Below are 102813 nucleotides of genomic sequence, written 5' to 3' on the forward strand. Positions count from 1 at the left end.
CGCGGTCCTCACCCTGAAGCCGGCCCCCACCTCCGGCCGCGCGGCCCGTTCCTGAGGCGGGGCTACGCGCGTCACGGCCCCGTCCGGTCGCGGGGTATGACCGCCGCAGTGGCCGAGCGCGCGGCGGCCGGTGCGCTCCCGTGCCGTCGGAGGGGGCCCGTCGGCGGCGCGCCCCGCTCCGGCGTGGCCGGGTGAGCGCGGTGGTCACGGGGCGGGGACGTTCACCACGGCGCGGTAGGGGTCGTACGGCGTGGGGCCGAGCGGGCGGATGCCCGGGAGGGCGTTGACGGCGTCGGCCAACGCCTGGGCCGTGCCGCTCCCGGCGAAGGACCGCCACCCGTCGTGGGAGGCCCACTCCGCGTAGTTCAGGACCCGCAGGCCGTCCAGGCTCAGATGGAAGTGGGCGGCGACCAGGTCGGGGACGGGACTCTCGCGCAGTCCCGCGATCACCAGGTCGGCCAGGCGGCGCTGCTCCGTGGGCCCGTCGGTCTCGAACTCGCCCGTCACCACGGCTTCGACCACGGCCCGGGCGGCGGGGCCGGTCGGGGTCCCGGCGCCCGGCGCGGGTACGTCGGCGGGGGCGCGGTAGCTGTCGTACAGCCGGTAGCGGGTCAACCCCGGGCGCTCGATGCCCGGCAGCGCGTCGTCGATGGCGCGGACCAGGGCCGGACGGCGGGTGCGGACGAAGGCGTGGTGGTCCTCGTCGTTGGTCCACTGCGCGTAGTTGAGGACCCGACCGCCGTCCGTGCTCAGCAGCGTCGTCAGCGTCAGCATCGCGTCGGGGCGCTCCATCGCCTCCCAGGAGTCCACCAGGGAGTCGGCCGCGGCGCGCTGGAACGCCGGATCGCTCACCAGCCAGGGGCTGACCAGGATGGTCCCGGCGTCGGGCCGGGTGACGTCGGGGAGGGGCGGGGTGGTGGCGGGGGAGGTCACGGGGCGCTCCTGTCGTGCCGGGGGAGAGCGGGCCGACGATCGCCCGCGAGCCCGACTCTGCTACGTGAACCACGGTTCAAGTCAACGCCGGGCCCTCGCGCCTTCGCCCCCTCGAACGCCGGGCCCCGCCCCGCGGGAGATCGTCCCGCCGGGCCGCACGTCGTCGGGGCCCGCCCCGCCGGGCCGCACCCCGCCAAGTCCGCACCTCCTCGCGGGGCCCCGCGCGCTGGCCCGCGCGTCGCGGGACCCCGGCCCGCCAGGCGCCGCCCTCGGTCGGGCCCCGCCGTCGCTACTCCCTCGGGTCGGTGCGCAGGACGTCGTCCACGTGGGCCGCCGTGCGCGCCAACCGGGCGCGGATGGCGGCCAGTTGGGTCGTCGTGACGCCGTGGTCGCGGGCGGCGTCGCGGACGCCGTCACGGAACCGGTCGAGCAGCCGCTCCAGGTCGCGTGCCGGGTCGGTGGACGCGGCGCCGTCCGCCGTGGCCCACTCGGGAAGCGGGCCGGTCGGGCCGTCGGGGGTCCCCGCCTCCTCCTGTGCCCCCACCCCCTCCCGGGTCGTGGGCGCGTCCTCGACGCGCTCGACGGTGACGTCGGCGTCCGGGGGCGCGGAGTCCGCGCCGTCCGCCCGGGAGCCCGGCTGGCCCATCCGCGTCATGGCGCGGGTGACCTCGGACAGGCTCTCGCGCAGCGCGCCCTGCCAGTCCCCGGTCCGCAGGTGCGCCTGGGTCTGCTCCTGCACCCGGCGGGCGATCCGCTCGATCTCCTCGCGCGCGAAGTCGCGGGCGTCCCTGGCCTCCCGGCGGGCGCGCTGGGCGTCCTGCTTGGCGCGACGGCTCTCCTCCTTGGCCCGGCGCGCCTGTTCCTTCCACTCCTCCTTGGCCCGCCGCAACTCCTCCTTCGCCTGCCGCCACGCCTCCGAGTCCGCCCACGGGCCGCTCTCCCAGGGGGCGCCGCCGCCCTTGCCGCCCTTGCTCTCCCCGGCTCCGCCGCCCGCCCGGTCCCGCCCGGCCCCGCCCGCGTCGGCGCGCCGCTCGTCGCGGGGTCCCGGCCGTTCGCCCGCGTCGGGGCCGGTTCTCCCGGCCGTACGCGCCTGGGTGGCGGCCTCGCGCATCTGGCGGCGCAGGTCGCTGGCCGAGCCCCGCACGTCCTCGCGGATCTCGGCGGCCAGCTCCGCGACGGACTCGCGGATCTCCAGCTCCAGGTCGGCCAGTTCGCCGCCCCGGTCGCGGAGTTCGGCGCGGCCGGCGTCGGTGAGCGAGTAGACCTTGCGCCCGCCCTCGGTGGTGTGCGTGACCAGGCCCTCGGCCTCCAGCTTGGCCAGGCGCGGGTAGACGGTGCCGGCCGAGGGCGCGTACAGGCCGTGGAAGCGTTCCTCAAGCAGTCGGATGACCTCGTAGCCGTGGCGCGGGGCCTCGTCGAGCAGCTTGAGCAGGTACAGGCGCAGGCGCCCGTGCGCGAAGACGGGGGGCATCAGAGGACCTTCTTGTCGAACGAGGGGGCCTGGGGGGAGTCGGCGGGGCGGTGCGGGGTGCTCGGGTCGTCCGGTCCGGCCGGGCCGGGGGACCCGTCGGCGGGGTCGGTCCCGGTGTCCTCGGCCGGTGGGCGGCGGAGGACGGCGATGGCGCCTGAGATGCTCGTGGCCTTCAGCCGACCGCCCGCCGTACCCAGCGTGCCCGTGATCTTGCCGCCCGCGCCACCGGGTGAGACCCAGGCGCCCCACGGCCCGGCCCACGGGCTGCCGTCCACCTGGAGGCCGTCGAAGGCGTTGGAGACCAGGCCGCTGGTGGTCTGGGCGTCGACCGCCACGTTCGCCGAGTCCGGCAGCCGGATCGCGATCTCGCCGGAGACGGTGGTCAGGTGCAGGTCGGCCGGGGTGGCGGAGGGCGCGACGTCCACCACCATGTCCCCGCTGACCGAGTCCGCCCGGACCGTGGAGCCGGTGCCGTCGATGACGGTGAGCTCGCCCGACACGGAGTTGAAGTGCAGGCTCCCGCCGAGGGACTGGGCCTCCACGCGGCCGGAGACGGTGTCGGCGCGCACCTGGCCGGTGAGGCCGACGAGTGTGCTGTCGCCCGAGATGCCGCGCACCTCGGTGCGTCCGCTGAGTCCCGAGACGACGGCCGTGGCGTGCACCGTGCCCACCTCGGCACGCGCGCCCGTGGGCACGGTCAGGGTGATGTGCGCCGTGCGCTGCCAGCCCTTGCGGTCCAGCAGCTTGAGGAAGCCCTGCCAGGGCAGGTCCTCGTACGCGATGCTCAGCGTGCCGTTCTCGACGCTGACCAGCAGCGGTGGGCCCGCGATCTCGGAGAGTTCGAGGCGGGCGGGGCCGGCGTCGGAGCCGACGACGTTGACGGTGCCGTCGACGATCCGTACGTGGAGCGCGGTGACGGGGTCGTCGAACGTGAGCTTCTGTGGCGCGCTGAGCGACCACGTGGACCGGGCTGACATGCGGGGCCTCCCCAGGTGGAGCACGGACGCAACATATCGCGTCTACTGCTGAACACGATATATCGCGGATTGTGGAAGTCAAGCGGCGCGGTCGGCGCCCACGGGGCGCGCTCAGGGTCGGCTGGGGCCCTGCTCAGGCGCCGGTCAGGGGCGGCTCAGGGCGTGCTCAGGTGGCGGTCAGGGCACGCTCGCGGGCGTGTCCGGTGGATGGCTCGCGCATCTTCACCACTGCTAGCTTTCATCTCCGCACGCGGTGGACACGCCAGGTGACGGCATGTCACCAGGAGTGCCCCGGCGCGGCGCTGGACCGCGCGCCGGCGGCCCACCCGACCGGAAGCCGGCGCGGCGGGGAGCGAGGCCGACACGGAAAGGGGAACGGGGCCGCACCCGGGGCGGGCGATGACCGGGGCACGGCGCTAGCGGAGTCGGAAGAGGCGAACCAAGCCCGGAGGAGAAGGGTCAGTGGGGTTGATGAAGGTCCCATCGTTGACGGTCGCGACATCCGACGGGGCGACGGCGGCGGAGTCCGTCGCCCACCTGCTCCGGGAGGCGGCGCGCCGTCACCCGGACGCCGGCCTGCACTACCTGCCGGACGAGCCCTCGGGTGAGGCCGTCTTCCAGTCGTACCCGCGCCTGCTCGACAGCGCGGAGCGGCTCGCGGCCGGCCTGGCCCGGCGCGGGCTGGCCCCGGGCGACCCGGTGGCGCTGCTCCTGGACCGGGCACGGGACGTCGTTCCGGCCTTCTGGGGCTGCGTGCTGGGCGGGTTCGTGCCCTGCCCGCTGCCACCCCTGCCGGCCGACGCCGATCGCGGCCGGGCGCTGTTGGCCCAGGTCGACGACGTGCTGGACGGGCCGTTGTGGCTCACCACCGAGGCCGTGGCCGCCGGCGCGGCGCCGGTCGGGCGGACACGGACGGCGCGCGTCGAGGACCTGATCGTGGCGGCGCCGGGGTCGGGCGGGGACGGGCCGGCGGCCGGGGCGGGGGCCGGTGACGGCCTCGCGCTGCTCGTCCTGACCTCGGGTTCCACCGGCCGGTCCAAGGCGGTGCGGCTCACCCACGCCAACCTGCTGGCCGCGATGGCGGGTAAGGCCGAGCGCCAGCGCCTGACCAGCGCCGACCGCACCCTGAACTGGATCTCCTTCGACCACGTGGCCGCGCTCCTGGAGGCCCATCTGCTGCCGCTCGCGGTGGGGGCCGAGCAGTTCCACGTGGCCAGCGCGCGCGTGCTGGGCGATCCCCCGGAGTTCCTCCGACTGCTCTCCCGTCACCGCGTCACGATGACCTTCACCCCGAACTTCCTCCTCGGCCTGCTCAACGCGCCGCACGCGCCGGCCACGCACGAGCCCGCGACGGACGCGCCCGCCACCGACCGGCCGCCGGCGATCGCCCCGCCCACGGCCGGCGCCCCCGACGTCGGTCACCCCGCCGAGCGGCTCGACCTGCGGGCGTTGCGGCACATCGTGAGCGGCGGCGAGGCCAACGTACGGAGCACCGGCGAGGCGTTCTTGGTCCGCCACGCCCCGTACGGCCTGCGCGGGGACGCCCTGTGGCCCGCCTTCGGGATGACCGAGACCTGCGCCGGCAGCGTCTACTCGCGCGGCTTCCCGGAGGTGGACGCGGGGCGGGAGTTCGCCTCGCTGGGCCGGCCGGTGCGCGGGCTGCGCGTCCGGATCGCCGACACGCGGGGGCGGGTGTGCCCGGCGGGCGAGGTGGGCGAGCTCCAGCTGCGCGGCCCGATGATCACCGACGGGTACCACCGCGACCCGGCCGCCACGGCCCGCGCGTTCACCCCCGACGGCTGGTTCCGCAGCGGCGACCTGGGCCGGATCGACGGGCTCCCCGACGGCGCCCCCAGCGTGCTGACCGGCGAGGCCGACGCCGACGCCGCGCGTGGTGTGGGCGATGTGGATGCCCCTTCCGACGGGAGGGGCGCGGGCGCGGCGTCCGCGTCGGGGGGCGGCGCCGCGCGGTCGGACCCGGCCGGTGTCGCGCGCGGGGCGGCGCGGGAGGCAGCGGCGGGGCGTCTCGTCCTGGTCGGGCGGGCCAAGGACAGCGTCATCGTCAACGGCGTCAACTACTTCAGCCACGACATCGAGACGGCCGTCGGGCGCCTGGCGGGTGTCGCGCGCGGGCACGTCGCCGCGTTCCCCATCCGCCGCGCGGGCCACGACACCGAGGAGCTGGTGGTGGCCGTCCAACCGGAGCCGGCCGCGTCCGGCGGGCCCGCGCTGCACCGGCTGCTGACGGCGGTGCGCGCCACCGTCGTGGCGCACTGGGGGTTCCGGCCGGCCCACGTGCTGCCGCTGCCCGCGCGGGCCTTCCCCCGGACCAGCCTCGGCAAGACGCTGCGCCAGCGGATGCGCGAGCGCCTGGAGGCGGGGGCGTACGACACCGTCATCGCGGAGGTCGCGGCGCTGGCCGAACGCCAGCTCGGCGGCCACGTCCCGCCGCGCGGGCCCACCGAACGGGCGCTGGCCGCGATCTACGCCGAGCTCTTCGAGCGCGACCGCGTCAGCGCCACCGCCAGCTTCTTCGACCTGGGCGGCACCTCGCTCGACATCCTCCGGCTCCGCCGCCGGGTCGCGGCCACCCTCGCCGTCGCCGACCTGCCCGTCATCACCGTGCTGACCGCCCCCACGGTGCGCCAGCTCGCCGCGCGACTGGAGGCCGGCCCGCTCGCGGGGGCCGCGCCGGCGGCGTACGACCCGGTGGTCGCGCTCCAGAGCGGCGGCGCCAAGACCCCGCTGTTCTGCGTGCACCCCGGCGTCGGCGAGGTGCTGGTCTTCGTCAACCTCGCCCGCTACTTCGCCGACGACCGGCCCTTCTACGCGCTGCGGGCCCGGGGCTTCGACGCGGGAGAGGAACCGTTCGCCAGCTTCGCGGAGATGGTCGAGACGTACGTGGCGGCCATCCGGGCCCGCCAGCCGCACGGCCCGTACGCGGTCGCCGGCTACTCCTACGGCGGCGCCGTCGCCTTCGAGATCGCCAAGCGGCTGGAGGCGCTCGGCGAGCGGGTGGACTTCGTCGGCAGCCTGAACCTGCCGCCGCACATCAAGTACCGGATGGACCAGCTCGACCTCGTGGAGACCGCCACCAACCTGGCCCTCTTCCTCGACCTGATCGACCAGCGCCGCGCCCGCGAACTGCCCGCCGCGCTGCGCGCGCTGCCCGCCGAACGCCGCCTGGCCCACCTGCTGGAGCAGGCCCCCGCGCGCCGGCTGCGCGAACTCGACCTGGACCTGCCCGGGTTCACCGCCTGGGCGCGGCTGGCCAGCGGCCTCACCGCGCTCGGCCGCGACTACCAGCCGCGCGGGACGGTGCGCGCCATGACGGTCTTCTACGCCACCCCGCTGCGCGGCACCAAGGCCGACTGGCTGGCGCACGAGCTGCGCCGCTGGGACGAGCACACCCGCTCGAAGAATCGTTACATCGAGGTGCCGGGCGAGCACTACACGATGCTCGGCCCGGCGCACGTCGCCACCTTCCAGGCGATCCTGCGCGGCGAACTCGACCGGGCGCTGGGCGAGGACACCGGCCCGTGAGACGGCGGTGGGCCCCGACCGGGGCCCACCGTGGCTCCACCCCGCGCGGCCGGCGGCACGAAGGCCCGGACGCGGCGGTACACGTTGGTGCACAACGACCCGAGGAGAACCGGTGGAAGGAAAGAAGATCCTGGTCACGGGCGGCACGGGGCAGGTGGCGCGGCCGGTGGCCGAGGCGCTGGCCGCGCGCAACGAGGTGTGGTGCCTGGGGCGCTTCGGCACCCCGGGCGTGGCACGCGCCCTGGCCGAGCGTTCCATCACCACCCGGTACTGGGACATGAACGACACCTCGCCCACGGCACTGGAGGGTGTGCCCACGGACTTCACCCACGTGCTGCACAGCGCCGTGCGGCGCGGCGAGGACGGCGACTTCGACGCGGCGGTGGCCGCCAACGCCGTGGCGACCGGTCAGCTCATGGCGCACTGCGCGGGAGCCGAGGCGTTCCTGTACGTGTCCACGGGCGCCGTCTACGCGCGCCAGGGCCTGGACCACGCCTACCGCGAGAGCGACCCGCTGGACGGCGTGGCCGACTGGTTGCCGCCCTACCCCGTCGCCAAGATCGCCGCCGAGGGCACGGCCCGCGCCTTCGCCCAGGTCCTGGGCCTGCCCACGACCATCGCGCGGCTCAACATCGCGTACGGGCCCGGCGGCTACGGCGGCGTACCGATGCTCTACTTCCAGCGCATGCTCGCGGGCGAGCCCATCGCGGTGCCCACCCAGGGCCAGAACTGGTGCTCCCCGCTGTACACCGACGACCTGGTGCGCCAGGTGCCGCTGCTGTGGGACGTGGCCGCCGCCCCCGCCCGGATCGTCAACTGGGGCGGTGACGAGCCGATCGGCGTCACCGACTGCGTCCGTCACCTGGCGGAGCTGACCGGCGTCACGCCGCGCCTGGTGCCCAGCGAGGTCACCCGCGAGACGTACGCCTTCGACCCGACGCTGCGGCGCGCCCTCATCGGCGACTGCGTCGTCGACTGGCGCGAGGGCATCCGGCGCACGCTGGCGGCGCACCATCCGGGGCGGCTGCTCGCCGAGGCGGACGCGTGAGCCCGGCGGCGCGTACCGTACGGGCCCAGGACGGGGAGCGCAGAGCAGACCAAGCACAGCGGACCCGGCGCCTCAGACCCCGGTCGGCGGGCCGCACGAACCGAGGAGAACACCGGTGACCTCCCAGAACATCGCGACGATCCGCGCGGCCTACGCCGGCTTCGCCAGCCATGACATCGAGCGCGTGCTCGCGGCCATGTGGCCCGACGTGGAATGGGTCCACCCCGAGGGCATGGGGGGCGAGCTGGGCGGCACGAAGCTGGGCCACGCGGGCATCAGGGACTTCATGGCCCACGTGCCGTCCGTGCTCGGCGGCATGCGGCTCAACCCGGTGGAGTTCATCGAGGCCGGCGACCGGGTGGTGGTCTTCGGCACCCGGGAGGTCACCTCGCACCGGGGGACCACGGGAACCCTGGACTTCGTGCACTCCTGGACCATGCGGGAGGGCCGGGCGGCCAGGATGGAGGACATCTTCGACACCGTCATCTTCCACCGGCTGATCGAGAGCTGACCCCGGGCCACGTGGCGGCCGGCTCGGCCCGGCCGGCCGCCACGGGTGCCCTCAGACGGTGCGTACGACGTCCTCGTAGGGGAGCCGGGGAAGCCGCTCCCGCCAGGCGTCGGGGCCCGGACGGCCGATGTTCACCACGAGCAGCGCCTGGTGTCGGCCGTCGGGGAAGAACTCGCGGGTCACCCCCTCCGGCTGGAAGCCGGACATGGGGCCGGCGGCCAGGCCGGCGGCGCGGACGCCCACGATGAAGTAGCCGATCTGCAGGGTGGCGTTGAAGCGCGCCGACGCCGCGCGCGCGGTCGGGTCGGTGAAGAAGCGTCGCGGGTCCGCCAGGTGCGGCACCAGGCGCGGCAGCTCCTCGTCGAAGTCGAGGTCGGCCGCGAGCACGGCCACCAACGGCGCGGTCGCGGTCTTCGCGCGGTTGCCGCTGGCCATGTGCGCCACCAGCCGCTCCCGCGCGCCGGCCGAGCGGACCAGGACCACGCGCAGCGGCTGCTGGTTCAGCGACGTCGGGCCGTACTTGACCAGTTCGTGGATGGCGGCGACCTGGGCGTCGGTGACCGGCTCGTCGGTGAAGGTGTTCGCCGTGCGGGCGGTACGGAAGAGCTGGTCCTGGGCCTGCGGGGACAACGTGAGGGGCGTGCTGGCGGCACGGTGCGCCGGTGCGGTCATCGAAGCTTCTCCTGACGGTGGCGAGCGGGTGGGAGGCCGGGCGGCGGGGCGGCACGGGGCGTACGCGGTGGCGCGGGGGAGGGGGGACGGAGGCGACGCGAGTGGCGTGGGGACGGCGTACACGTCGCGTATTTCATGGACTGTGCTGTCTAGTTCGCGTCCGGAGTGAAGGCTAGAGTCGGCGGACACATGAGGGCAAGGCCGGCCGCGCGCGGCCCGTTCGGCGCGGGCCGCGGCGTGCGGGCGGGGGAGGTGGAGCGTGGGCGACCAGCGGGTGGACGGGGCGCGCGGAGGACGTCGGGGCGGTGCGGTCGGCCGTCCGGCCGGTCGACTGGCGGCCAAGCGGGAGGCCATCCTGCGGGCGGCGGTGGCGATCTTCCTGCGCGAGGGGTACGACCGGGCGAGCGTGGACGCCATCGCGGAGGAGGCGGGCGTCTCCAAGCAGACCATCTACAACCACTTCGGCGGCAAGGAACGCCTGTTCCTGGCGGCGGTCGAGGGCGAGCGGCACCGCGTGGCGGCCCGCTTCGCGGCCCCGCCGGCGGTCGGCGGGCAGCCGTCGGCGGGCGGCGGAGCGCGGGGCCTGGCAGGCGGCCCCGACGAGCGGGCCACACCACCTCCCACCCCGACCCCGCCCGTCCCGGCCCCGGCCCCGCCGTCGGCGGACGCCCGCGCCGCGCTCGCCGCCTACGGCCACCAGGTGTTGGCCGTGCTGCTCGAAGAGCGGGCCTCCGCGCTGCGCCGGCTGATCATCGCCGAGGCCGCGCGCTACCCCTCGCTGCGCCCGGCCTGCGCGCAGGGCGAGCCGGAGGCCCTCGTCGCGGCGGGCGCGGACCTGCTACGCCAGCGCACCCGGACGGGTGAGCTGGCCGTGCCCGACCCGGCCGGCGCCGCCCGACAACTGGTCGCCCTGCTGGTCCAGCGCGGGCTCCACGCCTCGACCTACGGCACCCAGCCGCTCGCCGACACGGACGCGGTGACGCTCTGCGACGAGGCGGCGGAACTGTTCGTTCGGGCCTATCAGGCTTAACTTGGGAACCCGGGGCATAAGACCGGGTGCTCGCGCGGGGAGCGCCCCGCCCGAACCACGGCCCACCGGGGCGAGCGGCTCGCTTTCGGACGAACGGTCACTGCGTGGTGAACATGCCTGAACCCCCTGCCCTGCCCTCCGACGCGCCGCGCGGTCGCCCCCTCAGCGGCGCGCTGCTGCTCTGTCGGGCCGACCCCGACGCCGTACGCCCCTCGGCCGGCCTGCTGCCCACTCCGCTGTTGCTGGCCCCGGCCGGCGAGGGCTGGAGCGTGCTGCTCCCGGCGGAGCCCGAGGAGCCGCCCACGGCCCCACTCGCGCGCGGCGACGCCGACCGCCCGGCCCCGCCGGACGCCGGGACGGACCCCGAGCGGGGCGGCCTCGGCGACGCGGCGGGCCTGGTCGGAGCGGTGGCCCGGGCCACCGGGCGGGGCGGCACGGAGCGGCGGCCCCCGCTCGCGGACGCGGACGCCCTGGCCGACCTGGCCCGTACCGTCGCCGCCGGTGAGCCGTGGCCGGTGATCGGCGTGTGGTGGGGCCCGGATGGGGCGGGGTTCACCGTCGCCACCGGCTTCCGGCGCCCGCTGACCTTCGCCTGGCTGGCCGACGGCGCCCCGGCCGGCGACGACGAGGCGGCCAGCGCCCTGATCGCGCGGCTGGGCCTGGACCCGGTGCTGGACGGCGCCTCGCTGGACGAGCTGACCCGGGCGACCCCGACGAGCCAGGCCCCGGACGGCTCCGGCGCGACCGACGGCGCCCGGCCCGGGGCGGCCGGCGCGGCGGCCGGGCCGAACACGGTGGTCCAGCAACGGCTGGTCGGCCTCGTCGCGGTGCTCTCCCGGGCCGGGCTGCGGCTGCCGGCCGGGCTCACCGCCGGCGCGCCCGAGCGCCGCCTGCACGCCGCGCTGCACGCGGCGCCCGGCGCCGAGGTCCTGGTCTGGCGCGGCTGGCGGGACGCCGTCCGGGCCGAGCTGAACAGCCTGCGCGACGGCCCGCCCGGGCCCTGGACGCGCGGCCCCCGGGTCACGGCGGTGTGCGCGGCCCAGCTCGCCGTGGGCCTCCCGCTCGCGGTCTGGGGCCTGCGCCGGCACCGGCCCGGCTGGGCGACGCTGGGGGCGCTGCTGGCCGTCGACGGCGCGGCCGGCCTGGTCTCAGGCAGGGCGCGCGAGCGGTCGGCGACCAGGGACGCGGGCGGGGAGGCCGGCTGCCCCGGACGGTGACGCGGGCTCGCGCGGCGGGGTGGCGGGACCGCCCGGACCGTCACGCCCGGCGCCCCGCCCCGTGACCGCGCGCGCCCGCCGGGGCCCGGCCCGTGTCGGGGGCCGGGCGCGGCGGGCGCGGGTGGGTCAGCGCGGGACCAGCGGGTGCGTCTCCTGCGGGGTGCGGGTGGGCGCGTACCGCGCGATCGTCGTGCTCGGGCGCAGGTCCTTGTGGACGGCCCGGGAGACGGCCTGGATGGCGTTCACGCCGTCCTGCATGGTGCGGTTGTCGTGGCTGAGGACGGTGATCGTGTAGTCCTTGCCGCCCTTGCTGAACGCGCCGATGCTGTGCACCCGCCAGCCGTGCGTGGCGCGCGAGAGCCAGCCGTTCTTCACGTGGATCGCGGTGCCGCTCGGCGCCCCCGCCGGGGTGCCCCAGCGCTGCGCGGTGACCACCTGGCTCATCAGCTTGCGGACGTACGCCCGCGAGGCGTCGGTGAGCACCGTGTTCCTCGTCATCACCAACTGGAGCAGCCGCTGCTGGTCGCGGGCGGTGATCTGGGTCAGCCCCCAGTAGCCGCCGCTGCCCGGCACCGTCTTGGTCATGCCGGCCGCGCGCAGGAAGTTCTTCACCCGCGTGACCCCGAGCTGCTTCCACAGCGCGCTGGTCGCGTCGTTGTCCGACTTGGTGATCATCGCGGTGGCGAGCTTGGTCTCCCGCTGGGTGAGCTTGCGCTTGGACTTCTGCGCGTCCCACAGGAGGGTGCCGAGCACGGTCACCTTCACCACGCTGGCCGAGTCGTACTTCTGGTCGGCGCGCAGCGTGCACGTGGTGCCCGTGCTCTGGTCGTACAGCGCGACCGCGGCCGTCGCGCGCCGGCCCTTGAGCGCCGCGTCGATGTCCTTGGTCAGTTTCGCGGCCAGCCCCGGCTTCTTCGAGGAGCACACGGGCTTGGGCGCCGCGGCGGTGGCACTCCCGGCCCCCGCGACCGGCGGCACGAGCACCCCCGCGGCCAGGGCCGCCGCCAGGGCGCCGAGCCCCGGCTTGGACAGGCGGGACGCCCTGGATATTCGGTACTGCGGCATGAGGTTCCCCCATTGGCGGCGCGCTGGGCGCCGCGCACGTCATGTCTTCGGCGCACCGGCGTGCGCCCCGACTCCAAGACAGATCAGGGGTGCCGAAAGGTTGTGCGGGGGATGTTCGAATTCTGTGACGAACGCGACCACGACGACGGGCGGGCGACCGGGGCGACGCCCGCCGTCACGCGCGGTGGTCGGGCGGGCCCGGCGCGCGGCGGGCCCACGGCCCCTCCGGACGCGGGTGCCCCGTCGACGTGCGGAGCGGGGAACGCGCCCACCCGCCCGGCGGCGCGGGCGTCACGCGGCTCACGGGCCATGGGCCACGGGCCACGGGCCACGGGCCGAGCCTCCCGCGCGGGGCGGCGGGGCGAGTGGCGCACCGGCTCCGGGCAGGGCCTCCCGCGCGGGGTGGCGCGGGCGAAGCGTGGCGTACGGGCTCCGGCCAGGGGCCCGCGCGGGGTGGCGGGTCGGGCGACGCGGGGGCCGCCGTGCCCGGGGCGGTGGGGCTACTCGTCGTCCTCGTCGTCCAGCCGCGCCAGCCAGGTCGCCAGCCGCTCCACCGGGATCTCGAAGTCCGGGTTGAGGTCGACGAACTCGCGCAGCCGCTCGGCGAGCCACTCGAAGGTGACCTCCTCCTCGCCGCGCCGCTTCTCCAGTTCCTCGATGCCGCGGTCGGTGAAGTACAAGGCGTGCTCCGCAAGACGAGAGGGGCGAGGGGAACGGGGTCGGGGTGCGCTGGGCCGGCCCGACCGCCACCGTCCAGGATAAGCGCTGCCCCACGGAGCCCCCGGCCCCGCCCTGACCCGCCCGGACCTGACCCACCTGGTCCGCTCCGCCCGCGCCTGGCCCGCCCGGCCCGGTCCACCCCGCCTGGTCCGACTCGCCCGCCGCACCGCGCCCCACCGCAGCCCCGCCCCTCTCGCGCAGGTCCGCCCCAGCCGTCCCGCCGAGGCCCCCCGCCGCCCCGTCGGGACGCGCCTCCCGTCTCCCGCCGGCCGCCCGACACGGACCCCGCGCCCCGTTCCGTCCGCGCGAACGGCCCCCCCTCGCGCGCCCCACCGGGCCCTGCCGTCACGGCCCACCCCGCCGCCCCGGCGTACTCGCGCGCCCCGCCCGTCGCATACGACCGAGCCGCGTCGCGCTCCCGTGCGCCGTGGTCACCACCCTTACGCACAGCGGGAGTTCGGACCCTCGCGCGCCACCGGCCGGGCCGGCTAGCCTTTTCCGACAGCTGGGGAGCGGGGGGCGTGATGAGCGAGGGCATCACTCGGGTGGAGCTACCGGACGGCACACCGGTCTGGGTGCGCGTCACCGGCGTGGAGGAGCTCACGGGGGGCGTACGCGGCGGGTACGCGGACACCGGCATCGCCGATCGCGTGCTGGCCCGGATGGAGAGCCTGGACGCGTTGGTCACCGGCGTCGCGCGCTCGCTGGCCGACGCGCTGCGCGAGGCGCGACCCGACGAGGTCAGCGTGACGTTCGGCATCGAGCTCACCGGCCGGGCGGGCGCGGTCGTCGGGCTGCTCGCGGGCGGCGAGGCCAAGGGGGCGATCAGCGTCACCCTCACCTGGCAGGGCGGGCCACCGGCCGACCTCGGGTCGGCCGGGTGAGGGGGGTGGACACCGGGGGCGCACACGACGCCGACGTGGACCCCTTCGAGACCCTGGCACCCCTCATCGCCGCGGCCACCGTGCGCATCCACGCGCCGGGCCCCGGGTATGCCCCGGACGGGCCCGCTCCGCGGCCCTGGGGCAGCGGCTTCTTCATCGCCCCGAACTGGGTGCTCACCTGCGCCCACGTGGCGATGCGCCAGAGGGGAGGCGGGCGCGAGGTGGGGCTGACCTTCGGCGGGCGCACCGTGCCCGGCGTCGTCGAGTGGGCACAGCCGGAGGAGAACCCGGCGGGCGGCCTGTGGCCCGCGCCCGACCTGGCCCTGATCCGCATGCTGGAGCCGGCGCCGCACGGCTGCGTCTGGCTCTCCGAGCGCACCGCCAAGGTCTTCACCCGCAAGGAGGTCGCGTTCTTCGGCTGCACCGAGGAGGACGGTCAGATCGAGGACATCAGCGGGCGCTGCACCATCCGGGGCGAGCTCGGCACCGACGGCCGGCTCAAGCTCGGCAACGAGGACGAGATCCCCGAGGGCTGCTCCGGCGGCCCGCTGGTGGACCTGGACCGGGGCGAGGTCATCGGCGTCCTCAAGGCCCGGCGCGGCAACGGCCGGGACGGTGGCCTGGCGATCTCCGTCGTCCAGCTCCGCCGCCTGCCCACCCCGCCCGGACCGGTGCGCGGCGAGCGGCACGACCTGTACCAGCGCGTACTGCACGCGCACGACCGCTACCACGCGGACCAGCACCGCAACGACCACGTGGACCGCGCCACCTGGACCGACGGGCTGAGCGAGCTACGGGCCACCGCGAGCCGCGCGCTCACCCCCGGTCAGCGTGTCGAACTCCTGGGCCTGCTGGCCGAGTTGCCGCCCCCGGTCAGCGCCCGCAGCCTGGACGAGCTGGTGACCGGCCTGCGCGGACAGCCCTACGAGGGCCGGCTGCCCGCCCCGCGCGGCTGGCGCGACGGCATCGGCCTGCTGTACGACCTGCGCCAGGGCCGCAGCGAACTGGAGGCCGTCCTGCGCTACGCGGTGCACGTGGCCACCGCCGACCGGCCCTACCCCGCCGCGCCCGAGGCCGAGCGCGCGCTGTGGGACTGGGCCGCGCGGGCCGCCGCCGACGCCGAGTTGCCGCGCGCCTTTCGCACCGCCCTCAGCGGCGAGCGGGCCGCGCGGCTGCGGCTGCGCCGGGAGACCGTCTCCGAGGACGCGGCCCCCTCGCGCCCGGCCGCGGCCGCGGGCCGGCCGCCCGCGCACGGCCGGCCACCGGCCCCGGAGGCCGGCGCGCGCTCGCACACCCTCCTGGAGATCACCCCGCGCGGCTGGGAGCGCGGCAGCTACGACTGGCGGGTGTGTGTCGCCCGCCCCTCGGGCGAACTCGTCTCGGTGGACGAGGACTACGGCGTCCGGGGCCTGGACGAGCCCCCCGAGCGGCTGCGGGCCGCGCTGGCCGAGTCCTTCCGGCGCGGCGACGAGCCGGGCAGCCCGGTGACCTTGCAAGTGGCCCTGCCGTACGCGCTGTTGGGCTTTCCCGTGGACCAGTGGCGGGTGCCACCCCAGGAGGGCCCGCTGGGGCGGGCGCGCCCCGTCGTCGTGCGCCGCGCGGACCGCGCGCCGGCCGACCCGCACGGACCGGGCGCGCTGGCCGGCGCGTACGACGGGGATGCGGCGGGCGAGGTCGGCGAGGTGAGCACGCCGCGCCAGTCCCGGTGGAAGCGGGCCCACGTGGGTCCCATGCGCCCCTTCGTGCTCGACTGCGACGACGGGCGGCCCGAGTCGGTGCCCGCCGTCGCCGACCTGCTCGCCTGGGACAGCTTCCTTCTCCCGGTGCTGTGCCGCGCAGCCGACCCCGGCGCCGACCCGGGCGCGCTGCGCCAGGTGATGGACGGCGGGCACGACGTCGTGTTGTGGCGGCGCGAGCCGGTGGGTCGGGACGGGGTCTGCGCGGACTTCCACCGGGGCGCGATCGGCACGGTGTCCGGCGCGGGCCAGGCCGACCGGCTGCCGGCCGCGCTCTGGCGGCTGCGCGCCGACCTGGAGGACGGCGTTCCGGAGGCGTACTGGGCGGCGGGCATCACCCTGCTCTACGACGATCCCACCCGCCCGCTGCCCGGTGCCGACCAACCGCTGGAGGCGCCGTGAGGGCCGTACCCGCCCCGCCTTGCGCCGTCTGTGCCCCGCTCGACGCGATTCGGCGCTACCGTCGAGTCGAGGTCGGCGCTCCCGCCATCGACAACCGCGCGACGAGGAGCAAGCTGTGACTGTGCCCGACGGCAACCCGGACCCCGGCCCCGACGTCACCGGACCTGATGTCACCGACCCCGCCGAGCCGCCGCGCGGCGGTGGCCGTGGCGCGGCGAGCGAGTGGTTGATCTACCGGGGCACCGGGGAGCCGCATCCCGGCATCTCCGCCCTGCCCAAGCCGCCGCCCTGGCGCGACTTCGACGGCGCGCCGCTGGTCGAGCCGGGCCCCGAGACCGACAGCGCCTCCACCCGCCGGCTCGGCGCCTACCGCCACATGGCCGCGCTGCACCGGCCCAGCGGCGAGGAACTCGAAATCATCAACGCCGCGCTCTACCTGCGCCGCCCCCTCCTGGTCACCGGCAGCCCCGGCACCGGCAAGTCCACCCTCGCCCACGCCGTCGCCTACGAACTGGGCCTGGGCCGCGTCCTGCGCTGGCCCATCGTCAGCCGCAGCACCCTGGTGGACGACGGCCTCTACCGCTACGACGCCATCGCCCGCCTCCAGGACACCCAGATCGCCGCCAGCGGCCGGGCCGCCGGCGCCGGCCCGGTCCACGTACCCGGCGGCATCGGCAGCTACATCCGGCTCGGCCCGCTCGGCACCGCCCTGCTGCCCACCGCCGGGCCCCGCGTGCTGCTCGTGGACGAGCTGGACAAGAGCGACATCGACCTGCCCAACGACCTGCTGAACGTGTTGGAGGAGGGCGAGTTCGAGATCCCCGAACTCCAGCGCCTGGCCGAGCGCGAGCCCGAGGTGGACGTGCTCACCGACGACGGCGCCAAGGTCACCATCCGGGACGGCCGGGTGCGCTGCCGGGCCTTCCCCTTCGTCGTCCTCACCAGCAACGGCGAACGCGACTTCCCGGCCCCGCTGCTGCGCCGCTGCATCCACCTCGAACTCGGCCAGCCCGACCACGAGCGCCTGGCCACCGTCGTCCGCGCCCACCTCGGCGAGGAGCTGGCCCGCGTCGGCGACGACCTCGTGCTGCGCTTCCTGGAGCGCTCCCGCAGCGAACTCCTGGCCACCGACCAGCTCCTGAACGCCATCTACCTCACGCACCACGCCGCCCCGCCCACGCGCAACCGGCTCGCCGACATGCTCATCCAACGCCTCGACCGGCCCAGGTGATGCCATGCAGGACTCAGCCCCGCGGCCCGACCACGCCGCCGCCAGCCCGCTCGCGCACCTCGTCGAAGTGCTGCGTGGCGCCGGCCTGGACCCGGCGCACGGCGAGCTGGCCGACGCGCTGTGGCTCGCCCGCTACGCGCGGCCCGACCCCGGGCGCGACGCCGCCACCACCCCGCCCGCCGCCGACCCGCGTGCCGCGCCACCGACGGCCACCGGCGCGGGACACGGCCCAACCGGCGCCCCACGCCCGGGGCCCCCACCCTCCGGCGCGGAGCCCGGCCCCGACCCCGCGACGCCCGGCGAGCCCGGCCACCCCGAGGCCGGCCGCGCCGCGCCGCGCCCCAGTCGCATCCCGCTCTACCCCGGCACGACGCCCCCGCGTGCCGGTCCCACGGCGGGCGGCGCGGGCCCCGCGTCCGGTGGCGTCCCCATCGGCGTCCCCGAAGCCGCGGCGCTGCCGCGCCCCCTGGAGCTCCAACGCGCCCTGCGGCCCCTCCAGCGCTACCGCGCCGCCGCGCCCCCGCTGCGCCGCGCCCTGGACGAGGGGGCGACGGCCGACCACAGCGCCCGCGCCGGGGGACTGGTCCTCCCCGTCTTCCGCCCCGTCTCGCGCGGCGACGCCTCGCTGCACCTCCTCATGGACGCCTCGTCGTCGATGTACGTCTGGCAGCGCATGCTCCGCGAACTCCAGCAGGTCTTCGGCCAGTTGGGCGCCTTCCGGGACGTGACGGTGCAGTACCTGCACGAGGGGCCGGACGGCAGCCCCGCCGTCAGCCGCCGCTTCGAGCCCGGCGCGGCCACCCTGCGCTCGGCCGACCAGCTCACCGACCCGACCGGCCGCCACGTCACCGTCCTGGTCAGCGACTGCGCGGGCCCGCTGTGGCGCGGTGGCGCGGCCCACCGGCTGACGTACCGGCTGCTGCGGCACGCCCCGGTGGCCGTCCTGCAACCGCTGCCGCAGCGGCTGTGGGCCCGCACCCGGCTGCCCGCCTCCTTCGGCGCGCTCGTCCGTGGCCAGGGCCCGACGTCCTCGGCGCCGCTGCACTTCGTCGCCGACGCCGGCGACGGGTACGGTCCCGGTGGCCGCGACGACCAGCGCCGCACGGGCGCCGCGCCGGTGCCCGTACTGCCCCCGGTGCCGGCCGCGCTCGGCGCCTGGGCCCGACTGCTGACCGGCACCGGGGCGGGCCCCGTGGAGGCCGCCGTCGGGTGGGTCAGGGCCGACCAGCCGGCCGCCGCGCCGGCCAGGCCGCGCGGGCCGCAGTCGCCGGCGCAACTGGTCAGCCGGTTCCGCGCCACCGCCTCGCCCGGCGCCGGCCAGCTCGCCGTCTACCTGGCCGCCGCCCCGCTCTTCCTGCCCGTCATGCAACTCGTCCAGCGCACGATGCTGCCCGACTCCGGCCCCGCCGAACTGGCCGAGGTGCTCCTTGGCGGACTGCTGCGGCGCGGCGGGCGGGTGAGCGGGGACGACGGCCGCTGGTACGAGTTCGCCGACGGGGTCCACGAGGAGCTGCTCGCCTCGCTGGGCCGGGACGAGGCGCTGCTGGTGCTCAAACACTGCTCGGAGTACGTCGAGCAGCGATTCGGCAAGGGCGGGCCCAACTTCCCCGCCCTGGCCATCGCCCAACTCTCGCTCACCGACGGGGCGTCCGGCGCCGCGTCGGTGGCCGGCCGGGACACGGGCCGCGCCGCGCCGGCCCGACCGGCCCAGCCCTTCGCCGAGGTCGCCGCGCGCGTCCTGGAGCGCTTCATGCCGGACACCCCGGCCCAGGGCGTCTCGCTCGCCCGCGAGGAGGCCCCCCGCTCGCTCGCGGTGCGCCGGGCCGCGCTGCTCATCGAGCGCTTCGAGGCCGACGGCATGGTGCGGAGCCTGCTGGACGCCGTCCAGCTGTTACGCCGCGCGGCGGCCCAACAGCGCGCCCTGGCCCAGGGGATCGACCCCGAGCTGTGGAGCGACCTGGCCCAGGACCTGCTGCGGCTGTGGCGGCTGCGCGGCGGCGCCGACCTGTTGCGCGAGGCGCGGGACGCCGCGCAGACCGCCGCCTCCTACCCGGGCTCGGTCCGCGCCCGCACGGTGCTGGCCCGCGTGCTGCACGCCGCCGCCGGCGACCGCCGGGCGGCCGGCGACCCGCGCGCGGCCCTGGACCTGCTGCGCCGCGCGGACCGCGAGTTCACCGCGGTCTGCGCCACCGTCGGCCTGGCCCCGGACGAGGCCCTGGCCGTCACCCTGGACCGGGTGCGCGTCCTGGAGGAGCAGTGGCAACTGGGCGGCGACAGCGGCCTGCTGGAGGAGAGCGTCGGCATGCTGGAGGCGTCCGCCGACGCGTGGCCGGTCAGCCTGCCGCAGCCCAGCGGCCTCGCCCTGGCGCGCGGCCGGGCGTTGCTGCGGCTGGCCGAGTCGGCACCCGACCACGACCGCGCCCGCACCTACGCCCGGCAGGCCGCCATCTCGCTGGAGCGCGGGCGCGTCGGACTGGCGGCCGAGGCCGCCCCGGCCGAGGTGCGCACGCGGGCCGCGCTGGAGGTGGTGGACGCGCTGCTGTTGGTCGCCCGGGACGGGCTGGAGCGGGCCGCCGCGATCGTGGCCGACGCCCTGGCCCTGGCCCCGGACCGGGCCCTGCGCGCGCAGGCGTTGGCCCGCGAGGCGCGCCTGTGCGTACGGCGGTACGAGGCGGCCGGCGAGGGACACGGCGACGTCGCCGAACTGGACGCGGCGGCCGACCGGTTCGCCCACGCCAGCCGGCTGCTCACCCGCGACCGGACCGGCTACAGCGACCTGATCGCCGAGTGGGGCGCGGTGCTCATCGAGCGCGCCGAGCGGCCCGGCGGCGACCGCTACGTCTTCGAGGCGGTACGCGTCCTGCGGGACTGCCGCATGGAGACCCCGGCCGGTGACCCCCGGCTGCCGGAGCGGCTGCTGATGCTCGGCCGCGCCCTGGCCATCCGCTACCGGGAGGCCGAGGACCTGGTGGACCTGCGCGAGGCGGAGTACCTGTTCGGGCTCGCCGCGCACGGGGCCCGCGACCCGCTGCTCCGCGCCCGCTGCTGGCTCCAGCTGGGCGAGGCCCACCGCAGCACCTACCGGCACACCCGCCGCGCCGAGCGGCTGGACCAGGCGGCCGACGCGTACCGACGCGCGGCGGAGGCGGCCGGCCCGGGCCCGGCCGGAGGGGACGCGAGGGACCGGGACCCGTCGCGCGCCGTGGGGGCCCCGGCCGCGCACGAGGCGGCCCGCCTGGCGGCCACCGCACACCACTGGCGCGGCGTCGTCTACGAGACCGGCGAGCGCCCCCGGGCGGCCCGCACCGCCTACGAGGCGGCCCTGACCCACTGGCGCCTGCTTCCGGACGGCGGGGGCCCACTGGGCCGGCGCTCGGCAGAACGCCTGGCCGACCTCGCCCACGGCCGCTGACACACCTCGCCGTGGGCGCACGGACCACCACCCGTCGGGAAGGGCCCGGCGGGCCGCACGCGGGGAGGACGAGGCACGTCATGAGCTGGGACAGCACCGTGAACGAGAACACCCCCGAACACGGGGAACCCCCGGAGCGCGCGGACGCCACGCCAGGCGGCGCGGCGGGCGCGCCGGGTGGTGCGATGGCCACCACCGTCGATCCGACGGCCCCGCTGCCCGACGTCCTGGGCCTGGACCTCGCGGCCCTGCGCACGCTGGAACACCCCGTCCTGGAAGAGGTGCTCGGCGACTTACGCGGCCGGGTGGCCCAACCACGCGAAATGCTCTGGGCGTTCAACAGCGCCTGCTGACCGCGAGCTGCCCACCGCGGGCCCTCGCCAGGCGGGCAGGTGGCGCGGGGAGCACCGGGTGCGGGCCTGCGACCCGGGCACGCGGGGTGCCTGGATGCGCTTGCGGCCCGGGAGTGCCGAGTGGCGCGGGGTGCCGCCAGCGGCCCGGGGCGTCGGGGTGCTCGGGGTGCTCGGGGTGTGAGCCTGGGGCCAGGGCGTGCCGGGCGCGGGGGCTTTCGGGGGCGGCCCGTGGCCGGGGAATGTCGGGTGACGTGGGGCTTTGGGTGCGGCCTGGGGAGCGGGAGCGCTGTGTGGCGTGAGGCTCGGGGCGTGGTCCTTCGGCCTGGGAGTGCCGGGCGCGGAGGCCTGGGTGCGCCGGGTGGCGGGGACCTTTGGCCCGGGAGTGCCCAACGCGCACGCGGGGGCGCGGCGTTCGTTCGGTGCGGGCCGGGAGATGGCGCGGAGCGCCGTGCGGCGCGGGTCGGGGGCGATGGGGGGTGGCGTCCGGTACGGAGGCCAGGACGTGAGGGGGCGGCGCTCGGCAGGGCTGCGTGTTCGGTGCGGGGCCAGGACACGCGGGGCGCGGTGTTCGGCGTGGTCCAGGGGGCTCGGGGCGCGGTGTGTCGTGCTGACCGGGCGCCGCCGACGTGCGGCGCGCGTTCGGGAAGGGGAGGGCGGGACTCGGGCGCACCACGGCGGGAACCGGAGTCCACCCGTCGGCCGGACACGCTCCGTACCTCCGGGGCGTGCCCCGGCGTACGCCCCTGACCAGGCGTGTTCGGCGTGGGGCGGGTGGGGTGACGCGCACTGGCCGCCCGCTCACATGCTTTCGGTCCCGCCCCGTGGGGTAGTGGACAGGGTGGCACTGACGGGCCCCGCCGCGCGGGCGCCGCGCGGCCCACGGCGCCGGTCTCGGCGCGACGTCGGTCCGCCGCCGGCGCGGAGTCGCGGACGCGCGAGCCCGGCCCGGCGCGCGGGGAGTACGCCGGCCCGAAGTGTCGCCGAACGTGAGGTGTGGCGGAGGCGCGGGGGCGCCACCGGAGACGGCGAGGGGGGATGAGGAGCAGTGCAGGCAGCGGCGGGGGAGCGGTGGCCCCATCGGACCTCAACCACCTCCACTCACCCACCAGAGCCCCCCACCCCACGCCCACCCGACTCTCCCGACAGCCCCACCCCCCGCGCGGGCAGCCCACTCCCACCCCACTCCTCCACGGCCAACTCCTTGACGCCCAGCGCGACTACGCCCGCCTCGCCCAACCGTACGCCAGGCCCACCCGCCACCCCCGCGCCGCGTACGGCGAGCACCCCCACGCCGCTCACGGCGAACTCGCCCGCGCCCAGCGAGCCGCCGCCCCATCCACCCGCCCGCGCCTGGGACCCACCCGTTACTCCCGCACCGAGCGCCTCCGGCACCTCCGCGCCGCGCACAGCCGGTCCGCGCAGGCCCAGCTCACCCGCGCCCGGCTCACCTGCCCACACGCCGAACCCGTCGAGCATCTCCGCGCCGCCTGCCTCCGCCACACCCACGCCGCGTACGGCGAACACGCCTACGCCCGCCTTGCCTCCGCGTAACTCGACCGCCAGCCCGTGGGACTCGCCCGCCACCCCCGCGCCGCGTACCTCCGCCACCCCCGCGCCGCGTACGGCCGACTCGCCCTCGCCCAGCACGCCCGCGTTCCGTGCGCCCGCCCGCGCGCCGGGCCCGCCCGGCACTCCCGCGCCACGTGCCCCCGCCACCCCCGCGCCGTGCCTCCCGGCCGCAGGCGTGCCGGCCGTAACCGCCGCGCCCGCGCGGTCGCTCCCCCTGCTCGACGGTGGTCGGTCGGCCGGGTGTGGGGCGGGTCTCGCCGGTGGGGAGTCGGGGGAGTGCCGGACGGGGCACTCCGGGGGCCGGGCGGGCGGGGCCGCCGTGGGGGCCGACGCGGGGTGGCGCGCGGGCGGTCACCCCGTTCCCGTGGTGCCGCCGCGGGTTCCCTTCCGGCAGTTCATCCTGAAGGTCAACGGGCGGTGCAACCTCAACTGCCGCTACTGCTACCTCTACGCGGGCCCCGACAGCGGCTGGCGGCAGCGGCCGGCCGGGGCGAGCGAGGTGGTGCGCGCACGGGCGGCCCGGCGTATCGGCGAGCACGTGCGCGCGCACGGGCTGCGGGAGATCTCCCTCGTCCTGCACGGCGGCGAGCCGCTGCTCGCCGGGGTCGGTGAACTGGTCGCCACCGTCCGGCAGGTGCGCGCCGAGACGCCCGCCACCTGCGCCGTGCACGCCGTCATCCAGACCAACGGCACCCTGCTCACGGACGCCGCGCTGACCGCCCTGACCGCGGCCGACGTCCGCGTCGGGGTCAGCCTGGACGGCGGTCTGGAGCGACACAACCGGGCCCGGGTCGACCACGCGGGTCGGCCCTCCTGGGCCGCCGCCACCCGGGGCCTGCGCCTGCTGGCGGCGCGCCACCCGCGCGCGTACGCGGGCGTGCTGTGCGTCGTGGACGTGGCCGCCGACCCGGCCGAGGTGTACGAGTCGCTGCTGGCCTTCGACCCGCCGATGGTCGACTTCCTGCTGCCGCACGGCAACTGGAGCGCGCCCCCGCCCGGCCTGCCCGCCACCCCGCCGGCGGGTCAGCCCGAGCCGACGCCCCGGCCCGCCCCGTACGGCCGGTGGCTGGGCGCCGTCTTCGACCGCTGGTGGGCGGCGGACCGGCGGCGGGTGCGGGTGCGGCTGTTCGAGGAGTGTCTGGCGCTGCTCCTCGGGCTGCCGGCGGCGACCGAGTCCCTGGGCCTCCAGCCGTTCACGGCGGCGGTGGTGGAGACCGACGGGGCCATCGAGCAGAGCGACGCGCTGAAGTCCGCGTACGAGGGCGCCGCCGCCACCGGTCTCGACGTCTTCCGGCACTCCTTCGACGACGCGCTGGCCCACCCCGGTGTCGCCGCCCGCCAGGCCGGCGCCGACGCGCTGGCCGCCGCGTGCCGTCGCTGCCCCGTGGTGCGGGTCTGCGGCGGCGGCCACTACGCCCACCGCTACCGTGCCGGCGCCGGCTTCGGACACCCCTCCGTGTACTGCGCCGACCTCCGCCACCTCGTCGAGCACGTCGCGGGCCGACTCACCGAGGCGGCGAGCGCGTGAACGACCCGGTCCCCGCGTGGATGCTCCGCGAACTCGGCCGGGCCGAGGGCGGCCGGCGCACCCTGGGCGCGCTCCTCGACGGCCAACACACCCGCCGGCTCCTGGTGCTGCGTCTCCTGCTGGACGCGGTGCGCCAGGCGCCGCCCACCGTGCTCGCTCCCGCCGCCGCCGAACTGGCCCGCGAGCACTGGGCGCTCCTTGAGGACGTCGACCGCGCGACCCCCGAGGCCGCCCGCGCCGCCCTGTACTACCCGCTGGCCGGGCCCTGGGCCGAGCGCTGCGTACGCGCCCTGACCGGGCCGTCGCGGACCCCGCCGCCCGCGTCGCCCGCCGACGCCGGTCGGCCCGCCGGTCCCACCGACCCGGTGTCCGCGTCGGCCCTCGCCGACGACCTCGCCCATCTCGGCGGGTTCGCTGTCGTCGCCGCCGCCCGGGGCGCCCACCCCTTCCGCACCCGGCTGGCCGTGCGGGAGGGCCAGGTCTCGCTGCCCGCGCTCGGCGCCCTGCGCCTGCGCCCGCCCGCGCCCGCCCCGCCACCGCCGCCGGGCGGCCCGCGACCGCCGGCCGCCCGCCCCGGCGCGCGGGCCCGCCCCGGTCCGTACGCCACCGCCGGGGCCACCGTGTGGGTCGAGGGCGCGGGCGGGGTGCTGACCGTGTCCGGGCCGGGCATCGCGCCGGTGGTGCTGCGCCCCGACGGGCGCGGCGGGTGGGGCTCGCCGGACCCGCGCTGGCGGCCGGCGCACGCGCTGGCGGACGGCCCGGTCCGGGTGGTCCTGGACGACGGCGACCCCTACCGTGCGGTCGACAACGACCTGCGGCGCCACGGCCTGTTCGCCTTCGGCACGCTCACCTCCGGCCAGCGCGACCACTGGCGCGCCACCTGGCGCGCGGCGCTGCCGATGCTGGCGCTGGCCGGGCAGTGCCCCCTGGTCGAGTCCGGCCTCCTCGGCTGCGTGGTGCCGATGACCCGCCCGCCCGGGGTGACCGGGCGGGCCGAGGGCGCGGCGCACTCCAGCGGCACCCGCCGCGAGGCGTTCGGCGCGGTGCTGGCCAGCGCTCCCAGCGGGCCCGCCACGCTCGCGGCGACCCTCGTGCACGAACTCCACCACGCCAAGCTCTCCGCCGTCAGCGACCTCACCCCGCTGCACACCGCGGGCCCGCCGCGCCGCTACTGGGCCCCCTGGCGCCCGGACGCCCGCCCCTTCGACGGCCTGCTCCAGGGCGCGTACGCCCATCTGGCGCTGGCCGACTACTGGCAGCGGGTGGCCCTCGCCCCGGTCGACGCGGAACTGCGCGACCTGGCCTGGGCCGAACACGCCCGCTGTCGCGAACAGGTGGGCGCGATACTGCCCACCCTCACCGGCTCGCGCCAACTCACCTTCGCTGGCAGGGTGTTGCTGACCGAGCTGGCCGCGCTGCACGCCAGGATGAAGGCCGACCCGCCCCCGGCGAGGTACCTGGCGCGGGCCACGGCCTACGTGGAAACAGCCCGTCTCACCTGGCGGAGGCAGCACACACGATGAACTGCCCACGGGTGAAACGCAGGTGTATGTTCCCCCACACAGTGAGTGACGGGCCGTCGAGCGACCCGTCCGCCGTACGCATCGCATGGAGCAACACGAGGGAGACGGTCGGATGGCCGTAGTGCGCAAGTCCCCCGCCGCCGTCGAGCGGCAGCCCGTCACCATCAGCTTCGCCGGCTTCAACCGCGCGTGGGCGGCGTGGATCGGTGACCGGCTCGAACGCCACGGCCACCGGGTGTCCTTCCAGCGCTGGGACCCACCGGTCGAGACGCCACTCGAAGCCGCGCTGCGCGACCTGCTGCTCGCCGAGGGCCGTGTCCTGCTCCTGCTGAGCGACTGGTACTTCCAACTCGGCCCACGCACCCACGACCAGTGGAACCAGGCGCTGCGCGCCGTCGTCGCGCCCAACGTCGACCGGTTCGCGGCCGTCACCGTCACCGACTCCGCGATGCCCACCGCCACCGCCGCCCTCAACGTCACCGAACTCGGCGCGGCCGGGCCCCGCGAGGCCGAACGCCGACTCCTGGCCCGCATCGGCACGCCCTACAGCGCGGCCCCCGCCACCGCGGCCGAGCCCACGGGCCCTCGCTTCCCTCGTGACCAGCCGCGCGTGTGGGGCGGCGTGCCACGCCGCAACATCCGCTTCACCGGTCGCGAGGGCGCGCTCCACGCGATCTACCGCCAGCTCAACGACGCCGAGGCGGGCGCCGCGGTGGTCACCCTGCTCGGCATGTCCGGCGTCGGCAAGACCCAGACCGCCGCCGAGTACGTGTACCGCTTCGGATCCGACTACGACATGGTCTGGTGGGTCCCCGCCGACCAGCGCGGCACGCTGCGTCAACGGCTGGCCGAACTCGCCCCGAACCTCGGCCTCACCGCCGGCCCCGAGTACGGCGAGCGGCTGCGCGCCGTCCACGACGCGCTGCGCCGTGGCGACCCCTACGCCCGGTGGCTGCTGGTCCTGGACGGCGCCGACGACCCCGAGACCGTCGCCGACCTGCTGCCCAGCGGCCCCGGCCACGTGCTGATCACCTCGCAGAACCGCGACTGGGACGAGCACAACACCTCCCTGGTCGAGGTCCCGGTCTACGAGCGGGAGGAGAGCGTGGCCTTCGTCCGCCGCCGCGCCCGCCGTATCACCGCGCACGAGGCGGACCTGCTCGCCGAGGCGCTGGGCGACCTGCCGCTGGCCCTCGACCAGACCGCCGGCTCCCTCAACGACTCCACCATGCCGGTCGAGGAGTACATCGAGCTGCTGCGCAGCGGCGCCGACATCGAGGTCGGCCTCAAGGTCGCAGCCGACTTCCCGATGACGTACTACACCGCCTTCTCGATACTGCTCAACCGGCTGCGGGAGTCCGTGCCCGAGGCCGTCGACCTGCTGCGGCTGTGCTCCTTCTTCGCCCCCGGACCGGTGCCGCTGGGGCTGCTGCGCGAACTGCCGGCACGCGACCTGCCCGAGCAGCTACGCGGCCTGATGGACGACCCGCTGCGCTGGACGACCTCGATCAGCAAGCTCGTGCAGTACTCGGTGGTGCGCACCGAGAACCCCGAGGAGGGCACCGACGAACCCACCGCCGGCGCCGAGGTGCTGCACCTGCACCGCATGGTCCACCAGACGGTGCGCGCCGGCATGCCCGAGGAGGACCGCGCCGAGTACTCCCGGGTCGCCCGCCGCGCGCTGGCCAACTTCGACCCGGGCCGCCCCACCGACACCCGCCTGTGGCCCCGGTACGCGGAGATCGTCCCGCACCTGGAGGCGTCCGGCTCGCTGGCCAGCACCCACAACGCCGTACAGCGGCTGGTCCTGAACTGCCTGCGCTACCTGTTCCTCAGCGGCGAGTACCGCACCGGGCTCCAGATCGCCGACCGCGTCACCCCGCTCTGGCACGAACTGCTCGGCACCACCCACGCGCGCGTCTGGGACCTCGCCTACCACCACGTCAACCTGCTGCGCTCGGTGGGCCGGTACGCCGAGGCCGAGCGCCTGGACCGGGCCGCCGCCGACCACCTGCGCGCCGAACGCGGCCCGCAGGACCTGGACCTGCTGCGCGCCACCACCGGGCTCGCCGCCGACCTGCGCGCCCTGGCCCGCTACGACGAGGCGCTCCACCTGCAACAGACGGTGCTGGCCGACTACACCGCCCTGGTCGGCGAGCAGGACTCGCGCACCCTCGGCGCGCTCAACAACCTCGCCGTCTCCTACCGGGTCCTCGGCCGGTACGCGGAGGCCCTGGACGTGGACCGGCGTGCCCTGGAGGCCCGTCGCGAGCACCTGCGCCCGCGCCACAACTGGACCCTGTTCTCCGAGATCAACTACGCCTGGGACCTGCGCCTGCTCGGCCGCTACGAGGAGGCCATCTCCGTCCAGGAGCCGAGCGTGAGCGTCCACCGGGACGTCATGGGGCGCGACAACCCGCAGACGCTGCGCGCCGAGCACAACCTGGCGATGTGCCTGTACCGGCAGGGGGGCCGCACCCGTGGCATCACCCTGCTCGGCGACGTACTGGAGCGCGCCGAGCGAGTACTGGGCGAGAACGACCCGCTCACGCTCATGGCCGCCTCCAGCTTCGGCTGCATGCAGCGCGAGCACGGCGACCTCGACCTGGCCCGCACGCTGGGGGAGCGGGTGCTCGACCGCTTCCGCGCGATGCTCGGCCACCGCCATCCGTACGCCGTGGGCAGCTCCGTCAACCACGCGCTGGTGCTGCGCGCCGCCGGGGAGCGCCAGCAGTCGGCGATGCTGGTCGAGGAGGCGCTGATCGCCATGACCGACGCGGTCGGCGAGCGGCACCCCTGGACGCTGGGCGTCGCCCTGAACGCCAGCGCCACCCGCAACCTGGCGGGCGACCCGGAGGGCGCCGCCGAACTGAGCCGCAGGGCCGGCGTGTTGGCCGCCGAGGCGCTCGGCACGCGGCACCCGCTGGCGCTGTCCTGCCAGGTGGCGCTGGCCGCGGACCTGCGCGCGCTGCGCGACCGGCAGCAGGCCGAGAAGGTGGAGGAGCAGGCCCTGAGCGTCCTGTCCGACACCCTCGGTTCCCAGCACGTGCACACCATCTCGGCCCGCTCCCGGGCCAGGCCGTTCTGGGACTTCGAGAACCACGCGTACTAGGCACGCGGGCGCGGGCGCGGGGCCGGCCCCGCGCCACAGGGCCGTCCGGTCGCCGTGACGGGAGCCACCGGGACGCCGGGACGGCGGGCGGCGGGCGTGCGGGCTCGCGCTGCGCGCCGGGGCCGTGGGGCGCGCCGGGGCCGCGTGACGCCTCGGGCCGCTCCGCCGTGGGGCCCGCGCGGATCGCCGGATGGGGTGACCAGATCGTTCCGCTGCCGGCCCTGATCGAGCCTGCCGCCCGGCCCGGCGCGCTGACCACGATGGGGGCATGAAGCGAGCACTCGTCGTCATCGATGTCCAGGAGTCCTTCCGTACCCTTCCCTCGTGGGAGGAGATCGGCGACCCGCGGATCGCGGAGCCGGTCAACCGCCTGGTCCAGCTCGCCCGGTCGGCCGGCGACCTCGTGGTGTGGGTCCTGCACAGTCAGCCGGGCGACGGCGGCCCGTTCGACCCCGCCTCCGGGCACGTCCGGCTGCTGGCCGAGCTGGAGCGGCCGGCGGCCGACGAACCCGTCCTGCACAAGACGGCGCACAACGCCTTCACCACCACCAACCTCCAGCACCTCCTGACGCGCGCGGGCGTGCGCGAGGTGTGGTTGTGCGGCCTGCGCACCGAGCAGTGCGTCGAGACCACCACCCGCCTGGCCAGCGACCTCGGATACCAGGCCGTCCTGGTCACCGACGCCACGACCACCAGCCCGCTGGGCGGGCTCGACGTCCGGGAGCTCACCGAGCGCACCGAGGTGGCCCTGCGCGACCGGTTCGCCCGCATCGCCACGGTGGCGGAGCTGGCCGCCGAGCGGGAATCATCACCCGTGTGAGCCATGTCGTCTTCGTCCTGCTGCCCGAGGTCCATCTCCTCGACGTCGCCGGGCCGGCCCAGGTCTTCGGCACGGCGAGGGGCTGTGGGCAGCCCTACGAGCTCAGCTACGTGGCCGAACACCCCTTCGTGCCCAGCGCCCAGGGACTGCCGCTGACCGCCCAGACCCGGTGGCCCGACCTGGGCCCCGACGACCTGGTGGTGGTCCCCGGCTGGCAGGCGACCACGCTGCGCGCGGGGCCCGGCCTCGGCGAGGTGACGCTGGAGCGCATCCGCGCCCACCACCGGGCGGGCGGCACCGTCGCCAGCGTCTGCGCGGGCGCCGAGGCGCTCGGCCGCTCCGGGCTGCTCGACGGCCGCCGCTGCACCACCCACCACGCGCACCAGGACGAGCTGGCCGCCCGCTACCCACGAGCCACCGTCGTCCGCGACGTCCTGTTCACCTCCCACGAGCGGGTGGTGACCTCGGCGGGCATCGCCAGCGGCATCGACCTCGCGCTGCACCTGCTGGCCACGCGGCACGGCCCGGCACTGGCCGCCCGCGTCGCGCGCGGCATGGTCGTCTACGCCCGCCGCAACGGCCACGAGCCGCAGGCCAGCGCCATGCTGCGGCACCGCTCACACCTGGACGACACCGTGCACCGTGTCCAGGACCTCATCGACACCCGCTTCGCGGAGCCGCTGACGCTGACCCACCTGGCCGACCACGCCGGCGTCAGCCCCCGCACCCTCACCCGGCTCTTCGGCCGGGCTACCGACGGCCTGACTCCGCTGCGCTACCAGCAGACGCTGCGCCTGGAGCGCGCCGTCCACCTGATCAGCCACGGCGCGACGGTGGAGGCCGCGGCGCGCGAGGTGGGCTTCGAGGACGCCCGCATGCTCCGCCGACTACGCGCCCGCACCCCCTGACTCGCACCCCCTGGCCCCGCACCCCGCGCCCCTCCCGCCCACCGAGCCCCACCCAGGCCCCCGGCCAGGGCCCAGGCCCACGGCCCTGCTCGTACCCGCGGGCCCCCGCCGTCTCCCCGCCGCTCGCGTACGTCCCGCCGTCGCGTACGCCCGGTGCCCGCGCCCCCGCGCACGCCGAGGGCCCGGCTCCCCGTCCGTGAACGGGGAGCCGGGCCCTCGGCCTTGACTCGTCTCACACGTGCCCCGCCGCGCCGCTGACGCGGGCGAGGCCGGTGACGCGCGCGAACGGTGACCGCCCTCGCGGGGGCCCGGTCGCCCGGCGTCACTAGATGTCGAACACCTCGTTGACCAGCGCCTGCTGCTCGGCCTGGTGGCGCTTGTTGGAGCCGACGGCCGGGGACGAGGAGTGCGGCCGGGAGACCCGACGCAGCCGCTCGGCCGGCGGCAGGTCGGCGCCGACGCCCAGGTCCAGGTGGTCGATCAGGTTCAGCGCGATGAACGGCCAGGCGCCCTGGTTGCCGGGCTCCTCCTGGGCCCAGACGTACTGCCGCACGCCCGGGTACTTGGCCATCTCCGCCTGGAGCTCCTTGCCGGGCAGCGGGTACAGCCGCTCGATACGGACCAGCGCCGTGTCGTTCGCGCCCCGCTTGTCCCGCTCGGCGACCAGGTCGTAGTAGACCTTGCCGGAGCAGAAGACGACCTTGGTGACGTTCGCCGCGTTGGCCTCGGCCACCGGGTCGCCGATCACCGGGCGGAAGCCGCCGGTGGTGAACTCCGCCGTCTTGGACGCCGCGGCCTTCAGTCGCAGCAGCATCTTCGGGGTGAAGATGATCAGCGGCTTGTGGTGCGGGTTGTGCACCTGCCAGCGCAGCAGGTGGAAGTAGTTCGACGGCAGTGTCGGCATGGCGACGGTCATGTTGTTCTGCGCGCACAGTTGCAGGAAGCGCTCGGGGCGGGCCGAGGAGTGGTCCGGGCCCTGACCCTCGTAACCGTGCGGCAGCAGCAGCGTGACGCCGGAGGTCTGGCCCCACTTCTGCTCGGAGGAGGAGATGAACTCGTCCACGACGGTCTGCGCGCCGTTGACGAAGTCACCGAACTGCGCCTCCCACATGACCAGCGACTCCGGCCGGGCCAGCGAGTAGCCGTACTCGAAGCCCATCGCCGCGTACTCGCTCAGCAGCGAGTCGTAGACGTTGTACCGGGCCTGCTCGTCCGACAGGTACAGCAGCGGCGTGTAGTCCTCGCCGGTCTCCCGGTCCACGAGCACCGCGTGCCGCTGGCCGAACGTGCCGCGCCGCGAGTCCTGGCCGGCCAGCCGCACCGGCGTGCCCTCCATCAGCAGCGAGCCGATGGCCAGGGTCTCGCCCATGCCCCAGTCGATCGTGTCGTCGTCGATCATCGCCATCCGGCGCTGGAGCTGCGGCAGCAGTCGCGGGTGGACCGTGACCCGGTCGGGAACGTTGACCTGGGACTCGGCGATCCGCTTGACGACCTCCTGGGAGATCGCGGTCTCCACGCTCACCGGGAACTCGGCCTGCGGCTGCGGCACCTCGGCCGGCGCGGGGGCCGACGTGGCGTCCCGCACCTCGGTGAAGACCTTCTCCAGCTGACCCTGGAAGTCCTGCAGCGCCTGCTCGGCCTCCTCCAGCGTGATGTCGCCCCGGCCGATCAGCGACTCGGTGTACAGCTTGCGCACCGAGCGCTTCTTGTCGATCAGGTCGTACATCAGCGGCTGCGTGAAACCGGGGTTGTCGGTCTCGTTGTGGCCGCGCCGGCGGTAGCAGATGAGGTCGATGACCACGTCCTTGTTGAACGCCTGGCGGAACTCGAAGGCCAGCCGCGCGACGCGGACCACGGCCTCCGGGTCGTCACCGTTCACGTGGAAGATCGGCGCCTCGATCATGCGCGCCACGTCGGTGGCGTACATCGAGGACCGGGACGCGGCCGGGGCGGCGGTGAAGCCGACCTGGTTGTTGATGACGATGTGCACGGTGCCGCCGGTGCGGTAGCCGCGCAGCTGCGACATGTTCAGCGTCTCGGCGACGACGCCCTGGCCCGCGAAGGCCGCGTCGCCGTGCAGCGCCACCGGCAGCACGGTGAAGTCCGTACCGCCCTTGCCGATGATGTCCTGCTTGGCGCGCGCGACACCCTCGACGATCGGGTCCACCGCCTCCAGGTGGGAGGGGTTGGCGGCCAGCGAGACCTGGATCTGCTCGCCGTCCAGGCCCGTGAAGGTGCCCTCGGCGCCCAGGTGGTACTTCACGTCGCCGGAGCCGTGCATCGACTTCGGGTCGAGGTTGCCCTCGAACTCACGGAAGATCTGCGCGTACGACTTGCCGACGATGTTGGCCAGCACGTTCAGCCGGCCACGGTGGGCCATGCCGATGACGACCTCGTCCAGTCGCGACTCGGCGGCCGAGTCGATCACGGCGTCGAGCAGCGGGATGACCGATTCGCCGCCCTCCAGCGAGAACCGCTTCTGGCCGACGTACTTGGTCTGCAGGAACGTCTCGAACGCCTCGGCCGCGTTCAGCCGGCGCAGGATGCGCAGCTGCTCCTCGCGCTCCGGCTTGGAGTGCGGACGCTCCACCCGGTCCTGGATCCACTTGCGCTGCTTCGGGTCCTGGATGTGCATGAACTCGATGCCGGTGGTGCGGCAGTACGAGTCGCGCAGCACGCCCAGGATGTCGCGCAGCTTCATCATCGACTTGCCGGAGAAGCCACCGACGGCGAACTCGCGCTCCAGGTCCCACAGCGTGAGCCCGTGCTCGGTGATGTCCAGGTCGGGGTGCTTGCGCTGGCGGTACTCCAGCGGGTCGGTGTCGGCCATGACGTGGCCACGGACCCGGTAGGAGTGGATCAGCTCGAAGACGCGGGCGGCCTTGGTGACATCGTCGTCGTGCGAGGCGTCGATGTCCCGCAGCCAACGGATCGGCTCGTAGGGGATGCGCAGCGACTTGAAGATCTCGTCGAAGAACTCGTTCTCGCCCAGCAGCAACTGGTTCATCACGCGCAGGAACTCGCCGGAGGCGGCGCCCTGGATCACGCGGTGGTCGTAGGTGCTGGTCAGCGTCATGACCTTGGCGACACCGAGCCGGTTCAGGGTGTCCTGCGAGGTGCCCTGGAACTCGGCCGGGTAGTCCATCGCGCCGACACCGATGATCAGACCCTGGCCGGGCATCAGTCGCGGCACCGAGTGCACGGTGCCGATGCCGCCCGGGTTGGTCAGCGACGCGGTGACCCCGGTGAAGTCGTCCATCGTCAGCTTGTTGTCCCGGGCCCGGCGAACGATGTCCTCGTACGCCTGCCAGAACTCGAAGAAGTTGAGCGTCTCGGCCTTCTTGATCGCCGCGACGACGAGCTGCCGGTCACCGTTGGGCTTGACCAGGTCGATGGCGAGGCCGAGGTTGATGTGCTCCGGCTTGACCAGGGTCGGCTTGCCGTCCTTCTCCGTGAAGGAGTAGTTCATCGACGGCATGGCCTTCAGCGCCTGCACCATGGCGAAGCCGATCAGGTGCGTGAAGGACACCTTGCCGCCGCGCGCGCGCTTGAGGTGGTTGTTGATGACGATGCGGTTGTCGAACAGCAGCTTCACCGCCACCGCGCGCACGGACGTGGCCGTCGGCAGCTCCAGCGAGGCGTTCATGTTCTTGGCCACGGCGGCCGACGGGCCGCGCAACGTCACCAGCTCGGGCCCGGCGCTCGGCGCCTCCTGCTTCGCGGCGGGCTTGGGGGCCGGCCGGTCGGCGGGGGTGGCCTTGACCGGTGCGGCCTTGGCAGGCGCGGCGGCCTTGGCGGGGGCGTCCTTGGGGGGCGCGGCCTTGGCGGGCGCGGGGCTGGCCGGCGCGGCAGCGGGCGCCGGAGCGCTCGCCGCGGGTCGCGCGGGCGCCTGTGCGGCGCTCGCGGACGGCGCGGGCGTGGCCGGGGCGGAAGCGTTCGATGCGGCCCCGGCCTCCGGGCCCGGCGGAGCGGCTACTCCCCCCGCCGCTGCCGGGGCCGACGCCCCGTCCTTGCCCGGCTTGTAGTCGGCGAAGAAGTCCCACCAGGCTCGGTCGACCGAGTTCGGGTCCTGGAGGTACTGCTGGTAGATCTCGTCGACGAGCCACTCGTTGGGGCCGAACTCGGCGGGCGGGGTCTTCCCCTGCCCGTCGGGGTCGGTCGAGATGCTCGAAGTGTTGGGGGACTGTGGCGACACGGCGGCAACCGCCCTCTTCCGCTTCCTAAGGTGGTGGACAGCGGAAATAAAGGCTACGCCTGTTGGGACGTTTGGTGCAGGCCGCACGGGCCAGGCGTCACGTACATCACATTGATCGACGGGTTTCAGGGCATGACGTGGCGGGAAACACACGGGGTTCTCCGCGTGCCGCCCGTATCAGGCAAGGCCGCAGCGCGCCCACACTCTGTCGAATGCGTGCTTCCGTCACCGACCATACGTCAACGTGCCTCCCGCACGTTGCCTGGAAGAGTGACCTGAATACGACACCCCCGAGGGGATTCGGCCACCCCGATCCGGCCGCCGTGGAGATCCACCGCCCACCGCGCGATGGCCAGGCCGAGCCCGGTGCCCCCGTCGCTGCCGGGGCCCTTGTGATCGGGCCCGCCCCGGTTGAACTGCTCGAAGACCCGGTGCCGCTCCGCCTCCGGAATGCCCGGCCCCTCGTCCAGCACCTCAAGGACCAGACTCTGCGGCCCCTCCCCGTGCCGCGCCCGCACCGTCACCCGGCCACGGCGCGGACTGTGCTTGACCGCGTTGTCGATCAGGTTGGCCACCACCTGGTGCAGCCGCTCCGCGTCGGCGGTGGCGGTCAGGTCGGGCGGCGAGACGTCCAGGTGCAGGTGCACGTCCCCGCGCGCGTGCACCCCGGACCCCGATGCCCCGCCCGCCCCGCTGGCCATGTTCGCCTCCTTGAGGATGCCCGCCAGATACGGCCACACCTCGAAGGAACGCGCGTGCAGCGGCACCACGCCGTTGTCCAAGCGGGACAGGTCGAGCAACTGCTCCACCAGCCGACCGAGCCGCTGCGTCTGCTTGAGCGCCGTACGCATCGTCTCCGGATCGGCCTCGGACACCCCGTCCACCACGTTCTCCAGCACCGCACGCAGCGCCGTGATCGGCGTACGCAGCTCGTGCGACACGTTGGCGACCAGCTCCTTACGGTGCGTGTCCACCGCCTCCAGGTCGGCGGCCATACGGTTGAACGACGCCGCGAGGGCACCGAACTCGTCCCGCCGCCCCGCCGCCCGCACCCGCCGCGTGTAGTTCCCCTGCGCCATCGCCTGGGTGACCTCGGTCATCTCGTACAGCGGGGCGGTCAACCCGTGCGCCACGAACTGTGTGACCAGCAGCGACGCGATGATCGAGAAGATCGTGATGATCCGCAGCTCGGTCTCCGAACGCACCGCCACGAACACCAGCAGCGTGGTGATGATCACCGAGACGATCACCAGGGCACCCAACGCGGCCTTCACCGACCGGTACGGGTCCAGCGGGCGCAGCGCCTCCCACAACCACCTCAGCGCCGCTCCGGCCCGCGCGCGCGCCCCCGCTCGCAGGGGTCGCATCCCCCAGCCGCCCTCCCGGGCCGCCCGCTCCTCTGCCCGCCGCTCCCGCTTCCCGGTACGCCACCCTCGCTCCTCCACCCGACGCGGCAGCTCCCTGACCCGCCGTATGGTGGACAGCTCACTCACTCGCCGCGCGTACCCGCCGCCCCACCGGGGCCTGGCCGCCCTCACGCGCCCCCCACCCCACACGCGGCCCGACGGCCGACGACCCGTACGACACGCGCGGTCAGCACCCCGCGCGGGGCGCGCGGACCGCGCGGACCCAACCTCTGACCCGGTGCCCGGTGAGGGCCACCGACCCACCGGGGCGTGCGTGCGGGCCGGAGCCTGCCCGCCGTGTCGCGCGCGCCCGTCGAGTGGCGGTCCGCGAGGCCGGTCGAGCCCCGGGAACTCGCGCCACCCCCGACCCAGCCGCCACGTCTGGCCCAGCCGCCGCGTGCAGCCCGGGCGCCGCGTGCAGCCCGGTCGTCGCGCCGGCCGTGGCGCGCGGGAGCGTCGCCGCCAGCGGTGAGACCCGAGACCGCGAGCGTGACCCCGTCGCCCGCCGTGGCGCCCGGGGCCGCACCGCCACGCGCGGAAGTGCCCGGTGTGAGCGCGCCCCGCCCGAGGTCTCGCAGCGGCGCCGGGCCGCTGGCTGCCCCGCGCGTCAGCGGTGCCGGGCCGCTGACCGTCTCACGGGTCAGGCCGGCCGGCGCGGCCGTGCTCCCCGCCACGGCGCAGGCGGCGGGGGGATGGGTGTCCGGACGAGTGACATTCATATGGTGCCGGGTCCCGTTCGCTGGTCAGCCCGCACGATGCGGGGGTGCGTACGCGTGGTCGCGGGCACGGGCGGAGCCGAACCCGGGGTGGCGCGGCCGGCCGCCACGCGAGGGCCATGGCCCCACCGTGTCGGCCCACCGGGGTACGAGCGGCCGCCCCCGTGACGGCGGCCACCCCTGTACGGGGACCACCTCCGCGGCGGCGATCGCCCTCGTGACGGCGACGGCCTCGGAGCCGGCGACCACCCTCGTGTGGCCGGCTAGTCCGACGACGTGGACCGGCCCGCCAGGAACAGCCAGGGACAACACGGCGCGGACGGTCGCCCCGGCAGCCCCGTCTAGCAACCGCCGCCCGCCGAGGCCAGCCGGCTCAACGGAAGCGACCCCATGCGGCATCGACTCCAGGTGTTCGCCCCCGGCCGGGCCCCCCACCGTGGTGGCCCGGCACCCGCCCCTCATGCGGCGGGCGTCTCCAAGGCGTACCCGACGCCGTGCACCGTACGGATACGCTCCGCGCCGATCTTGCGCCGCAACGCCTTGATGTGACTGTCCACCGTGCGCGTACCCGACGCGTCGGCCCAGTCCCACACCTCCGCCAGCAACTGCTCCCGCGAGAGAACGGCACGGGGCGTGTTCGCCAGACAGACCAGCAGGTCGAACTCCGTCGGCGTGAGATGCACATCCGTTCCCCGTACCCGCACCCGCCGCTGCGCGTGGTCGATCTCCAACTCCCCGAGCCGCAGGATTCCGGTACGCGGCGTGTGCGCGGCGAGCGCCGCCCGCTCCACACGGCGCAGCAGCACGTGAACCCGCGCGGCCAGTTCGCGCATCGAGAACGGCTTGGTCATGTAGTCGTCGGCACCGACGCCGAGGCCCACCAACATGTCGGTCTCGTCGTCGCGCGCGGTCAGCATGAGCACCGGCACCGGCCGCTGCGCCTGAACCCGACGGCACACCTCAAGCCCGTCGAACCCCGGCAGCATCACATCGAGCACCAGCAGATCGGGCTGCCACGCCTCGGCCGTGTCCACGGCCGCCGGCCCGTCCCCGGCGGTACGCACCTGAAATCCCTCCGCACGCAGCCGAGCCGCTATGGCATCGACGATCGTGGGATCGTCCTCGATGACGAGCACGCGGCGCTGCGCCCCATTGGCCCCGTTGGCGGCTCCCGCCGTGCCACCCAGGCCGTTGTGTGTCTGCTCCATCTGCCCGCCCCTGCGTTGTCTCTTGCCTGGCGCGCCGGGGTTGGTCATCCCTGGCTACCCAGGCAGCATTCGCTGGCAAGCAGCGTAAACGCAGTGTGCGTAGCTCGGCTACGCACCGCGAATCGCGAGGTGAACGACGTCCGGGACGCCTCGGGCAACGGCGATCTCTTCCGTCCGTACAGACGTGAAACCGGCATTCCGCAACGCCTCCTCAAACGCCGACGACGGTTGCGCGGACCAGATCGCGAGTACTCCGCCGGGGTTCAACCGCTCCCGGCAGGCCGCGAGCCCCGCGGGAGAGTACAGACCACCGTTGTCCTCGGTCACGGTCCAGTCCGGGCCGTTGTCGATATCAAGACAGAGCGCGTCGTACCGCTGCACCGCACCACCGACCGAGAACTCGTCCACCACCAACGCCCCCTCGTTCCTGCCGGTGCCGGTGTGGGTGCTGGTGGATGTGGCTGGGGGTGTGGATATGGCTGGGGCTGGGGTCGCGGCTGGGGCTGGAGAGGAGCCGCGCAGGTAGGCCACCAGGTCCGTGTGCAGGATCTCCGTCCGGGGGTCCGCGAGGGCCGGCCCGGTGAGCGCGCCGAGTGGCCCGTGGAGATGCCAGTCGATCACCGCCTCTTCCCGCTCGGCGACGACGATGCGCCCCCACCGAGGGTCAGCCACCGCCTCGATCAGCGAGAACCCCACCCCAAGCCCCCCGATCAACACCACGGGCCCGGCGATCGCCCCGCTGCTCGCGGGTCGCGTGCCAGCCTCCACGGGTCGCTGGTCCGCCGGCAGGGCTCGGAGCCCGTACCCGATGCCCGACCCGCTCTCCGGATCCCCCTGCGGGTCCTGTTCCGGAAGGCCGCTGCCCTGGAAGTCCCGGCCCAGAAGGCCGACACCCCGAGAGCCGGCGCGCCGCGAGCTTTCCGAAGAGTGCTCACGCCCGTCGTCATACTCAGGGCCGTCGCCCCCGAGGCGAGACGGGCCAGAGCCCTGGTCGCCCCCCACCGCGCCGGACACCCGTGCGCCGCGCGCCAGGGAGCCTCCCGCCACCTCACCGGCCGCCAGGCCCCGATCAGCCTGCGTGCCGTCGGCCTCAGCGCTGTCGGGTATCGGCCGCGGACGGGCGTACAGCTCCGGGCGGCCGCCCTCGTGGGTCCCCTGTTCACATACGGGCGAGTTCGCGCCGGGCGTGGCAGGGTCGGCGCGATGATCCCCGGACACGTCGCGGCCCCGCCCCGGACGGCCGTCGGCCAGGGCCGTGAGCGCCGCCCGGATCAGCAATCGTTCCGACCGCCCGTCGGAGGTGTCCATCAGAAAGCAGCCGTTGGCGATGATCTCCCAAACCGTTCCCGCGCCTTCCCCGCGTCGGCGCAACGCCACCTCCCCGTAGGGACCCTCCCGGCGCTCTACGGTCACCGGCCGGTCTTCGGTGTCGTACGGCGCGAACTGGGGCGACGCGAACTCGTACGGCGCGGCGGACATGGTGCTGACCTCCGGGGGTGTGATGGCGCAAGGTGAGCGGTGGGAACCGGGCCATTTTCGCCACACCAGGCCGAGGCGGTCCAACGACATCGAGGTACGCGACCGGAACCGTGTGAGCCAACTGTGTACGGCCGCCACCAAGCGGGTGATGACATCAAGCCGCCCATGGTTGCCTAGAGTGATGATCATCACACTCCTTTCCGGGGGTGCGCGGTTCTCGAATGGCAGAAGGTAGAGCCGGGCGGCACGAAGCCGCGCGATCCGTGAAACGTGATCCGTGAAGTCCGTGAAAGGGGTCTCGGGGCGGTGACCTGGTCGGAGACGGCCGTCGAATCGGTCGGTGAGGGGACGCTCCACGCTGCCCCTCCCGCAGCGGCCAGCCCCCTCGGCTCCGCTGCTGAAGTCGAACCGCGTCACGCCACCCCGGCCGTCGTGCGGCGCGAGCTCCGACCGAGCGGCTCCGCCGGTCCGATCCTGCGGCCCACCTCCGAGGCGCCCGGCGCGGCTCGCCCCGCCGGCCTCCCTGTCCCGCCGCACGAGCCCGACGCCCCAACCTCCCGGCTGGCGATTGCCAGCGCCACGACCTCCCGGTCTGCGGCCACTCGGCCAGTCATCCCGGCGCGTGTGACACCGCCTCTCCTCGTCAGGTGCATCCCCTCCCGCTCTGTCACTCCCACGGTGGGCACCGCTCCTCGCGCGCCGCTGAAGCCGACGCCCGCCGTGACGAACGTGGTGGCCCCAACAGCGAGCACCCCTCGCCTCGGCGCTCCCCCCCACCGCACGTCATCGCGTGAGGGCCGGTATCCATGGCGCTCGCACCCCAAGCGACTGGCGCCGGATCGGACGGAGTGGAAGGCGAGCCTCGGGCAGTGCGGGACGCGCGCTCGACGCGGGGCCCTCGGCTGGGGCAGGCGGTGCGCGACGGCTCTGCCGACACCGACCCGTACGCCTTTCACGTTCTTCTACACGGTCCTCCTTCTCGCCACTGGCCTGTTCGTAGCCTTCGGTGAGCCGGGTGCGGTGGACGGGGCTCTGCAGGGTTCGAGTTCCGACGCCTCGAACCTCACGCACCGGCCGCTGCTCGCCCTGGCGGCCAGCGGTATGTGGGTGGCAGGTGGGCTCGCGTCACCTTCCATCGTGTTGTTCCTCTTCGTGTTGGGCGCGTTGGAGCGGAGGGTGGGCAGTTGGCGCGCGGCCGGGGTCTTCGCGCTCGGGCATGTGCTGGCCACTCTGTTCACTGAGCTGCCGATTGCCGCGTTGGTCGCGTCCGGTCACCTTCCTCCCAGCTCTCTCGATCGGCTCGACTACGGGATCAGCTATGGGTTGTTGACGAGTCTGGCCGCGCTGACGGGTCTCTTCTCGCGCGGGATTCGGTGGGTCGTGGTGGGTGTGCTGGGTGCGGTGCTCACCCTTGATCTGGTCGAGCTCGCCGATCCCCTCACGAACTGGGGCCACGCCTTCGCCATGCTCATCGGCCTGTCCTGCTGGTCCCCGTTGCGCGGGCGGGCGACCAGAGGCCCTGGGCAGTAGCGATCGTCAGGGGGGCGGCTGCTGGGGGCGGAGGGTGCTGTTCCGGCCGACGCGCGAGGTTCTTTCCGGCAGGGCCTGAGGCGTGGCGCTGGCCTCGTGTCCCCCGCCCGAGTCTGACGCGGACCGGCTGGGTTGCGGCACCCGGAGCGTGACGGCTGGGGGTTGTCCGGTGGGCCGACCGGGAGGTGCCCTTCCGCACCACCCTTGATGTGAGCTGCCCTCTTCGTCGTACGAAGTCATGTCATGAGTGGTTGGTATGGCGACTCGGCTGCTCACGGTCGGGTGCGGCGACCGGCTCGGGGAGCGGGAAGAGGGAGAGGAAGCGCTCGACTGCCGTCAGGTTGCCCTCTATGGCCAGGTCGCTCGCCCGCGTCGCGTCGGCCAGATCGCGCCCGCCGTATATGACGGAGGCCAGCGCGCCAGGGGGGCCCTCTATTGTCGCGTCGGGCGCCGCGGCCGACCCTCTGTCGATCTCGAACACGCCGTCCGCGACCGTTGCGTGAAAGCTGTGTTGCCCCAGGCGTAGCTCGTAGGCGGCTTGGACGCCGTCGGCGGCTCCGGGGTCGAAGTTGGTCCTGAGGGAGAGGGCGAACGCGGTCGGGCTGATCTGTGCGTCACGCTGCTGGGTGGTGGAGCGGGCGCCCCAGCGGCCGAGGTCCCGGATGATCGGCTCCAGTTCAAGGCCCCACTCGGTGAGTTCGTAGACCCGGGAACTCGCCGGTGGCGGCAGAGTGCGCCGGTGAACGACGCCCGCCTCCTCCAGCTCGTCGAGTCGGTGGGACAGGACGTTGGTGCTGATGCCGGGCAGGTCGGTCCGCAGATCGCTGTACCGCTTGGGGCCCAGGAGGAGTTCCCGAACCACCAGGAGGGCCCAGCGCTCGCCCACCAGATCGAGTGCGTGTGCGACGCCGCACGCATCGTGATAACTCCGCTTCGTAGCCATGCGGTCAGTCTACGTGATCAACTCCCGAAAGAAAAGTACCTGATTGCTTTTTAGGACTATGACTGGCTACGGTGGTTCCACGATCTCCCGGGGAGCGTGCGGGAGGTCGCGGCACGGCGCGGTGCCTGGTCGGCGTGGCCGGGGCCGTCAACGAGTAGAGGAGTCACCGCGATGCGCATGGCCTTCATCAACCTGCCGGTCAGCGACGTCAAGCGATCCGTGGAGTTCTTCGGAAAGCTGGGCTTCGAGTTCAACGCCGAGTTCTCCGACGCGAAGACGTCCTGCATGGTCGTCGAGCAGAACATCTTCGTGATGCTTCTCGAGGAGGATCGCTTCAAGGACTTCATCAACGGGGACATCGCCGACGCCACGCGGACCACAGAGGTCATCACCTGTCTGTCCACGGAGTCCAGGGAAGAGGTGGACGAGAAGGTCGCCCAGGCCATAGCGGCGGGCGGCAAGCCGTGGAAGCCGGTGATGGAAGAGGGGTCGATGTACGGAGGTAGCTTCCAGGATCTGGACGGCCACGTCTGGGAGTTGATGTACGCGGCGCAGGCTTGACGGCCCTGGATGAACGCGCGCGGGCAGACGGCCCGTCGTGCATGCGGCGTTCTTGTGGGTCCCGATCGTCGGGGCGGCCCGCCTCAACGGGCTTGTGCGCACCTACGGTTGCCTCACCGGCGCGCTACGGGGGTGCGGGCCGAGCGCGTAGGAGTTCACCGCCAGGAGTTCCCCGCGCAAGCTCGCGCTCGACGGCTGAGCGGTAGTGGCGTCGCGCGGGTTGGGCGGGCCCGTGAAGTTGCCCCATGTGGCGAGCGCACGGTGGTCGCGCGCGGTTGCTCGGACCCGTCCTGAGGGCCGTGCCAGCGTTCTGAGGGGAGGCCAAGGGCAACGGCTGCCGCTTGGCCGCGGGTTGTGAGCGGTCCTTCGCGAGGCGGCGCCTCGCCCCGCTGGTGGTCAGACGATGGGGGGTTCGGGGCGTACGAGGCCGTTCTGGTAGGCGATGACGACGAGTTGGGCGCGGTCGCGGGCGCCGAGTTTGGTCATGGCGCGTTGGATGTGAGTGCGCACTGTCAGGACGCTCAAGACGAGTTCCCGGGCGATCTCGTCGTTGGACTTGCCGTGAGCCGCCAGGGCGGTGACCTCCTGCTCGCGGGGTGTGAGGTCGGCGAGGCGCGCGGTCGGAGCGAGGGGAGGCCCCGAGGTGGGAGTAGTGAGGAAGCGAGTGATCAGGGCTTGCGTGGCCCCTGGTGAGAGAAGGGCCTCGCCTGCGGCGACGGTACGGATGCCGTCAAGGAGCGCGTCCGTGGTGACGTACTTGCCGAGGAAGCCGCTGGCGCCCACGCGCAGCGCCTGGGCGACGTACTCCTCGGTCTCGAACATGGTCAGGATGAGGACACGGGTGCTGGCGAGCGCGGGGTTCTCGCAGATGGCGGCGGTGGCGGCGAGACCGTCCGCGCCGGGCATGCGGATATCCATGAGGACCACGTCGGGTTGGTGGGTGCGGGCGAGTTCGACTGCCTGATGGCCGTCAGCGGCCTCGCCGACGACCTCCATGTCGTCACAGGAGTCGATCAGGAGTCGGAAGGTGCCGCGCAGCAGGGCCTGGTCGTCGGCGAGCAACACGCGGATGATCAACGGTTGTCCTCGGGGCGTTGTCCGGCTGAGGCTTCCGCCGGAGTGCGGGGTTGGAAGGGCAGGGTGGCGGCGACTTCGAAGCCGCCGTCGGAGCGGGGGCCGGCGCGCAGGTCGCCGCCGATGGAGTGGGCGCGTTCGCGCATGCCCATCAGCCCGTATCCGCCACCGAGCACCGGAGAGACGGCCCCGCCGCTGGCGGCACCGTTGGTGACAGTGATGAGGAGGTGTGCGCTGTCGTAGCGGAGCCGGACGTGGGCCGAGTGATCGGCCGCGTGCTTCGTGGCGTTGGTCAGGGCCTCCTGAATGATGCGGTAGACGGTCAGGTCCACTCCCGGAGACAAGGGCCGCACCTCGCCCTCCGTGGTGACGGCGACACTCAGACCAGCGGATTCGCAGGCTGTGACGAGGTCAGGTAGGCGGTCCAGGCTCGGAGTGGGCTCCAGCGGGTCGGCGTTCGGGTCGGCGGTCTGACGCAGTACGCCCACGGTGGCGCGGAGTTCGAGCAGTGCGGAGGTAGTGGTGCCGACCAGGTCGGTGAGGATCTTGCGAGTCTGTTCGGGATGGGAGACGGCGAGGTGAGCGGCGGTCCCGGCCTGGGCGTGAGCGACGGCCATGTGGTGTGCGACGGCGTCGTGGAGTTCGCGGGCGATGCGCATGCGTTCCTCGGCGACACGCAGACGGGCCTCCTCCTCGCGGGTGTGCTCGGCGTGCGCGGCACGGGCCTTGACGGATTCGAGGTAGGCGCGCCGGAAGCGGCTCCGGCCGCCGAGGGACACCGGCAACAACAGCCACAGGATCGTGCCCACGGTGCGGAGGATGAAGTCATCACCGAGGGGCGCGGCTGCCAGGGAGGTCGCCACCAGTACAGCCATGGTCGCCGAGCCGTACACGTTGGTGGTGCGCGAATCGGTGAGCGCGGCGAGCCAGTACAGGGCGGTCATGACGGGAGCCAGCAGCAGAGGACTTGGCAGGTACCCCAGAGCGGTCAGCACGGCAGCCGCGGTCGCGGTGACCGTCAGGGTGGCCCGTGGGTGACCGCGGGCGGCCAGGACGGCCGCGCCGGAGACGACGAGAATCCAGGCGGGCCACAGGGCTTGCGGGGGCGAGGACTCGGACGTGCTGATCCGGGCCCCGAAGAGGGTGCAGACGCACAACGCCACCGCCGTGAGCACGTCCGTGGCTCGGGCGCGGCGCTCCCCGTGTCGTTCGAGGTTGCTGGTCATCGCGCTCTCCGTGTGGGGTCGTACCGAGGTCTATGGTCGCCGATGGCGCGGCGGGTGGGCCCGTGGGACCGCCGAGGCGTCTTCCTCGGGCGGCCCCACGGGTGGAGCGGGTCAGAGGCGTGCCGTGACCGGCCGGTCCGCGTCGGGCCCCGGGCCGGTGGGCCGCGCGTGGCCGAGCGCCTCGCCCTCCACGTCGACGCGGGGCAGGACGCGGTCCAGCCATCTCGGCAGCCACCAGGCCCGGTTGCCGAGCAGGGCCAGGACGGCGGGCACGATCGCCATCCGGACCACGAAGGCGTCGAAGAGCACCGCGGCGGCCAGCCCGAAGCCGAGCATCTTGATCAGCGACCCCTCCTCCCCGATGAAGCCGGAGAAGACCGCGATCATGATCAGCGCGGCGGCCGTCACCACCCGGGCGCTGTGCCGGAACCCGGACACGACCGCCTGGTCGGCGCTCTCGCCGTGGGCGTGGGTCTCCCGCATCCGGGAGACCAGGAAGACCTCGTAGTCCATGGCCAGTCCGAAGACGATGCCCATCATGAAGATCGGCATCAGGCTCATGATGGGTCCGGTCTGTTCCACCCCGAACAGGTCCGCGGCGTGCCCTTCCTGGAAGACCAGCACCAGCACACCCAGTGCCGCCAGCACGGAGAGGACGAAGCCCAGGGCGGCCTTGACCGGCACCAGCACGGACCGGAAGACCACCAGCAGCAACACCACCGCAAGCCCGCCCACCACCAGCAGGTACGGCGCCAGCGCGGACTGCACCTTGGCCGCGATGTCGATGTTCAGCGCGGTCGTACCGGTCACCTCGAACGTCGCCGAAGCCCGCTTCTCCACCTCTGGGCGGCCGTGGCGGATGGTCTCCACCAGGTCCTTGGTCTTCTCGTCCGTGGGGCTGGTCGACGGGGTGGCGCGGAAGATCGCCGTGTCGCCGGACTGGTTGAAGCTGGCCCGCGAAGCCGACACGATGCCGTCCGTACCGCTGATCCGATCGCGGACGGTACGCACCGCGGCCCGCGGATCGCCCGCCCCCTTCGCGTCCACGACGATGGTCAGCGGGCCGTTGAAGCCGGGGCCGAAGCCCTCGGCGAGCGCGTCGTAGGCCCGCCGCTCAGTGGTGGCGGTGGACCTGGCCTCGTCACCCGGCATGCCGAGCCGCAACGACGTCACCGGTATGGCCAGCGCGCCGAGGCCGACCACGCTGACGACCAGTACGGCCACCGGGCGGCGCAGAACGAATCGGGCCCAGCGCGTGCCCAGGTTGTCCCGCCGCTCCGTGTCCGGCGCGCCGCCGCCCGGGAGTGTGGCCCGCTCGCCGCCTCGGGCACGGGCCCCGCGAGCCAGCACGGCGTTGGGCCAGTACCCGAGCAGCGCGGGGACGACCGTCAACGCGACCAGCACGGCGACCCCGACGGCTCCCGCCGCGGCCAGGCCCATCTTCGTCAGGGTCGGAATGCCGACCACCGACAGGCCCGCCAGCGCGATCACGACGGTGACTCCGGCGAACACGACGGCCGACCCGGCGGTCCCCACCGCCACTCCCGCCGCGTCCTGCGCCGTTCGACCGCGCCCGCGCTCCTCCCGGTAGCGGGAGACCACGAACAGGGCGTAGTCGATGCCCACCGCGAGGCCCAGCATCATTCCGAGGGTGAGCGTGTCCGCGGACAGCCCCAGCGGTCCCGCCAACAGCAGGATGCCGAACAGGCTCACGGCGACCCCCACGATCGCGGTGAGCAGTGGCAGGCCCGCCGCTGCCAGCGATCCGAACGACAGCAGCAGCACGACGGCAGCCGCCGCGAGGCCGATGATCTCCGCCGTCCCTCCGGGGCCGCCGTCGCCGTCCATCGCCGACCCGCCGATCTCCACCGTCAGGCCCGCCGACCGCGCCTGCTCGGCCGCTTTGTCCACCGCCGCCCGGCTGGCGTCGGTGACATCGGAGGACTCCACCTTGTAGGTGACCACCGCGTACGCCGTCGCGCTGTCCTCGCTGACCGCGTCCGACGTGAACGGGTTGGCGACGTCGGCCACCTGGGGGCCGTCGGCCAGCGAGCCCACCGCGCGCTCGACGGCCTCCCTGGTGTCGCCCGTGGTCACCTGTCGCCCGCTTGGGGCGACGAAGACGATCCGGGCGGTGGCACCGTCCGCGGCCGTTCCGGGAAAGCGCTCCTCCATGAGGTCGAACGCCTTCTGCGACTCGATCCCCGGCATCGAGAACTCCTCGTCCGAGGGGCCCGCTGCCTGTCCGGCGCCCACCGCGATCGCGGCCAGCACCCCCAGCCATATCAGGAGGACCCGGCCACGGCGTCGAAATGCGCCGAGGCCGAGCCGATACAGAAATGTCGCCACGTCAGGGTCTCCCTCTCCACAAGCGATGACCGGTCAAGGCTCGCCCGGGGAGACCCGCTCCGTCGTCGTGCGGCTACGGGCATCCCGGTGTACTGAATCCGCACGACCACCTACCGCGATCGCGGTATACGTTCGCGCGACCCACCCGGCCCCCGCGCGCCGTGGCACCCGTCCACCGGGCGAGGTCGATGTTCCGGCTCGCCGGTCCTGGCCCAGGTCACCGCGGACCCGCGCCGGCGTTCGAGATCGCGTCCCCGCCGCTGTTGGACCGCCGATCCCGCCCGACACCCTCTCCCGCCCGGCCCACGCCAGCTCGTGCCGCCCGCACCGCAAGACCACCCCGCTCGGCACCGGACACACATGGACTAAAGCGGCACAGTGACCGGTTGGAGAGCACAGGGCGGGGCGGCAGGGGCCTGATCGCTCACAGCGAACACGCTGTGGGGAACATGAGGAGCCTCAGATGCATTGAGTCTGAGTAGCTCAACTTGCCTGCCGAAGGGGAGATCATGGCTTCGCTGTCTACACCGCTCACTCTGCCCGTGCTGCCGCTCGACGACGAGGTCGTGCTGCCCGGCATGGTGGTGCCGCTCGACCTGACGGACGCGGACGTACGCGCCGCGGTGGAAGCGGCCCAGGCCGCCGCCAGGTCCAGCGGAAACGGCACCGGAAGCACGGGGAAGCCGCAGGTGCTGCTGGTGCCCAGGGTCGAGGGGACGTACGCGGGGGTGGGCACGCTCGGCACGGTCGAGCAGGTGGGCCGCCTCTCCGACGGCGACCCCGGCGCGCTCATCCGCGGCGTGCACCGCGTCCGCGTCGGCGCCGGGACCACCGGGCCCGGGGCGGCGCTGTGGATCGAAGGCACTCCGGTGGAGGAGGCCGGGCCGGACGCCAGCGACCTCTCGCCCGGTTCCCAGGCCGAACTGATGAAGGAGTACAAGGCGCTGGCCACGAGCTGGCTGCGCAAGCGCGGTGCCTGGCAGGTGGTGGACCGGGTCCAGCAGATCGACGACGTCTCGCAGCTCGCCGACAACTCCGGATACCTGCCCTTCCTCACGCTCGCCCAGCGGCTGGAGCTCCTGGAGACCCTCGACCCGGTGGCACGCCTCAAGCTCGCCATGGGCTGGCTCCGCGAGCACCTGGCCGAGCAGGACGTGGCCGAGTCCATCGCCAAGGACGTGCAGGACGGTGTCGACAAGCAGCAGCGCGAGTTCCTGCTGCACCGCCAGCTTGAGGCCGTACGCAAGGAACTCGCCGAGCTCAAGGGCGACAGCGAGGACGAGACCGGCGACTACCGGGCCCGTGTCGAGGCCGCTGACCTGCCGGAGAAGGTGCGCGAGGCGGCCCTCAAGGAGGTCGACAAGCTGGAGCGGGCATCCGACCAGAGCCCCGAAGGTGGCTGGATTAGGACCTGGCTGGACACGGTTCTCGAACTCCCCTGGAACAAGCGGACCGAGGACGCGTACGACATCCGGGGTGCCAAGGAGGTGCTCGACGCCGACCACGCCGGACTGCGGGACGTGAAGGAGCGCATCACCGAGTACCTCGCGGTGCGCAAGCGCCGCGCTGACCGTGGGCTCGGTGTCGTGGGAGGTCGGCGGGGCGGTGCCGTGCTCGCGCTCGTCGGTCCCCCCGGCGTCGGCAAGACCTCGCTCGGGACGTCCGTCGCCCGCGCCATGGGGCGCGAGTTCGTACGGGTCGCGCTGGGCGGTGTCCGGGACGAGGCCGAGATCCGGGGCCACCGACGTACCTACGTGGGTGCCCTGCCGGGCCGGATCGTGCGAGCGATCAAGGAGGCCGGCTCCATGAACCCGGTCGTCCTGCTCGACGAGATCGACAAGGTGGGCTCCGACTTCCGGGGCGATCCGGCCGCCGCGCTCCTCGAAGTGCTCGACCCGGCGCAGAACCACACCTTCCGGGACCACTACCTGGAGGTCGAACTGGACCTGTCCGACGTGGTGTTCCTGGCCACCGCCAACGTGCTCGAAGCCATTCCCGAGGCGTTGCTGGACCGGATGGACGTGGTGCGCCTCGACGGCTACACCGAGGACGAGAAGGTCACCATCGCGCGTGACCACCTGCTGCCGCGCCAGTTGGAGCGGGCCGGGCTCGAGCCGGGTGAGGTCGCGCTGGAGGACACGGCGCTGCGCAAGCTGGCGGGGGAGTACACCAGGGAGGCGGGCGTGCGGAACCTGGAGCGGGCCGTGGCGCGCCTGCTGCGCAAGGTGGCCGCCCGGCACGAGCTCGGCGAGCAGGAGCTGCCGTTCACCATCGGTCCCGAGGAGCTGCGTCCGCTCATCGGTCGCCCCCACCACACCCCGGAGGCGGCGCAGGACCCGGCCGAGCGGCGAACGGCCGTCCCCGGCGTGGTCACCGGGCTGGCCGTCACCGGCGCCGGTGGGGACGTGCTCTACGTCGAGGCGTCGCTGGCCGACCCCGAGACGGGCGGGGCGGGGCTCACGCTGACGGGCCAGCTGGGCGACGTCATGAAGGAGTCCGCGCAGATCGCGCTCTCCTTCCTGCGCTCACACGGGGCGGAGCTGGAGTTGCCGGTCGCCGACCTGAAGGAGCGCGGCGTTCACCTGCACGTACCGGCCGGTGCGGTGCCCAAGGACGGGCCGAGCGCGGGCATCACCATGACCACGGCGCTCGCCTCGCTGCTGTCGGGCCGCCAGGTGCGCCCGGATGTGGCCATGACCGGCGAGGTGTCGCTGACCGGCCGGGTGCTGCCGATCGGCGGGGTCAAGCAGAAGCTGCTGGCCGCGCACCGTGCCGGGATCACGACGGTGATCATTCCCAAGCGGAACGAGCCCGACCTGGACGACGTTCCCGCCGAGATCCTCGATCGGCTGGACGTGCACCCGGTATCGGACGTGCGGCAGGTGCTGGAACTGGCGCTCCGCCCCGCCGCGGAGTCCGGCTCGCAGCGGGGCGCGGACGCCCGAGAGCGGGTCGCCGCCTGAGCTGACCGGAGCATGATCCACGGTCGGTGACCGAGCCGGTGCCCTCCCTCGGGGGGCGCCGGCTTCGGCGTGTCCGGGCGCCCGGAGCGCCTGAGCCGACGCCACCGTCAGGTGCTCGCGGCGGGCCGCCTGGGGCGGCGCGGGGCCACCCGGAGGCGGGGCCCGGCGCCGGACGTCCGGGCTCGCGGCGGCTGGCCGGCGGACGCCTGGCAGGGGCTGGTGTACGCCGCGCCCGGCACGCCGGCGGCTGCCTTCCGCCGGAGCGGCGCAGCTCCTCACGCGGGTGGGCTCACCGCGCGTGGGAGGGCTCCTGACCTCGCACGACGGCGAGCACCACGGTTCTCGAAGGACGCGTCAGGCCACCCCGTGACGACTGGAGTGACGGCACCTCAACTCGAAAGGGTGAACGAGTCGTTGATGATCTCTGTGACCTTGACAGGTAGACAGGTCTGTCTGTTAGCTTTTGAAGCGTCAGACAGACCTGTCTGTTTGCTACCGAATCCTCCGTGTGGCCTCGCCGCACCGGTCGTACGCATCGCCTCCGAAACAGGAGACTTTCGTGGCATCCGAGCCCCGCACCCTGGTTGTCCTCGCTCACCCGCAGTTGGCTGACTCGCGCGTCAACACAGCCCTCGCCGATGCTGCCAGGAGCGTTGCCGGCGTCACGGTCCATGACCTGTACGCCACGTACCCCGACGCGCGCATCGACATCGCACACGAGCAGGGTCTGCTGCGGGCGCACGACCGGGTCGTGCTGCAGTTCCCCTTCTACTGGTACGCGGCGCCGCCCCTGCTCAAGCAGTGGCTCGACGAGGTCCTGGTGTACGGGTTCGCCTACGGCAGCGAGGGTTCCGCCCTGCGGGACAAGTCGCTGCGGGTGGCGACCTCCGTAGGCGGGCCTCGCGACTCGTACGGACCCGAGGGCGTGCACCGCCACTCCGTGCCGGACCTGCTGCGGCCCTTCGACGCGACGGCCGGGGCGACCAGCATGCGCTACGAGGAGCCGTTCGTCGCCTACGGCACGCGGCGGATGGACGAGGCGGGGCTGGCGGCCCAGCAGGACGCGTACCGGACCCTCCTCCAGGCCAGCCCGTCGCAGGGAGCGTCACACATAGCGCCGGCCGCCGCCGAGGAGTCGAGCCTGGCCGCCTGAGCGCGACGACGACACCGGGGTGTCGTCACCTTCGCCCGGGGTCCCGGCACGGCGTCCACGCTGTGCCGGGACCTTCTGCGTCGCCCGCCGCTTCACCATCCGTCGTGGCGGCACTCGGAGAGGGCCGTGCGCGCTGGTGTGGGGCCCGCGTGCGGCCCGGTCCGTGAAAGTGGTGGGCCGTCGCCGGACGGAGCGGGCGAAGGGCGCACGCGCGAGGTGAGGGCGTAGAGGCCGGGGCCCGTGGGTCAGAGCCCATGGACGGCGGTTCGACGGGCGCCTTCTCGACCGGCCACACCCGGGCCGTACGCGGGGCGCCTGCTCGGGGCGGGCGTGGGTGGGTCGGCGGGGGCGTCCGGGGGCGGCCAGGTGTGCGGGGCCGGCGCGGTGCGTGGTGACCCCGAGGCCGGCTAGGTCAGGGCGGGGTCCGGGCAGGCGACGGTGATCAGGGTGCGCGCCGCCGCGCGGGCGGCCTCGGTGAACTCGGGTGTCGGCTCCAGAGCCGCGGCGGACATGACGCCATCGATCAGCACACTGAGCTGTCGGGCCAGCAGGATCGGGTCCTCGGCACCCGCGGCGGCGGTGAGCTCCCTCAACCACGCCCGCACGGCCTGCTTGTGCTCGACGCTGGTGGCGTGTGGGGCGGTGCCGGGCTCGGTCTCGCTCGCGGTGTTTATGAAGGCACAACCACGGAAGCCGTCGCAGATGGTGGCCGCTCGGAGCGCGTCGAACAGGCCGAGCAGCTGCTCCCGGGGGTCGGCGCCGGCGCTGGTCGCGGCCTCCTGGAGCGCACTGCGCCACATCCCGTCGGCGCCGTGCAGATAAGCGATGACGAGATCGTCCTTGGAGCGAAAGTGAGAGTAGAGAGTCGCCTTGGCGACACCGGATTCGGCGATGATGCGATCCACGCCCACACCGCGTACACCGTGAGCGTTGAACAACTCCGTCGCCGCATCCAGAATCCGACTCCGGGCGGGAGACCGCTTGCCAGCCATGCGTCACGCTCCACGAGGTGGGTGCCTGGTTCGGGTGGCGGCCCGCCGCCGTCAGGGGTGCGCGTCCGGGGCCAACGCCAACGCCCCAAGGATACAGACAGACCTGTCCGTATGGGTGAGTTGGGACGCACTGGCACGGGTCACGAGAGGCGTAGGGGGCCGACGGTGTGGGGCGGGGTGGCGCGGGACGGAAGCGGCCCCTCTCGCGCGGGGCGAGAGGGGCCGTGTGGCGCGGGGGGCGCGGGTCGCTCACGGACGCCGGGGGAGGGCGTCGCATGCGATCTCACGCGCCGCCGGGGGAGCGGGGTGACCAGGGAGCCGTGCGGGGACGTCCGCTATGGGATGTCGCAGCGTGAGCGCGGCTGGTTAGCCTTTGGCGAGAGCCTGGAGACGGTCATATGCACCGTTGAACCGATTGTGATCGCCAACGATCGGGCCCGTGGAGGTGTACTGCCACATGGTCTGGAAGCCCCATCCGGCGGGAAGTTCACCCACCGACGACCCATAGCGCGGAACCCACAGCGGATTCGTGTTGCCGAAGCCCGCGTAATTGCCCGTGCAGGTCTTCCACCAGCTGGTGGACGTGTAGATGACGGCGTCGCGACCGGTGCGTGCCTTGTAGGTGTTGAAGAAGTCGCGCACCCAGTTGACCATCGCGCTCTGGCTCAGGCCGTAGCACGTGGCGCCATACGGGTTGTATTCCAGGTCAAGCGCACCGGGAAGGGTCTTACCGTCGCCCGACCAGCCGCCACCATTGCTGGCGAAGTAGTTTGCCTGTTGGGCGCCGCTGGAGACGTCGGGCAACGCGAAGTGGTAGGCACCACGGATCATGCCAACGTTGTAGGAGCCGTTGTACTGCTGGGCGAAGTCCGGGTTCTTGTACGTCGTGCCCTCGGTGGCCTTGACGTACGTCCAGCGCACCCCGCTGTTCCACAGCGAGGACCAGTTGACGTTGCCCTGGTGGCTACTGACGTCGACACCCTCGACGGAGGCGGCGCGGGAGGAGGGGGGTGAGCTGTTCGGGTTGCCGCCCTCGCGCTCCAGGATGGTGGAGCCCATCCAGTCCTTTTCCGGGTGCGGAATGGGCCGCTCGGCGGCGGTAGCCGCGCCGGGCAGGGTGAACGCGATCGTCATGGCGAGGAACGTTGCGAGAAACCCGACCACTGCGGTGAGGGAGCGGCGGGGGGAACCGGGTCTGAACGCGGGCATGGGCATGCCTCCGATGGCCTCGGTGGGGGACTGGGGACATGGCTTTGGAATGACCATGTCATAACCAACTCTACGGGCGTAGATGGCGAGAGGGGAAGAGGTCCTAGGTGGAACCCCGGTGTATTCCTGCAAAATACTGGCGGAGCCGTGGCGGCGCGTCGCGGCACGACGAAACTTTCGCGTGTGGAAAAGCCGAAGAGGTGCTGACGTGCACAACACCGGGGTCGGGGGAGTCGCCGACGGCGAGGGCCGGGCGGGGGTCGACAGCGCCTTTCTCGCGCTTGAGCGTGAGTTGTCCGTCTTTCTCCGTCGAGCTCGCGCGAACCTGGGCGAGATGGCGCGAGAGGTGCACCCCGATCTGGAGCCCGCCGCATACGGGTTGTTGGCTCGACTCGGGGACGCGGGGCAGTTGCGGGCCACGGACCTGGCCGCCTACTTCGGTGTCGGCAAGGCGACCATGAGCCGCCAGCTGAGGGCACTGGAAACGCTCGGCCTCATCGCCAGGGCGCCTGACCCGGGCGACGGGCGGGCCTGGTTGGTCCATCTGACGGAGGAGGGCAGGGTCAGGTACACCCGGGTGCGCAACGGGTTGCGGGCGCGCTACGCCCAACGCCTGGAGGGGTGGGAGCGCACGGAGGTGGCGGAGCTCGCTCGGCTCCTCCATCGGCTCAACAGCGGCCACGAGGCCGAGCCGGCCGCGCCCGGACAGATAGCGCCTCCGCGCCCGGACCCCGAGGTCACCGCCCACAGCGAGTAGCCGCCTCGCCCCGGCTCGCCTCACCCCGCCTGTTCCGGGGGCGGCCCGGCCGACCTATGGCCCTCCCTGGCCCGTGCTGTCGCCTCGTCGACCGTTCGGATCGACTCGCTCGGGGCGCACCGCGCTCCGCGTCCCGAGCCCGCGCCTCGCCCCGCCTCGTCCTCGCTGCCCCTCCCGGGGTAGGGGCCCGGGAGGGGCCTGGCGGTGGGCGTCAGAACTCGGCGTAGATCGCCGTGGCGTCGTCGTGTCGCTTGCCCCGGGGGAACGCCTCGCCGTCCGGGTCCGCGTCCTCCGCTGCCCGCACCCGGTCGATCAGGGCCTGGGTCCCCTCCTTGCGGAGGACGGCGAAGGCCTCCGTCCAGTCGCCCTCGCGGAAGATCTCGACCCAGCGCGTGGCCCCGTCGCTGAGGGCCGCGAGGGCCCTGACCGCCGCGCGCGGGGTGGTGCCGGTCACGGCGCGGCGGGCCACGTCCGGGTCGGCGGCGGCGGTGAAGAAGCCGCCTTCGGCGTTGCGCAACGCCTCGACCGCGCGTCCGTACGCGGCGCTCGCCGTGCGGCGCTCGACCGACCCGCGAGGGAGCACGCTGGCGGCCCTGCCCAGTGCCCGTACGCGAACTGGCAGCTCGTCAAGGCGTGGGTCGAGTGCCGGTGTCACGGTGCCGTCGGGCGCCTCGACGAGCAGGGAGGAGTCGGAGAGCACCAGATGCTCGACGATCGCGGCGTCCCAGCGGACGACGATCACGGTCGCCTGCGGCGTGCGAACGTGAGAAAGGTCACACGTGTCGCGGTGGACGTCGGCGGTTCGGGTGATCGCGACCGCCAGGCAGTCCGCGAGGGTCATGTCGCGTCGCGATCCGGACAGTTCGAGGAGCGCGCCGCCCAGGCGGGAGGTGAACCAGGGGACCGAGTGGTCGCACCCGTACGGGTCGGGCGGCGGGGTGACGCCGTCGAGTAGTACCAGCGCTCCACCCTGCCCGGATGCCGGGAGGGCCAGGGACGCGTAGTCCTCGTTGGGGCGTTGAGGGTCCCCGGGGGTGGTGGTGAGGTCGAGGCGCATGAGGCAAGTCTGCCGTACGGCTATTCGAGTCGGCCGGCGACCGAAAGGGGCCTGCTTATTGGCCCATACCAATGAATTCCAGGTGGTATCCGGGAGGTGAAATCGGATGGAACGGGTCCTGGAAAATCTGCGGGCGGGCATCCTGTCAGGGCACCGTGGGCTTTTCCACTTGGTCGAGTCAGCGCGCATGTGCGGACCGTGGCGCAAGTTGATGGCCAACTTCCGATTGATGTTCACTCGTTCGAGTGGCCGGGCTGTCGATGGGTGCCTGCCGCACAGCGGTACTGGAAAGGTCGGTTTCCGTACCAGGAGTGGGCCCGCGTGCGAGATCGCACGGTCGAGCGCACGGCCCCAGAGCACCTGCGGAGCTGTCGTCACCTCCTGGAACCACGGCGGGTCGGGCGAGAGAAGAATGTGGGCACCGGTGCGGAAGAGACGGCTTCGGGGCGGCAAGGGCAGTCGAGGCGAGCGGAACCCCGTGCCGGGGCAGCGGGCGCGGGTGCGTAGTCGGCTCGTCGTGTCCATCACCGTGGTCGCCGCCACGGTCGTCGCGGCCGGGGCGCCTGTCATCGTCACGGCGAACGACGACGTCCACGAGGCACAGCGCCGCGTGGACCGCGCCGAGGCCGCCGTCGCCGCCGTCGCCCTGGCCCACTCGCTGGCCGACGAGCGCGACGCCATGACGGAGTACGTCGCGACGGGGCGATCCGCGGCCCTGGGCGCGGGCGCCTCGAAAGCGGTGCGCGCCCGGGTCGATCGGCAGATAGGGGAACTGCGCGGCAGTGCCAGCGACGCCTCCGTGACCTTCGCCAACGCCACCAAGCGCCTCGGTGACCTGCCGAGGATCCGTCAGCGGGCGCTGTCGGGGCCCGGTTCGGCGGCCGAGACCTTCGAGGCGTACACCGGGACCGTGCGGGCCCTGCACCGGGCCGCGGGCGTGGCCGATCCCGGTGTCCTCGGTCCGCTCGGCCGGGTCGTGGAGCAGGCGTCCGGCAGCCGGGCCCTGCTGCTCGGGGCCCTGGCCTCCGGCGGGCGTCAGCCGGACCTCACCGCCGCCGCGCAGCGCACCCGGCTCGGTGAGGAGGTGGCGCTCGCCGACCTCACCCAGACGGCGCCCAGGCGCGTCCGCGAGCGCCACGCGCGCGCCGTGTCCGGCGCCGAGGTCGCCGCGGCCGAGCGCTATCTGGACCGGCTCACCGACGCCCCCCGGCTCTCCGCCGACGACCTGGCGCTCGACCGGGAACGGGTCGCCACGGCGCTCACCGCCCGGATCGACCGGATGCGTGGCGTCGAGACCGCGTTGACCGCCGACGGTCTGACGCGTACCGAGGGCGCGCGCGACGACGAGGTCACCGCGCTGGAACTGCGGGCCGCCCTGCTCCTGGCGTGCCTGCTGCTCGCGGTCGTCGTCGGGCTGTACGCGATCCGTTCGGTGACGCGTCCGCTCGCGGCGCTCGGCGCGGGCGCCCGACGGCTGGCCGAGGACCCGGCCGGGGTCGCGCCGGTGACGCTCGGACGCCGGGACGCGGCGCGCGGGGACGAGTTCGCCTCGGTCGTGGTCTCGCTGAACGCGCTCCACGAGGGGCTCGGTAGCCAGCGTGCCCGGGTGGCCAAACTCGCCGCCGAACGCGGACACCTCATCGAGGAGCGCCAGCACCTCGCCGCGCAGATCGCCGAGGTCCGGCAGGAGTGCGAGGAGCTGCGGCGGCTCAAGGACGAGGTCGAGAGCCGGCTGAGCGGTCTGCGCGACCGGGTGCACAGCAGCTTCGTGAACCTCGCGCTGCGGACCCTGGGTCTGGTGGAGCGGCAGTTGGCCGTCATCGAGACGATGGAGGAGAGCGAGCAGGACCCGGAGCGGCTCGACACCCTCTTCACGATCGACCACCTGGCCACCGGGATGCGCCGCTACAGCGAGAACCTTCTGGTCATCGCGGGTTCCGAGCGTCAGTCCAACCATCCGGGCCCGGTGTCCCTGCTCGATGTGCTGCGTGCCGCCATCAGCGAGGTGGAGCGGTACCAGCGCGTCCGTATCCAGGCGCTGCCGCCGCAGGCGCAGGTCGCGGGGTTCGCGGCGGACAGCGTCAGTCACCTGGTCGCCGAACTGCTGGAGAACGCCACCGTGTTCTCCCCGCCCAGTACCGAGGTGCTGGTCTCCGGCTGGCTCATGGAGAGCGGCGAGGTGATGCTCTCGGTGCAGGACGAGGGCATCGGCATGACGGCGGATCGCTTCGAGGAGCTGAACACCCGGCTCGCCGACCCCGTGCCGGACTACTGTCAGGGCCCGCAGCCGGCGGACCCGTTGGGGCTGGGGCTCTACGTGGTCACCAGGCTCGCCGCCCGGCACGGCGTCCGGGTCCAGTTGCGCGAGCAGAAGCAGGGCGGGGTCACGGCGGTCGTCGTGCTGCCCCGGCAGATCCTGCCGGAGCCGGTGCCCGCCGCCGGTGGTGTGCGTCCGGTGGTGCTGCGTACGGACGCGCCTGGCCCGGCGAGCGGCGGCCAGGCCCAACTCGGCGCGGTGGCACCCGCCGCGCTGCCCCCGGAGAGCCGGACAGCGCAGGCTCGGCCAGCGCTCACGGACCACCCCGACGCGTACGACCCGGCCGCCTCGCGGACGGCGCACGAGCCCGTGGCGCACGAGCCCGTCGCCGCCGAGTCCGGCGCGGAGCCGATGCCACACGCCGCCCCCGCGCGCCGGCCCCCGACCCCCGGTGCACCCGGGGCCCACGTCCCCGCGCCCCGCGACGCCACCGCTCGCCCCGCGACGCCCCGCGACGCCGCGCCCCACGACGCGGTGCCCCGCGACCCCGCGAGCCCGGGCCCCGAGCCGTACGGCCTCGTGCCGCCGGGCCCCGCTGCCGAGTCGGGTGGGCGTGGCGCGCACCGCCGCGACGCGCGCGGGCGGGCCGAGAGCGCGTCACGGGGGGCGGACGGAGCGCGTGGCCAGGGTGAGGCGTACGACCAGGACGGCGCGGGTGTGCCGAGGGGGGCGACCTTCACGGGGCCCGGGACGGCCACGCGTGTGTCCGGTGTCGCGTCGGCGCCGGACGCCGGTGACCGCGCCGACGGACCGCCGGGGGTCGGTCACCCGACCGGGCGCCGACGCGGCCAGGGCCCGCGTCCGGCCCAGCCCGCGCGCGCGTCGCAGCCCGCCCAGTCCCCTTCGCGGCCCGCTCAGCCCGGTGGGCGCGAGCACCCGGAGCACTACCGGCCGGGGGAGGCCCGCCCCATGCCGTGGACGGGCGAGCCGTGGGGGCCCGGCCCCGAAGAGGCTCCGGCGCGTACGGAGGAGCCGGAGGCGCCCGGGCCGGGCGCGGCGGCGCTGCCGCCCGCCAGCGCGCGGGACGGCGGGCAGCCCGACGAGCCGTGGGACGCTCCGCCGCGCCGGGCCCGTGGGCGCGGCACGGCCGGCGAACCGTCGGGACCTTCGGCACCGGGTGCGCGCCCGTCGCCCCCGGCGCCGCGCGGGGCGGAGGCCGACCCCACCAAGCCGGATGCGGTAGCCGACCGTGCAGGCGGGCCGGAGCGCGACCCGATGGTGGTCGCGGCCGAGCGCGCCATCGAGCGTTCGACGCTCCGCGAGGCGGCCTCCCCGTCGCCGGCGGGTCCGGAGTCCGTGGACCCGTGGCCAGCGCCGGCCCCGTACGCGGCGGACGCACGCCCGGCGGACCCCGCCACGGCCGACCTGTTCGACGCGACGAGCCTCGCCACGGCGAGCGCACCCGACGGAGCCGGACCCGGCCTCGACGGTGCCCCCGCCGAAGGGTTCCGCGCCACCTGGGCCCAGCCCGACCAGGCCGGCACCGAAGGGTTTCGGGCCGCCCCGACCCGTCTGGACGAGTCCGACGCCGACGCGCTCCCGCACGACGGGCCGCGTACCGACAAGGGGTTGCCCAAGCGGACGCCTCGGGTGGTCGCTCCGCGCAGGCCCGTGCCGGGCGAGCGCGGCAAGGTCGACGCCGAGGCCCTGCGGCAGCGCCTCGGCGGCTTCCAACGGGGCGCGCGGGACGGCCGTCGGGACGCCGAGACGGAGATCGCGGAGCGGATCGCCGCCCAGCGGGGCACCGCCCCAGCGGACCAGCCGGATGACCGGTCACCGCGGTCGAGTCAGCCGGAGCCGCCGCGCCCCGGCTCCCTGTTCGGCCAGCCCTCGGGCGAGAGAGGACTACGCCAGCCGTTCGCGGACCAGGCCGCGCCGTGGGCGGGGCCAACCGAGCCGGCACCGGGGCAACCGCCGCACGCGCGGCGCGCACCGGGCGGCTCGCCGTACGACCAGTCCGTGCGGGACGATTCGGCCTCGCCCGTGCGGAAGCAGCCGTCGTACCACCAGCCACCGCACGCCGAACCCACCCCGGATCAGGGGCCCTCCGCCGAGTTCGCGCACGGACAGCCGTCGCCCGCGCCGCCTCACGCGGCGCCCAGCGGCGTGCCGGCGCGGAGCCAGCTCGCGCGGGACCCGGCGTCGCACCAGGAGCGGACGTACGACCCACCCGAGCCCTCCCGGCCCGCCACCCACCAGCCGGTGGCGCGGCAATCGGGGCCGGGGGAGCCGACGCGGGGGCGGGCGCGGGAGGAGGCGCCCGGGGCGGGCGGCGCGGAGTGGCCGGCGGAGGGCCAGGTGTCGTCCGGGGCGGCGGGGGAGGAGCGGTCCGATCCGCTCGCGCACGACGAGGATCGACGGCAGCGGTCGTCGTACGACCAGGAGCGGTACGACCAGCCGCCGCACGGTCGACCGGCCGCGGAACGACAGCCGGGACAAGGGCACACGCAACACCAAGCGGGGGCGCTGGGCGAGGGTGAAACCGTCGAGGAGGCACGCAGTTGACCGCAATGTTCCGGGGGGCGCCCCCCGAGACGGCGACCGAGGCTCCGGCCGGGCCGCAGGCGTACGGGCTGAGCAACGAGGCCCGCAACCTGCACTGGCTGCTGACCAATCTGGTGGAGGAAGTGCCCGGGGTCATGTCGGTGGCCGTGGTCTCCTCCGACGGCCTGTTGTTGCTCTCCTCCGATCCGGAGGAGACCGCGGCGGCCGCCCGACCGGCCAAACCGGCGCACGGGCAGGACGGCCCGAAGGGGTCGAGCGCCGACCTGGCCACCATCGTCTCCGGGCTCGGCAGCCTCACGTTGGGCGCCGCGCAGCTCATGGACGGGGGGAGCGTCAAGCAGACGATGGTCGCGATGGAGCGGGGCAGCCTGTTCGTGATGTCGATCAGCGACGGTTCGCTGCTGGGCGTGCACGCGACGCCCGACTGCGACATGACCGTGGTGGCCTACCACATGGCGCTGTTCGTCGGCCGGGCCGGGCACGTGCTCACTCCGGAGCTGCGCAGCGAGCTGCGCAAGTCGGTGGAGTCGGCACGATGAGCACCACCTCGCACCTGCCCCGGCGGCGGCCCTCGCGGGTGCGTCCGTACAGCCTGACGGGCGGGCGGACGCAGTGCGGGCACGTGCTGCTGGTCGAGACGTTCGTGGCCGCGCTGGAGGCGCCCGAGGAGCGGCGGGAGCTGACCTCCGGCGGCCTGAACAGCCGGGTGCTGCCGGAGATCAAGGCCATCGTCGAGCTGTGTCGGCGGATGCGTTCGGTGGCCGAGGTGGCCGCGCTGCTCAAGATGCCGCTGGGCGTCGTGCGCGTGCTGCTCAGTGACCTCGCCGACCAGGGAAAGATTCGCGTCTACGGCGCCGGGCGGGAGCCTGGGCAGCCGGACCGCGCGCTGCTGGAAAGGGTGCTCGTTGGACTCCGCAGGCTCTGAAACCGCGACGGCGATACCGGCCGTCGACGATCCGCCGCCCGATCGGGTCCCGGCCGGCGGACCCGCCGCGCCGCCGCCCGGGACCCCCGACGCCCCCGTGGCCCCCGCCGGCCCCGGCGGTTCGGTCGGCCCCCAGGCGCTGGCCGGCCCCGGCGGTGACGGTACGCAGGAGAGCATCGACGGCGGCATCGACCTGCTGGGGCACACCGGGGTGCCGGGGCTGGACGCCGGCGGTGTCGAGGACGGCGTGGCCGGGCTGTTCGCGGCCGAGGAGGGGTTGCAGAGCTGGCAGTTCGACCACTCCGCGGCACCGACGGCGACGAAGATCGTGGTGGCCGGCGGGTTCGGCGTGGGCAAGACGACGTTCGTCGGGTCGGTCTCGGAGATCACACCGCTGCGCACCGAGGCGCTGATGACGCAGGCCAGCGTGGACGTGGACGACATCGAGGCCACCCCGCACAAGGCCACCACCACCGTGGCCATGGACTTCGGCCGCCTCACCCTCGCCTCCGACCTGGTCCTGTACCTGTTCGGCACGCCGGGCCAACAGCGGTTCTGGTTCATGTGGGACGACCTGGTGCGGGGTGCGATCGGCGCGATCGTGCTGGTGGACACGCGGCGCCTGGAGGACTCCTGGCCCGCGCTGGACTACTTCGAGAGCGGTGGGCTGCCGTACGTGGTGGCCGTGAACCACTTCGAGGGGACCGAGGCGTACGCCGCCGAGGACGTACGCGACGCGCTGTCGGTGCCGCCCCACGTACCCGTCGTGATCATGGACGCGCGGCAGCGGGAAACGGTGGTGGACGCGTTGCTCTCGCTGGTGGCCTACGCGCTGGACCTCACGCCGGAATGAGGCGGTGCCCCCGCGACCGGCGGCCGTCGCACGACCCCGGCGGCCCCGTCGGGCCCGTGGCCGCGCGGTGTGTCCGGTCTCCTCGGCCCCCTGGTGTGCGACCCCTTTGATGTTGTACGTGTCGTCGACTCGACGGCCCGCGCCCATCCGTCCGCCGGCAGACGTCGTGGGCGGGCGGCGGGCGGGAGGTCGTCGGGTCGCGCTGTGTGAGAGAGAGCGCTGTCATGCGGAAGATCCTCATCGTCGGGGCCGGCCAGTCCGGTCTCCAGCTCGCCCTCGGCCTGCAGTTCCACGGCTACGAGGTCACCGTGATGTCCAACCGCACGGCCGAGGAGGTGCGCACCGGGCGGGTGATGTCCACCCAGTGCATGTTCCACACGGCCCTCCAGCACGAGCGGGACGTGCGGGTGAACTTCTGGGAGGACCAGGCGCCGCGGATCGAGGGGCTCGGCGTGTCGGTGGCCGGGCCGCCCGACGAGGCCACCGGCTCCTCCACCCGGCTGATCGACTGGGTCGGCAGGCTCGACGGGTTCGCCCAGTCCGTGGACCAGCGGGTGAAGATGGCCGGCTGGATGGAGGCGTTCGTGGAGCGCGGTGGCCAGCTCGTGGTGCACGGCGCGGCCGTCTCCGACCTGGACTACTTCGCCCGGGCCTACGACCTGGTGCTGGTCGCCGCCGGCAAGGGTGAGCTGGTCTCGATGTTCGGGCGGGACGCGAGCCGTTCGCCGTACGAGACCCCGCAGCGGGCGCTGTCGGTGGCGTACGTGCACGGCATGGGGCCGCGGCCCGAGCACCCCGAGTTCGACGCGGTGCGCTGCAACGTGGTGCCGGGGGTGGGCGAGCTGTTCGTCATGCCGACGCTGACGCTGTCGGGCCGCGCCGACATCCTCTTCTGGGAGGGAATACCGGGTGGTCCGCTCGACGTCTTCCAGGGCGTCAAGGACCCGAACGAGCACCTGGCCCTGACGTTGGAGCTGTTGAAGACGTTCACGCCGTGGGAGTACGCGCGCTCCACCGAGGTCGAGCTGACGGATGCCGGCGGCACGCTCGCCGGCCGGTACGCGCCGACCGTGCGGCACCCGGTGGGGCACCTGCCGTCGGGCGGTGTCGTGCTCGGCGTCGCGGACGTGGTCGTGGCCAACGACCCGATCACCGGGCAGGGTTCGAACTCCGCGAGCAAGTGCGCCGCCTCCTACCTCGCCTCCATCCTGGAACGCGGGGACGAGCCGTTCGACGCCGCCTGGATGCGGGAGACGTTCGACCGGTACTGGCAGACGGCCCAGTACGTCACGAAGTGGACCAACGCGATGCTGGCCCCGCCGCCGGCGCACGTACTGAACCTGTTCGGCGCGGCGGGCGGGCTCCAGCCGGTGGCCGACCGCTTCGCGAACGGCTTCGACGACCCGGCGGACTTCGAGCACTTCTTCTACGACCCGAAGCTGGCGGACGCCTATCTCGCGCAGGTCAGTGGGGCCGAGCCCGGGGTGCCGGCCTAGCGTCGGCGGGCCCGGCCGCAGGGCGCCCGGCCGGGCCGCCGTAGGCGCCGTACGTGCCGGTCGCACCGGTGGACTCCAGCTGTTGGAGCGCGGCGACCTGGCCGGGGTCGAGCGTGGCCAGCAGGTGTTCGACGGCGGCGAGGCGCCCGCGCACCACGTCGCGTTGGCGCTTGCGCCGGTCGGCGAGTGACTGCTGTCGGTCCAGTGCCTGCCGGGCGCGGGTGGCGTAGAAGTCCGCGGCGATCTCGGCGCTGGCCAGCCGGGCCGCGACGGTGGCGGTGCGCCCGGCCGCCCGGCCCAGCTCGTGTTCCTCGTCCAGCGCGCGCTCCGGGTTGTCGCTGAGCAGCAGGCGGACGGTCGGGGAGAAGCCGAGGCTGAGCCGGTACTGCTGGCGGACCAGTCGGCCGGCGCGCTCGCGGGCGGCGGCGAGTCCGCCACGGGCCTCCGTGAGCCGGGCCACCAGCCGCTGGGTGGTGCGGCGTTGGCGCGTGAGCTGCTTCTCGATGGCGCGGTAGCGGGTGCTGGCCTCGTCGGCCGCGCGGTAGTGCGACCGGAGCTCGGTCAGCAGGGAGCTCAGGGGCGTGGCCCCCGGCACGTCGGGCAGGGCCGGCGCGCGTGGCAGCGCGATGGGTGGACGGGGCGCGCCCGGCGGCTGGACGGCTCGCTCGGGGCCTCGGTGGGGCGCGGGTGGCGGGGCCGGTGCGCCGGTGGCGGCTGGTGCGGGCAGCGCGAGCCCGGCGCTCGCGGCCAGCGCGAGGGCGTACGCGCCCCGTACGCGACGCTTCGGCACGGCTCACCTCCACGGGACCGACGGCGCCCGGCTTGGTGGGCCCGGTGCGTCGGATCGTGGCATGGCCGGTCGTATGATCCGGAGATTTATGCGGGGGTGGGGCGCGTGGTCACCCGCTCGGTGGATGCGTGCGGGTGGCGGGGCGGGTGCGGGCAGGGGACCGCGCCGGCGACGGTGGGTGCCGTCGCCGGCGCGGCTGGTGGGCGGTGAGGCGGTCGGCGTGCCCTCGCCCACCGGCGCCGGGGTGCCCGCGACGTTGCCGTCGGGCCCCGGGGCGCCGCATCTCGGGGGGTGCTAGCGCCGCCCGTAGTAGGTGTCGAAGTTCTTCGAGAACTCGCGCTTGTTGAAGTTGTCCCAGTTGATCGACCAGGTCATCAGGCCGCGCAGGGCGGGCCAGCTGCCGTGGGTCTGGTAGCTGCCGCAGTCGGTCTTCTTGGTCAGGCAGTTCAGGGTCTTGGTGACTTCGCCGGGCGCGGTGTGCCCGTTGCCCGCGTGGGTGCTGGCCGGCATGCCGATGGCGACCTGCGAGGGCTTGAGGGCGGGGAAGACGTTGTTCTTGTTGCCCGCCACGGGGAAGCCGGTGAGCAGCATGTCCGTCATGGCGATGTGGAAGTCGGCGCCGCCCATCGAGTGGTACTGGTTGTCGAGCCCCATGATCGGGCCCGAGTTGTAGTCCTGGACGTGCAGCACCGTCAGGTCGTCCCGCAGCGCGTGGATGACCGGCAGGTACGCGCCGGCGCGCGGGTCCTGGCCGCCCCAGGGGCCGGAGCCGTAGAACTGGTAGCCGAGCTGGACGAAGAAGGTCTCCGGCGCCATGGTGAGCGTGAAGCCCGCCCCGTACTTGGCCTTCAGGGACTTGACGGCCGAGATCAGGTTCACGATGGCGGGGGTCTTCGGGTTCTTGAAGTCCGTGTCGCCGTTGTTCAGCGACAGCGAGTGGCCCTCGAAGTCGATGTCCAGGCCGTCGAGCCCGTAGCGGTCGATGATGGCGCCGACCGAGGAGACGAACTTGTCGCGGGCGGCCGTGCTCTCCAGACGGACCTGGCCGTTCTGGCCGCCGATGGAGATGAGCACCTTCTTGCCGGCGGCCTGCTTGGCCTTGATGGCGGCCTTGAACTCCTCGTCGGTCTCCACGTTGGGGCACTCGCTCTTGGGACACAGGCTGAACCTGATGTCGCCGGAGGTCGTGGAGGTCGGCTCGCCGAAGGCCAGGTCGATGATGTCCCAGCTGGCGGGGACGTCCGACATCCGGGTGTAGCCGGAGCCGTTGGCGAAGCTGGCGTGCAGGTAGCCGACCAGGGCGTGCTCGGGGAGGGCGGCCGGGGAGCTCGCGGGGGCCGCCGCCGGGGCGGACGGGGCGGGGGCGGCGGTCGCCGGGGACGGCAGCGTGAACGCCGTGGCGGCGATCGCGCTCGCCGCGGCGAGCAGCACGCCGAGTGATCTCGCGCGGCGCGGACGGGGACGGGGGTGCGAGCGCATGGGGGCTCCTTGGGGGCTTCGACGGCGGTACGGGTGGGGGCGTACGAGTCGAGGCGGGGAGAGGCGCTTCCGTGGGGTGGGGGACAGCCGGGAGGCGCGGAAGCGGCTCTCTCCGCGCAAGCAGCAAACAAGGACTAGACCACAAGTGTCAATGGTCCGGACCAAAACTGAAGTGTGGGGGTGAGGCCGCCGACCCGCTGGTCCACGAGGTGTGGCCACGGCCGTCGCCCGGCCCGCGCACGAGGCGGAACGACCGCCGCCGACCAGCGTCTTCGCGCCCGCCGAAGCCGGGCCGAGCTCCGCCAGCGGGCCGAGCTCCGCCGCCGGTCCGGGCCTCGCCGCTAAGCCGAGCGTGGTCGCCGGGCCGAGCGGTGTCGCCGGGTCTCCGGGCCTCCGGGCCTCCGGGCCCACCCGGGGGCGGGCCGGCCGCGCCGGGGTGTCCCCGTCGCCGAGCCGCCTGCGGGGCCGGAGCCTCCGGCGTCGGGTCGGAGTCCGAGAGCGGGCGTCAGCGGGCGGGCTTGGTCCAGGGCCACTTGAGCCCGTCGCGCGGCCTGCCCTCCGGCGCGTACGCGTACTGCCAGCCGCGCGGTACGCCGAGACGTCGGGACAGGGCGACGGGGGTGCGGACGTAGACGTGGATCGTCGGTGGGGTGCCGTCGTCGTTGGGGACGGGCACCTCGTACGTCCTGGGCGGCTGTCCGGTCGCTCCGGTCAGCACCGGAAGGACCCGACCGTCCAGCGGACCGCCGACGAAGGGTGTCTCTACGCTTCTCACGCCTCCAGTGTCACACCGAAGCCGCCGGGCCGAACCCCTGGTGGCGCCGTGGTCACGGGACGGGGCCGGGCGGCCGGTGGTGGTCACGGCGCGGGTCAGAGCAGGTGCGTGGCGTCGTTGACCAGCGGGAGGGTGCGGCGGGTCAGGTCGGCGACCGCGCCGCTCGGGGCCTCCAGGGCCAGGGTCGCCCGCGCGACGCGCGCGGTCTCCTCGTCGCGCGCGGCGGTCGCCGTCAGCAGGGCGACGAAGTGGTCCACCAGCCAGGTGCGCAGCTCGTCCCGGGAGGGCCGCTTGCCCTCGTCGAGCCAGATCAGCGACGCGGCCTCGACCGCCGTGATCCACACCCGCACCATCATCCGCAGCCGAGGGCCGGGGTCGGGCGTGCCGAGGTGGAGCAGGATCTGCTCGGCCGCGGCGCGGCGCACGCCGTCCACGATGGCGTTGGTGCGCGAGGTCTCGGCGACGCTGCCGCCCTGGAGCAGTGCGGAGAACCCCGCGTCGTGCTCGTCCACGAAGGTCAGGTAGCGGTCCAGGGCCCGGCTCAGCCGCTGGGTGGGCGGCCCGGTCTGCGGCTCGGTGAAGCAGTGCAGCAACTGGTCGGCGGCGCTGCCGATGGCCGCTTCGTACAACTGCTGCTTGCCGCCGGGGAAGTACCGGTAGACCAGGGGGCGGGAGGCGCCGGCCGCCGCCGCGACGTCGTCCAACGAGACGTCCTCCGGCGGTCGGTGGGCGAACAGCCCGAGTGCCGCGGCGAGCAACTCGGCGCGGCGCTCCTCGACACTGAGCCTGCGGTAGGCGCCGCGCGTCGCGGGCCGGGGCTTGGCCGATGCCACGGGCGCGGTTCCGCTGCTGGTCATGAAGGGCTGCCTCTCATACGAGCAGCCTATCCGCCGGGCACGGCGGTCGACCGGGATCCGCCCACGCGCGGGGGCGGGCGGTCCGGGGGCGGGAGCCGACGGGGTACGTCGTGAAGGGCGCTCGCGCCGGCTACGCCCTGCGGGACGCGCGCGATGGGGGCGCGCGAAGCCGGGCGGTGGTGCGCCACGCGGCCGGCGAGCCGGGCGTACGCCGATGTCCGCGCGGCCTGCCGCGGGGGGCGGCGTGGGGGGTTCGCCGCCAGGGCCGCCGTCGCGCCGGGTCCGTCGCGCGTCGGGGTCGGCCCGCGTGGCGCCGTGGCGGGGGTGTCAGGCCAGCAGGCCGCTGCTCTTCCAGAGCCTGCGGCCCGCGCCGCGCAGGACCCCGATGTCGTCCAGGAAGTCGGTGAGCCGCTTGGCGCCGGACTGCATCACCTCGCGCCGGTGACCGCTGGCCCGGACCTGGGCCACGGCCTCCCGGCGGTCGAGCCCGACGTCGGAGTAGACCTTCGGGTTGACGAAGGCGACGGAGAAGAGCCGCGCGAACTCGCCGGAGACCAGCCGCGTGTACTCGGCCTCCCAGCGCGGCGCGGTCACCATCTGGCGGCGCAGTTCCTCGCGCGCGTAGCGGACGTGGCGGGCCTCCTCGACGACGTGGATGCGGGTCACGCCGCGGACCAGCGGCTGGACGCGCTCGTCCGGGAAGGTCAGGCGCTGCATCCAGTCGAGTATCTCCTCGCCGAGGAGGGTGGCCGTGAAGGAACCCGGCGTCGTGGAGATGGTCTTGAAGAGGCGGCCGAGGTTGTGGTGCAGGCGCGTGACGGGGTAGGCGGGGACGTCCGACTTCTGGATGAGCCGCGCGAACATCATCGAGTGCCGGCACTCGTCGGCGATCTCCGTCAGCGCGTACCGGACGTGGGCGCTGGTGGTCGGCCGGTCGTAGATGTGCCGGATCAGGAGCTGCATCAGGATGATCTCGAACCAGATGCCGAGCGAGGCCAGCGCCGCCGACTCGTGGCGGGAGAGCAGGAGGCGCTGCTCCTGGGACATCCGGTGCCACATCGGGGTGTCGTAGAGGGAGACCAGCTCCGGCGGCCAGAACCACTTGCCGTCCTCGAAGGGTGCGTCCCAGTCCAACTCCCGGTCCGGGTCGAAGGAGTGCTTGGCGGAGGAGTCCAGGAGGCGTTCGGCAACCTGTTCCCGGTCCCTGAGCTGCCCGAGGGCGTCCCGGAGCATCTCGATTTCGGTCGACGTCGCAGTCATGGCTGAGGACACCTCGCTGATGGGTTACCCGCGGTCAGGCTCTTATGAGACTGCGTGTCAGTAAGCCAGTCAATCCCCGGGACGCAAGTTGTCGACCCTCCGGTCACGAACGGTCGCCCCGCCGCCGGCGACCCCGCGTCCGCCCCCGCACGCCACGGGCGTACCGTCACGTCAGCGAAGCCCGGCGGCGTACCGCCCGCGCCAACTCGCCCGCGACCGGGCCGGCCAGCCGCCGCGCCCGGTCCGCCCACCCCCCCGACCGCCCAGCCCCACCGCCCGCGTGAGCCCCGTCCGCCCCGGCGGCCCGCCGTCCGCGCGGGCCCGGCCCGCCACCCGAACCGGAGACACGTCCATGACCAGCGAACCCCTCGTGCGGCCCGACTGGAGCGAGCGGATCGACCCGCCGATGACCGGGGGCGAGCGCGAGACGCTCCGCGCCTACCTCGACTTCCACCGCGCCACGCTCGCCACGAAGTGCGCGGGCCTGACCGACGACGAGCTGCGCGAACGCTCCATGCCGCCGTCCACGCTCTCGCTGCTCGGCCTGGTGCGACACCTGGCCGAGGTGGAACGCACCTGGTTCCGCCGGGTGATCGCCGGCGAGGACGTACCGCTGGTCTGGTCGGCGACCGGCGACTACCAGCGGGCGTACGACGCGCGTACGGCCTCCGCGCCGGAGGCGTTCGCCGCCTGGCGCGCGGAGGTCGAACACGCGCGGCGCATCGAGCGGGCGGCCCCGTCCCTGGAGGTGACCGGCCACCAGCCCCGCTGGGGCACGGACGTCTCGCTGCGCCTGGTCATGCTCCATCTGATCCACGAGTACGCCCGACACAACGGGCACGCCGACTTCCTGCGCGAGGGCATCGACGGCACCGTCGGCGCCTGACCCGGGCCCCCGCCGCGTCCGCCACGTCGGCACAGGTGGCCCGGCGGCCGGGCGCGGTGGCGTTCACACGCTCTTGACCAGCCCGTCGTCGATGCGGACGTCGGCGCCGGCGACGCTGGCCCCGAGCCCGGACAGCAGGAAGGCGACCAGTGAGCCGATGTGGGCCGGTTCCGCGATGTGCCCGGTCGTGAGCTGGAAACGCTTGGGCAGGTACGCCACCACCTCCTCCTGCGGTACGCCGAACGCGGCGGCCAGGATGGCGCCGGGACCCTCGGGTTCGGTCCAGCGCTCGATGTTGATCGGGCCCGGCGAGACGGTCAGCGCGCGCACGCCCTGCGGCCCGAACTCCTCGTCCAGCGCCTTGGTCAGGGCGTTCAGCGCCGCCTTGGCCGCCCCGTAGTCCACCGTGGGCGGCGCCGGGGCCCGGGCCGCCGTCGAGGAGATGTTGACGATGACGCCCCGGCGTTTGAGCAGGTGCGGCAGGGCGGCCCGGCTGACGCGGATGGCGCTGTAGAAGTTGAGGTCCAGCGTCCGCTGCCACTCGGCGTCGTCCAGGGCGAGGAACCCGCCGGTGTTGTAGGTCTCCTTGCCACCCACGTTGTTGACCACGAAGTCGAGCCCGTCGAGCGTGTCGACGGCCTCGGTGACCAGGTCACGCGGCCCGTCCGGCGTGGTGACGTCGCAGACCAGGGGCACGGCGCCGGAGTCCTTGAGGGCGGGGGTGATCGTGCGCGCGCAGCCGACCACGCGCACGCCCTCGGCCAGCAGGGCCCGGGTGATGGCCAGTCCGGTGCCACGGCTGGCGCCGGTGACGAGGGCCTTCTTGTCCGTGAGGTTGAGATCCATGAATTCTGGTGCACTTCCTATGAAGTAGCCCGCGAAGGAGCCTCGCGGGGTGAACGGTGGCGAAGCGTGCGGAAGCTACCCAGGGCGGACGGCCGACAAAGCCCGCGGCCCCACCCGCGCGCAGCGGACGCCCGCGCCGAGCGACGGCGCGCGCCCACGCGCGCCCCGCCCCACCGCCCGCGCGCCGAACGCGCGGCTCGCGTAACCGGCGTGCGCGCGGCCCCCGCGCGACGCTACGTTCGTCGGGTGAAGGATCGACCCGACCTCGACGAACGCGCCGTACGCCAGGCCCTGGACGCCTGGGGACGGGACGGCGCCCGCCTGACGTACGCGCCCGTCGGCTTCGGTGACTATCACTGGATCGCCGAGAGCGCCGACGGCCACCGCGCCTTCGTCACCGTCGCCGACCTCGCGCACAAGGAGCAGTGGGGCGCCGACCCCGACGCCGCGTACGCCGGGCTGCGCGCGGCGCTGGAGACCGCGCTCGCCCTGCGCGCCCGGCCTGACCACGACTTCGTCGTCGCCCCGCTGACCACCCGCGAGGGCCGGGCCCTTCGACGGCTGGACGCGCGCCACGCGCTCAGCGTCTTCCCGTACGAGGACGGCGTCGCGGGCGAGTTCGGGCAGGTTCCGTCGCGGGCCGAGCGCGACGAGGTGCTCGACGTGCTCGCCGCCCTGCACCGGGGCACGGTCCCCGCCACCACCCCCCGACTCGCGCTGGAGCTGCCCACGCGCGCCTCGTTGGAGCGCGCGCTGGCCGCGACGGGGGACCCATGGCACGGCGGGCCCTTCGCCGAGCCGGCCCGGGAGCTGGTCCGCGCGGCCGAGAGCGCGCTGCGCGGGCGGCTGGCCGCCTTCGACGACCTGGTCGCCGAGGTGGCCGGGCGCGGCGCGCGGCGCGTGGTCACCCACGGCGAGCCGCACCCGGGCAACGTGCTGCGGCGCGCCGGTGGCCGGCCGCTGCTCGTGGACTGGGACACGGTGGGCCTGGCCGTGCCCGAGCGCGATCTGTGGCTGGTCTCCACCGACCCGGCCGACCTGGCCCGGTACGCGGAGGCCAGTGGGCACGCGCCCGACCCCGGGGCGCTGGCGCTGTACGCGCTGCGCTGGGAGCTGGGGGACGTGGCGGAGTTCCTGGACCGCTTCCGCTCACCGCACGAGCACACCGAGGACGCCGCACTGGCCTGGACGGCACTGCGCGGCACCATCGGGAGCCTGGTCGCGGACTGAGAGACGGGCGCGCGGCGCGGCCACGCCCCGCGTGCTCCCCTAGCCACCCCCTACGACGGTCGCGCCCCGTCGCCCGGACGGCCGGCGTGCCGCGCCGCCCCGCCGTGGCCCTCTCCCGCGTGCCCCCTACGCGCCACCGCCCGCTCCAGCCCCGCCGATTGCCGCCCCGGCGCGCTCGGGAAGGGCTGCAACAGGCCACGGGCACAGCGGCAGGCCGCCGGTCGAGCACGTCGGCCGGCGCGGGAAGGGGCGGCATGCGGGTCAGGAAGACGGGCTGGTTCGACCGGGGAGAGGCGGGGTTGCCGCCGTCGATGGCGGCCCTGGCGCCCAGGGGGCCGTACGCCGACGGCTGGTTCGCGCTGGCCGGCAGCGCGGAGCTGCGGCGCGGTCGGGTGCTCACCCGGCGTCTGATGGGCGAGGACGTGGTGCTGTACCGGTCGGCCAGCGGGCGGGTGCACGCCAGCGAGGCCCACTGCCCGCACATGGGCGCCCACCTCGGGTACGGCGCCACCGTGTGCGGTGAGGACATCGTCTGCCCCTTCCACCGCTTCCGCTTCGCCCCGGACGGCACGTGCGTGGAGACCGGGTACGGCACGCCGCCGCCCAGGGCCCAACTGGCCACCCTGGCCTGCCGCGAGGTGGAGGGTCTGGTCTTCGTGTGGAAGCACGCGCGGGGCGAGCCGCCGCGATGGGAGCTCGACACCCGCTCGGGCGCGGGGTTCTCCACGCCGTACCACACGGTGCGGGCGCTGGTGGAGTATCCCCAGGACGTCATCGAGAACATCGTGGACTACGGGCACTTCCTGCCCACCCACGGCATTCGGGCCGAGATCGTGGAAGAGCCCTGGTTCGACGGCATCCGGATGGGCACGACGTACCGCTTCCACACGGCCAATGACACCAGGGACGCGGCCCGGGTGTCCTCCATCGCGCCCCGCGTCAAGGTCGTCGTGCAGGGCATCGGCGTCGGGTACACCGAGATCGAGGTGGAGCAGTTCGGTCTCTCCATGCGGACCCGGTTCGCCGTCACGCCGGTCGACCCCGCCCACGCGGACCTGCGCCTGGCCACCAGCGCCCGACTCGGCGCGTTCGGCGCGCTGGGCGCCACCGGCCCGCTGGCCGGCCTCGTCGCCCGGGGCCTGACCGGCCTGTTCTGGTACGACACGCGCAAGGACTTCCCCATCTGGGAGCACCGCCGCTACGCCCAGCAGCCCCGACTGGCCAAGGGGGACGGACCGGTCATGAGGTTCCGGCGCTGGGCGCGGCAGTTCTACAGCGACGCCCAGGGCGTCGAGAACCGACCGGCGGACACCACGGAGCCGGCGACGGACGAACCCGCCGCGTGACGCGGGCCCGCCCCCGGCACCGGCCACGGCCGAGCGCCCCGGCACCCCCGGCACGTCGAGCGCAACCCCACGACGGCGACGAAAGGCACAGCACCATGAGCGTGTGGCAGCGACGCGAGCGCGACCCGAAGCCCCTCGCCGACACGGCGACGACCCTCCCCGAGATCCCCCAGCGGCCCTACCCCGACGGCTGGTTCGCGCTGGCCACCAGCGGCGAGGTGCGGCCGGGCAAGGTCCTCACCCGGCGACTGATGGGCCAGGACGTGGTCCTCTACCGCACCACGAGCGGACGGCTGAGCGCGGTGCGCCCGTTCTGCCCGCACCTGGGGGCACACCTGGGGCACGGCGGGACGGTGCGCGGGGACAACCTCGTCTGCCCCTTCCACCACTTCCAGTTCGACCCGGAGGGGGTGTGCGTCAGAACGGGGTACGACACCCCACCGCCCAAGGCCCGGCTGTCCACCCTGGAGTTCCGGGAGATCGACGACCTGGTCTTCGTCTGGCACCACGCGGAGGGCAAGGCCCCGCAGTGGGAGGTCGAGAGCATCATGGGCGCGGGCTTTCGCACCCCGCGCGTCTCCCGGTTCCCGCTGGTGGCCCACCCCCAGGACGTCGCGGAGAACTTCGTCGACTTCGGACACTTCGGCACCCTGCACAAGGTCGACATGTCGGCCACCGAACACCAGGAGTTCGATGGACACCGCCTGCGCTTCCAGTACCGGGTCCGCCCCGCCGGCGGACGCAAGGGCCGGACGCGCTACGCGACGCTGCCGGCGATCCGCGTGACGCTGGAGGGCGTCGGCAACGTGCGGGTGGAGGCGGACGCCATGAAGTTCGGCTTCGAGCTGCGCGCCCGGATGTCCGTGACGCCCCTCGATCCCACCCACAGTGACCTGCGGGTCTCGGTGGCGCTGCGGCCCACGGGCACCGGCCGCAGGCCGGTGGCCGGGGTCGTGGCCGCACTGGCTCCCCGGGTGTTCGCCCCCGCCGCCGCGCGGGACGTGCGCCGCGACGGTGCCATCTGGGCCCACAGCACCCACCTGGCCCGCCCCCGGCTCGCGCAGGGCGACGGGCCCATCGTGCCGTTCCGACGCTGGGCCCAGCAGTTCTACAGCGCCCCCGGGGACGTCGCGGACTGAGCGGGCGGCGGGCCGGTGGCGGGGCCGCGAAAGGCGCTGTGTCGACATCGGCCCGCCGGCGCACAATGGACCCATGATCATCAGACTGGCGCGCCACGAGGAACTCGGGGCGCTACGGGACATCGAACGGGCGGCGGGGGAGTGCTTCCGCGCCGTCGGCATGCCGGAGATCGCCGACGACGAACCGCCCTCGCTCGACGAGCTCACCGGCTACCAGCGGGCGGACCACTGCTGGGTCGCCGTCGACGCGGACGACCGGCCCGTGGCCTACGCGCTGGCCGAGCCAGTGGACGGGCGGCTGCACATCGAGCAGGTGTCGGTGCACCCGGACGCCGCCCGGCGCGGCGTGGGGCGCGGCCTCATCGCCCACCTGGCGGGACGGGCGGTGGCCGAGGGGCTGGCCGGGACGACGCTGACGACCTTCGCCGAGGTCCCGTGGAACGCGCCGTACTACGCCCGCCGGTGCGGCTTCCGGGTGCTGCCCGACGCGGAGGTCACGCCGGGCCTGCGGGAGATCCGACGCCGGGAGGCCGAGCTGGGGCTGGACCGCTGGCCCCGCGTGTGCATGCTGCGCGAGCGCTGACCGACCGCCGCCGACCGCCGGCGCTCGCCGCCGACCAGGCCCGTTCGCGCGCCGCCCGGCGGGGGCGGGCCGGGGGCGGCCGGGGCGCTGGCGGGCGACGCGGTCGGTTTATGTCCCTTCCGTGGAACTGATCGTATGCTCGATCGTTGCTATCCTCGGGGGGCTAAGCGTGGCTGTGGTGCGGACGTTCCACGGCGGTGAAGCCCTCACGGGGAGCGTGTAGGCCAGTGGACAAAGACGGTATGACAGTCGGCGTGACGGGCCGGGGGCCCGACCCGCGCGCGGAACGGAGCCGGGCGGCGGCGCTCGCCGCTGCCCAGGAACTGCTGATCGAAGAGGGCTGGGCGGCGGTCACCCACGTCGCCGTCGCGGCCCGTAGCGGCGTGGGCCGCACCACCCTCTACCGGCACTGGCCGGACTCGGCGATGCTCATCCGCCAGCTGCTCGCCCAGCTGTTCCAGATCGACCACTCCTCCCGCACGGGCGACCTGCGCGAGGACCTGATCTGCGAGCTGCGGGCCTTCCAGCTCCTCCTGGAGAACCCCACCGGCGACCGCGCGCTGCGCGTGATCATCGACCAGGCGTCGATCGACGTGGAGTACGCCGAGGTCCTCGAACAGTGCCGGCAGAAGGGCGCCGAGGTCCTGACGGCGATCATCGAGCACGGCCGGGAGCAGGGTGACCTGCCGGCGCGACTGGGCACCGACGAGGCCATCGGGCTGCTGCTCGGGCCGATGTTCTTCCGCCGGCTGGTGGCCAACAGCGGTTTCGAGCGCGAATACGTGGTCGAGCTGGTCGACGGTTTCCTGCGCGCGTACGCGGTGGAGGTCCCGCCCGAGTCGTACCGCGAGCTGACCCCCGAGCGGCGGGCCGTGCCCGTGGCGGGCGCGGCGTACTGACCCTCGGCCCGGCCCCGGGAGCCGCCGGGTCGGGCATCGGCCCGGTCGCGTGCGGGGGCGTGGCGCGCCAGCGGTGCCGGTCGCGTGCCGGACCGGTTCGCACGGTCGGCGGGACACGTGAAACGTCGCATTGTTGCCCTGTGCACCGACCCGGTCGCGCTCAGCGTTCAATTCGCGCCGGGACACGGTTTGACCAGGCCCAAAAAGCGTTTGCGGGGGTGGGCGAGGTAGGCGCCCGCCAGGTGTCTGGTGCAAACTGCTCCACATTAGTCAGTTCAGTGTGGAGCGTGATGCATGGCCAAGACGGACGACGCGGCGGTCGGTGTGACGCACCGGGGCCCCGATCCGCGTGCGGAGCGCAGTCGTGCCGCGGCGCTCGCCGCCGCCCAGGAACTGCTGATCGAGGACGGCTGGGCCGCGGTGACCCATGTCGCCGTCGCCGCGCGCAGCGGAGTCGGCCGGACGACGCTTTACCGGCATTGGCCGGAGTCGGCGATGTTGATCCGCGACGTACTCGCCCGTTCCTTCGAGGTCGAACATTGCGCGCCGACCGGCGACTTAAGAGCGGACTTGATCTCGGAATTGCAGGCGTTTCGCAGCATGCTGCTCGATTCCGTGGCCGAGCGTGCGCTGCGAGTGATGATCGAGCGGGCCGCCGCCGACCGGGCGAGCGCCATCATCCTGGAAGATTGCCACCGCAAAGGTACGGAACTTCTACGGGAAATTGTCGAGGCGGCGAAGGTTCGGGGCGAGCTGGTGCCCGACCTGGCGGCGGACGCCGCGATCGACCGGCTGGCCGGCCCGATGCTCTTCACGAGGCTGTTTTTCAACGGAACGTTCGATGACGGCTATGTAACCGATCTCGCTGACCGCTTCCTCGATACCTACGGGCTTCCGCAGGTCCAGGCCGCGGACTGACCCTGCGTGCCCGGCTGCTGGCGCGACGCACAAGCAAAGCCCGCTATGCTCGACGGCCAGATGTTTCAGTGAGACTCCAGCGGCGCTCTATTCGTGCCGCTGACCCTGGTGAAGTCTGCTCTATGAAACATCTTGTACCGCGCACGGGGGAGAGCGAACGGAGGCGCTCATCGGGGGGTCTGGCGAGCCCGGTGTCACAGGACTGATGAGTGTGCTCGTGTTGCTGCCCTTGGCCGGAGGCGACGTGGCCTGAAGTCATGGCGGGAGTGATTTCGTGAACCAGCTCATGGATAGTGGTGTCTGCGAGGCAATTCCCATATTGTCCGTAACGAACCGTGAGAAAATGCACCAACCCCGTTCCGCCCGTTTATTCGGAAGGGAAGGGGAAATCGCCGAACTCTGCGGAATGCTGCACGATCCCGGAATCCGGCTACTGACCATCACCGGACCTGCTGGCGTGGGCAAGAGCGCCCTGGCGGACGCCGTACTGGCCCGGTCCGTTCCGTACGCCACCGACGGCGTCATCCGGGCTGACCTCGCGTCAACAGGCAGCCGCACCATCGCTTGGCGGCAGGTGGCGGCGGCACTGGGCATCGGCGGCGACGCGGCGGCGCTGGCCCTCCCGGAGCTGGTCGGCTCCGCGATCGGCGACCGTGAACTCCTACTCGTCCTGGACAACTGCGACCTCGTGGCGCCGCTGCTGTCCACCGACATCGCGGCCCTGCTGCGCGCCTGCTCCTCGCTACGCGTGTTGCTGACCAGCCGCATCTCCCTTGAGGTGTACGCCGAGCACCTGTTCCCCGTGGCGCCCTTCCCCGTGGGCTCCGGGGGGCAGACGCCGTACAGCTCGGTGGCGGTGCAGCTGTTCATCGACCGTGTGCGGGCGCACTACCGCAGCGACGTGCTGCACGGCGGCGAACTGCACCACATCGCCGAGATCTGCGAACTCCTCGACGGCGTGCCGCTGGCCATCGAGGTGACCGCGCGGGCCGTGGGCACGCTCAGTCCACGGGCACTGCTCGAACAGCTCCGGCGCGGGGCCCACCCGTACAACAGCCGGCTGCTGGACGTGCCGACCCGTCACCAGTCGGTCCCCGGGGCGCTGTCCTGGGGCGACCAGGCGCTCTCCCCGGAGGAGCGCGCGCTGCTCCAGCGGCTCGCGGTGTGCGAGACGTCCATCGACCTGCCCACCGCGCAGCGGCTCGGCAACCTGTCGCTCATGCAGGCGGCGCGCAGGCTGGACTCGCTGGTGCACAAGAGCCTGCTGGTGAGCGCCAAGCGGGAAGGGGGCGAGCCGGAGTTCCGGATGCTGACCGCGACCCGCAACTACTACCGCAACCGGCTCGCGCAGGACCCCGAGGAGCAGGCCGAGGCCCGTAACCGGCACGCCGACCACTACGCGAAGTTCGCCGTGGCCGCCGAACGCGGGCTGCGGATCGCGGAGGAACGGGCGCACTGGCTCGCGCTCGCGCACTCCCGGCTGGCCGACATCCGCACCGCCATCCGGCGGCAGCAGGCCAAGGGGGAGCACGCCACGGCGGTCCGTACCCTCCTCGCCCTCGAAGAGGCGTGGACCGTGCACAACATGCTCCGCGAGTCCGCGGGGATACTCTCCCGCTCCGTCACCGCCCTGGAGGCGGCCGACGTACGCGACGCGCGGGACGCGGCCCTGCTGGCCGACGCGCTGGAGACGGCGGGACGGTGGGCGCTGGCCGGCGAGGAGCTCCAGGCCGCCCGAGCACTGCTGACCCGGGCCGCCGAGCTCTACCGTGGCACGGGGGACCCCGGCGGGCGGGCCCGGGTGGCCACGCTCCAGGGCGAGTTGCTGCGCCGCGCGGGCGACGCGGCCGGGGCCGAGCGGCAGGCCGAGTTCGCCGTGGCCGAGCTCGACGCGATCGGTGACGTCAGGAACGCGGCCCTCGCACGGCGGCTGCTGTCCCTGGTCCGGGCCGAGGGCGGCAAGCCGGAGGCCGACCAGCCCCTGGTGCGGGCCCTGGAGGAACTGCGGGCCCTGGAGGAGCCGTACGCGCGCGCCGTCGCGCTGGTCCACCTGGCCCGGGTGCGACTGGCCAGCGGCCGGTCTCCGGAGGCGTACACCACGGTCCGCGAGGCCATGGAGATCCTCACCCGGTACATCGGCGGCCCGGCCGATGTGGTGCTCGCGCTGGAGACAGCGGCTCGCTCGGCGCCGAGCGGAGGCGGCACGGAGCGAGCGCACGTCCTACGGTTGCTGACCATGGTCACGGCGCTGCGGGAGCAGTACGCGCTGCCGGCGAGCGTGGACGAGGTCGCGCTACGCGCCCTGGCCGACCAGGTACGGGAGGCCACGGGGGAGACGGCCGACGGCGAGGCGGGCCGGGCCGCGAACGCGACGGAGGCGGCCACGCTGTACTCGGCGCTCAACACCGCGCTGGCGGCTCCGGTACCCAAGCCGGTCGCGGTGCCGGGGGCCGACGCCAGGCTGGCCGGGCTCACCCCGCGCCAGCACCAGATCGCGGAGCTGGTCGCCGAGGGTATGACCAACCGTCAGATCGCCCGCTCGCTCGAACTGTCCGAGTGGACGGTCGTCAACCACCTGCGGCAGGTGATGAACAAGCTCGAATGCCCCTCCCGAGTCCACGTCACCCGCATCGTGCAGCAGACGGCCGCGGGATAGGCACCACCAGCCCCCGTGTCGGGCCCGCCGCACCTCGCGGTGCCGGGCCCGACACCGGCGGCTGACCGGCGACCGCCCCGCGTACCGGCGGACGCCCGCACACCGGCCGGCCCGGCGACGACCGCGGGCCGGCCGTTCGCCGTGCCGGCACAGCGCCGGCGGTACGTCCACGGCGGCGGGCCCACGGCGCCGGTGTGCGGCTCGGTGTCGGGGCGCCGGCCGCCCCCGGCCGGGGCCCGTGGCGCACGGCCCGCGCACGGGGCTGGCGAGGGGCCTCACGGAGCCCTCGCGTCCCGACGGCCCCTCCCGGTGACGGCCCCCCGCCTCCCGGCGGCGGGTTCCATGCCCCCGGCGGCGTCCCCGCGCTTCGACCGGCCTTCCGCGCTTCGGCCGGCCTCCCCGGCCCCGGTGGTGGGCCGGACGGGTAGGGACCGGCTCACCCCGGGGCGCGGGTCACTTGACGCGGTAGGCCGCCGCCCGCGCCATCGCGTGCAGCTCGGTGGCCCACTCGTCCGGGAGCGCGGCGCTGACGGCGTCGTTGGCGACCTTCAGCCGCTCCTCGATGACCGACTCGACGCGGTCCTTGATGCCCGTCCTCAGCAGCAGGGCGTGCAGCTCGTCGGGGTCGGTGTTCGGCAGGTCGTCGCCGACCAGGGCTCGCACCTCGGGCTCGTCCTGGAGGGCGAAGGACATCAGGAGCGTCATCTTGTGCTGCTTGAAGTCCAGTCGGGCGGGCTTGCCCGTGATGTCCGTCTCGCCGAAGGCGTCCAGCAGGTCGTCCCGGAGCTGGAACGCCTCGCCGAGCGCGAGCCCGTACTCCTCGAAGGGGGCCAGCAGCTCGGGCGAGCCACCGGCGAGCATCGCGCCGACCGACAGCGGCCGGTAGACGGTGTAGCGGCCGGACTTGAACAGGGCTATCCAGCGGGCCAGCGGGATGTCCGGCTGGAACCTGGCGGCGGCCCGCACGTCCAGGAACTGGCCGACCATCAGCTCCGTCGAGAGCTCCCCCCACACCGAGCGGGCGGCCGGCGGGCAGTTGGCCAGAAGCCGCTCGGCGTAGACGATGGCCAGGTTGCCGGCGAGCATGGCCACGCTCTGTCCGTAGTGCCGGGCGTCACCGTGCCAGTCGCGCTCGCGGTGCAGCGTGGTGTGCCGCACGTGCGCGGTCGGCCCGCCCCGCCGCAGCTCCGACTCGTCCAGCACGTCGTCGTGCAGCAGCGCCGAGGTGTGCATCAGCTCCAGCGCGGCGGCGGCGTCCACGGCCACCTCGGACTCGGGGTCGCCGCCGGCCGCCAGGTAGGCCGCGACGCAGAACGCGGGCCGCAGCCGCTTGCCGCCGCTGGCGACCATGGTCTCGACGCAGTCCACCAGCTCCAGCGCGTCCGGGTTCTGCCCGGTCCAGTACGCGCGCTCCCGCGCGAGCAGCGCCGCCAGCCGCTCCTCGACCCGGGCGAGCATGCGGTCCCGCACCTCACGGGGTGTCTCCCGACCGGGGTCGGTGGCGGTGGTCTGGGCCACGGTGGTCGTCGCCTCTATGGATGTCACAACAAGCTCCCCGGCGTGGAGAAGACAGAGTCCTCGGTGGTGGTCGTGCGGTTCGGCGCCGTGGCCGATGGTGTCGCGCTGTCGCGGTCCGGCTCACCCGGGCGGCGGTGCGGCGAGTCCACGGTGATCTCGGGCGATCTAGGCGGTCTGGCGGCTGGACAAGGATCTCAGGCGGCTGCCCGGTGGCGGTGTCTGCTCCACGGCGGGCGCGTACGAGGGCGGCGCGCCCGGGGCGCGTCCGCGAGGCGGGGCGAGCGTCGCCGGGCCTCCGGGGCCGGCGACGACACCGGCCCTGGTCGGCCCGTACGTCCGGCGTGCGGGCCGACCCGTGGCGGCGGCGTCCGGGGCCGACCCGGCGGGCGGGATGCCGGGGGCGTGCGGGCGATCCGTGTGAGCCTGGGCGTGCTGCGAGTGCCCGGCGTGTGCGCTGGTGTGACCGTGGGCGACGGCGGCGGTGGTGCGGCCGGGCCGGGCGGGACGCGGTGGCGCGGCGTCAGACGGTGGCCCGCCCGCGCCCCGGGGCCCGCTCGTCGTGACGCGCACCCGCGCCGACGACGGGACGGCCCGCGCCCTCACCTGCTCCTCCCAGCCGGTCATGGGTCAATCCTGCGGTTCCTGGCCGCCCGGGGCCATGACAACGTCCTGCCAGCGATCCGGGCCCGGCGCGCTCGGCCCGGACGTCGGCGCGACCCCGGCTCCGTCGCTCCGCCGCCGCGCCGCGCTCCCGCCGGCGTCGTGGTCCAACGCGCCGAGCACCGCGCGCGCGATGGCGTCCGAGTCGCCGAGGATGACCGAGTCCACGCCGGGCCTGATGCCGGCCGCCGTCACCCAGTGCACGGCCTCGGTCGGCACGCCGAAGGCGAACCGGCGCGGATGGGCGACGCCGTGGGCGTCCAGGAGCCGGTAGGGCCGCTCGGTGACGGCGAGCCCGCCGCTCTCGTGACTCCCGCCGTCCGTGGCGGGCATGCGGTACGGGGCGCACTGGCCGGTGGCCAGCAGGTGGCGCAGCAGCGGGTCGGCCGTGCGGCGCAGATCCGTCTCCGGCAGTCGGGCCTCGATCAGCACACGGGCGCTGACCTGCGAGCCGGGCACGGCCGAGGACCGGGCGACGTAGGCGCCGGCCCGTGGGTCGGGCGCGATCTCCAGGGCCGGCCCGGCGACGCGTACCGTGCCCGCCTCGATCAGGGCCACCAGTTCCTCGACGCGGCGGGCGGGCGGGCCGATGGACAGGTAGGCGTTGAGCGGGGTGTACCAGCGGTCCAGGTCGTCGCGGTAGGAGTCGCCGCTGAGCCCGCCGTGGTCGACCGCCAGCCGCAGTTCGTTGCGCAGGTCGCGCAGGACGTCCAGGGCGGCCTTGAGCGGACCGCTGACGTTGCCCTCGCGGGCCGCCCGCAGGTCCTGGCGCAGGTGGTCGAGCAGCCAGGCGTGGAACTCCTCGGTGTCCGCGAACTCCCGCTGCCCGTAGGGCCGCTCGATGGCCGCCCAGTCCCAACGGTCGGCCACCTCGATACCGAAGGCGGCGAGCACCTCCGCGTCCGCCTCGCCCGCCCCGGCCGGGTCGTCGCCCGCGCCGTCGGGACCGCTCGCCGGTACGCCGTCGCGCCAGCCGTCGGCCGCGTGCGCCAGATAGCGTTCCCGGAAGGCCGGGACCCGGTCCGCCTGGCCGCGCGCGGTCAGCAGCGCGCCGTAGTAGACGGTCTCGACCTCGCGCGCCACCAGCGGCCACAGCGTCGTGCGAAAGGAGAGCCCGGGGGTGTCCGCGGCCTGCGCGCGCAGCTTGGCGACCAGCTCCGGGGTCAGCAGGAACGGCTCGTGGCGACCCTCGACACCCTTCTCGTTCTCGCCCCGGGAGTGGTACGGCATCCCGCGCCGCGAGCCGGCGTACAACCGTGGCTCCCGCCCCGAGGGCAGGTACGTCAGGCGCCCCGCGCGACGCTCGTACCGACCGCCGCGACCCTCGGTGAGCAGGGCCATGTGGTCGAAGAAGTTGAGCCCGAGCCCGCGCAGCAGCACGGGCTCGCCCGGCCGTACGCCCGACAGGTCCGCGTCGGCCGGGTTGCCCGGGGGGACGTACACCAGGTCGTGACGGGCGGCGAAGTCGGCCAGCCGGGACTGGGTCGGCGACGCCTCGACGGGGACGTGGCCCTGGGCGAGGACGACCGCGTGCAGGCGCTCCAGCCGCTGGCCGCCCTCCAACGTCACGGTCTGGGTGCCCGCCCCGCTCCCCGTCCCGTCGTCGGTGTCGTCGAGCGCGACGGCCCGCGCGGCGTGGACGCGTACCCGGACCCGGGCCGGCGCGTTGGCCACCACGCGCCCGAACGCCCAGGAGAGGTAGTCGCCGTACAGCGCGCGGGTCGGATAGGCGTCCGGGCCCAGCGCCGCGGCCTCGGCGCGGACGGCGGCGTCGTACGCCGGGTCGCCGGCGACGGCGCGGGCCCATGTGTGGAGACTGGGGCCGGGGGCCAGTGGGCCCGCCATGGCCACGCTCTCGTCGGTGAAGACGGTGACCTGACAGGCCACGGTGTTCATCAACAGGTGTCGGGACTGGTCGGTTCGCCACACCTGTCCCGGGCCCGGTGCGTACGGATCGACCACGTGCACGGTGACCGTCTCGTACGTCGGGAATTGCCGCGCGTTGGCGCAGAGGCGCTCCACGACGGAAAGGCCGCGCGGGCCAGCCCCGATGACGCAGACATCAAGGCGTGTGCCGGCCATGCCGCTCCCCATTCCCGTACGACGCACGCCGAGCGAATCGGCCCGTCCCGAGCGAACTGGCCTCCGAGTGTTGGGGAAAGTGGTCGAACACGGTAGCGGCTAGTTCTTGCTATCTGACATGGTGGAGCTTGCCATGTGGCTTGCTATGGCTATTCGTGCAGGTCGGAGCCTACTTTGTGACAACTTCTAGCCTTCATAACCCCGGGCGACCAGCGCCTGCACGCACGCTGCGCGGCCTCCCGCGCGGCCCGTCGTGAAGGTCATCCCGTTCCCAGGTGGGGAGAGCTGGAATGTCGTACCGGAAACACCCGCTGAACATCGCTGAGCTGTTTGAATGGCACGCGCAGGCCAAGCAACAGACCGTTGCCTATCTGGACCGTCCCTTTGACATAGCCCCCGATCAGGGCACGCGATATGACGCCGGGCAACTCGCGCACACGGTACGGGACTTCTCCGCCCGCCTTTACGCGGCGGGGGCCCGTGCGGGCGACCGGGTCGCCATTGTCAAGGACAACCATCTGGACATGACGCTGGCCGCCGCGGCGGCCGCGCGCTTCGGGGCGATACCCGCGACGATCGCCGGGGCCAACACCCCCGAGAACCACCGCGCGATGATCGCCAAGCTGCAGCCCTCGGTCCTGGTGGTCTCGCCCACCGCGCTGGCCGCCGCCGCGCGTGCGGGCATCGAGCTCAGCGGCCCCGACACCAAGGTCATCGTCCTCGGCGAGCTGGGCGACGACGCCCCCAAGGGCGCCCTGACGCTGAGTGACCTGGACGGCGCCGACGCCCCGCCGGTCCGGCTGCGCGCCCCGCACGAGTCGATGCTGATCATGCACAGCTCCGGCACCACCGGCGTACCCAAGCTCGTCGTCCACTCCGGCAACTCGCTGCTCGGCGGCGTCGCCCGGATGGAGCGCATCCGCTTCCCCGTGCTGGCCAGCAAGCACCGCGACGTGGCCGCCACGTCGGTCTCCTTCGCCCACGGTCGGATCGTCTCGTGGGTGATGGGCCAGTTCGTGCTCGCCCCGAAGAAGATCGTGATCATCTCCCAGCACGACCCCGAGGTCGCCGAGCGGATGATCGAGGAGCACCGGCCCACCTCCCTGGAGGCGTGCCCGAACATCTTCCAGCGCTGGGAGGAACTGGCCCACCAGCGCCCGGAGATCTTCCGTCAGGTGCGGCTGTTCGTCGGCACCTTCGACGCCATCCACCCGCGCACGGTGCGCACCTTCCTGGACGTCTCCAAGCGGCGCGTGCCGGTGTGGCTCCAGGGCTGGGGCCAGAGCGAGGTCGGCCCGGTGTGCTTCACGCTCTTCACCCGGGGCCGGATGCGCAAGATCTCCGACGACGCGTCGGTCACCAGCGACATCGGCTGGCCCTCGCCCGGCTTCAACAAGGTCAAGGTCGTCGACGTCGAGACCGGCCGCAAGGTCGCCAAGGGCGAGCCGGGGCTGATGATGGTCGCCACCAAGGCCCAGTGCCTGGACTACGTCGGCGAGAGCGACCGGCACGCGGAGAAGATCGACGGCGAGTGGTGGAACACCGGCGACATCGGTGAGATGGACGCGCTCGGCCGGCTCAAGCTGGTCGACCGCGAGGTGGACATCATCCCCGGCACCAGCGGCATCGAGCTGGAGAGCATCCTGCTCGACCGCCTTCCCCGCGCCTCCGACGTGACCGTGCTCGGCGTGCCGGGCGAACTCCCGGTCCCCGTGCTGTCCATGGCGGACGACACGCTGGACCCGCGGGAGTGGGAGGCCGCGTCCGCCGGACTGCCGCCGATGGCCGAGCCGAAGCTGGTGCCCTGGCACGAGGTGCCCCGGACGGCCACCTGGAAGGTGCGCCGGCTGGACCTGCGGGAACAGGTCCTGGGCAGCAAGCAGGCCATCGGCTCCGGCCGCTGGACCTGAGCCAGCCGCCGCCCGGCGCGCGCCCCGGCCCTCGGCCGGGCGCGGGCGCCGGGTCGGCCACGCCCGGCTGACCACGGCCGACCGGCCACGCCGGGGCGGCCACGGCGAGTGGTCCACGGGAGCGCGGCGCGTCCGCGCGGCGCGCCCCGGCCGGGCGAGCGATACCGAACCATCCGAGGCAATCAGCCCGCGTGCGACGGGCGGCACTCCCGCCGCCGTCGCACGCCACCCGGGCGCGGGCGCGGCGGCCCGGCACCGGGGAAGCACCACGTGTGAGGAGCAGGAGTGACTGACATCGACATAGCGGTGATCGGCGCCGGCATCGCCGGCCTGACGACCGCGTACCGGCTGACGCAAGAGGGCCACCGGGTGGAGGTGTTCGAGTCCGAGGACGCGCCCGGTGGACGGATGCGCTCCAGCCGTGTCGACGGCTACACCACCGACCGTGGCGCCGAGACGATCTCCCCGTACGGCTACCCGGCCACCTGGGAGTTCATCAAGGAGCTCGGCCTGGACCGGGGCAACCAGATCCACCAGATCGAGCACCCCGTCGGCCTGTGGGACCAGGGCCGCAACCACCCGTGGGTGGGGCACCCCAAGGGCATGGTGCTCGGCGCCGGACTGTCCGTCACCGGCCGTCTCCAGTCCTTCCGCTCGATGCTGGGCGGCATGCGACGCTCCGGCCAGGTCGACCCGGAGTGGCCGGAGAACTCGAAGTACGGGAACATGACGCTCGCCGAGTTCGGCGCCCAGTACGGCCAGGAGATGGTCGAGCGGAGCCTGACCCCGATCGCGCACACCGCCTTCGGCTGGCAGCCCGAGGTCAGTGCGGTGGCGCCGCTGTTGGCCATCATGCAGGGCACCAAGGGCATATTCCGCTGGCAGACCTACCGGGACGGCCAGGACACCATGGCCCGCACCCTGGCCAGCCGGGTCAAGGTCCACCTGTCGCGCTCGGTGGAGCGGGTGGTGCGCGAGGGCGAGAACGTACGCGTCCACTTCGCCGACGGCACCGACCTGAGCGCGCGCGCCGCGGTCCTCACCCAGCCCTCGCCGGAGATCCCCGCGATCCACCCCGGACTGCCCGACGACGAGCGGCCGTTCATCGAGGCGTCCACCTTCACCACCATGATGCGCGTCGCGATCCGCCTGGACCGCCCGCTGGAGCCGCGCCGCGACCCGAACAACCCCCGCTCGTACGCGGTCGTCCTCGGCCCCGACGAGGACTCCCTCTTCTCCGGCTGCACCATCGAGCACAACAAGTGCCCCGACCGGGTGCCGGAGGGCCGTGGCCTGGTCACGCTGCTGATCTCGCCGCGCCGGGTGCACGAGGTGTACGACCTGCCGGACGAGGAGGTGCTGGAGCGGGCGCTGGACGAGAGCACCCACTTCATCGACGGGCTGCGCTCGGCGTACGTCGGTCACCACGTCGTCCGCTGGCCCAACGGCCTGCCCGCCGCGCCGCCGGCCGCCCTGCGGCTGCGGGGTCGCTTCGTCCGCCGCTCGCCGCGCCCCATCGAGTACGCCGGCGACTGGCTCTACCTGCGCCCGAGCAGCGAGGCGGCCATCGCGTCCTCGAAGCTGGCGGTGGACCGGGTGCACGCCTGGCTCTCAGGCCGCCGCTGACAGACGGGCGACCTGCCCGCCCACCCCGGTGTAGACCTGGGGGGGCGGCCCGGCCCCGCCACGGGCGGGGCCGGGCCACGCCCACCAGGTCCTTCGAGCCGACGGGCGGGGCCCGCGCGTCACCGCGCCGCTGGCGGCACCGCGCCGCTGGCGTCAGCGCCCGGCGGGCGGCCAACGGGCCGATGGCGGCCCCGGCCCGATCCGGCTCAGCGGAAGGCGTCCGCGTGGTCGGTGGCCCACTCGCGGAAGGTGCGGGCCGGTCGCCCGAGCAGCCGCTCGACCGTGTCGGTGACCCGCTCGGGCGTGTCCACGAACGACTTCCACGCGCGCAGCCGGCCGGCCACGAACTCCGCGTCGCCCCAGGCCGCCGTGAACTCCTCCCGCGCCACCTCCGCCGGCAACTCCTCCCAGCGCACCGCTCGGCCGATCACCTCGCCGATGATCCGGACCTGCTCGACCTGGGTGAGCGCCTCGGGCCCGGTGAGCAGGTGGGCCACCCCCTCGTGCCGCTCCCGCGCGGCGCCGCGCGCGGTCAGCGCCCGCACGGCGACGTCGGCGATGTCCCGCTCGTGGATGAGCGAGCGCGCCGCCTGCCCGTAGGGGTAGCGCACCGTGCCTTGGCGGATCTGGTCGGCCCAGCGCAGCGTGTTGGCGGCGAAGTCGATGGCCCGCAGAAACGTCCAGGTCACCCCGGACCGGCGGAGCTGGCGCTCGATCGCCTGGTGGTACGAGGTGGGTTCCTCGTTGTCCGCGAGGTCGGTCACGTCCGTCGAGAGGTAGACCACCTGCCGCGCGTGCTCGGTGACCACCTCCACCACACGGGGGTCCACCGGCAACCCCGGCCACATGAGGTACACCCGCTCCACCCCGCGCACCGCCGCCGCCAGCGAGTCCAGATCGGTCAGATCCCCCCGCGCCGCCTCCACCCCGGCCGGCAACGCCACCGCCGCCGGATCGCGTACCAGCGCGCGTACGTCCGCCTCCGCCCGTGCCAGCCCGGCGACGACGTGCCTGCCCACGGTGCCGGTCGCCCCGGTCACCAGAATCTTGGTCATGCCGGCACCGTAGAAGGTGAACCACGGTTCAACTCAAGGCCGGACCAGGCGGTTCGAGCGCGCGACGGCCGCTCCGGGCGGTGGCGTTGATCACATGACCGTTGCGGAAGTGATGTGCGGTCAATGACTAGGATCATGACAACTCTTCCGGCTACCGGCGCACCCGCCTCCCCGCTGCCCGTCGACACCCCGCCCGTCGACGGCCGGCCCGTCGAGACCCCGCCCGTCGACGGCCGGCCCGTCGAGACCCCGCCGGCCGTGGCCGGGCCCGACCCGACGACCGCCGAACTGACCCGGCTGCTCTTCGGCCCCGACCGCGACCGGGTGCACGGCCCCTGGCGGGCACTGGCCGCCGAGCCGGACATGCAACGGCGCACCGAGGCCGCGACAGCCGACCAACTCGCCGACTCCTACCGCAGGTTACGCAGGCTGGCCACGGCCGCCGACCCCGCCACGGTGGCCGCCGACCCGCATCTGCTGGCCGCGCTCCACGAGTGGATGGCCCCGGTGGACGGCGCGCTGACGGTGCTGGCCGGCATCCACTACAACCTCTTCCTCGGCAGCCTGTACGACCACGACCAGCGGCCCGACCGGCCGTTGGACGACTTCCTGCGGACGGACCGGATCGGCACCTTCCTCTGCACCGAGCTGGACCACGGCAACGACGCCGCCGCCCTGGAGACGGTCGCCACCTACGACCGGACCCGGCGCACCTTCACCCTCCACACGCCCCACCCCGGGGCGCGGAAGTTCATGCCCAACACCGGCCCCGCCGGCGGGCCCAAGTCCGGCCTGGTCGCGGCCCGACTGCTGGTCGACGACCGGGACCACGGCATCTTCCTCTTCCTGGTCCCGCTCACCGACACCGCCGGCCCGCTGCCCGGGGTCAGCGTCCATCCGCTGCCGCTGCGCCCCGGCAGTCCGGTGGACCACTGCCTGACCTCGTTCGACAACGTCGTCCTGCCCCGCGCCGCGCTGCTCACCGGCGAGCACGGGCGGCTGACCGACGACGCCACCGTCACCAGCGCCTTCGGTGGCAAGCGCAAACGCTTCCTGGCCGCCATCGGCCGCGTCAGCGTAGGCAAGCTCTGCATGGCGGCCAGCGCGATCGGCGGCGCCCGCACCGCGCTGGCCACCGCCGTCCGCTATGCCCACCACCGCCACGTCACCGGCGCCCGTCCCGACCGCCGCGTCCCGCTGTGGGCCCACCGCACCCACCACGGCCCGCTGCTCGAAGCCCTGGCCACGGTGTACGCCATGACCGCGCTGCACCGGGTCACCGTGGACCGCTGGGCCCGGCGTACCCCCGCCGACGCGGACGCCGTCGAACGCCAGGTGGCCATCAGCAAGGGCTGGACCACCTGGCGCGCCCGGGACGTGATCGTCGAGAGCCGTGAGCGCTGCGGCGCCCAGGGGCTGCTCCCGGTCAACGGGTTCGCGGCGCTGCTGGGCGACGTGGAGGGCACGATCACCGCCGAGGGCGACAACCTCGCGCTGTGGGCCAAGGCCGGTGCCGAACTCCTGCTGACGGCCGACCCCGGCACACCGGCCGCCACCACCGCCGCGGCCGACCGCGCCCCGACCGCCGCCGGCGCGGCGGGGGTCGGCGGCGGTGGGGCCGAGGGCCACGGAGGGGAGGTCGGGGTTGGCGCTGTGGGGGGTGCTGGCCGAACCGGTGGCGGCGACATGGACGATGCCGCGTTCCGGCAGGCCCTGCTGGCCTCGGTCGTACGGCTACGGCTGTCCCGCGCCCGCGTGCGCATGCGGACGTCCGCCGCCGGGGACCGCCTTCGGCGGTGGAACGCCGCCGCCCCCGACGCGCTGGCCGCCGTCACGGCCCGAGCCGAGCACGACGCGGCGGCGGCCCTGCTCGACTGGGTGGCCGCGACCGACGCGCCACAGGTCCGTGACCTCCTGCTCGACCTGCACCGGTTGTTCACCCTGCGACGGATCGAGCACGCCAGCGGTCTCCTCGTCGGCGCCGGCGAACTGACCGCCGCCCAGGCCGCCGACCTGGCCGTCCTGCCGGAGGAGGCGATCGACCGGCTGGCCGGCCACGGCCTCACCCTGGTCGCGGCCTTCGACCTCCCCGAGGAGTTCCTGGGCCAACGCCCCATCGCCACCCCCGCCTACGTACAGGCTCTCCTCGCACGGACGCGACCACGGCCGGCCCCGCGCCCGGTGACCGCCGCGTTCGCGAGCGCCGACGCGCCCCCCGGGGCCACCGACGCCCGCGCGGAGCCACACCTCCCGTAGCGAACCCCCCGCGCGACGAACCCCGCCAGCCCCTCCGTCACGGGCGACTCGCTCAGGGCGAGGCCCGGCCAACCCGGCCGGGCCACGCCGTGGGTGTGCGGCCGTGGCGGAGGTACGGCGACGGAGGTACGGCCCCGCCCGGGGCGTGGCCGTGGTGGGGCGTCGGGGTCGGGCGCGCATGACGGAGCCCCGCCCGCCGGGCGAACGGCGAGCGGGGCTCCGTTGGGAAGCCGCGCGTCCACGGGGGTCGGTCGCGCGGCGGGTCTGTTAGACGCGGTCCACGGTGCGCTCGGGCGCGGTGCCCGAACCCGAGTCCGGGCGCGCGGCGGGCGCGGGCTCGGGAGCCCCGCCCTCGCTGATGCCGAAGCGGTCGTGGAAGGCGCGCATCGGGCCCGGGGCCCACCAGCTCTTCGTACCGAGCAGGCGCATCGAGGCCGGGAGCAGGATGCCACGGATCAGCGTGGCGTCCAGCAGGATCGCGAGCGGCACGCCCAGGCCCATGGCCTTCATGTAGCTGATGCCGGAGGTCAGCATCACGATGAAGACCAGGGACAGGATGATCGCCGCGTAGGTGACGACCTTGCCGACGCGCTCCAGGCCGGTGGCGACGGCCAGTTCGTTGTCCCCGGTGCGGTCGTACTCCTCCTTGACGCGGGAGAGGATGAACACCGCGTAGTCCATCGAGAGGCCGAAGCCCAGGGTGCCGACGAGGACGGGGACCGTCCAGTTGATCGCGCCGGTGTTGATGAAGTCGCCGACCATCCACTGGAGGTGGCCGTCCTGGAAGACGAAGACCAGTGAACCGAAGGTGGCGCTCAGGCTCAACACGCTCAGCAGCATCGCCATCAGCGGGAGCAGCAGGCTGCCGGTGAGCAGGAAGAGCAGGATGTAGGTGCCGATGGCCATGATGCCCAGGGCCAGCGGCAGGTTGTCGGCGAAGACCTCGAAGGTGTCCACGGAGATGGCGGGGTGGCCACCGACCTTGACCGGGAACGGGGCCTTCGTGTCGCGGATGTCGCGGACGATGTCCTCACCCTTGGGGGAGAGGCCGTCCACGGCGGGCACCACACTCAGGTACGTCGCGGACTCCGTGCCGTACTGCTTCGAGAACGCGTTGGCCGGGGCGGCCTGCTTGCCGCCGACGAAGCTGCCGGTCAGGGCGTCCACCCGGGCCACGTTGGGCAGGGCGGACAGCCGCGAGGCGTAGGCGGTGATCTCCTGTGCCCGCTCGGCCGTCGTGCCGATGTCGGTGGCGACGACCTGCATGGCCTGCGCCTCGCGGTTGTTGAAGTCGTCGTTGACCGTCTTGGCGACCTCGGCCGACTGGGAGGACTTGGGCAGGATCTGCTCGTCGGGCAGACGCAGGTTCAGATCGCGGACCGGGGAGCCCAGGAGCGCCATCAGCGCGAGCACCGCGACCACCAGCGGGACGGGCTTGCGCATCACGAACAGGGCCAGCCGGTGCCAACCGCCCTCGCTCGACTCGGCCGCCGGTCGCGGCTTGCGGCGGATCAGGCGCAGCTTGTCGATGCGCGGGCCGGCCCAGGCCAGCAGCGCGGGCACGATGACCAGCGTGGCGAGCGCGGCCATCAGCGCGGTGGCCGCGCCACCGACGGCGATCGACTGGAACATGCCGAACGGCATCACCATGAGCGACATGCAGGCGATGGCGAGGGTCACGGCGGAGAAGATGACCGTCCGGCCGACCTGCCGCATCGTGGCGCGGATCGCGTCCTCGGTCTCCCGGCCGCGCTGGAGTTCCTCGCGGTAGCGCGTGATGAACAGCAGGCTGTAGTCGATCGCCAGACCGAGGCCGAGCAGCGTGGTGACGTTGGTCAGCAGGTTGTTGGCGTCGAAGCCGAAGGTGATCAGGTACAGCAGTCCGAAGACCAGCAGCATCGTGGCGAGGGCGACCGCCAGCGGGAGGGCCGCCGCGACCAGCGAGCCGAAGATGACCACCAGGACGATCAGCACCAGCGGGAAGACCAGGGTCTCGGCGGTGGCGGCGTCCTTCGCGGACTGGTCGACGTTCTCGAAGTTCATCAGGGCGGTCCCGCCGAGCTTGACCTCAAGCCCGTCGACCGTGCCCGTGTACTCCTTCTTCAGGTCCTGCACCCGGTCGTTGACCTCGTCGAAGTCACCCAGGATGCGACCGCTGACCAGCGCCTGCTTGCCGGACTCGCCCCTGAGCGAGGGGGCCTTGTCCAGGCTCCAGTACGAGGCGACGTTGGCCACGTACTTGTTCTTCTGGAGGTCGTTCGTCAGCTTCAGGCCCGCCGCGGCCACCGCCTTGTCGTCGACCCCTCGCGGGTCGCTGACGACGATGGACAGGTTGGGACGGCCCTGGTCGAACTCCCGCTCCAGGATGTCCTCGGTCTTGTGCGACTCGGTGTCGGTGTTCTCGTAGCCCCCCATCGTCAGCCGGTCCGCCAGCCCCATCGAGGCCCCACCGACGGCGAGCGCGATGATCAGCACGGCCAACAGCACTTTCTTTGGCCTGGGAAGGATCAGGCTCGCTAGTCTGTCGAGCATTTTCGGAATCTCCTGACGGGCGGCGCGAAAGAGGGAAGCACCGTGCGAGGACTTGTGGAACAACTTGCACTAGACCTATGGAACAGTCTGCACCTCTGATCCGCTGCGGTGCAAGCCGTTCCATAGATCGCCGGGCGTCGTCCGCGGCGCGGTGGGGGGACCAACCCGGCGCGGCGATCCGGACATCTGTGACATGTCTGGATCGGGGGCTCGGCGGTGGTCGCCGAACACCCTCCCCCGGGGCGTCAGTTCCATGCGTGGCCACCCGGTGAATGTCACCGGAACGTGATCCACACGCGGTCCTGACGGGCGACCGCCCCGCCTCCGGGAGGGGGCGGGGCGGTCGTGGCAGCGGCCACGGGGCCGGGTCGACGTCCGAGGTCGCCCCGCACCCGTGCCGGGCGGGGGCCGCGCCTCAGACGTGCAGGGCGAGAACGTTGGCCAGCAGTAGGGCCGGAACGCCCCAGCGGTGCAGCTTGATGCCGAGCATGCGGGCCTGGAGCAGGTTGCCCTGGGCCACGCCCGACCGTGCCTGCGCCACCCGCATCACCCACAGCGGCACCATCAGCGCCACGAACCACACCGGAACCGCGCCCACGCCGATGGCCACCGCCACCGCGACCGGCTCCAGCAGGTGCGTCCCGACGATGATCTTCCGGTAGGTCGCGGGCGTGGTGAGGGTGGCCAGGTTGCGACGGCCGGCCAGGCGGTCGCCCTCCACGTCGTTCATGTTCGAGTAGATGGAGACCAGCAGGCTCCACAGCCCGAACAGCGCCGACTCCAGGATGACCAGACCGGTCACCTCGCCGGTGAGCAGGGCGTACGGGATGAGGATGGCCAGGCCGGGGCTGACCAGGATGAGTTCCTGGCCGAAGTTGTAGCTGATCTTCAGGCCGTAGGAGTACTGCACGTTGGAGACCAGCACGGCCACCATCAGTAGCCCGACCCACAGCGAGTTCTCCGGGGCGATGACGAAGACCAGGGACCACATCACCGCGCCCCAGGCCATCGCGCCCCAGCCGAACCGTTCCGCCTGGCGTACCGTCAGCGCGCCGCTCAGCAGCGGCTTGCGGGTCAGGTCGCGCAGCGCGCCGGACTCGGGCGAGTAGTTGCGCGCGTCGCTGCCGTCCCGGATGCCGGTGACGTCGTCCAGCGCGACGGTGGCCGCGACCACGCCGACGTAGCCGGCTATGTAGAGCAGGATCACGGCGAAGGTCGTGCCGTCCCACGTCAGCGCGCCGGGCAGCGCGGCCCACACGATGAAGGCGCTCAGGTAGTAGTCGTAGAACGAGAGCTTGCCGAGCTTGACGTACGCGCTCAGGCGGTCTCTGGAGACCGGGGACGCGGCGATGTTCAGCGACATACTGATGCTGCCTTCTGTGATGGTTTCTTCGCGCTTGGTGGGTGTGTCTTCCCGGTGTGCTCGGAGCGTGCGGGGCACGCCGGCGGGAACGGGGGCCGGGGTGGGCGGGGTTGGGTGCGGGTGGTCGGGCGGCGTCGGCCGGTCGCTGTGGAGTGGAGTCTTGCCGAGTCGCGCGCGCCGGAAGGAACCCGTACGGGGGACGCGCTGGGGCGTACCCCGTAGTGCGGGCGCGGGTGGCGGCGTGCGCCGTGGTGTGGCGCGCGGCGGGCTCCGTGGTGGGCGCCGGTGGCCGCGGGCTCCCCGTGCGGCCGGCGGGTACGGGGCCGGGCCGCGCACCGCACGGGGTGGGCTCGCCGCTTCGCCCGCGCCGACGGCGTACGCCGGTCGTACGCCACCCGGCCGGACCGTGCCGACCCCGTCAGCGGCCCGGGGGACTAGCGGGGCTTGCGGCCGTAGGTGGAGATGAGCACCTGGGTCAGCCAGTGGTGGGCCGGGTCGCCCATCTGCGCCAGCGCCTCGTCCACCCGGGCCGCCGACACCTCGCCCTCGGCGACGATGCGCGGCTTCATGAACTCCAGCCACAACTGGTAGTGCCGGGCCTGGAAGGAACCGCCCTGGACCATGACGGCCCGCCCCTCGGCCGTGACCTCCTCCAGCTCGGTGCCCAGCATCGCCTGGAGGTCGAAGTGGCCGCCGCGCGGCTCGTGGCCCGAGCGGCGCATCAGCGCGTACCCGGCGGCCCGCACGTCCTGGAGGAAGTCCTCCGAGGTGGCGCTGCGGAACAGCGGCAGCGAGTCGGTGTCCTCAAGGAAGAGCCAGCCGCCCGGCTTGAGCGCGCGGACCATGTTGGCCACCGCGGCCGGCCGGTCCTCCAGGTGCTGCACCACCATGCGCGAGTGCACGACGTCGAAGGACTCGGCGGGCAGTTCCTCGGTGCGCAGGTCCAGCCGGGCCACCTCGACGTGCGGCGCCCGCAGCGACTCCAGCCGGCCCGTCTCCAGGTCGGCCGCCAGCACCCGGCCGGTGGGCCCGACCCGCTCGCCCAGCCAGCTCGCGATGGAGCCCGAGCCCGCGCCCACCTCCAGCGCGTGCCATCCGGCGCCCACCCCGAGCCGCTCCAGGCGCTCGACGGTGCCCGGGTCCCAGATGGCCTCGTTGGCGCGCAGCCGCTCCGTCTCCTGGTCCCAGGTGGGATCGAAGACGTACTCCTTGGGCTCCTGGTCGGTCACGCTCATATCGTTCTTCGCCCTCCGTGGACCTCGTATCCTCCGTGGACCTCGTGTCGCTGCCGCCCACGCCCAGCCTGTGTGGGGCTCAGGCTAGAAAGCCGGGCAAGACCCTGCCATGGCAAGAGAGTGTGCGGTTGGCGCTATTCCAGGCAGTTATCTGCTAAGGACCCGCAGGTCACACCTCGCGTACCGTGGGCGCCCCGCTACGCGCATCTGAGGAGTTCACGGTGTTGCACACCCTGCTCGTCGGGCTGGGACGCTCAGGACGAGAGCTGCATCTGCCGGTCCTCCGCCGGCTGCGACAGGACGCCGGTGTCGGCGACGGCCACGCGCCGGCCGACAGCGTCTTCGCCGCCGACGTGCCCGTCGGCTACGACCTGACGGCCCGGCCGGACGACGCGCCCGTCCCCGGCCTGACCACCGTCTCCTCGCTGAGCCAGGCGCGCGCCCAGCTCGACCCCAGCACCACCGTCGTGCACGTGTGCACGCCGCCCGACCACCGCGCCCAGGTCCTGCGCGACCTGGCCGAACTGGGCTTCGTCCAGTTCCTGGTGGAAAAGCCCATCGGGGTGGACAGCGAGGTCGTCGGCGACATCCGCGCCGTGCGCGACGCGTACGGGCTGCGCCTGGCCGTCGTCGCGCCCTGGCTGCACAGCACGCTCACCGCGCGGCTGCACACCCTCGTGCGCTCCGGGGACCTGGGCGCGCTGCGCCGGATCACCGTGCACCAGCACAAGCCCCGGCTGCGCCGCACACTGAGCACCCCCAGCCACCCCACGGCCTTCGACGTGGAGCTGCCGCACTCGGTGGGCGTGGCCCTGCGGCTGGCCGGCGCCGGCCAGGTCACCGAGGCCGCCTGGAGCGACGCCGTCGCCGGCGACCGCGTCGTGCCCCGGATGGGCTCGGCCGAACTGACCCTGGTCCACGACGCGGGCACCACCACGCGCATCGTCTCCGACCTGACCTCCCCGGTGCGCGAACGCAGCATCACGCTCGACTTCGACGCGGGCCAGGTCGAGGGCCACTACCCGCTCAGCGGCGAGGACAACTACGCCCACCTGCGCGTACGCCCCACCGGCCGACCCGAGACCTACGAGCTCTTTCCCGAGGACGCGCTGGACGCCTGCCTTCTGGCCACCTACCGGGGATTCGTCGAGCACACCGACCTCACCGCCGACTTCGAGCTCCAGGCCCAGGTCGTCCGCGTCCTGGAGAGCGCCAAGCGGCGGGCCACCGAGGCCGAGCGGGGCACCGGGCCGGGCGCCGCGCCCACCCAGGCCGGCCCCGCGCCGGCCCACCAGCGCCCGGCGGCAGCCGGGGACCAGCCCACGACCGAGCGGAACGGGAGCATCCATGTCGGCTGACGCCACCGGGACCAGCGCGGGGACCACGTCCCTGCCGGGCATCGCGCTGTGCGGGATCGGCGACGAGGCGGGCGCCTCGCTCGACGAGCAGATCAGCGCGCTCACCACGCTCGGCTGGGGACACATCGAGCTGCGCAACGTGGACGGCACGGCCGTCGCCGACCTGGACGACGCTGCCTTCGACACGCTCGTGGACCGGCTGGCCACCGCCGGTCTGACCGTGACCTGCGTGGACTCCCGGATCGCCAACTGGGGCCGGCCCATCACCGCCGACTTCGACGAGGACCTGCGCGAACTCGACGCCCTCGGCGAGCGCTGCCGCCGCCTGGGCACCCGCTACGTGCGCGTCATGTCCTACCCCAACGACGGCCTCAGCGAGGCCGACTGGCGGGCCGAGGTCCTGGCGCGGATGGGCAAGCTCGCCGCCCGCGCGCAGGAGGCGGGCCTGGTCCTGCTGCACGAGAACTGCGCCGGCTGGGCCGGCACCGAGGCCGCCCGCATGCGCGAACTCCTGGACACCGTCGACAGCCCCGCGCTGCGGCTGCTCTTCGACGTCGGCAACGGCGTGGCCTACGACTACGAGGCCTACGACCTGCTGCCGCACATCGCCCCGTACGTCGAGCACGTGCACATCAAGGACGCCCTCGGCACCCCGGACGACGCCCGCTACCTGCTGCCCGGCGACGGCCGCTGCCGGGTCGAGGACTCGCTGCGCTACCTGCTGGACCAGGGCTACACCGGCGTGTGGTCCATCGAGCCGCACATCAACGTGCGCCCGCACGAGTCGCTGGCCACCGAGGGCAAGGACGGCGTGGACGCCTTCGTCGACTACGGCCGGGCCCTGGAGCGCATGGTCGACAGGCTCGCCGAGGAGCGCGGGTGAGCGGCGCCCTGGCGCGGGGCGCGCACCCCGCGCGCGCCGCCGGGGTCACCCTCTCCGTGGCCGAGCGCGAACTGCTGCTGCATCTGATCGGCCTGCCCACCGCCGGCCCGCTGGAGGTCGGCACGGACGGCGAGCGCCCCCGGCTGTGGGAGGCCCAGCGGGCGTACGCCGAGGCCGCCGCCGACCTCGGCTTCACCGTCGTCCACCACGCGGCGCCCCAGGCCACGATCCTGGAGCGCGCGGACGTGCCCGTCACCGTGCGCGCGGCGGCGGCCGAGATGCCCGACTTCCTGGAGTGCCAGCCCAGCATGGTGCTGCGGCTGGGCCCCGAACTGCCGGCCGAGCGCACCGTGATGTTCAACGTCCACCTGGACACCGTCGCGGGCCTCGAACCGCCCCGCTACGCCGACGGCCGCTTCCACGGCCGGGGCGCCATCGACGCCAAGGGCCCGGCCGTCGCCCTGCTGGCCGGGTTGCGCGCGGCGCGCCGCGCGCTGCCCGCGCTCGGCACGGACGTCGGCGTCCTCATCCAGCTCGTCGCCGGCGAGGAGGGCGGCGCCATGGGCGTCTTCGGCACCCGCCCGCTGGTGGAGGCCGGCCACACCGGCCGCCTCAACATCTTCTGCGAGCCCACCCGCTCGCTCCTGGTACCGCGCTCCACCGCCGCGGCCACCGCCCGGATCAGCGTCGAGGGCCAGGACTCCATCGACGACCGGCCCGGCGGCGGGCACAACGCCACCGTCCTGCTGGGCCACCTCGCCCAGCACCTGGCCAGGCGGCTGCCCGAGCGCGCGGCCGGCGGCCGGGTCTGCGTCGCCGGCCTGCACACCGGCACCCTGCACAACAAGGTGTACGGCACCGGCCACCTGCTGCTCAACCTCGCCTACCCCACCACCGAGGCCGGCCAGGCGCTCGGCCGGGCCCTGACCGAGGAACTGGAGTCCGGCCTCGCCGACTTCGCCGAGCGCTTCGCCCCGCTGCCCGACTTCGCGCTCACCGCCCGCGAGGCCGCCCGCGTCACCAGCCTGAGCTGGCAAAAGCGCGGGCTGCCCGCCCTGGCCAGCGCCGACCCGTGGGCCGAACGCCTGCTCACCGAGGGTGCCGGGCTGCGCTACGCGCCCGCCGACGCCGACGCGTTCACCTGCGACGCCATCTGGATGCACGACGCCCCCGGCGCGTACACCGTCGTCTACGGCCCCGGCGACCTCGACGCCAACGGCGCGCACGCCGAGGGCGAGCACGCCGACCTCGTGGACCTGGAGTCCTTCGCCACCGGCGTGCGCGCGCTGCTCACCGCGTTCACCCGGGCCAGCCAGGCCGGCGAACTCCCCGACCCGGCGGCCACGGGCGCGCCCGCCCCGCGCGCCGCCCCCGAGCGGCCCACGGGCACCGCCCCCGCCACCAGCCGCACCGCCTAGTCAGGAACGGAAGGTCATGACACCTGCGTCGCCCCCAGCAGCCGAGGAAACGGCCGCGCGCATCCCGTACGAGCACCTCGTCGGCTTCGCCACCGAGGTCTTCGCCGCCCGTGGCGTGCCGGGCGAACGCGCCCGCACCGCCGCCGAAGCCCTGGTCTACGGCGACCTGGCCGGGATGCGCTCGCACGGCCTCACCAACCTGACCCGGCTCTACCTGCCGCTCTTCGACGACAAGCGCGTCGAGCCCGACGCCCAGCCCCGGGTGCTCGCCGACAAGGGCGCCTCGGTGCTCCTGGACGGCGCCAAGGGCCTTGGCCTGTGGCTGGCCAGCGAGGCGATCGACCTGGCCGCCGAGCGGGCCGCGGAGTACGGCATCGGCCTGGTCTCGGTGCGCGACGCCACCCACTTCGGCTGCGCCGGCCACCACACGCTGCGCGCCGCCCAGCGCGACATGATCGGCATCCTGGCCTCCAACTGCGGCGGGCAGCGCATCGCCCGGCCGCCGGGCGGCAAGGTCGCCATGCTCGGCACCAACCCCATGAGCATCGCCTCGCCCGCCGGCCCCGACCTGGCCCCGTACTGCCTGGACATGTCCACCACGGCCGTGCCCACCGGCAAGATCCGCCAGGCGGCCCGCGCCGGCCAGGACATACCCGAGGGCTGGCTCACCGACGCGCAGGGACAGCCGGTCACCGACCCGCACGCGCTCGACCGGGGCGACGGCTTCCCGACCTGGCTCGGGGGACGCCCGGAGACCGGCGCGTACAAGGGGTACGGGCTCGCCCTGCTCGTCGAGGTGCTGGCCGCCCTGGTGCCCGGCGCCGGACTGGGCCCCTCGCCCGAGGCGTACGCGGGCACCGGCGGCCCCTCCGGGCGGGACGACGACATCGGCATCCTGGCCATCGTCGTCGCGCCGGGCGCGCTGCGCCCGGTGGAGGGGTTCCTCTCGCAGGCCGGCGGGCTCTTCCAGGCCCTGGTCGACAGCCCGCCGATCGACCCGGCCGCGCCGGTGAGCTACCCCGGGGCCCGTGAGGCCGCCACCGCCGCCGCGGCCCGCGCCGACGGCGTACCGATCACGCCCGCGCTCTACGGGGAGCTGCGCGAGGTGGCCGAGCGATGGGGCCTTGAGGTCCCGGTTGGAGTGGACGCATGAGCACACCGCTGCGCGTGGGAATCGTCGGTCTCGGCGTCATCTCGCGCTTCTACGTCAAGGCGTTCGAGGAGCTGCCGGAGGTCGAGCTGGCCGCGGTGTGCGACCTGCGCGCCGACGCGCTGGCCCCGTTCGAGGGCACGGTGCCCACCTTCGCCGACTACCGGGACATGATCGGCGCCGGCGGCCTGGACGCCGTCGTGGTCAACGTGCCCAACGACGTGCACGCCCAGGTCTGCGGCGACCTGGTGGCCGCCGGGCTCGCGGTGTGCGTGGAGAAGCCGCTGGCCACCCGCGTCGAGGACGGGCGCGAACTGGTCCGCGCGGCCCGCGAGAAGGGCGTGGTGCTGTTCACCTCCTTCCACCGCCGCTACAACGACAACGTCCTGGACCTCATCGAGCGCGTCCCGGCCGGCGTCGGCATCCGCCACGTGACCGTGCGCTACCTGGAGATGATCGAGGAGCACGCCGGCGACGACCACTGGTACCTGGACCCCGAGCGCTGCGGCGGCGGCTGCGTGGCCGACAACGGGCCCAACGCGTTCGACACCGTCCGCCAGATCGTCGGCGACGTCACCGTCACCGACTCCAAGGTCGTCCGCGACGCCCAGGGCACCGACCGGCAGGCCAGCGTCGAACTGCGCGCCACCACCGGCCCCACCGCCCGGGTGCTGCTCGACTGGGCCTACCCGGGCGAGACCAAGGACGTCGAGCTGACCCTGGCCGACGGCACCGTGCTCACCGCCGACATGCTCGGCGGCCACGACGGGTTCAAGACCTCGCTGTGGCACGAGTACGTGGGCGTGCTGCGGGACTTCGCCGGCGCCGTGCGCGCGGCCGAGGACCGTGGCGAGGGCGGCCTCGCCGCCCTGGAACTGGTGGCCGAGGTCTACCGCCGCGAGGCCGAGGAGGCCGGCGCGAGCACCGCCACGCACGCCGAGGGAGGCGCCCGGTGAACCCCGACGAGGACGGCCCCAAGCGCTCGGTGACCGGCGAACTGGTCAAGATCCTCACGCACAAGCGGGAGGACCGGGGCATGGAGCTGACCGAGTTCGCCAGCCGCTGCGTACGCCGCGAGGAGATCCACGAGCTGATCACCACCGACCACGACGACCCCAGCACCGGCGCCGTCATCGACCGCGTCGGCTTCCTGGGCTTCGTGGAGCTGGCCCGGGGCGGCGTCATCGACCGGGGCGACGAGGTGCGCATCAACGGCCACCTGGTCGGCACCGTCCTCGGCTTCGACGCGTGCCACTACCCGAACCACTACAACATCCTGATCAACACCGACAAGACGGCCGCCGGTCCGGACCTCGGGCTGGCGCCCGAGATGGAGGTGCGCTTTGACCCTGCGCCCTGACGGGCCGCGTCCGGCCGCGGCACCACTGCTCGACACCCTCTCCGGCCCCGACACGCTGCGGGCCGTCCCCGCGTCCCGGCTCCCCGGGCTGGCCGCGGAGATCAGGGAGTTCATGGAGCGGGCGGTGCCGCGGCAGGCCGGGCACCTCGGGCCCGATCTGGGAGTGGTCGAGCTCACGCTCGCCCTCCACCGCGTCTTCGACGCTCCACGCGACCGCCTCGTCTGGGACACCGGCCGCCAGGCGTACGCCCACGAACTCCTCACCGGTCGGCGCGACTTCACCAGGCGCCGCCAGCGCACCGAGCCCACCTGGTACGCCACCCGGCACGGGGCCGTGGAGAACGCGCGCACCGCCACCGCCCTCTCCTACGCCGACGGCTTCGCCAAGGCGCACCGGCTGCGTGGCCTGCACGACCGGCACGCCGTCGCCGTCATCGAACGGGAGGCGCTGTTCTGCGGCCGGGCCTGGGAGGCGCTCCGCGACCTGGGGGCCAGCCGTGGCCTGCCCCTGGTGGTCGTCGTCCACGACCGGACGCCGGCGCACGCCCCCGCCGGCGAGCCCCCGGCCGACCACCGGGTGACGCTGCGCCACCCCGGGCCCGGCCACCCCGGCGGCCCGCTCGCCGCGACCCCGCCGTGCGACCACGGCGGCCGAGCCGGCGGCACCCTCGTCCAGGCCCTGCCCAGGCGGACCCGGCCCGCCGAGCGCCCGGAGACGAGCCGCCTGGCCCCCCGCGGCCTCTTCGACGATCTGGGCTTCGGCTACTTCGGGCCGGTGGACGGCCACGACGCGGTGGCGTTAGAGGTGGCCTTACGTCGGGCCAAGGCGCTCGGCGGACCGGCCATCGTGCACAGCGTCGTCCGCGCCGACCCGGACCCCGACCGCGCCGAGGCGGGCACCGCCGAGCCACCGTCGGAGGGGCAGGTGACGGGCCCGTCGTGGACCTCCGTCTTCTCCGACGAGATGGTGCGGTTGGGGCGTGAGCGTGAGGACGTGGTGGGTATTACGGCGGCCATGTTGCAGCCTGTGGGGTTGGAGGCGTTCGCGAGGGCGTTTCCGGATCGGGTTTTTGATGTGGGGATCGCGGAGCAGCATGCGGTGACGTCGGCGGCGGGGTTGGCGTTGGGTGGGGTGCATCCGGTGGTGGCGGTGTACGCGACGTT

Annotated in this window: 72 protein-coding genes and 3 pseudogenes (1 of these 75 running past the window's edge); 44 read left to right on the forward strand and 31 right to left on the reverse strand. The window is 74.0% G+C overall.

Annotated features, from left to right (window positions below; all coding sequences use genetic code 11):
- On the forward strand, positions 1 to 55 hold the 3' end of the coding sequence (locus ACFVFR_RS18425; protein WP_383702760.1) for a hypothetical protein. 419 nt of this gene lie to the left of the window's left edge; the window shows 55 of its 474 coding nt (coding positions 420–474); the start codon falls outside the window, past its left edge; it ends in the stop codon at positions 53 to 55.
- 149 nt (positions 56 to 204) lie between these two features.
- Here ACFVFR_RS18425 and ACFVFR_RS18430 read toward each other — a convergent pair whose 3' ends face one another.
- The 3 genes from ACFVFR_RS18430 to ACFVFR_RS18440 all read right to left on the reverse strand — a co-directional run bounded on the left by ACFVFR_RS18430 (position 205) and on the right by ACFVFR_RS18440 (position 3381).
- The gene (locus ACFVFR_RS18430; protein WP_383702762.1) at positions 205 to 933 is read right to left on the reverse strand and encodes an antibiotic biosynthesis monooxygenase; all 729 of its coding nucleotides are present in this window, start codon (positions 931 to 933) and stop codon (positions 205 to 207) included.
- Positions 934 to 1222: 289 nt separating this feature from the next.
- Positions 1223 to 2404: a helix-turn-helix transcriptional regulator gene (locus ACFVFR_RS18435; RefSeq protein ID WP_383702764.1), complete on the reverse strand. Its 1182-nt coding sequence runs from the start codon at positions 2402 to 2404 to the stop codon at positions 1223 to 1225.
- Entirely contained in the window at positions 2404 to 3381 is a 978-nt protein-coding gene (locus ACFVFR_RS18440) for a DUF4097 domain-containing protein (RefSeq protein WP_383702766.1), read from the reverse strand. Before ACFVFR_RS18440 ends, ACFVFR_RS18435 begins: the two co-directional genes overlap by 1 nt.
- Positions 3382 to 3852: 471 nt before the next feature.
- Between ACFVFR_RS18440 and ACFVFR_RS18445 the strand changes: the two genes are divergently transcribed.
- The 3 genes from ACFVFR_RS18445 to ACFVFR_RS18455 all read left to right on the forward strand — a co-directional run bounded on the left by ACFVFR_RS18445 (position 3853) and on the right by ACFVFR_RS18455 (position 8483).
- The gene (locus ACFVFR_RS18445; RefSeq protein ID WP_383702768.1) at positions 3853 to 6924 is read left to right on the forward strand and encodes an alpha/beta fold hydrolase; all 3072 of its coding nucleotides are present in this window, start codon (positions 3853 to 3855) and stop codon (positions 6922 to 6924) included.
- Positions 6925 to 7036: 112 nt separating this feature from the next.
- Positions 7037 to 7972 (forward strand): NAD-dependent epimerase/dehydratase family protein, encoded by a 936-nt coding sequence (locus tag ACFVFR_RS18450; RefSeq protein ID WP_383702770.1) that lies wholly within the window; start codon positions 7037 to 7039, stop codon positions 7970 to 7972.
- A gap of 115 nt (positions 7973 to 8087) precedes the next feature.
- Entirely contained in the window at positions 8088 to 8483 is a 396-nt protein-coding gene (locus tag ACFVFR_RS18455; protein WP_383702772.1) for a nuclear transport factor 2 family protein, read from the forward strand.
- Between the two features lie 51 nt (positions 8484 to 8534).
- Here ACFVFR_RS18455 and ACFVFR_RS18460 read toward each other — a convergent pair whose 3' ends face one another.
- Positions 8535 to 9155: a malonic semialdehyde reductase gene (locus ACFVFR_RS18460; protein WP_383702774.1), complete on the reverse strand. Its 621-nt coding sequence runs from the start codon at positions 9153 to 9155 to the stop codon at positions 8535 to 8537.
- Between the two features lie 259 nt (positions 9156 to 9414).
- On the opposite strand from ACFVFR_RS18460, the gene ACFVFR_RS18465 reads away from it, so the two are divergent.
- Together ACFVFR_RS18465 and ACFVFR_RS18470 are read left to right on the forward strand one after the other, a co-directional pair.
- Entirely contained in the window at positions 9415 to 10185 is a 771-nt protein-coding gene (locus ACFVFR_RS18465; RefSeq protein WP_383702776.1) for a TetR/AcrR family transcriptional regulator, read from the forward strand.
- Between the two features lie 113 nt (positions 10186 to 10298).
- Positions 10299 to 11402, forward strand: a complete 1104-nt coding sequence (locus tag ACFVFR_RS18470; RefSeq protein ID WP_383702778.1) for a hypothetical protein — start codon at positions 10299 to 10301, stop codon at positions 11400 to 11402.
- Between the two features lie 126 nt (positions 11403 to 11528).
- Here the strand turns inward: ACFVFR_RS18470 and ACFVFR_RS18475 are convergent, their stop codons facing one another.
- Positions 11529 to 12467 (reverse strand): serine hydrolase, encoded by a 939-nt coding sequence (locus ACFVFR_RS18475; RefSeq protein WP_383702780.1) that lies wholly within the window; start codon positions 12465 to 12467, stop codon positions 11529 to 11531.
- A 500-nt stretch (positions 12468 to 12967) separates the two neighbouring features.
- Positions 12968 to 13147 carry a DUF6104 family protein gene (locus ACFVFR_RS18480; protein WP_176164035.1) on the reverse strand — a complete coding sequence of 60 codons (180 nt, stop codon included), beginning with the start codon at positions 13145 to 13147 and terminating at the stop codon, positions 12968 to 12970.
- Between the two features lie 564 nt (positions 13148 to 13711).
- Between ACFVFR_RS18480 and ACFVFR_RS18485 the strand changes: the two are divergent.
- The 5 genes and pseudogenes from ACFVFR_RS18485 to fxsA all read left to right on the forward strand — a co-directional run.
- A pseudogene (locus tag ACFVFR_RS18485) lies at positions 13712 to 14053 on the forward strand (CU044_2847 family protein); the annotation flags it as partial.
- Positions 14054 to 14106: 53 nt separating this feature from the next.
- Positions 14107 to 16209, forward strand: a complete 2103-nt coding sequence (locus ACFVFR_RS18490; protein WP_383702783.1) for a trypsin-like peptidase domain-containing protein — start codon at positions 14107 to 14109, stop codon at positions 16207 to 16209.
- Between the two features lie 226 nt (positions 16210 to 16435).
- Complete coding sequence (locus ACFVFR_RS18495; protein WP_383702902.1) at positions 16436 to 17440, forward strand: AAA family ATPase; 1005 nt, start codon at positions 16436 to 16438, stop codon at positions 17438 to 17440.
- Between the two features lie 4 nt (positions 17441 to 17444).
- Positions 17445 to 20852 carry an SAV_2336 N-terminal domain-related protein gene (locus tag ACFVFR_RS18500; protein WP_383702785.1) on the forward strand — a complete coding sequence of 1136 codons (3408 nt, stop codon included), beginning with the start codon at positions 17445 to 17447 and terminating at the stop codon, positions 20850 to 20852.
- Between the two features lie 80 nt (positions 20853 to 20932).
- The gene (fxsA, locus tag ACFVFR_RS18505; protein ID WP_383702787.1) at positions 20933 to 21205 is read left to right on the forward strand and encodes an FxSxx-COOH cyclophane-containing RiPP peptide; all 273 of its coding nucleotides are present in this window, start codon (positions 20933 to 20935) and stop codon (positions 21203 to 21205) included.
- A gap of 1098 nt (positions 21206 to 22303) precedes the next feature.
- On the opposite strand, the gene ACFVFR_RS18510 is transcribed toward fxsA, so the two are convergent.
- A complete protein-coding gene (locus ACFVFR_RS18510; RefSeq protein ID WP_383702789.1) occupies positions 22304 to 22852 on the reverse strand; it encodes a hypothetical protein in 549 nt (182 codons plus the stop codon).
- A gap of 286 nt (positions 22853 to 23138) precedes the next feature.
- Here ACFVFR_RS18510 and ACFVFR_RS18515 point away from each other — a divergent pair, with 286 nt between their 5' ends.
- From ACFVFR_RS18515 to ACFVFR_RS18535, 5 genes are all read left to right on the forward strand, one after another.
- Complete coding sequence (locus tag ACFVFR_RS18515; protein ID WP_383702791.1) at positions 23139 to 24302, forward strand: FxsB family cyclophane-forming radical SAM/SPASM peptide maturase; 1164 nt, start codon at positions 23139 to 23141, stop codon at positions 24300 to 24302.
- Positions 24299 to 25825, forward strand: a complete 1527-nt coding sequence (locus ACFVFR_RS18520; RefSeq protein ID WP_383702793.1) for an aKG-HExxH-type peptide beta-hydroxylase — start codon at positions 24299 to 24301, stop codon at positions 25823 to 25825. The genes ACFVFR_RS18515 and ACFVFR_RS18520 overlap by 4 nt, the downstream gene beginning before the upstream one ends.
- A 112-nt stretch (positions 25826 to 25937) precedes the next feature.
- Positions 25938 to 28937 carry an FxSxx-COOH system tetratricopeptide repeat protein gene (gene fxsT / locus ACFVFR_RS18525; protein WP_383702795.1) on the forward strand — a complete coding sequence of 1000 codons (3000 nt, stop codon included), beginning with the start codon at positions 25938 to 25940 and terminating at the stop codon, positions 28935 to 28937.
- Positions 28938 to 29205: 268 nt separating this feature from the next.
- Positions 29206 to 29757, forward strand: a complete 552-nt coding sequence (locus tag ACFVFR_RS18530) for a cysteine hydrolase family protein (protein ID WP_383702797.1) — start codon at positions 29206 to 29208, stop codon at positions 29755 to 29757.
- Entirely contained in the window at positions 29754 to 30665 is a 912-nt protein-coding gene (locus tag ACFVFR_RS18535; protein WP_383702799.1) for a GlxA family transcriptional regulator, read from the forward strand. Before ACFVFR_RS18530 ends, ACFVFR_RS18535 begins: the two co-directional genes overlap by 4 nt.
- Before the next feature lie 325 nt (positions 30666 to 30990).
- Here ACFVFR_RS18535 and ACFVFR_RS18540 read toward each other — a convergent pair whose 3' ends face one another.
- The 5 genes and pseudogenes from ACFVFR_RS18540 to ACFVFR_RS18560 form a co-directional block, all read right to left on the reverse strand.
- The gene (locus tag ACFVFR_RS18540) at positions 30991 to 34860 is read right to left on the reverse strand and encodes a multifunctional oxoglutarate decarboxylase/oxoglutarate dehydrogenase thiamine pyrophosphate-binding subunit/dihydrolipoyllysine-residue succinyltransferase subunit (protein ID WP_383702801.1); all 3870 of its coding nucleotides are present in this window, start codon (positions 34858 to 34860) and stop codon (positions 30991 to 30993) included.
- A gap of 239 nt (positions 34861 to 35099) precedes the next feature.
- A complete protein-coding gene (locus ACFVFR_RS18545; protein WP_383702803.1) occupies positions 35100 to 36227 on the reverse strand; it encodes an ATP-binding protein in 1128 nt (375 codons plus the stop codon).
- 1213 nt (positions 36228 to 37440) lie between these two features.
- Positions 37441 to 38190, reverse strand: coding sequence for a response regulator transcription factor (locus tag ACFVFR_RS18550; RefSeq protein WP_383702805.1), 750 nt, complete (start codon positions 38188 to 38190; stop codon positions 37441 to 37443).
- A gap of 108 nt (positions 38191 to 38298) precedes the next feature.
- Positions 38299 to 38958: a spermidine synthase gene (locus ACFVFR_RS18555; protein WP_383702904.1), complete on the reverse strand. Its 660-nt coding sequence runs from the start codon at positions 38956 to 38958 to the stop codon at positions 38299 to 38301.
- A gap of 465 nt (positions 38959 to 39423) precedes the next feature.
- A pseudogene (locus tag ACFVFR_RS18560) lies at positions 39424 to 39669 on the reverse strand (hypothetical protein); the annotation flags it as partial.
- A 927-nt stretch (positions 39670 to 40596) separates the two neighbouring features.
- Between ACFVFR_RS18560 and ACFVFR_RS18565 the strand changes: the two are divergent.
- Positions 40597 to 41199 (forward strand): rhomboid-like protein, encoded by a 603-nt coding sequence (locus ACFVFR_RS18565; RefSeq protein ID WP_383702907.1) that lies wholly within the window; start codon positions 40597 to 40599, stop codon positions 41197 to 41199.
- A gap of 241 nt (positions 41200 to 41440) precedes the next feature.
- Here ACFVFR_RS18565 and ACFVFR_RS18570 read toward each other — a convergent pair whose 3' ends face one another.
- The gene (locus tag ACFVFR_RS18570) at positions 41441 to 42142 is read right to left on the reverse strand and encodes a winged helix-turn-helix transcriptional regulator (protein ID WP_383702807.1); all 702 of its coding nucleotides are present in this window, start codon (positions 42140 to 42142) and stop codon (positions 41441 to 41443) included.
- 171 nt (positions 42143 to 42313) lie between these two features.
- Between ACFVFR_RS18570 and ACFVFR_RS18575 the strand changes: the two genes are divergently transcribed.
- On the forward strand, positions 42314 to 42703 hold the full coding sequence (locus ACFVFR_RS18575; protein ID WP_383702809.1) for a VOC family protein: 390 nt from the start codon (positions 42314 to 42316) through the stop codon (positions 42701 to 42703).
- A gap of 396 nt (positions 42704 to 43099) precedes the next feature.
- Here ACFVFR_RS18575 and ACFVFR_RS18580 read toward each other — a convergent pair whose 3' ends face one another.
- From ACFVFR_RS18580 to ACFVFR_RS18590, 3 genes are all read right to left on the reverse strand, one after another.
- Entirely contained in the window at positions 43100 to 43780 is a 681-nt protein-coding gene (locus ACFVFR_RS18580; protein WP_383702811.1) for a response regulator, read from the reverse strand.
- Entirely contained in the window at positions 43777 to 45003 is a 1227-nt protein-coding gene (locus ACFVFR_RS18585; RefSeq protein ID WP_383702813.1) for a sensor histidine kinase, read from the reverse strand. Before ACFVFR_RS18585 ends, ACFVFR_RS18580 begins: the two co-directional genes overlap by 4 nt.
- Before the next feature lie 111 nt (positions 45004 to 45114).
- A complete protein-coding gene (locus ACFVFR_RS18590; protein ID WP_383702815.1) occupies positions 45115 to 47352 on the reverse strand; it encodes an MMPL family transporter in 2238 nt (745 codons plus the stop codon).
- 509 nt (positions 47353 to 47861) lie between these two features.
- On the opposite strand from ACFVFR_RS18590, the gene lon reads away from it, so the two are divergent.
- Both lon and ACFVFR_RS18600 read left to right on the forward strand, forming a co-directional pair.
- On the forward strand, positions 47862 to 50315 hold the full coding sequence (gene lon / locus ACFVFR_RS18595; protein WP_383702817.1) for an endopeptidase La: 2454 nt from the start codon (positions 47862 to 47864) through the stop codon (positions 50313 to 50315).
- Positions 50316 to 50874: 559 nt separating this feature from the next.
- Positions 50875 to 51468, forward strand: a complete 594-nt coding sequence (locus ACFVFR_RS18600) for an NAD(P)H-dependent oxidoreductase (protein ID WP_383702819.1) — start codon at positions 50875 to 50877, stop codon at positions 51466 to 51468.
- Positions 51469 to 51875: 407 nt separating this feature from the next.
- Here the strand turns inward: ACFVFR_RS18600 and ACFVFR_RS18605 are convergent, their stop codons facing one another.
- Together ACFVFR_RS18605 and ACFVFR_RS18610 are read right to left on the reverse strand one after the other, a co-directional pair.
- Positions 51876 to 52460, reverse strand: coding sequence for a TetR/AcrR family transcriptional regulator (locus tag ACFVFR_RS18605; protein WP_383702821.1), 585 nt, complete (start codon positions 52458 to 52460; stop codon positions 51876 to 51878).
- Between the two features lie 366 nt (positions 52461 to 52826).
- On the reverse strand, positions 52827 to 53669 hold the full coding sequence (locus ACFVFR_RS18610; RefSeq protein ID WP_383702823.1) for a lysozyme: 843 nt from the start codon (positions 53667 to 53669) through the stop codon (positions 52827 to 52829).
- A gap of 208 nt (positions 53670 to 53877) precedes the next feature.
- Between ACFVFR_RS18610 and ACFVFR_RS18615 the strand changes: the two genes are divergently transcribed.
- On the forward strand, positions 53878 to 54426 hold the full coding sequence (locus ACFVFR_RS18615; RefSeq protein WP_383702825.1) for a MarR family winged helix-turn-helix transcriptional regulator: 549 nt from the start codon (positions 53878 to 53880) through the stop codon (positions 54424 to 54426).
- 211 nt (positions 54427 to 54637) lie between these two features.
- Here the strand turns inward: ACFVFR_RS18615 and ACFVFR_RS18620 are convergent, their stop codons facing one another.
- The gene (locus ACFVFR_RS18620; RefSeq protein WP_383702827.1) at positions 54638 to 55483 is read right to left on the reverse strand and encodes a hypothetical protein; all 846 of its coding nucleotides are present in this window, start codon (positions 55481 to 55483) and stop codon (positions 54638 to 54640) included.
- A 517-nt stretch (positions 55484 to 56000) separates the two neighbouring features.
- Here ACFVFR_RS18620 and ACFVFR_RS18625 point away from each other — a divergent pair.
- From ACFVFR_RS18625 to ACFVFR_RS18645, 5 genes are all read left to right on the forward strand, one after another.
- Positions 56001 to 60305: a nitrate- and nitrite sensing domain-containing protein gene (locus tag ACFVFR_RS18625; protein WP_383702829.1), complete on the forward strand. Its 4305-nt coding sequence runs from the start codon at positions 56001 to 56003 to the stop codon at positions 60303 to 60305.
- Between the two features lie 5 nt (positions 60306 to 60310).
- Positions 60311 to 60844, forward strand: a complete 534-nt coding sequence (locus ACFVFR_RS18630; RefSeq protein ID WP_383702909.1) for a roadblock/LC7 domain-containing protein — start codon at positions 60311 to 60313, stop codon at positions 60842 to 60844.
- Positions 60841 to 61230: a DUF742 domain-containing protein gene (locus tag ACFVFR_RS18635; protein WP_383702831.1), complete on the forward strand. Its 390-nt coding sequence runs from the start codon at positions 60841 to 60843 to the stop codon at positions 61228 to 61230. Before ACFVFR_RS18630 ends, ACFVFR_RS18635 begins: the two co-directional genes overlap by 4 nt.
- A gap of 220 nt (positions 61231 to 61450) precedes the next feature.
- Positions 61451 to 62083: an ATP/GTP-binding protein gene (locus ACFVFR_RS18640; RefSeq protein WP_383702911.1), complete on the forward strand. Its 633-nt coding sequence runs from the start codon at positions 61451 to 61453 to the stop codon at positions 62081 to 62083.
- Positions 62084 to 62307: 224 nt separating this feature from the next.
- A complete protein-coding gene (locus tag ACFVFR_RS18645; RefSeq protein WP_383702833.1) occupies positions 62308 to 63579 on the forward strand; it encodes a styrene monooxygenase/indole monooxygenase family protein in 1272 nt (423 codons plus the stop codon).
- On the opposite strand, the gene ACFVFR_RS18650 is transcribed toward ACFVFR_RS18645, so the two are convergent.
- The 5 genes and pseudogenes from ACFVFR_RS18650 to ACFVFR_RS18670 form a co-directional block, all read right to left on the reverse strand.
- Entirely contained in the window at positions 63548 to 64369 is an 822-nt protein-coding gene (locus tag ACFVFR_RS18650) for a coiled-coil domain-containing protein (RefSeq protein ID WP_383702835.1), read from the reverse strand. The genes ACFVFR_RS18645 and ACFVFR_RS18650 overlap by 32 nt on opposite strands.
- A 294-nt stretch (positions 64370 to 64663) precedes the next feature.
- Positions 64664 to 65683: pseudogene (locus ACFVFR_RS18655) on the reverse strand (chitinase); the annotation flags it as partial.
- A gap of 670 nt (positions 65684 to 66353) precedes the next feature.
- Entirely contained in the window at positions 66354 to 66623 is a 270-nt protein-coding gene (locus ACFVFR_RS18660) for a hypothetical protein (RefSeq protein ID WP_383702836.1), read from the reverse strand.
- 95 nt (positions 66624 to 66718) lie between these two features.
- Positions 66719 to 67480 carry a TetR/AcrR family transcriptional regulator gene (locus tag ACFVFR_RS18665; RefSeq protein ID WP_383702838.1) on the reverse strand — a complete coding sequence of 254 codons (762 nt, stop codon included), beginning with the start codon at positions 67478 to 67480 and terminating at the stop codon, positions 66719 to 66721.
- A 327-nt stretch (positions 67481 to 67807) separates the two neighbouring features.
- Entirely contained in the window at positions 67808 to 68740 is a 933-nt protein-coding gene (locus ACFVFR_RS18670) for a diiron oxygenase (protein ID WP_383702840.1), read from the reverse strand.
- A gap of 352 nt (positions 68741 to 69092) precedes the next feature.
- Here ACFVFR_RS18670 and ACFVFR_RS18675 point away from each other — a divergent pair, with 352 nt between their 5' ends.
- Positions 69093 to 69626, forward strand: a complete 534-nt coding sequence (locus ACFVFR_RS18675; RefSeq protein WP_383702842.1) for a DinB family protein — start codon at positions 69093 to 69095, stop codon at positions 69624 to 69626.
- Positions 69627 to 69689: 63 nt separating this feature from the next.
- Here ACFVFR_RS18675 and ACFVFR_RS18680 read toward each other — a convergent pair whose 3' ends face one another.
- Positions 69690 to 70472, reverse strand: a complete 783-nt coding sequence (locus tag ACFVFR_RS18680) for an SDR family NAD(P)-dependent oxidoreductase (protein WP_383702845.1) — start codon at positions 70470 to 70472, stop codon at positions 69690 to 69692.
- A 246-nt stretch (positions 70473 to 70718) separates the two neighbouring features.
- Here ACFVFR_RS18680 and ACFVFR_RS18685 point away from each other — a divergent pair, with 246 nt between their 5' ends.
- The 7 genes from ACFVFR_RS18685 to ACFVFR_RS18715 all read left to right on the forward strand — a co-directional run bounded on the left by ACFVFR_RS18685 (position 70719) and on the right by ACFVFR_RS18715 (position 79243).
- Positions 70719 to 71702, forward strand: a complete 984-nt coding sequence (locus ACFVFR_RS18685; RefSeq protein ID WP_383702847.1) for a phosphotransferase family protein — start codon at positions 70719 to 70721, stop codon at positions 71700 to 71702.
- A gap of 254 nt (positions 71703 to 71956) precedes the next feature.
- A complete protein-coding gene (locus ACFVFR_RS18690) occupies positions 71957 to 73048 on the forward strand; it encodes a Rieske 2Fe-2S domain-containing protein (protein WP_383702849.1) in 1092 nt (363 codons plus the stop codon).
- 95 nt (positions 73049 to 73143) lie between these two features.
- The gene (locus tag ACFVFR_RS18695; protein WP_383702851.1) at positions 73144 to 74187 is read left to right on the forward strand and encodes a Rieske 2Fe-2S domain-containing protein; all 1044 of its coding nucleotides are present in this window, start codon (positions 73144 to 73146) and stop codon (positions 74185 to 74187) included.
- Positions 74188 to 74260: 73 nt separating this feature from the next.
- Positions 74261 to 74770 (forward strand): GNAT family N-acetyltransferase, encoded by a 510-nt coding sequence (locus ACFVFR_RS18700; protein WP_383702853.1) that lies wholly within the window; start codon positions 74261 to 74263, stop codon positions 74768 to 74770.
- A gap of 242 nt (positions 74771 to 75012) precedes the next feature.
- Positions 75013 to 75669 carry a TetR-like C-terminal domain-containing protein gene (locus ACFVFR_RS18705; protein WP_383702855.1) on the forward strand — a complete coding sequence of 219 codons (657 nt, stop codon included), beginning with the start codon at positions 75013 to 75015 and terminating at the stop codon, positions 75667 to 75669.
- Positions 75670 to 75963: 294 nt separating this feature from the next.
- Positions 75964 to 76587, forward strand: a complete 624-nt coding sequence (locus ACFVFR_RS18710) for a TetR-like C-terminal domain-containing protein (protein WP_383702857.1) — start codon at positions 75964 to 75966, stop codon at positions 76585 to 76587.
- Between the two features lie 406 nt (positions 76588 to 76993).
- Positions 76994 to 79243 carry a LuxR C-terminal-related transcriptional regulator gene (locus ACFVFR_RS18715; RefSeq protein WP_383702859.1) on the forward strand — a complete coding sequence of 750 codons (2250 nt, stop codon included), beginning with the start codon at positions 76994 to 76996 and terminating at the stop codon, positions 79241 to 79243.
- 453 nt (positions 79244 to 79696) lie between these two features.
- Here the strand turns inward: ACFVFR_RS18715 and ACFVFR_RS18720 are convergent, their stop codons facing one another.
- Together ACFVFR_RS18720 and ACFVFR_RS18725 are read right to left on the reverse strand one after the other, a co-directional pair.
- Positions 79697 to 80788, reverse strand: a complete 1092-nt coding sequence (locus tag ACFVFR_RS18720) for a polyprenyl synthetase family protein (protein WP_383702861.1) — start codon at positions 80786 to 80788, stop codon at positions 79697 to 79699.
- Positions 80789 to 81388: 600 nt separating this feature from the next.
- Positions 81389 to 83503, reverse strand: coding sequence for an FAD/NAD(P)-binding protein (locus ACFVFR_RS18725; RefSeq protein ID WP_383702863.1), 2115 nt, complete (start codon positions 83501 to 83503; stop codon positions 81389 to 81391).
- Between the two features lie 290 nt (positions 83504 to 83793).
- Between ACFVFR_RS18725 and ACFVFR_RS18730 the strand changes: the two genes are divergently transcribed.
- On the forward strand, positions 83794 to 85413 hold the full coding sequence (locus ACFVFR_RS18730; RefSeq protein ID WP_383702865.1) for an AMP-binding protein: 1620 nt from the start codon (positions 83794 to 83796) through the stop codon (positions 85411 to 85413).
- 285 nt (positions 85414 to 85698) lie between these two features.
- Positions 85699 to 87039 carry a protoporphyrinogen/coproporphyrinogen oxidase gene (locus tag ACFVFR_RS18735; RefSeq protein WP_383702867.1) on the forward strand — a complete coding sequence of 447 codons (1341 nt, stop codon included), beginning with the start codon at positions 85699 to 85701 and terminating at the stop codon, positions 87037 to 87039.
- Positions 87040 to 87245: 206 nt separating this feature from the next.
- Here the strand turns inward: ACFVFR_RS18735 and ACFVFR_RS18740 are convergent, their stop codons facing one another.
- Positions 87246 to 88094, reverse strand: coding sequence for an NmrA family NAD(P)-binding protein (locus ACFVFR_RS18740; RefSeq protein ID WP_383702869.1), 849 nt, complete (start codon positions 88092 to 88094; stop codon positions 87246 to 87248).
- 135 nt (positions 88095 to 88229) lie between these two features.
- On the opposite strand from ACFVFR_RS18740, the gene ACFVFR_RS18745 reads away from it, so the two are divergent.
- A complete protein-coding gene (locus ACFVFR_RS18745) occupies positions 88230 to 90350 on the forward strand; it encodes an acyl-CoA dehydrogenase family protein (protein WP_383702871.1) in 2121 nt (706 codons plus the stop codon).
- A gap of 267 nt (positions 90351 to 90617) precedes the next feature.
- Here ACFVFR_RS18745 and ACFVFR_RS18750 read toward each other — a convergent pair whose 3' ends face one another.
- The 3 genes from ACFVFR_RS18750 to ACFVFR_RS18760 all read right to left on the reverse strand — a co-directional run bounded on the left by ACFVFR_RS18750 (position 90618) and on the right by ACFVFR_RS18760 (position 95474).
- Positions 90618 to 92882 (reverse strand): MMPL family transporter, encoded by a 2265-nt coding sequence (locus ACFVFR_RS18750; RefSeq protein ID WP_383702874.1) that lies wholly within the window; start codon positions 92880 to 92882, stop codon positions 90618 to 90620.
- Positions 92883 to 93297: 415 nt separating this feature from the next.
- A complete protein-coding gene (locus ACFVFR_RS18755; protein WP_383702876.1) occupies positions 93298 to 94245 on the reverse strand; it encodes a UbiA family prenyltransferase in 948 nt (315 codons plus the stop codon).
- Between the two features lie 434 nt (positions 94246 to 94679).
- Positions 94680 to 95474, reverse strand: a complete 795-nt coding sequence (locus tag ACFVFR_RS18760) for a class I SAM-dependent methyltransferase (protein ID WP_383702878.1) — start codon at positions 95472 to 95474, stop codon at positions 94680 to 94682.
- A 227-nt stretch (positions 95475 to 95701) separates the two neighbouring features.
- On the opposite strand from ACFVFR_RS18760, the gene ACFVFR_RS18765 reads away from it, so the two are divergent.
- The 7 genes from ACFVFR_RS18765 to ACFVFR_RS18795 all read left to right on the forward strand — a co-directional run.
- Entirely contained in the window at positions 95702 to 96838 is a 1137-nt protein-coding gene (locus tag ACFVFR_RS18765; RefSeq protein ID WP_383702880.1) for a hypothetical protein, read from the forward strand.
- Positions 96828 to 97721 (forward strand): sugar phosphate isomerase/epimerase family protein, encoded by an 894-nt coding sequence (locus ACFVFR_RS18770; protein WP_383702882.1) that lies wholly within the window; start codon positions 96828 to 96830, stop codon positions 97719 to 97721. Before ACFVFR_RS18765 ends, ACFVFR_RS18770 begins: the two co-directional genes overlap by 11 nt.
- On the forward strand, positions 97718 to 99139 hold the full coding sequence (locus tag ACFVFR_RS18775; RefSeq protein ID WP_383702884.1) for a M20/M25/M40 family metallo-hydrolase: 1422 nt from the start codon (positions 97718 to 97720) through the stop codon (positions 99137 to 99139). Before ACFVFR_RS18770 ends, ACFVFR_RS18775 begins: the two co-directional genes overlap by 4 nt.
- A 16-nt stretch (positions 99140 to 99155) precedes the next feature.
- Entirely contained in the window at positions 99156 to 100292 is a 1137-nt protein-coding gene (locus ACFVFR_RS18780; protein ID WP_383702886.1) for an Ldh family oxidoreductase, read from the forward strand.
- Positions 100289 to 101245, forward strand: a complete 957-nt coding sequence (locus ACFVFR_RS18785; RefSeq protein ID WP_383702888.1) for a Gfo/Idh/MocA family protein — start codon at positions 100289 to 100291, stop codon at positions 101243 to 101245. The genes ACFVFR_RS18780 and ACFVFR_RS18785 overlap by 4 nt, the downstream gene beginning before the upstream one ends.
- Positions 101242 to 101649, forward strand: coding sequence for a DUF6917 domain-containing protein (locus tag ACFVFR_RS18790; protein WP_383702890.1), 408 nt, complete (start codon positions 101242 to 101244; stop codon positions 101647 to 101649). Before ACFVFR_RS18785 ends, ACFVFR_RS18790 begins: the two co-directional genes overlap by 4 nt.
- Positions 101650 to 101674: 25 nt before the next feature.
- The coding region (locus ACFVFR_RS18795; RefSeq protein ID WP_383702913.1) for a 1-deoxy-D-xylulose-5-phosphate synthase N-terminal domain-containing protein at positions 101675 to 102813 on the forward strand (1139 nt) is incomplete at its 3' end.

It is taken from the genome of Streptomyces sp. NPDC057702 (assembly GCF_042799315.1).
In the GTDB taxonomy this organism is placed as follows: domain Bacteria; phylum Actinomycetota; class Actinomycetes; order Streptomycetales; family Streptomycetaceae; genus Streptomyces.

Bases quoted from the DNA above. Each gene is read 5' to 3' on its own strand.
- ACFVFR_RS18435 (WP_383702764.1), bottom strand. From the start codon at position 2,404: ATGCCCCCCGTCTTCGCGCACGGGCGCCTGCGCCTGTACCTGCTCAAG.
- ACFVFR_RS18440 (WP_383702766.1), bottom strand. From the start codon at position 3,381: ATGTCAGCCCGGTCCACGTGGTCGCTCAGCGCGCCACAGAAGCTCACG.
- ACFVFR_RS18445 (WP_383702768.1), top strand. From the start codon at position 3,853: ATGAAGGTCCCATCGTTGACGGTCGCGACATCCGACGGGGCGACGGCG.
- ACFVFR_RS18460 (WP_383702774.1), bottom strand. From the start codon at position 9,155: ATGACCGCACCGGCGCACCGTGCCGCCAGCACGCCCCTCACGTTGTCC.
- ACFVFR_RS18470 (WP_383702778.1), top strand. From the start codon at position 10,299: ATGCCTGAACCCCCTGCCCTGCCCTCCGACGCGCCGCGCGGTCGCCCC.
- ACFVFR_RS18475 (WP_383702780.1), bottom strand. From the start codon at position 12,467: ATGCCGCAGTACCGAATATCCAGGGCGTCCCGCCTGTCCAAGCCGGGG.
- ACFVFR_RS18500 (WP_383702785.1), top strand. From the start codon at position 17,445: ATGCAGGACTCAGCCCCGCGGCCCGACCACGCCGCCGCCAGCCCGCTC.
- fxsA (WP_383702787.1), top strand. From the start codon at position 20,933: ATGAGCTGGGACAGCACCGTGAACGAGAACACCCCCGAACACGGGGAA.
- fxsT (WP_383702795.1), top strand. From the start codon at position 25,938: ATGGCCGTAGTGCGCAAGTCCCCCGCCGCCGTCGAGCGGCAGCCCGTC.
- ACFVFR_RS18530 (WP_383702797.1), top strand. From the start codon at position 29,206: ATGAAGCGAGCACTCGTCGTCATCGATGTCCAGGAGTCCTTCCGTACC.
- ACFVFR_RS18545 (WP_383702803.1), bottom strand. From the start codon at position 36,227: ATGCGACCCCTGCGAGCGGGGGCGCGCGCGCGGGCCGGAGCGGCGCTG.
- ACFVFR_RS18550 (WP_383702805.1), bottom strand. From the start codon at position 38,190: ATGGAGCAGACACACAACGGCCTGGGTGGCACGGCGGGAGCCGCCAAC.
- ACFVFR_RS18570 (WP_383702807.1), bottom strand. From the start codon at position 42,142: ATGGCTACGAAGCGGAGTTATCACGATGCGTGCGGCGTCGCACACGCA.
- ACFVFR_RS18575 (WP_383702809.1), top strand. From the start codon at position 42,314: ATGCGCATGGCCTTCATCAACCTGCCGGTCAGCGACGTCAAGCGATCC.
- ACFVFR_RS18585 (WP_383702813.1), bottom strand. From the start codon at position 45,003: ATGACCAGCAACCTCGAACGACACGGGGAGCGCCGCGCCCGAGCCACG.
- lon (WP_383702817.1), top strand. From the start codon at position 47,862: ATGGCTTCGCTGTCTACACCGCTCACTCTGCCCGTGCTGCCGCTCGAC.
- ACFVFR_RS18605 (WP_383702821.1), bottom strand. From the start codon at position 52,460: ATGGCTGGCAAGCGGTCTCCCGCCCGGAGTCGGATTCTGGATGCGGCG.
- ACFVFR_RS18610 (WP_383702823.1), bottom strand. From the start codon at position 53,669: ATGCCCGCGTTCAGACCCGGTTCCCCCCGCCGCTCCCTCACCGCAGTG.
- ACFVFR_RS18620 (WP_383702827.1), bottom strand. From the start codon at position 55,483: ATGCGCCTCGACCTCACCACCACCCCCGGGGACCCTCAACGCCCCAAC.
- ACFVFR_RS18630 (WP_383702909.1), top strand. From the start codon at position 60,311: ATGTTCCGGGGGGCGCCCCCCGAGACGGCGACCGAGGCTCCGGCCGGG.
- ACFVFR_RS18635 (WP_383702831.1), top strand. From the start codon at position 60,841: ATGAGCACCACCTCGCACCTGCCCCGGCGGCGGCCCTCGCGGGTGCGT.
- ACFVFR_RS18645 (WP_383702833.1), top strand. From the start codon at position 62,308: ATGCGGAAGATCCTCATCGTCGGGGCCGGCCAGTCCGGTCTCCAGCTC.
- ACFVFR_RS18665 (WP_383702838.1), bottom strand. From the start codon at position 67,480: ATGACCAGCAGCGGAACCGCGCCCGTGGCATCGGCCAAGCCCCGGCCC.
- ACFVFR_RS18670 (WP_383702840.1), bottom strand. From the start codon at position 68,740: ATGACTGCGACGTCGACCGAAATCGAGATGCTCCGGGACGCCCTCGGG.
- ACFVFR_RS18675 (WP_383702842.1), top strand. From the start codon at position 69,093: ATGACCAGCGAACCCCTCGTGCGGCCCGACTGGAGCGAGCGGATCGAC.
- ACFVFR_RS18680 (WP_383702845.1), bottom strand. From the start codon at position 70,472: ATGGATCTCAACCTCACGGACAAGAAGGCCCTCGTCACCGGCGCCAGC.
- ACFVFR_RS18690 (WP_383702849.1), top strand. From the start codon at position 71,957: ATGCGGGTCAGGAAGACGGGCTGGTTCGACCGGGGAGAGGCGGGGTTG.
- ACFVFR_RS18695 (WP_383702851.1), top strand. From the start codon at position 73,144: ATGAGCGTGTGGCAGCGACGCGAGCGCGACCCGAAGCCCCTCGCCGAC.
- ACFVFR_RS18700 (WP_383702853.1), top strand. From the start codon at position 74,261: ATGATCATCAGACTGGCGCGCCACGAGGAACTCGGGGCGCTACGGGAC.
- ACFVFR_RS18705 (WP_383702855.1), top strand. From the start codon at position 75,013: ATGACAGTCGGCGTGACGGGCCGGGGGCCCGACCCGCGCGCGGAACGG.
- ACFVFR_RS18710 (WP_383702857.1), top strand. From the start codon at position 75,964: ATGGCCAAGACGGACGACGCGGCGGTCGGTGTGACGCACCGGGGCCCC.
- ACFVFR_RS18715 (WP_383702859.1), top strand. From the start codon at position 76,994: ATGCTGCACGATCCCGGAATCCGGCTACTGACCATCACCGGACCTGCT.
- ACFVFR_RS18725 (WP_383702863.1), bottom strand. From the start codon at position 83,503: ATGGCCGGCACACGCCTTGATGTCTGCGTCATCGGGGCTGGCCCGCGC.
- ACFVFR_RS18730 (WP_383702865.1), top strand. From the start codon at position 83,794: ATGTCGTACCGGAAACACCCGCTGAACATCGCTGAGCTGTTTGAATGG.
- ACFVFR_RS18740 (WP_383702869.1), bottom strand. From the start codon at position 88,094: ATGACCAAGATTCTGGTGACCGGGGCGACCGGCACCGTGGGCAGGCAC.
- ACFVFR_RS18745 (WP_383702871.1), top strand. From the start codon at position 88,230: ATGACAACTCTTCCGGCTACCGGCGCACCCGCCTCCCCGCTGCCCGTC.
- ACFVFR_RS18750 (WP_383702874.1), bottom strand. From the start codon at position 92,882: ATGCTCGACAGACTAGCGAGCCTGATCCTTCCCAGGCCAAAGAAAGTG.
- ACFVFR_RS18755 (WP_383702876.1), bottom strand. From the start codon at position 94,245: ATGTCGCTGAACATCGCCGCGTCCCCGGTCTCCAGAGACCGCCTGAGC.
- ACFVFR_RS18770 (WP_383702882.1), top strand. From the start codon at position 96,828: ATGTCGGCTGACGCCACCGGGACCAGCGCGGGGACCACGTCCCTGCCG.
- ACFVFR_RS18780 (WP_383702886.1), top strand. From the start codon at position 99,156: ATGACACCTGCGTCGCCCCCAGCAGCCGAGGAAACGGCCGCGCGCATC.
- ACFVFR_RS18785 (WP_383702888.1), top strand. From the start codon at position 100,289: ATGAGCACACCGCTGCGCGTGGGAATCGTCGGTCTCGGCGTCATCTCG.